The 115343-nt window shown below is 65.2% G+C and carries 103 protein-coding genes and 1 pseudogene (2 of these 104 only partly in view); 74 read left to right on the forward strand and 30 right to left on the reverse strand.

Going from position 1 to position 115343, the window contains the following annotated elements; translation table 11 throughout:
- The 7 genes from BX604_RS13655 to BX604_RS13690 form a co-directional block, all read left to right on the forward strand.
- Window positions 1-1214: the 3' portion of a glycosyltransferase gene (locus BX604_RS13655; RefSeq protein WP_098551253.1), read on the forward strand. The gene continues 70 nt to the left of window position 1, outside the view; the window shows 1214 of its 1284 coding nt (coding positions 71-1284); its start codon lies off the left edge, out of view; the stop codon is at window positions 1212-1214.
- Entirely contained in the window at window positions 1211-2803 is a 1593-nt protein-coding gene (locus tag BX604_RS13660; protein ID WP_098551254.1) for a DHA2 family efflux MFS transporter permease subunit, read from the forward strand. The genes BX604_RS13655 and BX604_RS13660 overlap by 4 nt, the downstream gene beginning before the upstream one ends.
- A 10-nt stretch (window positions 2804-2813) precedes the next feature.
- Window positions 2814-3752, forward strand: coding sequence for a glycosyltransferase family 2 protein (locus BX604_RS13665; protein ID WP_098551255.1), 939 nt, complete (start codon window positions 2814-2816; stop codon window positions 3750-3752).
- 8 nt (window positions 3753-3760) lie between these two features.
- Window positions 3761-5557 carry an efflux transporter outer membrane subunit gene (locus tag BX604_RS13670; RefSeq protein ID WP_098551256.1) on the forward strand — a complete coding sequence of 599 codons (1797 nt, stop codon included), beginning with the start codon at window positions 3761-3763 and terminating at the stop codon, window positions 5555-5557.
- Window positions 5557-6747: an HlyD family secretion protein gene (locus BX604_RS13675; RefSeq protein WP_098551257.1), complete on the forward strand. Its 1191-nt coding sequence runs from the start codon at window positions 5557-5559 to the stop codon at window positions 6745-6747. Before BX604_RS13670 ends, BX604_RS13675 begins: the two co-directional genes overlap by 1 nt.
- Before the next feature lie 240 nt (window positions 6748-6987).
- Complete coding sequence (gene fdhA, locus BX604_RS13685; protein ID WP_098551258.1) at window positions 6988-8184, forward strand: formaldehyde dehydrogenase, glutathione-independent; 1197 nt, start codon at window positions 6988-6990, stop codon at window positions 8182-8184.
- A 179-nt stretch (window positions 8185-8363) separates the two neighbouring features.
- Entirely contained in the window at window positions 8364-9278 is a 915-nt protein-coding gene (locus tag BX604_RS13690) for a LysR substrate-binding domain-containing protein (RefSeq protein WP_098551259.1), read from the forward strand.
- 1 nt (window position 9279) lies between these two features.
- Here the strand turns inward: BX604_RS13690 and BX604_RS13695 are convergent, their stop codons facing one another.
- Together BX604_RS13695 and BX604_RS13700 are read right to left on the reverse strand one after the other, a co-directional pair.
- Window positions 9280-10167 carry a DMT family transporter gene (locus BX604_RS13695; protein WP_098551260.1) on the reverse strand — a complete coding sequence of 296 codons (888 nt, stop codon included), beginning with the start codon at window positions 10165-10167 and terminating at the stop codon, window positions 9280-9282.
- 335 nt (window positions 10168-10502) lie between these two features.
- The gene (locus BX604_RS13700) at window positions 10503-11618 is read right to left on the reverse strand and encodes a GlxA family transcriptional regulator (protein ID WP_098551261.1); all 1116 of its coding nucleotides are present in this window, start codon (window positions 11616-11618) and stop codon (window positions 10503-10505) included.
- Window positions 11619-11974: 356 nt separating this feature from the next.
- Here BX604_RS13700 and BX604_RS13705 point away from each other — a divergent pair, with 356 nt between their 5' ends.
- The 12 genes from BX604_RS13705 to BX604_RS39570 all read left to right on the forward strand — a co-directional run bounded on the left by BX604_RS13705 (window position 11975) and on the right by BX604_RS39570 (window position 26692).
- Window positions 11975-13249: a serine hydroxymethyltransferase gene (locus BX604_RS13705; protein ID WP_059600252.1), complete on the forward strand. Its 1275-nt coding sequence runs from the start codon at window positions 11975-11977 to the stop codon at window positions 13247-13249.
- A 43-nt stretch (window positions 13250-13292) separates the two neighbouring features.
- The gene (locus BX604_RS13710) at window positions 13293-14264 is read left to right on the forward strand and encodes a dipeptidase (protein WP_098551262.1); all 972 of its coding nucleotides are present in this window, start codon (window positions 13293-13295) and stop codon (window positions 14262-14264) included.
- A gap of 137 nt (window positions 14265-14401) precedes the next feature.
- Entirely contained in the window at window positions 14402-14935 is a 534-nt protein-coding gene (locus BX604_RS13715; RefSeq protein WP_098551263.1) for a DUF5943 domain-containing protein, read from the forward strand.
- Between the two features lie 74 nt (window positions 14936-15009).
- Window positions 15010-17073, forward strand: coding sequence for an NADH:flavin oxidoreductase (locus BX604_RS13720; RefSeq protein WP_098551264.1), 2064 nt, complete (start codon window positions 15010-15012; stop codon window positions 17071-17073).
- A gap of 2 nt (window positions 17074-17075) precedes the next feature.
- On the forward strand, window positions 17076-19001 hold the full coding sequence (locus BX604_RS13725; RefSeq protein ID WP_098551265.1) for a (Fe-S)-binding protein: 1926 nt from the start codon (window positions 17076-17078) through the stop codon (window positions 18999-19001).
- A 4-nt stretch (window positions 19002-19005) separates the two neighbouring features.
- Complete coding sequence (locus BX604_RS13730) at window positions 19006-20172, forward strand: electron transfer flavoprotein subunit alpha/FixB family protein (RefSeq protein WP_098551266.1); 1167 nt, start codon at window positions 19006-19008, stop codon at window positions 20170-20172.
- A complete protein-coding gene (locus BX604_RS13735) occupies window positions 20169-20954 on the forward strand; it encodes an electron transfer flavoprotein subunit beta/FixA family protein (RefSeq protein WP_098551267.1) in 786 nt (261 codons plus the stop codon). Before BX604_RS13730 ends, BX604_RS13735 begins: the two co-directional genes overlap by 4 nt.
- Window positions 20955-21007: 53 nt before the next feature.
- Window positions 21008-22249 (forward strand): aromatic ring-hydroxylating oxygenase subunit alpha, encoded by a 1242-nt coding sequence (locus BX604_RS13740; RefSeq protein WP_098551268.1) that lies wholly within the window; start codon window positions 21008-21010, stop codon window positions 22247-22249.
- A gap of 30 nt (window positions 22250-22279) precedes the next feature.
- Window positions 22280-23428 carry a hybrid-cluster NAD(P)-dependent oxidoreductase gene (locus tag BX604_RS13745; RefSeq protein ID WP_098551269.1) on the forward strand — a complete coding sequence of 383 codons (1149 nt, stop codon included), beginning with the start codon at window positions 22280-22282 and terminating at the stop codon, window positions 23426-23428.
- Window positions 23429-23559: 131 nt separating this feature from the next.
- Window positions 23560-24423 carry a glycine betaine ABC transporter substrate-binding protein gene (locus tag BX604_RS13750; protein ID WP_098551270.1) on the forward strand — a complete coding sequence of 288 codons (864 nt, stop codon included), beginning with the start codon at window positions 23560-23562 and terminating at the stop codon, window positions 24421-24423.
- Window positions 24424-24601: 178 nt separating this feature from the next.
- On the forward strand, window positions 24602-26257 hold the full coding sequence (locus BX604_RS13755; protein ID WP_098551271.1) for an APC family permease: 1656 nt from the start codon (window positions 24602-24604) through the stop codon (window positions 26255-26257).
- Window positions 26258-26557: 300 nt separating this feature from the next.
- The gene (locus BX604_RS39570; RefSeq protein ID WP_257146306.1) at window positions 26558-26692 is read left to right on the forward strand and encodes a hypothetical protein; all 135 of its coding nucleotides are present in this window, start codon (window positions 26558-26560) and stop codon (window positions 26690-26692) included.
- Window positions 26693-26816: 124 nt separating this feature from the next.
- Here the strand turns inward: BX604_RS39570 and purU are convergent, their stop codons facing one another.
- Window positions 26817-27704, reverse strand: a complete 888-nt coding sequence (gene purU, locus BX604_RS13760) for a formyltetrahydrofolate deformylase (protein ID WP_098551272.1) — start codon at window positions 27702-27704, stop codon at window positions 26817-26819.
- 205 nt (window positions 27705-27909) lie between these two features.
- Complete coding sequence (locus BX604_RS13765) at window positions 27910-28836, reverse strand: choline sulfate utilization transcriptional regulator (protein WP_098551273.1); 927 nt, start codon at window positions 28834-28836, stop codon at window positions 27910-27912.
- Window positions 28837-29038: 202 nt separating this feature from the next.
- Between BX604_RS13765 and betC the strand changes: the two genes are divergently transcribed.
- From betC to BX604_RS13790, 4 genes are all read left to right on the forward strand, one after another.
- Window positions 29039-30574: a choline-sulfatase gene (gene betC, locus BX604_RS13775; RefSeq protein ID WP_098551274.1), complete on the forward strand. Its 1536-nt coding sequence runs from the start codon at window positions 29039-29041 to the stop codon at window positions 30572-30574.
- A gap of 45 nt (window positions 30575-30619) precedes the next feature.
- On the forward strand, window positions 30620-31588 hold the full coding sequence (gene choX / locus BX604_RS13780; protein WP_098551275.1) for a choline ABC transporter substrate-binding protein: 969 nt from the start codon (window positions 30620-30622) through the stop codon (window positions 31586-31588).
- A gap of 257 nt (window positions 31589-31845) precedes the next feature.
- Window positions 31846-32985, forward strand: a complete 1140-nt coding sequence (locus BX604_RS13785) for a porin (protein WP_098551276.1) — start codon at window positions 31846-31848, stop codon at window positions 32983-32985.
- 233 nt (window positions 32986-33218) lie between these two features.
- Window positions 33219-34469, forward strand: coding sequence for an MFS transporter (locus BX604_RS13790; RefSeq protein WP_098551277.1), 1251 nt, complete (start codon window positions 33219-33221; stop codon window positions 34467-34469).
- Between the two features lie 13 nt (window positions 34470-34482).
- Here BX604_RS13790 and BX604_RS13795 read toward each other — a convergent pair whose 3' ends face one another.
- Both BX604_RS13795 and BX604_RS13800 read right to left on the reverse strand, forming a co-directional pair.
- Window positions 34483-34845 (reverse strand): YbjQ family protein, encoded by a 363-nt coding sequence (locus BX604_RS13795; protein WP_098551278.1) that lies wholly within the window; start codon window positions 34843-34845, stop codon window positions 34483-34485.
- A gap of 201 nt (window positions 34846-35046) precedes the next feature.
- Window positions 35047-35934, reverse strand: coding sequence for a LysR family transcriptional regulator (locus BX604_RS13800; RefSeq protein ID WP_098551279.1), 888 nt, complete (start codon window positions 35932-35934; stop codon window positions 35047-35049).
- Between the two features lie 265 nt (window positions 35935-36199).
- On the opposite strand from BX604_RS13800, the gene BX604_RS13805 reads away from it, so the two are divergent.
- From BX604_RS13805 to BX604_RS13830, 6 genes are all read left to right on the forward strand, one after another.
- Window positions 36200-37306, forward strand: a complete 1107-nt coding sequence (locus tag BX604_RS13805) for an ABC transporter substrate-binding protein (protein ID WP_244108971.1) — start codon at window positions 36200-36202, stop codon at window positions 37304-37306.
- Window positions 37307-37385: 79 nt separating this feature from the next.
- Complete coding sequence (locus tag BX604_RS13810) at window positions 37386-38486, forward strand: ABC transporter ATP-binding protein (protein ID WP_244108970.1); 1101 nt, start codon at window positions 37386-37388, stop codon at window positions 38484-38486.
- On the forward strand, window positions 38483-40297 hold the full coding sequence (locus tag BX604_RS13815) for an ABC transporter permease subunit (RefSeq protein WP_098551280.1): 1815 nt from the start codon (window positions 38483-38485) through the stop codon (window positions 40295-40297). Before BX604_RS13810 ends, BX604_RS13815 begins: the two co-directional genes overlap by 4 nt.
- 263 nt (window positions 40298-40560) lie before the next feature.
- Window positions 40561-41814 (forward strand): NAD(P)/FAD-dependent oxidoreductase, encoded by a 1254-nt coding sequence (locus BX604_RS13820; RefSeq protein WP_179894800.1) that lies wholly within the window; start codon window positions 40561-40563, stop codon window positions 41812-41814.
- A 93-nt stretch (window positions 41815-41907) separates the two neighbouring features.
- Window positions 41908-42252 (forward strand): RidA family protein, encoded by a 345-nt coding sequence (locus BX604_RS13825; RefSeq protein WP_098551282.1) that lies wholly within the window; start codon window positions 41908-41910, stop codon window positions 42250-42252.
- 222 nt (window positions 42253-42474) lie between these two features.
- Entirely contained in the window at window positions 42475-43248 is a 774-nt protein-coding gene (locus BX604_RS13830; RefSeq protein WP_098551283.1) for an ABC transporter substrate-binding protein, read from the forward strand.
- A gap of 82 nt (window positions 43249-43330) precedes the next feature.
- On the opposite strand, the gene BX604_RS13835 is transcribed toward BX604_RS13830, so the two are convergent.
- Both BX604_RS13835 and BX604_RS13840 read right to left on the reverse strand, forming a co-directional pair.
- The gene (locus BX604_RS13835; RefSeq protein WP_098551284.1) at window positions 43331-44275 is read right to left on the reverse strand and encodes a GlxA family transcriptional regulator; all 945 of its coding nucleotides are present in this window, start codon (window positions 44273-44275) and stop codon (window positions 43331-43333) included.
- Window positions 44276-44396: 121 nt separating this feature from the next.
- Window positions 44397-45359 carry a helix-turn-helix domain-containing protein gene (locus BX604_RS13840; RefSeq protein WP_098551285.1) on the reverse strand — a complete coding sequence of 321 codons (963 nt, stop codon included), beginning with the start codon at window positions 45357-45359 and terminating at the stop codon, window positions 44397-44399.
- Window positions 45360-45600: 241 nt separating this feature from the next.
- Between BX604_RS13840 and BX604_RS13845 the strand changes: the two genes are divergently transcribed.
- Genes BX604_RS13845 through BX604_RS13870 form a run of 6 tightly spaced genes read left to right on the forward strand, consistent with a single transcriptional unit; the run spans window position 45601 to window position 49513 of the window.
- The gene (locus BX604_RS13845) at window positions 45601-46758 is read left to right on the forward strand and encodes an amine dehydrogenase large subunit (protein ID WP_098551286.1); all 1158 of its coding nucleotides are present in this window, start codon (window positions 45601-45603) and stop codon (window positions 46756-46758) included.
- A gap of 7 nt (window positions 46759-46765) precedes the next feature.
- Complete coding sequence (locus BX604_RS13850; RefSeq protein WP_098551287.1) at window positions 46766-47320, forward strand: MauE/DoxX family redox-associated membrane protein; 555 nt, start codon at window positions 46766-46768, stop codon at window positions 47318-47320.
- Window positions 47317-47952, forward strand: coding sequence for a methylamine dehydrogenase accessory protein MauD (gene mauD, locus BX604_RS13855; RefSeq protein ID WP_098551288.1), 636 nt, complete (start codon window positions 47317-47319; stop codon window positions 47950-47952). Before BX604_RS13850 ends, mauD begins: the two co-directional genes overlap by 4 nt.
- Before the next feature lie 39 nt (window positions 47953-47991).
- Window positions 47992-48537: a methylamine dehydrogenase light chain gene (locus BX604_RS13860; protein ID WP_098551289.1), complete on the forward strand. Its 546-nt coding sequence runs from the start codon at window positions 47992-47994 to the stop codon at window positions 48535-48537.
- On the forward strand, window positions 48534-49034 hold the full coding sequence (locus tag BX604_RS13865; protein ID WP_098551290.1) for a c-type cytochrome: 501 nt from the start codon (window positions 48534-48536) through the stop codon (window positions 49032-49034). Before BX604_RS13860 ends, BX604_RS13865 begins: the two co-directional genes overlap by 4 nt.
- An 11-nt stretch (window positions 49035-49045) precedes the next feature.
- A complete protein-coding gene (locus tag BX604_RS13870; protein ID WP_098551291.1) occupies window positions 49046-49513 on the forward strand; it encodes a c-type cytochrome in 468 nt (155 codons plus the stop codon).
- Between the two features lie 42 nt (window positions 49514-49555).
- Here the strand turns inward: BX604_RS13870 and BX604_RS13875 are convergent, their stop codons facing one another.
- Window positions 49556-49999: a DMT family transporter gene (locus BX604_RS13875; RefSeq protein WP_098551292.1), complete on the reverse strand. Its 444-nt coding sequence runs from the start codon at window positions 49997-49999 to the stop codon at window positions 49556-49558.
- A gap of 47 nt (window positions 50000-50046) precedes the next feature.
- On the opposite strand from BX604_RS13875, the gene BX604_RS13880 reads away from it, so the two are divergent.
- Complete coding sequence (locus BX604_RS13880; protein ID WP_257146307.1) at window positions 50047-51018, forward strand: LysR family transcriptional regulator; 972 nt, start codon at window positions 50047-50049, stop codon at window positions 51016-51018.
- Window positions 51019-51052: 34 nt separating this feature from the next.
- Here the strand turns inward: BX604_RS13880 and BX604_RS38350 are convergent, their stop codons facing one another.
- Together BX604_RS38350 and BX604_RS13890 are read right to left on the reverse strand one after the other, a co-directional pair.
- Window positions 51053-51460: a hypothetical protein gene (locus tag BX604_RS38350; RefSeq protein ID WP_143748023.1), complete on the reverse strand. Its 408-nt coding sequence runs from the start codon at window positions 51458-51460 to the stop codon at window positions 51053-51055.
- A gap of 164 nt (window positions 51461-51624) precedes the next feature.
- Window positions 51625-52356, reverse strand: a complete 732-nt coding sequence (locus tag BX604_RS13890; RefSeq protein ID WP_098551295.1) for a transporter substrate-binding domain-containing protein — start codon at window positions 52354-52356, stop codon at window positions 51625-51627.
- Window positions 52357-52606: 250 nt separating this feature from the next.
- Between BX604_RS13890 and BX604_RS13895 the strand changes: the two genes are divergently transcribed.
- Window positions 52607-53506, forward strand: coding sequence for a DapH/DapD/GlmU-related protein (locus tag BX604_RS13895; protein WP_098552869.1), 900 nt, complete (start codon window positions 52607-52609; stop codon window positions 53504-53506).
- A gap of 93 nt (window positions 53507-53599) precedes the next feature.
- On the opposite strand, the gene BX604_RS13900 is transcribed toward BX604_RS13895, so the two are convergent.
- The 3 genes from BX604_RS13900 to BX604_RS13910 all read right to left on the reverse strand — a co-directional run bounded on the left by BX604_RS13900 (window position 53600) and on the right by BX604_RS13910 (window position 55401).
- Window positions 53600-54121, reverse strand: a complete 522-nt coding sequence (locus BX604_RS13900) for a chloramphenicol phosphotransferase CPT family protein (RefSeq protein ID WP_098551296.1) — start codon at window positions 54119-54121, stop codon at window positions 53600-53602.
- 222 nt (window positions 54122-54343) lie between these two features.
- The gene (locus BX604_RS13905; protein ID WP_098551297.1) at window positions 54344-54727 is read right to left on the reverse strand and encodes an ATP-dependent protease; all 384 of its coding nucleotides are present in this window, start codon (window positions 54725-54727) and stop codon (window positions 54344-54346) included.
- Window positions 54728-54819: 92 nt separating this feature from the next.
- Window positions 54820-55401, reverse strand: coding sequence for a chloramphenicol phosphotransferase CPT family protein (locus BX604_RS13910; RefSeq protein ID WP_179894801.1), 582 nt, complete (start codon window positions 55399-55401; stop codon window positions 54820-54822).
- Between the two features lie 266 nt (window positions 55402-55667).
- Here BX604_RS13910 and BX604_RS13915 point away from each other — a divergent pair, with 266 nt between their 5' ends.
- Window positions 55668-56795, forward strand: a complete 1128-nt coding sequence (locus BX604_RS13915; RefSeq protein WP_098551299.1) for an aminotransferase class V-fold PLP-dependent enzyme — start codon at window positions 55668-55670, stop codon at window positions 56793-56795.
- 146 nt (window positions 56796-56941) lie between these two features.
- Here the strand turns inward: BX604_RS13915 and BX604_RS13920 are convergent, their stop codons facing one another.
- The 4 genes from BX604_RS13920 to BX604_RS13935 form a co-directional block, all read right to left on the reverse strand.
- A complete protein-coding gene (locus BX604_RS13920) occupies window positions 56942-57874 on the reverse strand; it encodes an ornithine cyclodeaminase family protein (protein ID WP_098551300.1) in 933 nt (310 codons plus the stop codon).
- A 2-nt stretch (window positions 57875-57876) separates the two neighbouring features.
- Window positions 57877-58944, reverse strand: coding sequence for a proline racemase family protein (locus BX604_RS13925; protein WP_098552870.1), 1068 nt, complete (start codon window positions 58942-58944; stop codon window positions 57877-57879).
- A 159-nt stretch (window positions 58945-59103) separates the two neighbouring features.
- The gene (locus BX604_RS13930; RefSeq protein ID WP_257146309.1) at window positions 59104-60090 is read right to left on the reverse strand and encodes a LysR substrate-binding domain-containing protein; all 987 of its coding nucleotides are present in this window, start codon (window positions 60088-60090) and stop codon (window positions 59104-59106) included.
- A 114-nt stretch (window positions 60091-60204) separates the two neighbouring features.
- Entirely contained in the window at window positions 60205-61233 is a 1029-nt protein-coding gene (locus BX604_RS13935) for a GlxA family transcriptional regulator (RefSeq protein WP_098551302.1), read from the reverse strand.
- A 109-nt stretch (window positions 61234-61342) separates the two neighbouring features.
- Here BX604_RS13935 and BX604_RS13940 point away from each other — a divergent pair, with 109 nt between their 5' ends.
- On the forward strand, window positions 61343-62452 hold the full coding sequence (locus BX604_RS13940) for a cis-3-hydroxy-L-proline dehydratase (RefSeq protein ID WP_098551303.1): 1110 nt from the start codon (window positions 61343-61345) through the stop codon (window positions 62450-62452).
- A gap of 158 nt (window positions 62453-62610) precedes the next feature.
- Here the strand turns inward: BX604_RS13940 and BX604_RS13945 are convergent, their stop codons facing one another.
- Entirely contained in the window at window positions 62611-64911 is a 2301-nt protein-coding gene (locus BX604_RS13945) for an NADP-dependent malic enzyme (RefSeq protein WP_098551304.1), read from the reverse strand.
- A gap of 136 nt (window positions 64912-65047) precedes the next feature.
- Between BX604_RS13945 and BX604_RS13950 the strand changes: the two genes are divergently transcribed.
- From BX604_RS13950 to BX604_RS13980, 7 genes are all read left to right on the forward strand, one after another.
- Window positions 65048-66019: a LysR substrate-binding domain-containing protein gene (locus BX604_RS13950; protein WP_098551305.1), complete on the forward strand. Its 972-nt coding sequence runs from the start codon at window positions 65048-65050 to the stop codon at window positions 66017-66019.
- Window positions 66020-66342: 323 nt separating this feature from the next.
- Window positions 66343-67296 (forward strand): choline ABC transporter substrate-binding protein, encoded by a 954-nt coding sequence (locus BX604_RS13955; protein ID WP_098551306.1) that lies wholly within the window; start codon window positions 66343-66345, stop codon window positions 67294-67296.
- A gap of 100 nt (window positions 67297-67396) precedes the next feature.
- Window positions 67397-68326 carry a 3-keto-5-aminohexanoate cleavage protein gene (locus BX604_RS13960; RefSeq protein ID WP_098551307.1) on the forward strand — a complete coding sequence of 310 codons (930 nt, stop codon included), beginning with the start codon at window positions 67397-67399 and terminating at the stop codon, window positions 68324-68326.
- 88 nt (window positions 68327-68414) lie between these two features.
- Entirely contained in the window at window positions 68415-69380 is a 966-nt protein-coding gene (locus BX604_RS13965) for an L-carnitine dehydrogenase (RefSeq protein WP_098551308.1), read from the forward strand.
- Window positions 69381-69384: 4 nt separating this feature from the next.
- Window positions 69385-69873, forward strand: a complete 489-nt coding sequence (locus BX604_RS13970; protein WP_098551309.1) for a thioesterase family protein — start codon at window positions 69385-69387, stop codon at window positions 69871-69873.
- Between the two features lie 24 nt (window positions 69874-69897).
- Complete coding sequence (locus tag BX604_RS13975; protein ID WP_098551310.1) at window positions 69898-70854, forward strand: alpha/beta hydrolase; 957 nt, start codon at window positions 69898-69900, stop codon at window positions 70852-70854.
- Between the two features lie 23 nt (window positions 70855-70877).
- On the forward strand, window positions 70878-72074 hold the full coding sequence (locus BX604_RS13980; protein ID WP_098551311.1) for a TauD/TfdA family dioxygenase: 1197 nt from the start codon (window positions 70878-70880) through the stop codon (window positions 72072-72074).
- A gap of 187 nt (window positions 72075-72261) precedes the next feature.
- Here BX604_RS13980 and BX604_RS13985 read toward each other — a convergent pair whose 3' ends face one another.
- The 3 genes from BX604_RS13985 to BX604_RS13995 form a co-directional block, all read right to left on the reverse strand.
- On the reverse strand, window positions 72262-72564 hold the full coding sequence (locus BX604_RS13985) for a DUF4148 domain-containing protein (RefSeq protein WP_098551312.1): 303 nt from the start codon (window positions 72562-72564) through the stop codon (window positions 72262-72264).
- Window positions 72565-72778: 214 nt separating this feature from the next.
- Window positions 72779-73765, reverse strand: coding sequence for an oxidoreductase (locus BX604_RS13990; protein ID WP_098551313.1), 987 nt, complete (start codon window positions 73763-73765; stop codon window positions 72779-72781).
- A gap of 154 nt (window positions 73766-73919) precedes the next feature.
- Window positions 73920-74207, reverse strand: a complete 288-nt coding sequence (locus BX604_RS13995) for a DUF3331 domain-containing protein (RefSeq protein WP_098551314.1) — start codon at window positions 74205-74207, stop codon at window positions 73920-73922.
- A 678-nt stretch (window positions 74208-74885) separates the two neighbouring features.
- Here BX604_RS13995 and BX604_RS14000 point away from each other — a divergent pair.
- The 9 genes from BX604_RS14000 to BX604_RS14040 all read left to right on the forward strand — a co-directional run bounded on the left by BX604_RS14000 (window position 74886) and on the right by BX604_RS14040 (window position 84122).
- Window positions 74886-75650, forward strand: coding sequence for an SDR family oxidoreductase (locus BX604_RS14000; protein WP_098551315.1), 765 nt, complete (start codon window positions 74886-74888; stop codon window positions 75648-75650).
- Between the two features lie 42 nt (window positions 75651-75692).
- On the forward strand, window positions 75693-76535 hold the full coding sequence (locus BX604_RS14005) for an ureidoglycolate lyase (RefSeq protein ID WP_098551316.1): 843 nt from the start codon (window positions 75693-75695) through the stop codon (window positions 76533-76535).
- A gap of 23 nt (window positions 76536-76558) precedes the next feature.
- A complete protein-coding gene (locus BX604_RS14010; protein WP_098551317.1) occupies window positions 76559-77836 on the forward strand; it encodes an L-fuconate dehydratase in 1278 nt (425 codons plus the stop codon).
- Between the two features lie 91 nt (window positions 77837-77927).
- A complete protein-coding gene (locus BX604_RS14015) occupies window positions 77928-78704 on the forward strand; it encodes an SDR family oxidoreductase (protein WP_098551318.1) in 777 nt (258 codons plus the stop codon).
- A 12-nt stretch (window positions 78705-78716) separates the two neighbouring features.
- Complete coding sequence (locus BX604_RS14020; protein ID WP_098551319.1) at window positions 78717-80270, forward strand: sugar ABC transporter ATP-binding protein; 1554 nt, start codon at window positions 78717-78719, stop codon at window positions 80268-80270.
- Between the two features lie 19 nt (window positions 80271-80289).
- A complete protein-coding gene (locus BX604_RS14025) occupies window positions 80290-81327 on the forward strand; it encodes an ABC transporter permease (RefSeq protein WP_098551320.1) in 1038 nt (345 codons plus the stop codon).
- An 82-nt stretch (window positions 81328-81409) separates the two neighbouring features.
- Entirely contained in the window at window positions 81410-82351 is a 942-nt protein-coding gene (locus BX604_RS14030; RefSeq protein WP_098551321.1) for an ABC transporter substrate-binding protein, read from the forward strand.
- 47 nt (window positions 82352-82398) lie between these two features.
- On the forward strand, window positions 82399-83289 hold the full coding sequence (locus BX604_RS14035; protein ID WP_098551322.1) for an amidohydrolase family protein: 891 nt from the start codon (window positions 82399-82401) through the stop codon (window positions 83287-83289).
- Window positions 83290-83360: 71 nt separating this feature from the next.
- On the forward strand, window positions 83361-84122 hold the full coding sequence (locus BX604_RS14040) for a FadR/GntR family transcriptional regulator (RefSeq protein WP_098551323.1): 762 nt from the start codon (window positions 83361-83363) through the stop codon (window positions 84120-84122).
- Between the two features lie 23 nt (window positions 84123-84145).
- On the opposite strand, the gene BX604_RS14045 is transcribed toward BX604_RS14040, so the two are convergent.
- Window positions 84146-85387, reverse strand: coding sequence for an NAD(P)/FAD-dependent oxidoreductase (locus BX604_RS14045; protein ID WP_098551324.1), 1242 nt, complete (start codon window positions 85385-85387; stop codon window positions 84146-84148).
- Window positions 85388-85613: 226 nt separating this feature from the next.
- Between BX604_RS14045 and BX604_RS38950 the strand changes: the two genes are divergently transcribed.
- Entirely contained in the window at window positions 85614-85784 is a 171-nt protein-coding gene (locus tag BX604_RS38950; RefSeq protein WP_257146310.1) for a hypothetical protein, read from the forward strand.
- 29 nt (window positions 85785-85813) lie between these two features.
- Here BX604_RS38950 and BX604_RS14050 read toward each other — a convergent pair whose 3' ends face one another.
- The 4 genes from BX604_RS14050 to BX604_RS14065 all read right to left on the reverse strand — a co-directional run bounded on the left by BX604_RS14050 (window position 85814) and on the right by BX604_RS14065 (window position 91073).
- Window positions 85814-87154, reverse strand: a complete 1341-nt coding sequence (locus tag BX604_RS14050) for an amidase family protein (protein ID WP_098552871.1) — start codon at window positions 87152-87154, stop codon at window positions 85814-85816.
- 14 nt (window positions 87155-87168) lie between these two features.
- Window positions 87169-88509: an MFS transporter gene (locus BX604_RS14055; RefSeq protein ID WP_098551325.1), complete on the reverse strand. Its 1341-nt coding sequence runs from the start codon at window positions 88507-88509 to the stop codon at window positions 87169-87171.
- A 69-nt stretch (window positions 88510-88578) separates the two neighbouring features.
- Window positions 88579-90015 carry an N-acyl-D-amino-acid deacylase family protein gene (locus BX604_RS14060; RefSeq protein ID WP_098551326.1) on the reverse strand — a complete coding sequence of 479 codons (1437 nt, stop codon included), beginning with the start codon at window positions 90013-90015 and terminating at the stop codon, window positions 88579-88581.
- A 170-nt stretch (window positions 90016-90185) separates the two neighbouring features.
- Window positions 90186-91073 (reverse strand): LysR family transcriptional regulator, encoded by an 888-nt coding sequence (locus BX604_RS14065; protein WP_098551327.1) that lies wholly within the window; start codon window positions 91071-91073, stop codon window positions 90186-90188.
- A 423-nt stretch (window positions 91074-91496) separates the two neighbouring features.
- Here BX604_RS14065 and BX604_RS14070 point away from each other — a divergent pair, with 423 nt between their 5' ends.
- The 15 genes and pseudogenes from BX604_RS14070 (at window position 91497) to BX604_RS39580 (ending at window position 108326) form a co-directional block, all read left to right on the forward strand.
- Window positions 91497-92204 carry a YfiR family protein gene (locus BX604_RS14070; protein ID WP_098551328.1) on the forward strand — a complete coding sequence of 236 codons (708 nt, stop codon included), beginning with the start codon at window positions 91497-91499 and terminating at the stop codon, window positions 92202-92204.
- Window positions 92201-93469: a diguanylate cyclase domain-containing protein gene (locus BX604_RS14075; protein ID WP_098551329.1), complete on the forward strand. Its 1269-nt coding sequence runs from the start codon at window positions 92201-92203 to the stop codon at window positions 93467-93469. Before BX604_RS14070 ends, BX604_RS14075 begins: the two co-directional genes overlap by 4 nt.
- Window positions 93470-93553: 84 nt before the next feature.
- On the forward strand, window positions 93554-94063 hold the full coding sequence (locus BX604_RS14080) for an OmpA family protein (RefSeq protein WP_098551330.1): 510 nt from the start codon (window positions 93554-93556) through the stop codon (window positions 94061-94063).
- Between the two features lie 343 nt (window positions 94064-94406).
- Window positions 94407-96290, forward strand: a complete 1884-nt coding sequence (gene tssF / locus BX604_RS14085) for a type VI secretion system baseplate subunit TssF (protein ID WP_098551331.1) — start codon at window positions 94407-94409, stop codon at window positions 96288-96290.
- Window positions 96291-96422: 132 nt separating this feature from the next.
- Window positions 96423-98561 (forward strand): type VI secretion system Vgr family protein, encoded by a 2139-nt coding sequence (locus BX604_RS14090; RefSeq protein WP_098551332.1) that lies wholly within the window; start codon window positions 96423-96425, stop codon window positions 98559-98561.
- Between the two features lie 17 nt (window positions 98562-98578).
- Complete coding sequence (locus BX604_RS14095; protein ID WP_098551333.1) at window positions 98579-99037, forward strand: DcrB-related protein; 459 nt, start codon at window positions 98579-98581, stop codon at window positions 99035-99037.
- A complete protein-coding gene (locus BX604_RS14100) occupies window positions 99034-103359 on the forward strand; it encodes an RHS repeat-associated core domain-containing protein (protein WP_257146311.1) in 4326 nt (1441 codons plus the stop codon). The genes BX604_RS14095 and BX604_RS14100 overlap by 4 nt, the downstream gene beginning before the upstream one ends.
- The gene (locus BX604_RS38355; protein ID WP_143748024.1) at window positions 103356-103865 is read left to right on the forward strand and encodes an SMI1/KNR4 family protein; all 510 of its coding nucleotides are present in this window, start codon (window positions 103356-103358) and stop codon (window positions 103863-103865) included. Before BX604_RS14100 ends, BX604_RS38355 begins: the two co-directional genes overlap by 4 nt.
- 737 nt (window positions 103866-104602) lie before the next feature.
- Window positions 104603-105106: pseudogene (locus BX604_RS40070) on the forward strand (RHS repeat-associated core domain-containing protein); the annotation flags it as partial.
- A gap of 78 nt (window positions 105107-105184) precedes the next feature.
- A complete protein-coding gene (locus BX604_RS39985; RefSeq protein ID WP_218926867.1) occupies window positions 105185-105496 on the forward strand; it encodes an HNH endonuclease in 312 nt (103 codons plus the stop codon).
- 13 nt (window positions 105497-105509) lie between these two features.
- Entirely contained in the window at window positions 105510-105848 is a 339-nt protein-coding gene (locus BX604_RS39990; protein ID WP_143748025.1) for a DUF7716 domain-containing protein, read from the forward strand.
- 302 nt (window positions 105849-106150) lie between these two features.
- On the forward strand, window positions 106151-106786 hold the full coding sequence (locus BX604_RS38365) for a hypothetical protein (protein ID WP_143748026.1): 636 nt from the start codon (window positions 106151-106153) through the stop codon (window positions 106784-106786).
- A gap of 167 nt (window positions 106787-106953) precedes the next feature.
- Window positions 106954-107271 (forward strand): hypothetical protein, encoded by a 318-nt coding sequence (locus BX604_RS14120; protein WP_098551335.1) that lies wholly within the window; start codon window positions 106954-106956, stop codon window positions 107269-107271.
- A gap of 319 nt (window positions 107272-107590) precedes the next feature.
- Window positions 107591-107971, forward strand: a complete 381-nt coding sequence (locus BX604_RS14125; RefSeq protein ID WP_239007803.1) for an immunity 22 family protein — start codon at window positions 107591-107593, stop codon at window positions 107969-107971.
- Between the two features lie 229 nt (window positions 107972-108200).
- The gene (locus tag BX604_RS39580; RefSeq protein WP_257146314.1) at window positions 108201-108326 is read left to right on the forward strand and encodes a hypothetical protein; all 126 of its coding nucleotides are present in this window, start codon (window positions 108201-108203) and stop codon (window positions 108324-108326) included.
- Here BX604_RS39580 and BX604_RS14130 read toward each other — a convergent pair whose 3' ends face one another.
- Window positions 108327-109301 (reverse strand): helix-turn-helix transcriptional regulator, encoded by a 975-nt coding sequence (locus BX604_RS14130; RefSeq protein ID WP_257146315.1) that lies wholly within the window; start codon window positions 109299-109301, stop codon window positions 108327-108329. It abuts the gene before it with no gap.
- 474 nt (window positions 109302-109775) lie between these two features.
- Window positions 109776-110507 (reverse strand): GntR family transcriptional regulator, encoded by a 732-nt coding sequence (locus BX604_RS14135; RefSeq protein ID WP_098551337.1) that lies wholly within the window; start codon window positions 110505-110507, stop codon window positions 109776-109778.
- Between the two features lie 155 nt (window positions 110508-110662).
- On the opposite strand from BX604_RS14135, the gene BX604_RS14140 reads away from it, so the two are divergent.
- Window positions 110663-112033, forward strand: a complete 1371-nt coding sequence (locus BX604_RS14140) for a class-II fumarase/aspartase family protein (RefSeq protein ID WP_098551338.1) — start codon at window positions 110663-110665, stop codon at window positions 112031-112033.
- Window positions 112034-112059: 26 nt separating this feature from the next.
- Window positions 112060-113466, forward strand: a complete 1407-nt coding sequence (locus BX604_RS14145) for a cation:dicarboxylate symporter family transporter (RefSeq protein WP_098551339.1) — start codon at window positions 112060-112062, stop codon at window positions 113464-113466.
- A gap of 203 nt (window positions 113467-113669) precedes the next feature.
- Here BX604_RS14145 and BX604_RS39585 read toward each other — a convergent pair whose 3' ends face one another.
- Window positions 113670-114290 carry a hypothetical protein gene (locus tag BX604_RS39585; protein WP_098551340.1) on the reverse strand — a complete coding sequence of 207 codons (621 nt, stop codon included), beginning with the start codon at window positions 114288-114290 and terminating at the stop codon, window positions 113670-113672.
- An 809-nt stretch (window positions 114291-115099) separates the two neighbouring features.
- On the opposite strand from BX604_RS39585, the gene BX604_RS14160 reads away from it, so the two are divergent.
- Window positions 115100-115343, forward strand: partial view of a branched-chain amino acid ABC transporter substrate-binding protein gene (locus tag BX604_RS14160; protein WP_098552872.1) — the start only. The gene runs 875 nt beyond the window's last position; the window shows 244 of its 1119 coding nt (coding positions 1-244); it begins with the start codon at window positions 115100-115102; its stop codon lies off the right edge, out of view.

The raw sequence follows: 115343 nt of genomic DNA on the forward strand, positions 1-115343 counted from the left end.
CGCTCGCGATGCGCGGCCACGACGTCGTGTTCTGCACGCACCCGCCGTTCGAGGCGGCCGCGCGCCGCTGCGGCTTCGCGTTCGTGCCGGTCGGCACCGCGGCCGAGTATGAAGCCGCGATGGCGAACCCGGCGCTGTGGGATCCGCGCACGTCGTTCCGCACGCTGTGGCAGGTGATCGCGCCCGTGGTGCGCCCGCATTACGACGCGCTGCGCACACTGACCGATGGCGATACCGTGCTGGTCGGCACGCTGTGGGCGTTTTCCGCGCGCCTGATGCAGGAGCTGCACGGCACGCCGTACGTGTCGGTGCAGGTGTCGCCGTCCACGTTGCTGTCCGCGCAGGTGCCGCCGACGCACCCGCGCCTGACGATCCCCGCACGCTGGCCGCTGCCCGTGAAATCGGCGCTGCTGACGCTGATCGAGCGGCAGGTGCTCGACCGCGTGTGCGGCCCCGCGCTCAATGCGGTGCGCCGCGAACTGGGGCTGGCGCCCGCGCGGCGCGTGCTCGGCCGCTGGCTGCATTCGACCGACGGCGTGCTGTGCCTGTTTCCGGACTGGTTCGCGCCGGCGCAGCGCGACTGGCCGACGCAGCTTCTGCAAGGCGGTTTTCCGTTGTTCAACGACATCGCCGCGCATGACGACGATCCCGCGCTCGATGCGTTTCTCGCGGCGGGCGAGCCGCCCGTCGTGTTCACGGCAGGCTCGACGCTGATCGATCACGCCGCGTATGTGCGCGCGGTGTCGGACGCGCTGCGCGCAACCGGCGCGCGCGGCATTCTGCTGACGCCGCACGCTGCGGCGACGGACGGCGAGCGGCTGCTGGTGCGCCGCTTCGTGCCGATGCGCACGCTGCTGCCGCGTTGCCGCGCGCTCGTGCATCACGGTGGGATCGGCACCGCGGCGCTCGCGTATGAAGCGGGGATCGTGCAGGTCGTGACGCCGTTCGCGCACGACCAGTTCGACAATGCGCAACGCGTGGCCGTGAGCGGCTGTGGTGTGCGCGTCGATGGCCCGGTAGACGGCGCGCGTCTCGCCGCGGCGCTCGCGCGCGTGCTCGCCGAGCCCGCCTTCGCCGAGCGGGCGGCACGCATGCGTGCGCGGGTCGAGGCCGCGCCGGACGGTTGCGAGACGGCCGCCGATTTCATCGAGCGCCTCGCGCCGAACCACGGACGCGTGCCTGCGCCGGCCGACGTCGCGACGGCGGGCGCATGAGTACGGCGTCGCCGCTTCAGGACACGCCCGCCGCCTTCGATGCGTCCGCGCCCGTGTCTGCACCCGCCGCGCCACCGGTGCGCGGCGCGCGGCTCGCGCTGCTGACGTTCGCGTTGTCGCTCGCGACCTTCATCGAAGTGCTCGACTCGACCGTGACGAACGTCGCGGTGCCGGCGATCTCCGGCAGCCTCGGCGTATCGAACAGCCAGGGCACGTGGGTGATCAGCTCGTATTCGGTCGCGGCCGCGATCGCGGTGCCGCTGACCGGCTGGCTCGCGCGCCGCGTCGGCGAGCTGCGGCTGTTCGTCGGCGCGGTGCTGCTGTTCACGCTGACGTCGTTGCTGTGCGGGTTGGCGCGCGACCTGCACGTGCTGGTGGTCTGCCGCGCGCTGCAGGGACTGTGCTCGGGGCCGATGGTGCCGTTGTCGCAGACGATCCTGCTGCGCACGTTCCCGCCGGACAAGCGCACCGTCGCGCTCGCGCTGTGGGCAATGACCGTTCTGCTCGCGCCGATCTTCGGGCCGGTGGTCGGCGGCTGGATCGTCGACAGCTTCTCGTGGCCGTGGATCTTCCTGATCAATTTGCCGATCGGGCTGTTCTCGTTCGCGGTCTGCACGACGATGCTGCGCCCCGACGCGCAGCGCGGCGCGGCCGGCCCGATCGACGTGCCGGGCATCGTGCTGCTCGTGATCGGTGTCGGTTCGCTGCAGGCGATGCTCGACCTCGGCCACGACAAGGGCTGGTTCGGTTCGCCGCTGATCGTCACGCTCGCGGTGGTCGCGGGGCTCGCGATCGTGTCGCTGCTGATCTGGGAGGCGGGCGAAGCGCATCCCGTGGTCGACCTGAGCCTGTTTCGCGACCGAACGTTCTCGTTCTGCGTGTTGATCATCTCGCTCGGGATGATGAGCTTCTCGGTGGTCGGCGTCGTGTTTCCGCTGTGGATGCAGGCGGTGATGGGCTACAACGCGTTCCATGCGGGGCTGGCCACCGCATCGCTCGGCGTGCTCGCGCTCGTGTTCTCGATTCTGGTCGGCCTGCACGCGCACCGCTTCGACGCACGCGTGCTCGCGACCTTCGGCTTCCTCGTGTTCGCGGCCGTGCTCGCGTGGGATGCGCATTTCACGCTGAAGATGACGTTCGCGCAGATCGCCGCGCCGGGGCTGATCCAGGGGATCGGGCTGCCGTGCTTCTTCATTCCGCTGACCGCCGCGACGCTGTCGCGCATTCCGGACGACCGGCTGGCGGCCGCGTCGAGCCTGTCGAACTTCCTGCGCACGCTGTCGGCCGCGTTCGGCACCGCGATGAGCGTGACGCTGTGGGACAACCGCGCGACCTATCACTACGACGTCGTGTCGCAATCGGTCACGCACGCCTCGGCGAACACGCAGCGCTTCGTGCACACGCTGAACGCGATGGGCGTGGACGGCGTGCGCGAACTGACGACGCTGCATCAGGTCGTGATGCAGCAGGCCTACATGATGGCGACGGGCGACATGTTCTGGATGGCGAGCATGACCTGCCTTGTGCTCGCCGCGATGATGTGGCTGACGCGGCCCAGGCGCGGCGCGGCCGCTTCGTTCGGACATTGAGGAAACCCGCATGACGACACTCGGCGCACTCGTGATCCTGTATCACCCGACCGACGCCCAACTCGCGGCGCTCGGCGCATGGCGGCATGCGTGCGACACGCTGCTCGTCGTCGACAACACGCCGCAGCCCGATGCCCGCGCAAGCGCGCTGTGCGCACGCGACGGCATCGCGCTGCTGCATCACGGCAACCGCGGCGGGATCGCCGGCGCGTACAACGCGGGGCTCGCTGCGCTGTTGCGCGAGAACGTCGATGCGGTCGCGCTGTTCGACCAGGATTCGTCGGTGCCGGCCGGCTATTTTGCGACCATGCGCGACGTCTGCGCGGGGCTCGCGGGCCGCGCGTTCCTCGCCGGCCCGCGCATCTTCGACGAGAACGCGCGCAGCTTCCTGCCCGAGCTCGCGACCAACGGGATCGCGTTGCGCCGGCTGCGCGTCGAAGCCGACGGGCCGCTGCAGCGCTGCGCGTTCCTGATCTCGTCCGGCTGCGTCGTGTCGCGTGCCGCGTTCGACGCGCTCGGCCGCTTCGACGAGACGCTGTTCATCGATCACGTCGACACCGAGTACAGCTTCCGCGCGCTCGCGCGCAACGTGCCGCTCTATGTCGTGCCGTCGCTGGTGCTGCCGCACCGGATCGGCGCGAAACAGTGCCACGCGTTCGGCCCTTTCGAAATGACGTCGATGAATCACTCGTGGCAACGGCGCTACTACAGCGCGCGCAATGCGGTGCAGCTCGGGATGCAGTACGGGCTGCGCTTTCCGGTGGCGATCGTGCCGAACCTGCTGACCGTGTGGCAGGTCGTGCAGATCGCGCTCGTCGAGCGCGACAAGCGCGACAAGCTCGCCGGCATCCTGTTGGGCATCGCGGACGGCCTGTTCGGCCGGCTCGGCCCGCTCGAGCGCACGCAGCCGCGTCTGGCCGCGCGTGCGCAGCGCATCCAGCAGGGGTGACGCACGCAATGGAACGCATCACGAAAGCCGCAGCGCCGGCACGCGGCGCGCAGCGCGGCTGGACGGTTCTGGCGGCGGCCGCGTTGCTCGCGCTCGGCGGCTGCGTGCCGTCGGGATTCCTGCCGTCGCTGTCGCTGCGCGCACCGGCCGCCGACGCGCTGGCCCACACGGCCGGCCCCGGCGCGAACGGCGCGTGGCCCGCGCCCGACTGGGTGACGCAACTGCAGGATCCGCAGCTCGACGATCTGGTGGCGGAGGCGTCGCAGAACAATCCCGATCTGCAGGTGGCGCAGGCGCGGCTGCGCGTCGCGCAGGCGCAGCTGCAGCAGTTCGATTCGCTGACCGGGCTGACCGGCACCGCGGGCGCGACGGTCAGCCGCGCGCGGATGCCGAAGCCGGGCGACATCGCCGACGTGACGGCGGGCGGCTATCGCGTGCCGGTGGAGATCTTCGGCGATCCGGTCGTGTCGCCGGCGTCGGTGTTCGTCGGGTTGAACTACCAGCTCGACCTGTGGGGCAAGAACCGCGCGGCGACCCGGAGCCTGATGTCGCTGCGCGACGCGGCGGGCGTCGAGGCCGAGCAGGTGCGGCTCACGCTCGCGGTCGCGATCGTCACCGTGTATTGCCAGCTCGACCAGGCGTACGCGGTGCGCGACCTGCTGCAGCAGAAGCTGAAGATCAGCCAGCGCGTGACGGCCGTGCTGCGCGAGCGCACCGCGCGCGGCCTCGACAACGCGTACGACGCGAGCGACGCATCGATCAAGCGCAGCCGCCTGCTCGAACAGATCGCGATGAACGACGAGCAGATCAAGCTCGCGCAGCTGCAGCTCGGCGTGTTGTCGGGCCGCGGGCCCGAGCGCGGGCTCGCGCTGCAGCGGCCGCGCGTCGGGGCGTTTCCGGGCGGCGCACTGCCCGCGCGGCTGCCGGCCGATCTGCTCGGCCGCCGGCCGGACATCGTCGCCGCGCGGCTGCGTGTGGAAGCCGCGTTCGCGAATGCCGATTCGACCCGCGCGCAGTTCTATCCGGACGTGAACCTCGTCGCGCTCGGCGGCGTGTTCGCGCTGACGCCCGCGTCGATGTTCTCGCGCGACGCGCTCGCGGGCTCCGTCGGCCCCGCGATCTCGCTGCCGGTGTTCGACCGTGGCCGGCTGAAGGCGAAGCTTGGCGCGGACGTCGCGCAGGCCGACATCGCGATCGGGCTGTACAACAAGACCGTCGACGACGCGCTCGGGCAGGTCGCGCAGATCGTCACGTCGCTGCAGACGTCGCGGACGCTCGTCGCGCAGCAGCAGGAGGCGGTCGCGGCCGCGCTGAAGATCGTGCAGATCGCGGCCGACCGGCATCGACGCGGCGTGCTGATGCAGAAGGACGTCGATGTCGCCGATCTGACGCTGATCGACGAGCGGACGCAGCTGATCGCGTTGCAGGGGCGGCAGCGGACGTTGCACGTCGGCCTCGTCGGCGCGCTCGGCGGCGGGTTCGATGCGAGCGCAACGATGGCGGCGGCAGCGGCGCCGGCACCGGCGGCGCGCGGCGCGCACGGTGCGCGGACGAAGCGCGGCGTGGCGACGAATGCCGCTGCGCGCAATGCGCCGGGTACGAGCATGACTGCCATCGGTACAGGCGCCGCACTGCCTGTTGCGCGGCTCGACCCGCCGCCGGTCGTCCGAGCGCCGCGCGGTGCGGTCGCCGATAGCGCGAGCGCCAATGCCGCCGCGCGCAGTACGGTCCCCGCGGTTTCCACCGACGTACCCGCGATCCCCCTGTTCCAGCATGACCGCCTGATCGTTACGCAAAGCGACTGATGCACCACGACAACCTTCATACCGCCGTCCCGCCGGCCGCCCTGAACGACCCGGCACTCGACGCGCGCCGCGCGACACGCCGCAAGCGCTTCACGCTGTTCTTCGCGGTCGTGCTGCTGGCCGCGCTCGTCTGGGTCGCGTTCTGGCTGTTGCGCGACCGCTATGACGAAGACACCGACGACGCGTACGTCGCCGGCAGCATCGTGCAGGTCGCCGCGCAGACGCCGGGCGCCGTGACCGACGTGCTGGTCGCCGATACGCAGGCCGTGCGCGCCGGGCAGACGCTCGTGCGGCTCGACGACACGGAAGCTTCCGTCGCGTTCGCGCAGGCGAAGGCGCAGCTCGTGCAGGCCGTGCGGCAGGTCGCGAACGCGAAGATCTCGAACACGATGTACGTCGAGGCCGTGAATGCGCGCCAGGCCGACCTGTCGCTCGCGCAGCGCGCGCTGGCCGCACGCTCGGGCGCGTCGGTCGAGATCGTCGCGCCCGAGGAGCTGGCGCGCGCCCGCGCGGCGGTCGCCGGCGCGCAGGCGAACCTCGCGGCGGCGCAGGCGCAGCTCGAAGCCGCGCGTGCGCTCGGCAGCAAGCTGCCCGTCGACGAGAGCCCGGCCGTCGTGCAGGCGGCCGCGCAGTTCAAGCTCGCGTACCGGAACCTGAAGCGCACGACGATCGTCGCGCCGGTCGACGGCACGATCGGCCAGCGTTCGGTGCAGGTCGGCCAGCAGGTCGGCCCCGGCGTGCCGCTGATGTCGATCGTGCAGCTGAACCGGTTGTGGGTCGAGGCGAACTTCAAGGAAGGGCAGATCCGGCACATGCGGGTCGGCCAGCCGGTCGACGTGGTGTCGGACCTGTACGGGTCGCGCGTCGTCTATCGCGGCCGCGTACAGGGCTTCTCGGCCGGCACCGGGAGCGCGTTCTCGATGCTGCCGTCGCAGAACGCGGCCGGCAACTGGATCAAGGTCGTGCAGCGCGTGCCGGTCGTGATCGCGCTCGATCCCCGCGATCTGGCCGCGCATCCGCTGCGGGTCGGGCTGTCGATGCGCGCGACGGTCGACACGCGCAACCGCGACGGCCACGCGCTCGACAGCGAGCCGCCGACGCCGGCCGTCAGCACGCGCGTGCACGACGGCGTCGCGAGCGATGCGGACGCGGCGGCAGCCGTCATCATCCGCGAGAATCAGGGCGGGTAACGCGCGCCGGGCCTGCGGGGCGGTCGGCCGGTCGGCGGGCCGCGCGTCTTGCCTGCCGGCTTTTCGTCAGCTTGCCGACCCGACTTTCGTCTTTCCGCCATCCATGTCGGCGCCGATCAAACGCATGTCGCGTTTGAGACATCGGCGCCCCTGCCTCCGGGACTACTCTCGAACAGCACGTTGCGTGTGCGCCGCATCGGCGCGCAGCGGCGCCATCCAACGAGACATGGAGACAATACGATGAGCAGCAATCGAGGTGTCGTCTATCTTGGGCCGGGCCAGGTCGAAGTCCAGAAAATCGATTATCCGAAGATGGTCGATCCGACCGGTCGCGCGATCGGTCACGGCGTGATTCTGAAGGTCGTCAGCACGAACATCTGCGGCTCCGACCAGCATATGGTGCGCGGCCGCACGACCGCGCCGGTCGGTCTCGTGCTCGGTCACGAGATCACGGGCGAAGTGGTCGAAGTGGGCCGCGACGTCGAGACGCTGAAGCTCGGCGATCTCGTGTCGGTGCCGTTCAACGTCGCGTGCGGCCGCTGCGCGATGTGCAAGGACACGCATACGGGCGTGTGCCTGAACGTGAACCCGTCGCGTGCCGGTGGCGCTTACGGCTACGTCGACATGGGCGGCTGGATCGGTGGTCAGGCCGAGTACGTGCTCGTGCCGTACGCCGACTTCAACCTGCTGAAATTCCCGGACCGCGACCAGGCGATGGCGAAGATTCGCGATCTGACCTGCCTGTCCGACATTCTGCCGACCGGCTATCACGGCGCGGTGAGCGCGGGCGTGAAGCCGGGCTCGACGGTCTATATCGCGGGCGCGGGCCCGGTCGGGATGGCGGCGGCCGCATCGGCGCGCCTGCTCGGCGCGGCGGTGACGATCGTCGGCGACATGAACGCGGAACGCCTCGCGCATGCGCGTGCGATGGGCTTCGAGACGGTCGACCTGTCGAAGGACGCGTCGCTCGGCGAGCAGATCGAGCAGATCCTCGGCGTGCCGGAGATCGACTGCGCGGTCGACTGCGTCGGCTTCGAGGCGCACGGCCACGGTTCGTCGGGCCATTCCGAGGAAGCGCCCGCGACGGTGCTGAACTCGCTGATGGAAATCACGCGTCCGGCCGGCGCGATCGGCATTCCGGGCCTGTACGTGACGGACGATCCGGGCGCGAAGGACAAGGCCGCGCAGCACGGCAGCCTCAGCATCCGCTTCGGCCTTGGCTGGGCGAAGTCGCACTCGTTCTTCACGGGTCAGACGCCGGTGCTGAAGTACAACCGCAACCTGATGCAGGCCATCCTGTTCGACCGTCTGCCGATCGCGAAGATCGTCAACGTCGAAGTGATCTCGCTCGATCAGGCGCCGGAAGGCTACAAGAAGTTCGACGGCGGCGCGCCGCGCAAATTCGTGATCGATCCGCACGGTTTGCTGGCAGCCTGACGTACGAACAAGGGAAGTGAAGCGGGCGGCGCCGGAGACGGCGCCGCCCGTTTTTGCTGTGGCGCAACACGCGTCGTCGTCGCTGGCGCTGGCGAACCCCGAGCGCTGCGGGCGGGCGTTTGCTGCGATAATCATCGCCCGATCCCGACCTCCATCGCCGTCCGGCGGCGACCCCACGGATGGCCAAGTCACTCCCTCTCGCCGCGCTGCACACGTTCGTCGAAGTGGCGCGATGCGGCAGCATGAAGCAGGCGGCCGACCTGCTGTGCCTTTCGCCGGGCGCGGTCAGCCAGCACGTCCGCAATCTCGAGGACCGGCTCGCGGTGCGCCTGTTCGAGCGCACCGGTCGCGAGCTCGAGCTGACCGGCACGGGCCGCGCGCTGTTCGACCAGCTCGCCGGCGGGTTCAACGAGATCGAAGCCGCGTGGGCGAACGTCCACGGCGCGAACCGGCGTGTCGTGCGGCTCGCCGTGACGACCACCGCGTCGTTCGCGAACACGTGGCTCGTGCAGCGCCTCGGCTCGTTCAACGCCGCGTACCCTGACATCGAAATCACCGTCGAGACCCGCGCGCAACTGGTCGACCTGCGGCGCGACTACGTCGACGTCGCGATCCGCCACGGGCTGGGCCGTTATCCGGGGCACGCGGCGCTTCGCATCTGGACGCCCGAGATGTGGCCCGTCTGCAGCCCGCACCTGCTCGATGCGGCTCGCCCGATCCACACGCCGGCCGACTGCCTGGCGTATCCGCTGCTGCAGGATGCCGATCGCGCCGACTGGTCGCTGTGGCTGCGCACGCAGGGGATCGAGGATGCGCGGACGCCGCGCGGCGCGAGCTTCAGCGAGGACGCGTTGCTGATCAGGGCGGCCGTTGCCGGGCAGGGCATCGCGCTGGTCCGCGACATCTATGCGCGCGACGAAGTCGCGGCGGGGCGGCTGGTGCGCGTGCTGGCGCAGCCCTGGCCGACCGAGCTTTCCTATTACGTCGTATGCAGCGACGCGCGTCGGCACGAGTGGAAGATCGTCGCGTTCCGCGACTGGCTCGCGCGCGAGATCGGCGAGCCCGACGACGACTCGCGCGACCTGTCGGCGTGATCTATTGACGTGACCCGCGCACGACGCCTGTCGTGAACCCCTTGATCTTGCCGGTCGCAAGCGCCGTGCCGAGCAGGATGATTGCGCACCCGACGATCGTCTGCACGGTCATCGTTTCGTGCAGGAAGATCGCGCCCCATACGACCCCGAAGATCGGAATCAGGAACGTGACCGACGCCGCGTATTGCGCGCCGGCGTTGCGGATCAGCCCGAAATACAGCAGGTAGGCGACGGCCGTGCAGATCGCGCCGAGCAGCGCCACGGCGATCCACGCCGACGTGGGAACCGGTGCCTGCGGCCACATCGGCGCCGCCAGCGGCACGAGCACGATCGCGGCGAACAGCTGGCTGCCGAACGCCGACACGAACGGCCTGACGTTCGCCAGCTTGCGCTTCGAGTAATGCGCGGCGAAGCCGTACGACAGCGTCGCGAGCATCGCGGCCGCGATCGCGCGCGGGGCGCCGGGCGTGCCGGCGCCGATCGCGGAGCCGGCCAGCACGACGACGCCGGCGAAGCCGACCGCGAGACCGATTGCCTGCGGCTTCGTCAGCGGCGCGCGCAGCCACACGTATGCAACGAGCGCGGTCCACAACGGGGTCGTGGCGTTCAGGATCGAATCGGTGCCGGCGGAGACGAACAGCGCCGCATAGGTCAGCAGGCAGAACGGCAGCGCCGAGTTGGCGATGCCGACGATGAACAGCGGCGCCGCATGCGCGCGGAATTCGCGTCGCGCATCCGCGCTGCGCAATACCGGCAGCAACAGCACGGCGGCGATCGACACCCGCAGTGCGATCAGCGGCACGGCGCCGAACGACGGCGCGCCCACGCGCATGAACAGAAACGACGCGCCCCAGATGGCTGCCAGGGTCACGAGCTGTAGTGCATTCATCGACGAACTCCGCTCAATGGGTCGGGCAACCCATTGAACGTCACGCGCGCGTCGCGACGCAAACCCGGTTTTGTGAGGGCTGGTTTAGAAAAATGAATCGGCGCGGTTGGACGCCGCGGCTCGCCGTCAATGACGCGTATGCGCACTCACGCGGCGTGCGGTTACGTGACGTTGCCGAACCTGGACGCGCAGGGGGCGTTACGTGCGGGACGCCCGGCAAGAAGCGCGCGACACGGCGGGGGATTCGCTCAACGAAATGCAGGTGTGGGGATCGTAGGCACAAACGAAAAGCGACCTTCATGAAGGCCGCTTTCTTTTATCGCACCACCCGCACTTCACGCATGAATCACATGCGCCGGAAACGCCGCCCCCGTGCCGGCCGCCCCCGGCGCGAGCGGAGCGACCTGCTTGCGACGTTCACGCGTCGGCGCAACGCCGAACGCATCGCGATAGCTCTTGCTGAAGTGGCACGCCGACTGGAACCCGCACGCCATCGTGATGTGCATGATCGACATGTCGGTCTGCAGCAGCAGTTCGCGCGCGCGGCGTAGCCGCAGCGTCAGGTAATAGTGCGTGGGCGTCATCCCGAGATGCTCGCGGAACAGTCGCTGCAACTGGCGCTGCGACATGTTCGCCAGCCGCGCGAGTTCCTCGCGCGACAGCGGCTCCTCGATGTTGTTCTCCATCAGCGAGATCACTTCGAACAGCGACTTGTTCGCCGAGCCCAGACGCGCGACGAGCGGCATCCGTTGCTGCGCGCTCGTGTCGCGCACGTGTTCGACGATGAACTGCTCGGCGATCTGCGTGACGCGCGCGGTGCCCACGCGCGCGGCGATCAGGTTCAGCATCATGTCGAGCGGCGCGACGCCGCCCGTGCACGTGATGCGGTCGCGATCGACCACGAACAGTTCCTTCAGGAAGCGCGTGTCCGGAAACTCTTCCTTCAGCGCTGACATGTTTTCCCAGTGGATCGCGCACGCGTAGCCCGCGAGCAGCCCCGACTTCGCAAGCGCATAGGTGCCCGTGCACAGGCTGCCGAGCGGCAAACCCTGGCGCGCGAAACGGCGCAGGGTCGACAGGTGGGCGGGCGTCGTCGCGCGCTGCACGTCCACGCCGCCGCACACGAACACGATATCCGGCTGCCCGACGCATTCGGCCGGCCCCGTGTCGACCGTGAGACCGTTGCTCGCCGTCACCGGGCCGCCGTCCGGGCTGATCACGGACCAGCGGTAGAGCGGCTGTCCGCTCAGGTAGTTCGCCATCCGAAGCACCTCGATCGCATTGGTGAACGCGATCATCGTGAAATTCGGTAAGGGCATGAACGCGAAGTGGGACAGCGACGCTGTGCGGTCGGGCGACATGGGGAGCGTTCCTTGAATCTCTAATAGCTTTTGGCCCGAGGCACGGATCGGGCTGCCGTATTGTGTGAGCGAGCGCAACAAGCGTGCCATACGGCTAAACCCTAGCTCCATACGTTGTATGGGCGTCAGGCCGATGCTGCACTGCACCGTAAACGGGCCGCGCCGCACCCCGGACGAGCGGCACAGGCACTGACGAAGTGCGTGTCCATAGGTGAACTGCGAGGGCCGGTTCATTTGGTCATCCGAAAAAGCACGAGCGGTCACTTGTACAAAACGGACGTGCATGGCGGAAAAGGCAAAGAACGCGTCTAAATTCATCAATCCGTCGAAAATCCGAACGACAAGAATAGAGCCGTCGGCAGCCTTGCTCTGGAAGCACTGGAAACCCAGGTACGGCGGGCCTCGAGCTTCGGTTTTCCGCCCTTTATTCTTGTCACGGACGCACTATGTCGAACACCCAGCCTTTCTTCTCGCAGCCTCTTGCCGAGCGTGACGCGCCGGTGCGCAGCGCCATCCTCAAGGAGCTCGAGCGCCAGCAGTCGCAAGTCGAGCTGATCGCGTCGGAAAACATCGTGTCGCGCGCGGTGCTGGAAGCGCAGGGTTCGGTGCTGACCAACAAGTATGCGGAAGGCTATCCGGGCAAGCGTTACTACGGCGGCTGCGAATTCGCGGACGAGGTGGAGGCGCTGGCGATCGAGCGCGTGAAGCAGATCTTCAACGCCGGCTACGCGAACGTGCAGCCGCACTCGGGCGCGCAGGCGAACGGCTCGGTGATGCTCGCGCTGGCCAAGCCGGGCGACACGGTGCTGGGCATGTCGCTGGACGCCGGCGGCCACCTGACGCACGGCGCGAAGCCGGCGCTGTCGGGCAAGTGGTTCAACGCGGTTCAGTACGGCGTGAACCGCGACACGATGCGCATCGACTACGACCAGGTTGAAGCGCTGGCGCACGAACACAAGCCGAACCTGATCATCGCCGGTTTCTCGGCGTACCCGCGCGCACTCGACTTCGCACGTTTCCGTGCGATCGCCGACAGCGTCGGCGCGAAGCTGATGGTCGACATGGCGCACATCGCCGGCGTGATCGCCGCGGGCCGCCATGCGAACCCGGTCGAGCACGCGCACGTCGTCACGTCCACCACGCACAAAACGCTGCGCGGCCCGCGCGGCGGCTTCGTGCTGACCAACGACGAAGAGATCGCGAAGAAGATCAACTCGGCCGTGTTCCCCGGCCTGCAAGGCGGCCCGCTGATGCACGTGATCGCCGGCAAGGCCGTCGCGTTCGGCGAAGTGCTGCATGCGGACTTCAAGACCTACATCGACAACGTGCTCGCGAACGCGCAGGCGCTCGGCGAAGTGCTGAAGGCGGGTGGCGTGGATCTCGTCACCGGCGGCACCGACAACCACCTGCTGCTGGTCGACCTGCGCCCGAAGGGCCTGAAGGGCGCGCCGGTCGAACAGGCGCTGGAGCGTGCGGGCATCACCTGCAACAAGAACGGCATTCCGTTCGACACCGAGAAGCCGACCGTCACGTCGGGCATCCGCCTCGGCACGCCGGCCGGCACGACGCGCGGCTTCGGCGTCGCGGAGTTCCGCGAAGTCGGCCGCCTGATTCTCGAAGTGTTCGACGCGCTGCGCGCGAACCCGGAAGGCGACCACGCGACCGAACAGCGCGTGCGCCGAGAGATTTTCGCGCTTTGCGAGCGCTTCCCGATTTACTGATCGACGATCCCCACCAATACAGAGACTGGAGCGAGAGGCAGATATGAGCACGCTGCATCAGGACAGCATCATCATCGACGGACTGAACATTTCGAAGTTCGAGAAGCCGGTGTTCGAAGACATGCGCAAGGGCGGCATCACGGCCGCGAACTGCACGGTGTCGGTGTGGGAGAACTTCGCCAAGACCGTCGACAACATCGGCGTGATGAAGAAGAAGATCCGCGACAACGGCGAACTGCTGACGCTGGTGCGCACGACGGACGACATCTTCCGCGCGAAGAAGGAAGGCAAGACCGGCGTCATCCTCGGCTTCCAGAACGCGCATGCGTTCGAGGACAACCTCGGCTACATCGAGGCGTTCGCCGACATGGGCGTGCGCGTCGTGCAGCTTTGCTACAACACGCAGAACCTGGTCGGCACGGGCTGCTACGAGCGCGACGGCGGCCTGTCGGATTTCGGCCGCGAAGTGATCACCGAGATGAACCGCGTCGGCATCATGGTCGACCTGTCGCACGTGGGCGGCAACACGTCGTCCGAAGCGATCGCGTTCTCGAAGAAGCCGGTGTGCTACTCGCACTGCCTGCCGTCGGGCCTGAAGGAACATCCGCGCAACAAGAGCGACGTCCAGCTGAAGGAAATCGCCGACGCCGGCGGCTTCGTCGGCGTGACGATGTTCGCGCCGTTCCTGAAGCGCGGGATCGAAGCGAACATCGACGACTACATCGAGGCGATCGACTACGTCGTGAACCTGATCGGCGAAGACGCGGTCGGCATCGGCACGGACTTCACGCAGGATTTCGCGAAGGAATTCTTCGACATGCTGACGCATGACAAGGGCCGCTATCGCCAGCTGACGAACTTCGGCAAGGTGATCAACCCGGACGGCATCCGCACGATCGGCGAATTCCCGAACCTGACCGCGGCGATGGAACGCCACGGCTGGAAGGAGTCGCGCATCCGCAAGATCATGGGCGAGAACTGGGTGCGCGTGTTCAAGGACGTGTGGGGCGCATAAGCGCCCGCCGAGCCGAACCGCCACCCGCATTCAACACGAGAACAATCGGGACGTGCCCGCGCTTGCCGCGCGGGCACGCGGACGATGTCGCGCCTGCGCCTGAGCCGCGCGGCCACTTTCCTCACGGAGCTACAACGATGCAACCGCAACTGCCGATCAACGTCGATCCCGATACCGGCGTCTGGACCACCGACGCGCTGCCGATGCTGTACGTGCCGCGTCACTTCTTCACGAACAACCACGTCGCCGTCGAGGAAGCGCTCGGCGTCGAAGCGTATGCCGAGATCCTCTACAAGGCCGGCTACAAGTCGGCGTATCACTGGTGCGACAAGGAAGCGAAGCAGCACGGCCTGACCGGCATGGCCGTGTTCGAGCACTACCTGAAGCGCCTGTCGCAGCGCGGCTGGGGCCTGTTCTCGATCATCGAGGCCGATCCGGCCAGCGCGCACGCACGGATCGAACTGCGCCACTCGTCGTTCGTGCTCCAGCAGCCGGGCAAGGAAGGCAAGCTCTGCTACATGTTCGCGGGCTGGTTCGCCGGCGCGATGGACTGGGTCAACGACACGACGCCGGAAGGCAAGGGCGCGCCGCGCTCGCGGTCGAAGGAAGTGCAGTGTGCGGCCGAGCACCACGATCACTGCGTCTTCGAAGTGTCGCCGATCGCGCACTGATGCACTGACGTCACGACACAGCAACACAACAACACCCGCAACACGAGACATTCGAACGCCAGAGGTCGCCTGCGATGCGTTATCCCCACCTGTTCAAACCCATGCAGCTGAACCAGTTGACGCTGCGCAACCGGATCGTCAGCACCGCGCACGCGGAGGTGTATGCCGAGCCGGGCGGCCTGCCGGGCGACCGCTATATCCGCTACTACGAAGAGAAGGCGAAGGGTGGCGTCGGCCTGGCGATCTGCGGCGGCTCGAGCCCCGTGTCGATCGACAGCCCGCAGGGCTGGTGGAAGTCGGTGAACCTGTCGAACGACAAGATCATCGACCCGCTCACGCGCCTGGCCGATGCGATGCACAAGCACGGCGCGAAGATCATGATTCAGGCGACGCACATGGGCCGCCGCTCGTCCTTCCACGGCGAGCACTGGCCGCACCTGATGTCGCCGTCGGGCGTGCGCGAGCCGGTGCACCGCGGCAACGCGAAGATCATCGAGATCGAGGAAATCCGCCGCATCATCAGCGACTTCGCGGCCGCCGCGAAGCGTGTGAAGGCGGCCGGCATGGACGGCATCGAAATCTCCGCCGCCCACCAGCACCTGATCGACCAGTTCTGGAGCAAGCGTTCGAATCATCGTACCGACGAATGGGGCGGCAGCCTCGAGAACCGTCTGCGCTTCGGCATCGAGGTGCTGACGGCCGTGCGCGAGGCGGTCGGCAAGGACTTCTGCGTCGGCCTGCGGATGTGCGGCGACGAATTCCACGAAGACGGCCTCGACCACGAAGCGCTGAAGGAAATCGCGCAGGCGATGTCGGAAACGGGCCTGGTCGACTACCTGAGCGTGGTCGGCTCGGGTGGCGACACCCACAACACGATCGCCAACTGCATGCCGCCGATGGCGCTGCCGCCGGAGCCGTTCGTGCACCTCGCGGCCGGCATCAAGTCGGTGGTGAAGATCCCGGTGATGCATGCGCAGAGCATCCGCGATGCGGGCCAGGCCGAGCGCCTGCTCGCGAACGGCATGATCGACCTGGTCGGCATGACGCGCGCGCAGATCGCCGATCCGCACATGGTGATCAAGATCCGCGACGGCCGCGAAGACGAAATCAAGCAGTGCGTCGGCGCGAACTACTGCATCGACCGCCAGTACAACGGCCTCGACGTGCTGTGCATCCAGAACGCGGCCACGTCGCGCGAAGCGACGATGCCGCACATCATCGAGAAGTCGCGCGGTCCGAAGCGCAAGGTGGTGGTGGTCGGCGCGGGCCCCGCAGGGCTCGAGGCGGCCCGCGTCGCGAAGCTGCGCGGCCACGACGTGGTGCTGTTCGAAAAGAATGCGGAAGTGGGCGGTCAGGTGATGATCGCCGCGAAGGCGCCGCAGCGCGAACAGATGTCGGGGATCATCCGCTGGTTCGACATGGAAACCAAGCGCCTGGGCGTCGATCGCCGCCTCGGCGTCGCGGCCGACGAGAAGATGATCATGGCCGAGAAGCCGGACATCGTCGTGCTCGCCACCGGCGGGTCGAGCTTCACGTGGCAGGTGCCCGGCTGGGGCGTGGAAGAAGGTCTCGCCGTCAGCTCGTGGGACATCCTGACCGGCAAGGTCGAGCCGAAGCAGAACGTGCTGCTGTTCGACGGCGTGAGCACCCATGCGGGCGCCGGCGTGGCCGACTTCATGGCGAGCCGCGGCTCGAAGGTCGAGGTCGTGACGCCCGACGTGAAGGTGGCCGACGATTGCGGCGGCACGACGTTCCCGATCTTCTACCGCCGCCTGTACGCACTCGGCGTGATCCCGACGCCGAACACCATGCTCGACCGCGTGTACGAGGAGGACGGCAAGAAGATCGCCGTGCTGCGCAACGAATACACCGAGGAGCTGGAAGAACGTGCGGTCGACCAGGTCGTGATCGAGAACGGTTCGTCGCCGAACGACGCGCTGTACTGGAAGCTCAAGCCTGAATCGGTGAACCGCGGCCAGATCGATCCGCACACGCTGTTTGCGGCCGAGCCGCAGCCGTGCCTGTCGGAAGAACTCGGCAACGGCCGCTTCCTGCTGTTCCGTGTCGGCGACTGCATCTCGATGCACAACGTCCACGGTGCGATCTACGACTCGCTGCGTCTCGTGAAGGATTTCTAAAGATGAATCCGGCTTTCCTCATTACCGCGCTGCTGTGGCTGTCGGTGGCGGGGCTCGCGTTCGCGGTCGCGAAGCGCTCGTCCTACTGGCGTCTCGGGCGCGCCACTGCACCCGGCTCGTTCGGTGTCGCGAACCTGTTCGCGATTCCGAAACGCTACTTCGTCGACCTGCACCACGTGGTGGCCCGCGATCCGTACATCGCGAAGACCCACGTGGCGACCGCGGGCGGCGCGATCGCCGCGCTCGCGCTGGTGTTCGTCAACTACGGCCTCGCGATCTACTCGCCGTGGCTCGACAAGCTGATCTTCCTCGCGGCGCTCGCGATGCTCGTCGGCGTGGTGTTCGTGTGGCGCCGCCGTGCGGCGAAGGACGTGCCCGCACGCCTGTCGCGCGGCCCGTGGAATGCGCTGCCGTGGCTGCTCGGTTCGTTCGCGCTCGGCCTCGTGCTGTTCATGGTGGTGCCGACGCGTGCGATGTCGGGTGCGTTCGCGGTGCTCTGCGCGCTGCTGATCGGCGCGGGCGCATTCACGATGACCGTCGGTGCCGCGAAGGGCGGCCCGATGAAGCATGCGATCGCCGGCCTGCTGCATCTCGCGTTCCACCCGCGCCAGGAGCGTTTCGCGGCGACCCGCGATGCGTTCACGGGTAACGGCACGGCCACGCCGCCGACCGCGCTGAAGCTGCCGGACATCGCGCACGAGGAGTACGGCGTCGCGAAGCCGGTCGAATTCCGCTGGAACCAGCTGCTGAGCTTCGACGCCTGCGTGCAGTGCGGCAAGTGCGAAGCCGCGTGCCCCGCGTTCGCGTCGGGCCAGCCGCTGAACCCGAAGAAACTGATCCAGGATCTCGTCGTCGGGATGGCGGGCGGCACCGATGCCGCGTACGCCGGCAGCCCGACGCCGGGCCTCGCGGTCGGCCAGCATCGCGGCGAGCCGAACGGCCCGATCGTGTCCGGCCTGATCGAAGAGCAGACCTTGTGGTCGTGCACGACCTGCCGTGCGTGCGTGCAGGAATGCCCGATGCTGATCGAGCACGTCGACGCGATCGTCGACATGCGCCGCAACCGCACGCTGGTGCACGGCACGGTGCCGGGCAAGGGCCAGGAAGTGCTGGCGAATCTGCGCGAGACCGGCACGATGGGCGGCTACGACACGACCGCGCGCTATGACTGGTCGGTCGACCTGAACGCACCCGTCGCGCAAGCCGGCAAGCCGGTCGACGTGCTGTTCGTCGCAGGCGAAGGCGCGTTCGACATGCGCTACCAGCGCACGCTGCGTGCGTTCGTCACGGTGCTGAACAAGGCCGGCGTCGACTACGCGGTGCTCGGCGGGGCCGAGACCGATACCGGCGACGTGGCCCGCCGCCTCGGCGACGAAGCGACGTTCCAGCAGATGGCGAAGCGCCTGATCGCGACGCTCGGCCCGCTGTCGTACAAGCAGATCGTGACGGCCGACCCGCACGTGATGCACAGCCTGCGCAACGAATACCGCGCGCTCGGGCTGCGCGTGACGGTCAAGCATCACACGACCTACATGGCGGAGCTGGCCGACAGCGGCAAGATCGCACCGAAAGCCGTCGACGCGCTGCGCGAGAAGCGCACCACGTATCACGACCCGTGCTACCTCGGCCGCTACAACGGCGAAACGGAATCGCCGCGCAAGCTGCTGAAGAAGATCGGCATCCAGGTCGTCGAGATGGAGCGCAACGGCATGCGCGGCCGCTGCTGCGGCGGTGGCGGCGGTGCGCCGCTGACCGACATCCCGGGCAAGCAGCGGATTCCCGACATCCGTATCGCCGACGCGCGCGAGATCGGCGCGGACGTGGTCGCGGTCGGTTGCCCGAACTGCACGGCGATGCTCGAAGGCGTCGTGGGCCCGCGCCCCGACGTGCTCGACGTGGCCGAACTCGTTGCCGCTTCGCTGGAGTGAATCGATGAACACGATCAAACGAATCGATCCGCGCCGGCCGTTCATCATCACGGCCGAGGGCCTGAAGCGCATCACGCTCGGCGAGGAAGGCAGCGCCGATGCGAACGCCGCGCAGTGGTCCGCGCACGGTCACGGCGCGGCGGCGAAGCCGCGCCGCGCGGTGCAGGATCCGAAGCACGTGATGCTGGTGGTCGCGCACACCGAGCGCGGCGCGCTCGACGATCACACGCGGCAGGCGATCGCCGCCGCCGCGGTGCTCGCCGACGCGCAGACGGAAGTCGCATTGCTGGCGTTCGGCGAACTGAAGGACGACGCCGCGGAGCTCGGCGTCGACAAGCTGATCGAGCTGGCCGACTTCGACCGTCGCGCGTTTGCGCCTGAAAGCGAATTGCAAGCGTTGCTGGCATGCGCGACGGCACTCGCGCCGAAGCACGTGTTCGTGCCCGACAACGCGACCGGCGACGGCGATCTCGGCCGGCGTTACGCGGCGGCCGCCGGCGCGAGCGTCGCGACCCACGTGGTCGAGATCGACGCGAAGCATGTGGGCGCGTATGCGCAGGCCGGGCGGGCGTTCGCGACGCGCGGGCTGCCCGACGTGATCCTGCTCGCGCAGAACGCGGTCGAAGCGAAACTGCCGTTCGTCGGCGCGGGCGAGCGCCTGGCCGCCGACTTCATCCGCCCGGCCGGCGACGCGCCGCAGACGTACCGCGATCTCGGCCTCGAGGAAATCGACGCGGCGCAGGTCGCGCTCGAGGAAGCCGACTTCATCGTGTCGGCCGGCAACGGCGTGGCCGACATCGGCGCGTTCGAGCGGCTGGCCGGTGCGTTCGGCGCGGCGATCGGCGCGAGCCGCGTCGCGGTCGACAACGGTCATTTCACGCGGGACAAGCAGGTGGGGGCGACCGGCAAGACGGTCGAGGCGAGCGTGTACATCGCGTTCGGCATCTCCGGCGCGGTGCAGCATCTGCAGGGGATCAAGGACTGCCGCCACGTGATCGCCGTGAACCTCGACGGCAGCGCGCCGATCGCGAAGCGCGCGAACCTGACGGTGGTGGGCGACGCGCAGGCGACCATCGCCGCGCTGATCGAACAGGTGCAGGCCGCGCGCGCGTCGCGCGGGCAATCGCCGGCCGCGGTCGGCAGCCGTGAAACGGAAGGAGTCGCAGCATGAACGCCCCCCGCCAGTTGCAACGCATCGCGGTGCTCGTGTCCGTGGGCCGACACCCCGTCAGCGGCGCCGCGCGCTACAGCCGCAACGACGCGGCCGCGCTCGAAGTCGGCCGCCAGCTCGCGGAGAAGCATCATGCGCAGCTCGATGTGATCCATGCGGGCGACCCCGCGAATGAAGCGCTTGCTGAATATCTCGCGCTCGGTGCAAGGCAGGTCGAAGTGCTGGCCTGTCGCGACAGCGACGATGCCGTGCATGCGCTCGCCGCGCGGGTCGAAGATTACGACCTCGTGCTGACCGGCACCCGCGCCGAGGGCGCGTACGACACCGGGATGCTGCCGTATCGCGTCGCCGCGACGCTCGGCTATCCGCTCGTCGGCTCGGCCGTCGACGTGACGGTCGAAGGCGGCCGCGCGACCGTGCGGCAGTTCCTGCCGAAAGGGCTGCGGCGCCGCGTCGACGCGGCGCTGCCGGCCGTCGTCGCGGTGCATCCGCTCGCCAACGCGCAGCCGCGCTATGCGTATGCGCGGCTGCGGGCCGGCGCGATCCGTCCGGCGCTCACGGCGACCGGCGCGGATGCCGATGCCGGTGCGTGGCGGGTCGGTCCGATCGAGCGTAAACCCGTAAAGCTCGTGGCTGCCGAGAAGCGCTCCGGGCATGCGCGGATGCTGTCCGCGACGACGACCGAAAGCCGCGGCGGCAACGTCGTAAATGAAGGGAGTTCAGTCGAAAAAGCACAAGTGATCCTCGCGTATTTGCGCGAGCATCAACTCATCGACTACTGAATTTTGATGCCTGTCGGCAACCACCCAGGGATGCAAGGAATCCGGAGCAAACGATGAAAGTATCGGCAGACATTCGCGCACTGATCGAGCGACGCAAGGAAGGCTACAGCCTCGAGGCGCCGTTCTACACGAGCGAGGAAATTTTCGCCCTCGACATGGAGGCGATTTTCCGCCAGCACTGGATCCAGGTGGCGGTCGAACCGGACATTCCCGAGCCGGGCGACTACGTGACCGTGGAGCTGGGCAGCGACTCGATCCTGATCGTGCGCGACGACGACATGGAAATCCGCGCGTTCCACAACGTGTGCCGCCACCGCGGCGCGCGTCTGTGCAACGAGGACAAAGGCTCGGTCGGCAACATCGTGTGCCCGTACCACAGCTGGACCTACAACCTGACGGGTCAGCTGATGTTCGCGGAGCACATGGGCGAGAAGTTCGACCGTTGCAAGCACAGCCTGAAGTCGGTGCACGTGCAGAATCTGGCGGGCCTGATCTTCGTGTGCCTCGCCGACGAGCCGCCCGTCGACTTCGCGCAGCTGCGCGCCGAGATGGAGCCGTACCTGCTGCCGCACGATCTGCCGAACACGAAGATCGCTGCACAGATCGACATCATCGAGGAAGGCAACTGGAAGCTCACGATGGAGAACAACCGCGAGTGCTATCACTGCGTCGCGAACCATCCGGAGCTGACGATCTCGCTGTACGAATACGGCTTCGGCTACCAGCGCTCGGACGCGAACGCCGAAGGCATGGACGCATTCGCGGAAACCTGCGTGCGTCGCGGCCAGGAGTGGGCCGAGATGGGCCTGCCGTCCGCCGAAATCGAGAAGCTGGCCGACGTGACGGGTTTCCGCACGCAGCGCCTGCCGCTCGATCGCCATGGCGAATCGCAGACGCTCGATGCGAAGGTCGCGTCGAAGAAGCTGCTCGGCCAGTTCGACCAGGCCGACCTCGGCGGCCTGTCGTTCTGGACCCAGCCGAACTCGTGGCACCACTTCATGAGCGATCACATCGTGACGTTCTCGGTGATTCCGCTGTCGGCCGGCAAGACGCTCGTGCGCACCAAGTGGCTCGTGAGCAAGGACGCGAAGGAAGGTATCGACTACGACGTGAAGAACCTCACGGCCGTGTGGAACGCGACCAACGACCAGGATCGCGCGCTCGTCGAATTCTCGCAGCGCGGCGCGACCAGCAGCGCATACGAGCCGGGTCCGTACTCGCCGTTCACGGAAGGTCTCGTCGAAAAATTCTCGGCCTGGTACATCGGCCGGCTCGCCGAAAAAACCGGCGCGTAGTCGTCAGCGGAACAGCAAGCGGAGTTAGACATGATGCGAGATGCGGCCAATTTCGAGCCGGCAGACAGCCGGGTAACGCACCCGGCTTTCTGGAGTGCCCTTCCCGAGCGCTGGACGAGCGACGTCGAGGAAACGCTGGTGTGCTGCCACGTGCGGCAGGAAACCCACGACGTGAAGAGTTTCTTCTTCCGTTCGCCGCAAGGCCGTGCGTTCTCGTTCGAACCCGGGCAGTTCATTACGCTCGAGCTCGATATCGAAGGCGAGACGATCAACCGGTGCTACACGATCTCGTCGTCGCCGGCGCGGCCGCACACGATCTCGATCACGGTCAAGCGCGTGCCGGGCGGCAAGGTGTCGAACTGGCTGCACGACAACCTGCAACCGGGCGCGTCGGTTCGCGTGCTGGGCCCGGCCGGCGAATTCACGTGCGCACGGCATCCGGCGCGCAAGTACCTGTTCCTGTCGGCCGGCTCGGGTGTCACGCCGCTGATGTCGATGAGCCGCGCGCACCATGATCTCGCCGAGGATCGCGACATCCTGTTCGTGCACAGCGCACGCACGCCGGACGACATCATCTTCGCGCGCGAACTCGATCTGATCGCATCGAACCATACGAACTTCCGCACGTCGTTCGTCGTCGAGCGCGTCGGTGCGCGCACCAACTGGCCGGGCGTCACGGGCTTCCTGACGCTGCCGCTGCTCAAGCTGATCGCCCCCGACTTCATGGAGCGCGAGATCTTCACGTGCGGCCCCGCGCCGTACATGAAGGCCGTGCGCGACCTGCTCGAAGAGGCCGGTTTCGATCAGAAGCAGTATCACGAGGAAAGCTTCTCGTTCGAAACGCTCGCGCAGACCGCGAGCGACGAAGTGCTCGCCGAACTCGTGCCGGCAGCCGACGGCGTCGACGTTGCGACCAAGCAGTACACGGTCAGCTTCGCGAAGAGCAATCGCGAGATCTCGTGCGGCTCCGGGCAGCACGTGCTCGACGCGGCGCGCCAGTCGGGCGTGCGGCTTCCCGCTTCGTGCACGCAGGGCATGTGCGGCACCTGCAAGGTGAAGCTCGTGTCGGGGCAAGTGGAGATGAAGCACAACGGCGGCATTCGCCAGCGCGAGATCGACCAGGGCATGGTGCTGCTGTGCTGCAGCAAGCCGCTGTCGGATCTCGTGGTCGACAAGTAAAAGAAGCTATCGGTCGGTCCGGAGGCGTCGCCTCCGGACAAGCATCCGTCGCAAACCGGCCGGATCGCCGAATTGTGGTTGAAGAACCTAGAGAGACAACGCGCGGTGTGCGCATATCAAGGAGATCGACCATGAAGCTGTTCGGAAAACTGTTGTGGACCGGCGCACTGTCGGCGATGGTGGCACTGAGCGCGTCGGCGCTCGCCGACACGAAACCGACGTTGAAGATCGGCTACGTCGAAGGCTGGGACGACAGCGTCGCGACGTCGAACGTCGCCGCGCGCGTGATCGAGAAGAAGCTCGGCTACCAGGTCCAGCTCGTGCCGGTCGCGGCCGGGATCATGTGGCAGGGCGTGGCACGCGGCGACCTCGATGCGACGCTGTCCGCATGGTTGCCCGTCACGCACGGCTCGTACTGGGGCGAATACAAGGCGAAGGTCGTCGACCTCGGCGCGAACTTTCCCGACGCGAAGATCGGCCTGATCGTTCCCGATTACGTGAAGGCGAAGAGCATCGACGATCTGAACGCGGAGAAGAGTGACTTTGGCGGCCGCATCGTCGGCATCGACGCGGGCGCGGGCGTGATGCGCAAGACCGACGATGCGATCAAGAGCTACGGCCTGAACTACACGCTGATGCCGAGTTCGGGCGGTGCGATGACGGCCGAGCTGGCGCGCTCCGTCGGCTCGAACAAGCCGGTGATCGTGACCGGCTGGGCGCCGCACTGGATGTTCGCGAAGTGGAAGCTGCGTTTCCTCGAGGATCCGAAGAAGGTGTTCGGCGGCGCGGAACACGTCGACAACGTCGTGAATCCGCAGCTCGAAACGAAGGCGAAGCCGGTCGTCGCGTTCCTGAAGAAATTCCAGTGGAAGCCGGGCGAAATCGACAGCGTGATGCTCGCGATCCAGAACGGTTCGAAGCCGGAAGCGGCCGCCGATGCATGGATTGCAGCGCATGCGGACCGCGTGAATTCGTGGACTGACGGCGCGCAATAAGCCCGCGGCGATTCGCCACACACAACACCATAACAACATGCCGGGAGTAGCACGCAGGAATCCGAAACAATCGTGATTCGATGCGTGCATATCCCGGTTTTCTTTTACTGATTCTGCAAAAAAGCGCGTAAGTTGTTACACTACGGCCCTTGTGCGGAGTCATCACAGGAGGAATTGGATGAGTCAGGCAGGACTGCGTGCGAACCGCACCAGTGATGTTGGAACTACCATCTCACATGATTCGACGGGCCACACGCTGCATCGTGGCCTGACTTGGAAGGATGCATTTTGGGTGACGAGCGGCGTGCCGGCTGGCGTGCTGTTCACGATCGGCGGAGTCTGTGCGACGATCGGCCAGCCTGCGTGGGCGATCTGGATCGCCGCGATCACGATGGGGCTGATCCAGAGCGCGACTTATGCGGAAATATCGGGACTATTTCCCCATAAATCGGGCGGCGCGTCGGTGTATGGCGCGATCGGCTGGGTCCGTTACAGCAAGCTGATTGCCCCGGTTTCCGTGTGGTGCAACTGGCTCGCGTGGTCGCCGATGCTCGCGCTCGGTTGCGGCCTCGCCGCGAGCTATGCGCTCACGAGTCTCTTTCCCGCCAATGCGGCGGTGCTGCACTGGCAGTTCAAGATTGCGGATCTCGGTTTCATCAAGCCGGGTCTGTCCTTGCGAATCAACGCGACGTTCATCATCGCGACGATTCTGCTTCTCATCACGTTCAAGCTTCAGCACAGCGGTGCGTCGAAGGCTGCACGTACGCAGCGCATTCTCGGCATTGCATCGCTCACGCCGTTGCTGATCGTCGGCATCGTTCCGTTCATCACCGGTGATGTGCCGATGTCGAACCTGCTCCCGCTGCTGCCGCTCGGTCACGACGCGCACGGCAATCTCACGACCGCGACGTTCGGCTCGTGGAACGGGCAGGGTGTCACGATGGCGCTCGGCGCGATGTTCATGGCGGGCTGGGCGTCGTACGGCTTCGAGACGGCCGTCTGCTACACGCGCGAATTCCGCGATCCGCGCCGCGACACCGCGAAGGCGATCTTCTGGTCGGGCGCGCTGTGTCTGGTCGTGATGACGCTCGTGCCGATGGCGTTCCAGGGTGCGCTCGGCACGCAGGCGATGCTCGATCCGTCGATCGGCGACGGCACCGGTGTCGCGGCCGCGATGGCGAAGATCGTCGGCGGCGGCGCGTGGGTGGCGAATGCGGTCGTCGTGATGCTGATGCTGTCGATCCTGCTGATCGTGATGACGTCGATGATGGGCTCGTCGCGCACGCTGTACCAGGCATCGGTAGACGGCTGGCTGCCGAAGTACCTGTCGCACGTGAACGAGCACGGCTCGCCCACGCGCGCGATGTGGACCGATCTCGGCTTCAACCTCGTGTTGCTGATGATGTCGGACTACATGACGGTGCTGTCGATCTCGAACGTCTGCTACATGTTGTTCGTATTCCTGAATCTTCAGTCGGGCTGGATCCACCGGATGGATCGCGGCAACTGGGATCGGCCGTTCCGCTGCCCGACGTGGCTGCTCGTCGCGGGTTCGATCTGCGGCTATGCGAACCTCGTCTACGTCGGCGCGGGTGCGAACCTGCAGGGCGAAGGCACGCTGCGCAACGGGCTGATCGCGATGCTGCTGATCGTGCCGGTGTTCCTGTTCCGCCACTACTGGCAGGATCGCGGCCGTTTCCCCGCGCAGATGCAGCGCGACATGGAACTCGAAGTGCCGAAGCGCCCGATGTGGCTGAACCTGATGCCGTACCTGGCGCTGATCGCAGCGGGGCTCACGATCTGGTTGTCGCATTACCTGGCATGGGTGAAGTGAGCACATAGCCCTTGCTCGTCGCGTGAGGACCCCGGAAACCGCACACGGGGTCGTTGCGCGGCGCGGCACTTCGGGTAAAGGCGATGCCGCCCTGGCATGCCGCCGCTGTTCCGGCGCCGTTGTCCTCGGCGCCATTGTCGTGACGGAGGGCGGCAAGCCGGCGCCACCCGGATCGGTATGCTTCGAGAGGGACGCGGGCGGGAGCCGGACTCCCGTCAGGAGATATTAATGTCGTGTCCCGAATGCCTGAAGTTTCCCGTACCTACGTCGAACTACGCGGAGGTCGCGGTGAACGAAACGATGCAATCCGAACTTCATCGATGCCGTACCTGTGGCCAGTTGATCAAGACGATTGCGCTCGATCACGGGGTGTACTACCTGTCGCCCGAAGAAGCGCGCGAGCAGTTTCCCGGATTCGATCCGTCGAAATACTGACGCGCGTCCGTGCTTGACGGGCCGGGGCGCGACACGCGCGAACCCGTGCCCGGCAAGCGGCCGGATCCCGTTGCCACGCGTGGCGGAACGTCCCGGCCGAGATCCATCCGCCGGCGTCGCCCGTTTACGGAAACACCACCGTCCGGTCGCCGTTCAGGAACACCCGCCGCTCGATGAACGCCTTCACCGCCCGCGCGAGCGTGATGGATTCGACGTCACGCCCCACCGCGAGCAGTTGCTCCGGACGCAGCGCGTGATCGACCCGCTCGACCACCTGTTCGATGATCGGGCCTTCGTCGAGATCGTCGGTCACGAAATGCGCGGTCGCGCCGATCAGCTTCACGCCGCGCGCATGCGCCTGGTGATACGGCTTCGCGCCCTTGAAGCCGGGCAGGAACGAATGATGGATGTTGATCGCGCGGTTCGCGAGCTTCGCGCTCGTTTCCTGCGACAGCACCTGCATGTAGCGCGCGAGGATCACGAGTTCGGCGCCGCTCGACTCGAAGAAGTCGAGCCACTGCGCTTCCTGCTGCGCCTTGGTGTCGGCCGTGATCGGGAAGTGCCGGAACGGCAGCCCGTGCTGCGCGGCGAGCGGTTCGAAGTCCGGATGGTTCGACACGATGCCGACGATGTCCATCTTCAGTTCGCCCATCCGCCAGCGGAACAGCAGGTCCGCGAGGCAGTGTTCGAGCTTCGACACCATGATCAGCACCTTCGGGCGCGCGTTCACGTCGTGGATCGCCCACTGCGCAGCACCTTCGGCGTCGCCGCCGAGCGTGGCTGCGATCGGCTCGAACTCCTGGCGCAGCGCGTCGATCTGCAGCGTCTCATCCGTCGGATGAAACACGCAGCGCACGAAGAAGTGGTTGCTGAGGTCGTCGTCGAACACGTTCAGCGCGTCGACGTAGCAGCGATGGCGTTCGAGAAAGCCGACGACGGCGGCGACCTGACCGGCCGCGCTCGGGCACGACAGCGTCAGGACGAATTGATCGGGGCGTGGGTCGGCAGTCATGAGATTCCTCGGGTGTCATGGGGCGCGAACCCGCGCGGCGGCGCACCGGGGCGCCGCGCGACGCGGGTAGCGGGAGACTCAAGTAAATCAGGACGATTTTTGCGCGGATAGAACCAACGCGCCGTGTGGCTGGTATCGGTACGCCAGCACGGGCGCACGCCGCGCAGCCGGCGAGGCGGCGGTTTTCAGGCCCCCGGGCGGCCCGTCACGCCGGCGCGCACGCGTCGAGCAGCCAGCGCCGGAACACGTGGGTCGCGTCCGGCTCGGGCCGCTGCGGCGGCCGCACGAGGAAGTAGCCGCGCGACGTGACGACCGGCGCGTCGACGAGTTTCACCAGTTGCCCGGACGCGACGAGCTCGTCGACGAGCGGCGACCAGCCGAGCGCGACGCCTTCGCCGAGCAGCGCCGCGTGGATCACCAGCGCATAGCTGTTGAACGTCACGCCGCGCGCGGCGGCCGGCGCATCGAGACCGTGCGCGTCGAACCAGCCGGTCCACGACAGCCAGCGCTCGGGGCGGGTCGGCTGCACGTGCAGCAGCGGCAGCGCATGCAGGTGGTCGGGCCGCGCGACGTGCGGGTGCGCGGCGCGAAACGCCGGCGAGCAGACGGGCGTGACCGATTCCGGAAAGAGTCGCGCGGCCGTGCACGACGGCCAGTGGCCGTCGCCGAACAGGATCGCGATGTCGGCATGGTCGCGCTGCGCGTCGTAGTCCTGCGACGTGACGACCCGCACGTCGACATCCGGCATCACGTGCTTCAGGCCGGCCAGGCGTGGCATCAGCCAGTAGGTGGCGAACCCGAAATCCGTGACGATCGTGAGCGCGCCATGCTCGCGGCGCGCGCGCAGCGTCGCGGTGGCGCCGCGCAGCGTGTCGAGGCTGTGCCGCACCGCTTCGTACAGGCACTGGCCGTCGGTCGTCAGCGTGACGCCGCGCGGGCTGCGCTCGAACAGCGGCACGCCGAGCTCCGCCTCCAGCTGGAACACCTGCTGGCTCACGGCCGGCTGCGTCGAGCCCAGCTCGCGCGCGGCGGCCGTGAAGCTCGCGAGACGGGCGGCCGATTCGAACGCGCGCAGCGCCTGCATCGACGGTAACGCTTCGGGTTTCGACATAAGTCTCTCTAATGGCCCCATAAGGGGAGGACGCCTTCCCACGAGAATTCGGGCGGGAGATAGTGCTTCGGACGGCACGGCGCCGTGCCAGGCCCTCCGCGATTCTAGCCAGTCGCGGCCGGTGCGCGCGGCACTTTCTTCACGCTGCGTCCGTCATGCCGGCTGCGTCGCCGTTCGAGCGTCGCGCCGTTCCGTTCGAACACCGATTTCACCACGACCGCCGATGACGAACCCGACTCCCAACATCCTGATCCTGATGGCCGACCAGCTCACGCCGTTCGCGTTGCCGGCCTACGGCAACCGCGTCGCGCGCACGCCGACGCTCGACCGCCTGGCCGCGCAAGGCGTGGTGTTCGACGCCGCATACTGCGCGAGCCCGCTGTGCGCGCCGTCGCGCTTCTCGTTGCTGACCGGCAAGCTGCCGTCGGGTATCGGTGCCTACGATAACGCCGCCGAATTACCGGCGCAAACGCTGACGTTCGCGCACTACCTGCGCGCGGGCGGCTACCGGACGATGCTGTCCGGCAAGATGCACTTCTGCGGCCCCGACCAGCTGCACGGCTTCGAGGAGCGGCTCACGACCGACATCTATCCGGCGGACTTCGGCTGGGTGCCGGACTGGGATCAGCCGACCGAGCGGCCGAGCTGGTATCACAACATGAGCTCGGTGCTCGAGGCCGGCCCGTGCGTGCGCACGAACCAGCTCGACTTCGACGACGAAGTCACGTTCGCCGCGAAGCAGAAGCTGTACGACGTCGCGCGCGAGCGCGCGGCCGGGCACGACGAGCGGCCGTTCTGCATGGTCGTGTCGCTGACGCATCCGCACGATCCGTATGCGATCACGCGCGAATACTGGGATCTGTACCGCGACGAAGACATCGACATGCCGGCCGTGCGGCTCGATGCGGCAGAGAGCGACCCGCATTCGCAGCGGCTGCGCTTCGTCAGCGAAACCGACCGCACGCCGCCCACCGACGCGCAGATCCGCGCCGCACGCCATGCGTACTACGGCGCGACGTCCTACGTCGACGCGCAGTTCGGCAGCGTGCTGGCCGCGCTCGAGCAATGCGGGTTCGCCGACGACACGATCGTGATCGTCACGTCCGACCATGGCGACATGCTCGGCGAGCGCGGGCTCTGGTACAAGATGACGTTCTTCGAAGGCGGCTGCCGCGTGCCGCTGATCGTCCACGCGCCGAACCGCTTCGATGCGGCGCGCGTGCGCGGGCCCGTGTCGCACGTCGATCTGCTGCCGACGCTCGTCGACCTGGCCGGCGCCGCGCCGGCCGGCGGCTGGCCCGACCCGGTCGACGGCGCAAGCCTCGTGCCGCATCTGCATGGCACGCCTGCGCACGACGTCGCGCTCGGCGAATACCTCGCGGAAGGGGCGATCGCACCGGTCGTGATGATCCGCCGCGGCGACTGGAAGTACGTGCATTGCCCGGCCGATCCCGACCAGCTCTACAACCTCGCCGACGATCCGCGTGAGCGCACCAACCTGGCCGGAACGCCCGAAGCGGCCGACCTGCTCGCCGCATTCCGCGCCGAGGCCGCGCAGCGCTGGAACCTGCCAGAGCTCGACGCCCAGGTGCGCGCCAGCCAGCGGCGACGCCGGTTCCATTACGCCGCGACGACGCAGGGCCGCATCCAGGCGTGGGACTGGCAGCCGTTCACCGATGCGACCCAGCGCTACATGCGCAATCACATCGAACTCGACACGCTCGAAGCGATGGCGCGCTTTCCGCGCGTCGGGCGCTGAATGGTCCGCATCGCGGACATTGACGAACGACGGAGGAGACTCATCATGAAACGACAGTGCAATGCAGCAATCCGGAGCATCGGCGCGGTATTCGCCGCGGCGGCATGCGTGATGGCGACCCAGCCCGCGCACGCCGCCGACCCGCAGACGTGTCGCGACGTGAAGATGGCCGCGCCCGGCTGGACCGACATCGACGCGACCAACGCGATGGCCGGCGTCGTGCTGAAGGCGCTCGGCTATCGGCAGGACGTCGCGAACCTGTCGGTGCCGATCACGTATCAGGGGCTCAAGAAAGGGCAGGTCGACGTGTTCCTCGGCAACTGGATGCCCGCACAGGCGCCGCTCGTGAAGCCGTTCGTCGACGAGAAGTCGATCGACGTGCTGCACGCGAACCTGAGCGGCGCGAAGTTCACGCTGGCGGTGCCCGACTACGTCGCGGCCGCCGGCGTGCACACGTTCGCCGATCTCGCGCGCTACGCGGACCGCTTCGACGACAAGATCTACGGTATCGAGCCCGGCGCGCCCGCGAACCAGAACATCAAGCGGATGCTGTCCGATCATGCGCTTGGGTCCGCGAACTGGTCGCTGGTCGAATCGAGCGAGACGGGGATGCTCACGCAGGTCGAGCGCGCGGTCCGCGACAAGCGCTGGATCGTGTTTCTCGCGTGGGAGCCGCACCTGATGAACACCAAGTTCCACCTGACCTACCTGTCGGGCGGCGACGCGTACTTCGGGCCGAACTACGGCGGCGCGACGGTCAACACCGTGACCCGCTCCGGCTTTGCCGGCCAGTGCACGAACCTCGCGCGGCTGTTCCGGCAGATGACGTTCTCCGTCGACGTCGAGAACAAGATGATCGCCGACATGCTCGACAACAAATCGTCGCCCGCGGTCGCGGCGCAGCATGTGCTGAAGGCCGACCCCGCACTCGTCGAGGGCTGGCTGAACGGTGTGACCACCGCGTCCGGCACCCCTGCGCTGCCGGCCGTGCGCGCGGCGCTTGACAGCCACTGACCTGCCTCCGGGCGGCCGGTTTTTTACCCGGTCGCCCGTCTCCGTGTTTTCCCGACCAGTCGCATCGAGACTATTTGGTGTCGCCTTCAGACGGGTGACCCGAAATATGGGTTTGTATTTTTCGCCAATGGCTGCGTTATTGCGAAAACAGAAATGCCGAAGCCATCGGACGTACTGAATTCGAATCAGCCGGCGTATTGCAGCACGCGTCAGGCCACGGTTCTTTCCATTGAACGGTTCAGGGAGGGTGGGCGAGAATGAAGCAAAAGAAAGTTGCCGTAGCCGCTGCGCTGGTATGCGCGGCCTGTATTCCCGCCATCGGTCACGCGCAGAGCAGCGTGACGCTGTACGGGATTCTCGACGCGGGCATCACGTACGTGAACAACACGGGCGGTTCGCACGTGGTCAAGTTCGACGACGGCGTCGCATACGGGAACCGCTTCGGCCTGAAGGGCACGGAAGATCTCGGCGGTGGACTGAAGGCGGTCTTCACGCTCGAGAGCGGTTTCCACCTCGGCAACGGGCAACTCGGCTTCGGCGGTTCGGAGTTCGGGCGTCAGGCTTACGTCGGCCTGCAGAACGACTGGGGCACGCTGTCGTTCGGCAACCAGCTCGACATCACCAATGAGCTCGTGTCGATCTACAACATCTCGGCATGGGGCAGCGGCTATGCGATCCACCAGGGCGACTTCGACCGCTTCAACGGCGACCGCCTGCCGAACTCGGTGAAATTCCTGTCGAACGACCTGAGCGGCTTCAAGTTCGGCGCGATGTACTCGTTCGGCAACGTCGCCGGCAACTTCCACCGCAACAGCGCATGGAGCGCGGGCGCGAGCTTCACGCACGGCGACTTCTCGGTCGGCGCCGCGTACACGCGCCTGAACAACCCGAACGGCATCTACGGGTTCGACCCGTACGCGATGATCGGCACGCATACGTTCCTCGGCCAGCAGACCGTCACCGTCGATCCGACGACCGGCGCACGCACCGACCTGTACGCGGACACGGCGATGAACGTCGACAGCCAGGGCACCTTCGGCATCGGCACGAGCTACACGATCGGCAAGCTGTCGCTCGACGCGAACTTCTCGTACACGACGATCAAGGGCTTCGGCCAGTCGTCGCACATGCAGGTGTATGAAGGCGGCGGCCTGTACCAGTTCACGCCGGCGCTGAGCTTCATCGCGGGCTACCAGCACACGCGCTTCGAAGGCCACCACTGGAACCAGGGCACGGCCGGCCTGCACTACCTGCTGTCGAAGCGCACCGACGTGTACATCTCCGGCGATTACCTGCGCGCGTCGCAGGGCGTCGATGCGGTCATCGGCTACAGCTTCACGCCGTCGACGACGCAGACGCAGGCCGACGTGCGGATCGGCATGCGGCATTCGTTCTGAGCGGGGTGTAGTAGCGTTTTCGACGTCTTCAGCGAGGTCTCTCTTTGGCGCGAACTGCGGTTCGCGCCTTTTTTTTGCAATGCGGTGCGATGCCGTGCCGCGCAGTGTGATGCGGACCGGCGTCGCCCGCGTCGGGGAAGCCCCGGCGGGGTTCAGGCGGTTGGCGATATCATCGCGGTTTGGCCGCGTATCGTCTCGTCGATCGGCGGCCGCCCTTCGATGACGCTTCCCCGATGACCGCCCCGTTACCCGATTCCAGCTCGCCGTCGCCGTTACCCGCCAATCTGTTTCGCCACGCGCCGTTCCAGCGTTTCTGGGGGACGCGCGTGATGTCGTCGCTGGCGTTCCAGATCCTGTCGGTCGCGATCGGCTGGTACGTGTATGCCCTCACGCACAGTGCGTTCGCGCTCGGCCTCGTCGGCCTCGCGCAGTTCGTGCCGATGTTCGCGCTGACGCTCGTCGTCGGGCAGGTGGCCGACCGTTACGACCGGCGGCGCATCGCGACGATCTGCCAGAGCATCGAGGCGCTGGCCGCCGGCGTGTTCCTGCTCGGCGCGGCGCAAGGGTGGCTGGCGGCATCGGGTGTCTATGCGCTCGCGGCGGTCGTCGGCACCGCGCGTGCGTTCGAATCGCCGTCGGTGTCGTCGCTGCTGCCGGCCGTCGTGCCGCGCAGCGACCTGCCGCGCGCGACCGCGCTGTCGACGTCCGCGAACCAGGCCGCGCAGATTCTCGGGCCGGCATTCGGCGGGCTGCTGTACGGCCTCGGCGCACCGGTTGCGTTCGGCACGAGCGTCGTCGCGTTCGCGATCGCGGCGATGCTGAGCGGCACGATTCCGCTGCGTAGCGCACCGCCCGCGCGCGAGCCTGTTACGCTGCGCTCGGTGTTCTCGGGCATCGCGTTCATCCGGCGCGAGCCGGCGATCCTCGGCGCGCTGTCGCTCGACCTGTTCGCGGTGCTGTTCGGCGGCGCGACCGCGCTGCTGCCGATCTACGCGCGCGACATCCTGCAGGTGGGGCCGTGGGGGCTCGGCGCGTTACGCGCCGCGCCCGCGGTCGGCGCGCTCGCGGGCACGCTGTGGCTCACGCGTTTTCCGTTGAAGGGGCGGCCCGGCCGCGCGATGTTCGGCGGCGTGATTGCCTTCGGCATCGCGACGATCGTGTTCGGGCTGTCGCGACATTTCGCGCTATCGCTCGTCGCGCTGGCGGCGCTCGGCGCATCGGACGTGGTCAGCGTCGTCGTGCGCCTGTCGCTCGTGCAGTTGAGAACGCCGGACGACATGCTCGGGCGCGTGAGCGCGGTCAACTCGCTGTTCATCGGCACGTCGAACCAGCTCGGCGAATTCGAATCGGGCGTGACCGCCGCATGGTGGGGCGCGCCGGCCGCGATCGTCGTCGGCGGCGCGGCGACGATCGCCGTCGCGCTCACGTGGATGCGGCTGTTTCCCCAGTTGACCGACATGAAGTCGCTCGAACGCGACGCGTGACGGATGTCGCGCGTTACGCGTCCGGCATCACGCGCACGGCCGTGCCGTAGCAGATGACTTCGGTCACGCCCGTCCCGATCTCGGTCGAGTCGTAGCGCATCGCGACGATCGCGTTCGCGCCGAGCTTGCGCGCATCGGCGAGCATCTTGTCGAAGGCCTGCTGGCGTGCCTTCTCGCACAGCGACGTATACAGCGTGATGTTCCCGCCGAACAGCGTTTGCAGCGCCGCGCCGAACGAGCCGACGATCGAGCGCGAGCGCACGATGATGCCCTGCGCGACGCCGAGCGAGCGGACGGTCGTGTGGCCGGGAAGATCGAACGCGGTCGTGACGCGATCGGGCGAAAGGTCGTCGACGGAGCGGGAGAAGTCGGTCATGGCGGAGTCCGGTAATTTCAGGGAGGCGAACCGGGATTCTAGCGGCATGCGAGCGGGAACCTCACCGGGCGGCGATACGCGGCGAGCGCGGTGCGTACCGTTGCCCGCTGCGCGGATCCGGCCTTGCGACGCGAATTCCCGGTTGCGGAACGCGCGGCGATGATGACGTCGACAGCACCGGCCGGATCGATGGCGCCGCGTTCATGAGGCGTCATGGGTCAGTTTTTCCTTGAACAGCGAGACAAATTCATTGACCAGGCGCGATCTCGGGCGATACGCGGGGTACATGAGCGCAATGTTGAACGGAATCGGTGGCTCGAACGGGCGCGCAACGATGCCGCGGCCGGCATGCGCTCTTGCGGTGACGGGGTCGACGAGCGAGACGCCGACGCCCTCGGCCACCAAGACGCAAGCCGGGGAAAACAGGCCGGCTTCGACGCGGATGGTCAATTTCGCGCCGGCCGCCTCGAATGCGTTGCTGATACGGGCGAACGTCATGTGGTCCTGGTTGAGTGAGATGAACGGAACGCCGTCCAGGTCCACAGGGGTGACGACTTTCTTTTTCGCCAGCGGATGTGCCTTAGGAAGCACGCACACGCACTGCATCTCCAGCGGTTCGCATTCGATCATCGGATCGTCGGCGGGCAACTCGGCAATGCCGACGTCCACGTATTGCGAGGCCACCCACTCGCGGACTTTCGTCGACGACTGAATCTGCATCGACGACGATATCTTCGGCCGGTCGGCAAGAAACGACGCAAGCACGCGCGGCAGAAAATCGAGCGCGAGACTCGGGAGGCAGGCGACGCGCAGATTGCCCGCCTTGTTTTCACGAAGATCGCGAGCCATTTCCGAGATTCGATTGAAGCTGGAGATCGTTTTTTCCGCTTCATCGGCAAGGCGAAGGGCTTCCGGGGTGGGGGTCAAGCGCCCCTTGGTCCGCTCGAAAAGCGCGAAACCGAGCTCACGTTCGAAATTGGAAATCACGCTGCTGACGGCGGGCTGCGTGATATTCAGGATTTCGGCCGCCTGCGTGGTGGTCCCCGTCGTGATGACCGTCCGCAGGACTTTCAGTTGGCGTATCTGCACGCTGTTTCCTTCATCGAGCCTGGTGGGTTACGACATGCGCATGTGTTGCCGAGCGGTGGCTCGCGACACCCGCACACCGGGGGAAATACCGGACGCGCCCGGTGCGTTCTCCATACGGATGCGATCGTACCGTATAAGGTCGACTTATACGCTAACAAAAATAATTGATTTGTGCTTCTAGTTTTGACATCGAATACTTCGTTTGCCAGGCCAGCCACCCAGGATGGTTCGGCATTGACGCTACCGGCATTCGGGAGAGCGGGGTATGGGAACGGAGAAAATTTCGATGTGCGAACAAAAGGCGTCACACAAGATCGACAGGCAGCGCCGTCATGTCATGAAGGGTGCGCTCGCGCTGTCCGGCGCGGCGGTACTCGGGGCGCCGGCGATCGTGCTGGGCCAGAACCGGAAAATCGTGACGCGCGACCCCGGTGGACCGTTTACGCAGGCATTCAACGAGGCGTTCTACAAGCCGTTCAAGCAGGCCACCGGCATTACCGTCGTCGGACTGCCTGCCGAGGCCGAGCCGAGCGGCATGATCAAGGCGATGGTAGACGCGAAGAATTATCAGTGGGACATGGCGCACATCAGCAAGTCGACTCACCTCGCGCTTGCCGAGCAGGGCTACCTGGCGCCGATCGCCGGAAAAAACGGACTGGGCGCGAATGCAAGGAAGATTCCGCAGGAGATGCGGACCGACTTCATTCTTGGCGTCGACATCTTCGCGACGGTGATTGCCTATCGCACCGATACCGTCAAACGTCCGCCGAGCGGATGGAAGGATTTCTTCGATATCAAGGGCTATCCCGGACTAAGAGGACTGCGCAAGAATCCATTCGATACGCTCGAGGAAGCATTGATGGCGGACGGTGTGGCGCCGGGCCAGTTGTATCCGCTGGATGTGGACCGCGCGTTCAGGAAGCTGAATCAGATCAAGCGCGATGTCGGTGTCTGGTGGGATAACGGCGCCCAGTCCGCACAGATGCTGAAGACCGGCGAGGTCGACATGCTGCCGATCTGGAACGGCAGGGCGCAGGTGGTCATCGACGGCGGCGCACCGGTCAAGCTGGTCTGGAACCAGGCAATCTGGACCTACGAAGGGTTCTCGATCCTGAAGGGCGGGCCGAACGTGGACATGTGCCGGGAGTTCATCGAGTTTTGCGCGCAGCCTCGCCAACAGGCGATCTTTACCGATTACGTCTGCTATGGCCCGACCTCGCCGGACGCGTTTCAGTACGTGAAGCCGGATCGAGCACCGATGCTGCCGAATCATGGCGGCAGGCTCGCGCATATGTTGCAGGCCAATTCGGAGTATTGGGGGAAACACAAGGATGCGGCGACCGACCGCTTCAACGCGTGGCTGTTGGCCTGATGCCAGTCGAACGCGAGTCGGAAGATCTTTCGATGAATGATGCGGGCGCATCGGAATACGCCGCATATTGGGGAAACACGTGAATCAGGTTTACAAGCTCAAGGCAAGCAAGGTCCGGAAGTCGTACGGCCAGGTAACGGCCCTCGAGGAAACGAGCCTCGAAATGAAGGAGGGCGAGTTCCTGACGCTGCTCGGACCGTCGGGATCGGGGAAGACGACCCTGCTCATGGCCATCGCGGGCCTCAACCCGCCCGATAGCGGAGAGATCTGGATCGACGGCAAGCTGGCCACGTACTTGCCGCCCTTTCAGCGGGATCTGGGCATGGTGTTTCAGAGCTATGCGCTGTTTCCTCACATGACGATCTTCGACAATGTCGCCTTCCCGCTTCGGATGAGAAAGGTTTCGGAAAACGCGATTCGGCAGAGGGTGGAACAGGTATTGCAAACCGTGCAGTTGCCGCACGTGGCCCGACGTTTTCCGCGCGAGCTGTCGGGCGGCCAGCAGCAGCGCATCGCATTGGCGCGATGTTTCGTCTACGGTCCGTCGATCATCCTGATGGACGAGCCGTTGGGTGCACTGGACAAGAAGATGCGGGATGCGCTGCAACTGGAGATCAAGCACCTGCACGAGAACATGGGAACCACCGTGCTCTATGTGACGCATGACCAGGAAGAAGCGATGGTCATGTCCGATCGAATCTGCCTGATGAACAACGCCCGGATCGAACAGATCGGCACGCCCGACGAGATCTATTTCCGGCCGCGAACCGTTTTCGCGGCCAATTTTCTCGGCGAGTCCAATCTGCTCGATGCGGTCGTCGCGGAATCCGGCGCGAACGGTTCGGGCCTGTTCCTGGCCGGGGGAGACGAAATCAGGGTGGCGACGCGTATCGATGCACGACGGGGAACGCGCATGACGGCGATCGTGCGGCCGGAATGCATGAGAGTGATGGCCGACGGCGAGCACGAGGACAACGTCCTGAGCGGCATCGTGGTCGACAGCGTATTTACGGGCAGCGTGACGAAGCTTTATATCGAGCTGGATAACGGCACGGCGGTGAAAGCGACGCAACTGACGACCGAACGGAAGCAGGCATTCGATAGAGGGCAGCCGGTGCGCGTGGGTTGGCGGCGCGATCAGACGGTTGCCATTCCGGCCGATGACGCGGAGGGCTTATGAGTTCGTTGCTCGATTCGGGCAAGTCGGTGCAGAAGGACGGCGGGGTCTCGGTGCCGCTTCGCATCCGCTTTCCATTCCTGAACGCATGGCCGATCGTTCCTGCGCTCGTGTTGCTGGGCGTCTTTTTCGCGATGCCGATAGGCGCGTTGCTGGGCGTGAGTTTCATGGACGCGCAGGGGCGCCTGTCTCTCGAAAATTATGCGCGGCTCTGGCAGGGGGACGTCTATTTCCGCGTGCTCTGGATCACGCTGAAAACGGCCGGCTGGGTCACGCTGTTCACGGTGCTGTTTGCCTATCCGGTCGCGTTTCTGCTGGCAACGGTCAGGAATTCCACGAGGAACTCGCTGATCGTCTGGATATTGATGCCGTTGTGGACGAGCTTTCTGGTTCGTACCTTTGCCTGGATGGTATTGCTCGGGCGCCATGGCGTCATCAATCAATTCCTCCTTGCGATCGGTGTCGTCGACATGCCGGTCAAGATGATCTACAACTTCACCGGTGTGTTGATCGGCATGATGCATGCCGTCCTGCCGTTGTGCATCATGACGATGCTGCCGACCATGGAGAGCATCGACCCCAATCTGACGAGAGCGGCCGGAACGTTGGGTGCAAGACCCGGCCAGTCGTTCTGGCGGATCTATTTCCCGCTCTCGATGCCGGGCGTGGCGTCCGGCGGGCTGATCACGTTCATCACCGCGATCGGATTCTTTGTCATGCCCGCGCTGCTGGGTGGCCCCAACGACACGATGATTGCGCAACTGATCATCTTTCAGATCAACCAGATGCTGAACTGGGGATTTGCCGGCGCGATCAGTCTGCTGTTCATTCTGTCCGCGCTGGTCATTTTCTTCATCTACGAAAAGATGTTCGGGCTGTCCACGCTGTCGGGTGGGGCGCGGCATGCGGACGGCGTATTGGCGCGCGCGGGCAACCGGCTCGGCGGTTGCTTCGTCGCGGGGATGGCGTTTCTTGCCGAAAAGATCGATCTGCTCGGTGAAAGGATAAAGCCGGCGAGGCCGGATGCGCCGATACGGAATGGCAGTCGCCGTGTTCTGTGGGCCGTCGTGCTGATCATGATCGTCTTTTTGTGCGGGCCGGCGTTGTTCGTGATTCCGGTGTCCTTTACCAGCGACAACTTCATCAACTGGCCTCCGTCCGGATTTTCGCTGCAGTGGTACGAGGCGGTCCTGGGTTCCCGTCAATGGCTCGCGGCGGCGGGACGATCGGGTCTGATTGCACTGCTGGCGGCCGGATGCAGCATGACGCTGGGCGTGCCCGTCGCGTTCTTCATCATGCGCCAGCGCTTCAAGGGGAAAGCCGTCGCGCTGGCGTTCGTGCTCTCACCGATGATCGTGCCGCACGTCATTATCGCAATAGCGTTGTTTTATATTTTCTCGAGAATGAACCTGGTCGGAACGATCACGGGGATGGTGATCGGGCATTCGATCATCAATATTCCCTATGTCGTGATCACCGTGATGTCGCTGCTGAAATACTACGACGTCCGGCTGGACCAGGCGGCTTCGTTGTTGGGCGCGACAAAGCTCAGGACGTTTCGACATGTGACGTTGCCGATCCTGCGGTCCGGCCTGATTGCCGCGGCGATGTTCGCTTTCGTGATGTCGTTCGACGAACTGACAGTTGCACTCTTCGTCACCGGCGGGCAATTCGAGACATTGCCGAAGCTGATGTGGGATGACGCGTTGCTGAACGTGAATCCATCGCTGACGGCGGCGGCTTCGCTACTGCTGGGGTTCATGACGATCGTCATCCTGGTGTCCAATCAATTGGAGCGGCGAGGGCGGCGCTGACTGAACGGCATCGCCGGATGGCCGCCTTCGAATGCAGTTAAGGCGGGGCATTAAATAATGCAGGATTCCTATATGGTATGCGTAATCCATCGGCCTCGAATCAAACCAGGCTTTTCGCATGCAGGCGTCGAGAAACGAGACTGACGGGTGGTACGAAGGCCGGTGGCGTTCGTTCTCGAACCGACCGGGAGTTCAGGCGATGCGGACAGGTCGCGCGCGGATGCGGGCCCCGCGAATCGTGCTTGTGGAAGATTAAAGGATCAATGAAGAACTCCAGTTCAAATTCGGTCGCCGTCGTCGGCGCCGGAATCGTCGGGCTTTGTATTGCCTATTACCTTCAAAAGGCCGGCTTGAGGGCGGTTTTGATCGATCGCTCGCTCCCCGGCACCGGATGTTCCTTCGGAAACTCGGGTGCGTTGTCCGAGAATTCGGTCACGCCGATCGGCATGCCGGGCATTGCGTGGAAGGCGCCGAGAATGCTCATGGATCCGCGCAGTCCGCTGAAGATCCGGCCCGGCTATGTACCGCAGGCCGCGCCGTGGCTGCGGTCTTTCGTGCGATCCGCAAACGAGCGGCGCGTGATCGAGATCGCGGATTCGCTTGCGGGCCTGCTGCATGGATCGTCGCATGCGCACCACGCGATACTGGAGGATATCGGTGCGATCGAGCTGCTCAGCGACGGCGGGCAACTGCACGCGTATCCGGACGAAGCGAGCCTGGCCAAGGATGCATTGTCGTGGCGGCTGCGCGAGGCGCGCGGATTGATCGGCAAGCGGGTCGACCGCCAGGAAATGCGGGAACTCGAACCGGCCCTGAGCGATAGATACCGGGCGGGGATGTTCCTGCCGACCCAGAAATGGGTGAAGGATCCGTACCAGTACTGCCGGCGCCTGTTCGCCACGCTGAGCGAACGAGGCGGCCAGTTCGTTCATGGCACCGTCACGGGCCTCGACCGAAGCGGAGAGGGATGGACGGTGCGCGTCGACGGCCACACCGATGTCGGTTGCGCGAACGTGATCGTGGCGACCGGCGTGAACGCGCCGGGCCTGCTCGAGCCATGGGGAACCCGTTTGCCGTTGATCAGCCAGCGCGGTTACCACGTGCATCTGCTCAGTCCGAATGTCAAGGTCAACCGGATTATTGCGCTGGCCGACCGGAAGGCGTTCGTGACGCCGATGGGAGACGGGCTTCGCATCGGCGGAACCGTGGAAATCGACGATCCCGACGCGTCGCCGACCGAGCGGCGCGCGACGTTCCTGGCCGACGATGTGGCGTCGGCCGTGACGGGCGTGAATGTCCGCCATGCAACGAGGTGGATGGGGAATCGGCCTTGCAGCCCCGATTCGATGCCCTTCATCGGCACGTCCGATCGCCATCCCGGGCTTTGGTATGCGGCCGGGCATGGTCATCTCGGGCTGACGGGATCCGCCAACACCGGCGCGTTGATCGCCGGATCGCTGCTATCCGGACAGGTCGATCCGCGGCTCGCTCCGTTTTCGGCCGACCGGCGGATCTGATTCAGCTTCATCGCTCCTTTCCGGACGACGCCTGTTCGCAGGCGGCCGGTCGGGATCGAACCACCTCGACACGATCCATACAGGAGGACACTCATGATCGTTCGTCACGAAGTCACCCAGCGTCTCAGCAAGGTTGTCGTGGCCAATGGCTTCGCCTTTCTCTCCGGCGTCACGGCAAGAGACCGGAGCGGCGGGGTCGGCGCACAGACCCGGGACATTCTCGAGCAGATCGACGGCTATCTGGAACGGGCCGGCACCGACAAGGCGAGCATCGTGGTCGCCAACATCTGGCTGAAGGAAATCGGCGGCTTTGCGGCCATGAACGATGCGTGGGAGGCATGGGTCGACAGGGAAAATCCGCCGGCGCGTGCGACGGTCGAATCCCGATTGGCCGCCGACGACATTCTCGTCGAGATTCAGGTTCAGGCAGTCGTCTGAGCGAGTCGATCCGAGCCGATCGATTCACCGGTTCGACATGGCGGTGAGAGCGGGTCGGCGTGCGGAAGCAGTTTTCCGGAAACGATAAATAAATGCGGGGTACTGATGATGTTTGGGGAACGCAGTGTATCGAAGACGACATCGAACGTCGCCGGGACGCGGACGTGCAGCGCCGGGCGGCGTGGCGCGGCAGTCGGCCGGTTTGCCCTTGGCGGCCGGGTCATGAAGAATCTCGTGCTCGGCGCCGTGCTGGCGGGCGTCGCGTTGGGGGCCCAGGCCAGGGATTGGTCGACGATCCGGTTTGGCGTCGATGCGAGCTACCCGCCGTTCGAATCGAAGGACGTCAGCGGCAAGGTCGTCGGTTTCGACGTCGATCTCGGTAACGAGATTTGCCGGCGCCTGAGCGCGAAGTGCGTGTGGATCGAAAGCGATTTCGACTCGATGATTCCGGCATTGAAGGCGCGCAAATTCGACGGCGTGCTGTCGTCGATGTCGATGACGCAGCAACGCGCCGAACAGATCGCGTTCTCCGCGAAGCTGTTCAGAACGCCGACGCGCCTGGTCGCGAAGAAGGGTTCCGGCCTGTTGCCGGCGGCGGAATCGCTGCGAGGCAAGTCGGTTGGCGTCGAGCAGGGCACGATCCAGGAAGCCTATGCGAAGATCCACTGGGCGTCGAAGGGCGTGCGGATCGTGTCGTACCAGAACCAGGATGCCGTGTACCAGGACCTGATCTCCGGCCGGCTCGACGCCGCGCTGCAGGACGCGGTACACGCCGATCTGGGTTTTCTGAAGTTGCCGCGTGGCGCGAACTTCCAGTTCGTCGGCGGCGAGATCGACGATCCGAAGATCTTCGGCCGGGGCACGGGCATCGGGATGCGCAAGGAAGATGCGGACTTGAAGGCGAAGATCGACCAGGCGATTGCGGACATGCTGAAGGACGGCACGTACAAGACGCTCGAGAAGAAGTATTTTGGGTTCGACGTGTACGGCGGTTGACGCAGGCGCGGCGCACGCGACGCATGTCGTGCGCGCCGCATTGCCGCGAAACGCGCGACGCCGGCGGATTCGTCTGCAACGCTCAATGCGTCGCGCGCCGGTCGCTGCGCGGGCTCACACCAAAACGCGAACGGTACGTGCGCGAGAAATGCGACGGCGATTCGAAGCCGCACGCGACGCACACCGACGTGATGCTCATGTCGGTTTGCTGCAGCAACTCGCGCGCGCGGTCCAGACGCAGGTTCAGGTAGAAACGCGTCGGCGTGTCGTTCAGCGTCGCGCTGAACAGCCGTTCGAGCTGGCGCCGCGTGATCGACACCTCCTGCGCGAGCGTATCGGAGCCGAGCGGGGTCTCCATATGCCGCTGCATCGTGTCGATCACCTGGATCAGCTTGCGGTTGTGCACGCCGTAGCGCGCGGCGATCTCGAGCCGCTGGCTGTCCGAACGCTGCCGGATCCGGCTCACGACGAACTGCTCGGAGATCGCCGCTGCGAGATCGGCACCATGCCGCCGGCCGATCAGGTCGAGCATCATGTCGATCGACGCGGTGCCGCCCGCGCACGTGATGCGCCGGTCGTCGATCTCGAACAGTTCCTGCGTCGCGTTGAGCGCCGGGTAGCGTTCGCGGAACGCGGCGAGCGCTTCCCAGTGCAGCGTGAGCGTTTGCGATGCGTCGAACAGCCCGGCTTCCGCGAGCACGAAGCTGCCGGTGTCGATCCCGCCGAGCGTCGCGCCGTGCCGGTTTTGCCGGCGCAGCCAGTCGGCGAGCGCGCGGTCGTAGCACACCAGCGGATCGAAGCCGGCGACGACGAACACCGTCTCGACCTGCGCGACGTCCGCGCACGCGGCTTCGGCCGCGACCGGGATCCCGTTGCTCGCGGCCACGGGTGCGCCATCCGCGCTGATCACGTGCCAGCGGTACAGCTCGGTGCGAAAGCGGTTCGCGACGCGCAACGGCTCGACCGCGGACATGAAGCCGAGCGCGGAGAAGCCGGGCAGCAACAGGAAGTGGAAATCCTCTGGCATCGGAGCGTGGAGTGAAATCGGGTGGTCGTCGCGTGCGGCGGCCGGAGCGGCACGCGCACACCGCGCCCGGCTCGCACGAGCCGAACGTTCAACACGGGATTATCGCGGGTTTTGCCGACGCTCAGCGCGTTTTCGAGCCGCGCACCGACCGGCGGGCGGTCGTCGAAGGCAGTTCGCCGAACTGCGCCTTGTACGCGTTCGCGAAATGCCCGAGGTGGATGAAGCCCCAGCGCGCGGCGGCTTCGCTGATCGGCAGATCGGCTTGTCGCGTGTCGAGCAGCAGGCGGCGCACCTGCGAGAGGCGCAGCGAGCGCGTGTAGTTCAGCGGGCTCGTTTGCGCGACCGACTGAAAGCTGTTCTGCATCGTGCGCCGGCTCACGCGCAGTTGCGTGCACAGGCTGAGGATGTCGACGGGCGCTTCCGGGTGCTCGATCACGTAGTCGTGCACGCGGCGCACGATGTCGGCGTGGCATGCATGCGTGAGGCGGTTCGACGGCTCCGGCATCCGGTACGTGAGGAGATCGACGAGCACGTTGGCGACTTCGCCACGCAGCTCGCACTGCGCACGCGCCGCATCGAACGTATCGGGCCCCGTCAGCACGCGTTCGAGCAGCGTCGCGAGCTGCACGCTCGCGCGTTCGCGCGCGGTGACCGGCACGTCGACGACGCCGCGCCGCAGCGTGCGTTCGTCCACCCGGACGTCGGCCGCATCCTCGATCTGTTGCATCAGCTCGGGATCGACGACCACGCCGATCAGCGACATGTCGTCGGGAGAATGGAGTTCGAACGGCGAGCCGCCGCGTGCCATCACGAGCGTGCCGCGCTCGATGCGCGCATCGCCGAACGCGAAGGTGCCCGAGCCGGTGAGCGGCATCCCGAACACCGTATGACCGGGCGGCAATTGCCCGCGCTGGATGATGCGCACGTTCGCCGCTTCCTGGAACAGCTGGACGCCGTCGAGTTCCACGTGCTTGACCGCGCTGCGATACGAGCCCGAGCCGATCTGGTCGTAACGCTGATCCCAGCCGCGCAACGCCTCGGCATGCCGGTCTGCGTCGTCGAACATCTGGTGAAACACGAGCACGGCGCCTCCGGCGGTCGTTCGGACGGCGCAAGAATAAACCGACCACGCGGTCGGCGCAATACGGATGAGCGCTATTCGGCATGGGGTTTTTCAGGGGTCGGAAGAGAGGCGTCCTGCGTGGCTTTCAGGTGGTTTTCCAATATCCCGAATCGGCACGCACGCGTTGCCGGTCCTGGTGTCGAGCGGATTTATTGTCGAACTACAGTCGCCCCACATAACGTGATTCCCAACTGGAGGCGACATGAGAGCAAGGCGACGAACCGCGGCATGCGCGGCGACGCTGGCGTTCGCGGCGGCGTGGGCCGGCAGCGCGTACGCGACGGAAAAGCCCGAGGAACTGGTCGTACAGAAGATGCCGCCGTGGCATCCGCACGAGGTCTACGTCGTCGATATCTCGATGCCGAACATGACCGACGGGCGCATCTACGTGTACGACGCCGACGCGAAGAAGCTGCTCGGCCAGATCGACGGCGGCTTCGCGCCCGGCCTCGCGATCTCGCCGGACCACAAGACGAGTTTCATCGCGACGACCTATTTCTCGCGAGGCTCGCACGGCACGCGTACCGACGTCGTCGAGATGACGGACAACGCGACGCTCGATCACACGGGCGAGATCGTGATTCCGGCAAAGCACGGGCAGCACGTGCCGTCGCCGTACAACACCGCGTTCGGCGCCGACGGCAAGCGGCTGTACGTCGCGAACATCACGCCCGCTGCGTCGGTGACGGTGATCGATGCGGTGTCGAAGAAAGTGCTGTCGGAAATCGACACCGCGGCGTGCGTGCTCGCGTATCCGTCGGGCAACGACCGCTTCACCGCGCTGTGCGAAAGCGGCAAGGCGCTGACCATCACGCTCGACGCGAACGGCAAGGAAGCGAAGCGCACGATGTCGGATGCGTTCATCGACGTCGACCAGGATCCGGCCTTCGTGAACGCGTCGCGCTACGACGGCGGCTATCTGTTCACGACGTACCACGGCAACGTGCGCCGTGCCGATTTCAGCGGCGACAAGCCGGTATTCGGCAAGTCGTGGTCGCTCGTGACCGAGGCCGAGCGCGCGGAAGGCTGGCGGCCGGGCGGCATGCAGCAGACCGCCGTGCAGGCGAGGCAGCACCGCTACTACGTGCTGATGCACAAGGGCGGCGACGGCTCGCACAAGGATCCCGGCACGCAGGTGTGGGTGTACGACCTGAAGACGAAACAGCGCGTCGCGCGCTGGGATCTCGCGCAGCAGAAGGTCGATCCATTGGTGTCGATCCAGGTCAGCGACGACGACAAGCCGCTGTTCTACGGCCTGACCGGCACGTCCGATCTCGTCGTGATGGACGCGCGCACCGGCAAGCTGCAGCACGTCGAGAAGCAGATCGGCAGCACGCCGACGCTGCTCGTGAACCCGTGAGGCCGCGATGACGCTCGATCCCGTACTCGCCACCAGCGCGCAGGCCGGCGCGGCCGTCGTCGTGCTGCTCGGCGCCTTCGCGAAGATGCGCCGGCCTGCCGCGTTCCGGCAGGCGCTCGCCGGCTATCGCCTGCTGCCCGATGCGCTCACCGCGCCGGCTGCGTTCTCGATTCCGCTCGCGGAAGCTCTCTGCGCGGCAGCGCTGCTGTTTCCCGATACGCGCATGGCCGGTGCGCTCGGCCTGATCGCGCTGCTGCTCGTGTTCGCGGCCGGCATGGCGATCAACATCCTGCGCGGCCATACCGACATCGACTGCGGCTGTTCCGGCTTCGCCGCGACGCGCGCGGATGCGCCGCGCGGCATCGGCTGGCTGCATGTCGCACGCGTGCTGCTGCTCGTCGCGCTGGCCGCGACCGCGCTCGTCGAACCGGGCGGCCGCGCGGTCGTGTGGTTCGACTACCTGACGTTGTTTTCTTCCGTATTGCTGATCGTCTGCGCGCTGCTCACCGTCGACGTGCTGCTCGCCAACGTACCGCGCCTTTCCCACCTGAGGAATTCATGATGCAAACCGCTCTCACCGTTTCCACCGCCTTGCTGTGGGTTGCCGTCCTCGCGCTCGGCGCGATCTGTCTCGCGCTCGTCCGGCAGATCGGCATCCTGTACGAACGCATCATGCCCGCCGGCGCGCTGATGATCGACAAGGGGCCGGCAGTCGGCGCGATCGCGCCGATGTTCGAGCTGACCGACATTCGCGGTTCGCAGGTGAAGGTCGGCGGCATCGATGCGTCGGGCAAGGCCACGCTGCTGTTCTTCCTGTCGCCGACGTGTCCGGTCTGCAAGAAGCTGCTGCCGCTGTTGCCGTCGCTGCAGGCGAGCGAATCGACGCCGGTGAACATCGTGCTCGCGAGCGATGGCGATCTCGACGAACACACGCGCTTCGCGCAGAAACACAACCTCGCGCGCTTCCCGTACGTGCTGTCGCAGGAGCTCGGCCTGGCGTACCAGATCGGCAAGCTGCCGTACGCGGTGCTGCTCGACGATGCCGGCACCGTGCGTGCGAAGGGCCTCGTCAACACCCGCGAGCATCTCGAGAGCCTGTTCGAAGCGAAGGAGCGTGGCGTCGCGTCGCTGCAGCAGTTCGTGCACGGCGATCACGACCACGGCGGTCACGAAAAGCACGCGCAGCACGCGTGATCGGCCGACTCTCTTTCAACGTCAACGGAGAACAACGACATGGGCCTGTTTGATTCATGGTTCGAACGGTCGGCGCGCGGCGTCGCGCAGCACAGTTCGCGGCGCAGCGCGATGGCGAAGCTCGGCAAGGTGCTGGTGGGGTCGGCGATGCTGCCGCTCCTGCCGGTCGATCGCACCGCGTATGCGGCTGATGCGGCGTCTGCCGCATCGGGGGCTTCCGGCGCCGCCGCATCGGGCGCGAGCGACGATCCGACGAGCTGCGATTACTGGAAATACTGCGCGATCGACGGCTGGCTGTGCAGTTGCTGCGGCGGCACGTCGAGCAGTTGCCCGCCGGGCACCACACCGTCGCCGATTACGTGGATCGGCACCTGCCGCAATCCGCATGACGGTTCGGACTACATCGTGTCGTACAACGACTGCTGCGGCAAGACGTCGTGCGGCAAGTGCTTCTGCAATCGCAACGAGCGCGAGAAGCCGCTGTACAAGCTGTCGCTGAACAACGACATCAACTGGTGCATGGCGAACGGCAATTCGAATTACCACTGTTCGGTTTCGGTCCTGCTTGGAGCAGCAAAACAATGAAAGTGAAGCAAGCTGGAAAGATCGTTGTTGCATGCGTGGCGGCCGCGGCCGGTTTTGCGTTGCCGGGTTTCGCTGGCGCGCAGCAGGCTGTCCATTACCCGGCAGGCAAGAGCATGTTCGACGCGCAGTGCGCGGTGTGTCACCAGGCGGGCGGCAAGGGGCAGGACGGCCTGGCGCCGCCGCTGACCGAGTATCCGGGCAAGTACGCGGCGGCCGACGCAGGGCGTGCGCAACTGACGGCGACGCTGTTGCACGGGATGTTCGGCGAGATCAAGGTGCACGACAAGAGCTACAACTTCAAGATGCCGTCGTTTGCGAGCGCGAGCGACGACGATATCGCGAACGTGCTCAACTACGTCGTGTTCGATCTCAACGAACAGCACGGCGGCGCGAAGCCGTTCACCGCCGCAGACATTCGCGCGGCGCGGGCGAAGGAGATGGACGGAACGGCCGTGCATGCGCAACGTGCGATCGTGACGAAGGGGCTGGGGCTGTGACTGCGTCGCGCATGCGGCGCCTTCTGTCGTCGTGGCTGGTGGCGGTCGCGGGTGTCGCAGGTGCGATGGCGGTACCCGCGCATGCCGACGGCGTGACCGATGCCACGCTCGCGCGACAGCACTGGGTGCTCAACTGCATGGGGTGCCACACGGCGACGGGCGGCGGCATCCCGGGCAAGGTGCCCCCGCTCGCGAATTCGCTCGGCTATTTCACGCATTTGCCAGCGGGGCGCGAGTACGTGATGCGCGTGCCCGGCGCGTCGAACTCGGCGCTGTCCGACCAGGATCTCGCCGACGTGCTCAACTGGGTGCTCACGACGATGAACCGCGATGCGCTGCCGCGCGATTTCAAGCCTTATACGGCGGCCGAAGTTGCCGCGCATCGACGGCCGGCGTTTTCGGATGTCGCGACCGTGCGTGCCGGGCTGGTCCGGGCGCTGCACGAGCGCGGGATAGAAGGGGTATCCGACCGGTACTGAGCCGGGCCTTCAACGACGCGGCGGCGCGGTCTCCCCGCGCCGTCACGCGCGAATGAGCACGACACCGAGGATCAGGCACGCCGCACCGGCAATGCGGATCACGCTGACCGGATGCTGCGGCGTGCCGAACAACCCGAACTGGTCGAGGATCAATGCGCCGACCATCTGCCCGACGACGACCAGCGCGAGCGTCGTCGCCGCGCCCAGCCGCGGCACCATCAGGATCGCGACGCCGATGAACAGCGCGCCGAAGAATCCGCCCGTCCAGCTGAACCACGATCCGGCTTCGGCGAATGCACCCGTTACGCGCGGCTGCGGCGACAGGAGCGCGACCGCCAGCATCGCGACCAGCCCGACGAAGTAGCTGACCGAGCCGGCCCACCACGGGGACGCGAGTTGCGCGCGCAGGTTCGCGTTGAGCACCTGCTGCAGCGCGACGCTCATGCCGGCGGCGACGACGAGCAGCCAGGACAGAAGAGTGGTCATCGAAGTCATGAAGATCGAACGCTCCTGAAAGTCCGGCCGCCACGGTGGTGGCGACCCGGCAGCTTTCATTCTGCGCAGCGCTCCGGTATAACGCAAATATCAAATCCGGCGCTTATCCATCTCGTTTCGGCATGCCATCCCTGAGACAGATCCAGTATTTCCTGACCGTGGCCGATCTCGGCGGATTCACGCCGGCGGCGGGCGCGCTCCATGTCGCGCAGTCGGCGCTCAGCCGGCAGATCGGTCAACTCGAAGACGAACTGGGTTTCCTGCTGTTCGAGCGCGAGCCGCGAGGTGTCCGGCTGACACCGGCCGGGGCGATTTATCGCGATCGGGTCGAGTCGATCCCGGCGACGCTGACAGCCGCGGCGGAAGAGGGCGCGCAACTGGCACGCGGCGAAGCGGGCGTGTTGCGGCTGCTGCATTCGAGCACCATTCCCGTCAGCAGTCTGATGCCGGATCTCGACCGGTTCATGAGCGAGTGCCCGGGGGCGCGCATCGACGTCGATCGCGCGTCGTCCGAGGATCAGGTGCTCGACGTCGCGAACGGGAATGCCGATGTCGGGATCGTCAGGCTGCCGGTGTTGCGGCGCGATGCGCGGGTCCGGTTCGTCGAGATGGCGGCGGAGCGTTTGTGCGTGGCGGCGCCGGCCGGTCATCCGCTGGCGCAGCAGAAACGGACGACGGTCGCGCGATTGCGGCGCGAGCCGTTCGTGTCGGCGGTGTATCGCGAGCGCGGCGGGTTGGCGCGGGTGGTGACCGATCTGTGCCTGAAGCGCGGGTTCGTGCCGGCGACCGCGCGCATCGTTTCGCCCAAGACGTCGATGCTGAATCTCGTGGCTGCCGGGCGAGGAGTGGCGATCGTGCCGGAGCGGATGGCGTCTATCGGGATCGACGGGGTCGTTTTCGTCCCGCTTGCCGATGACGATGCGAAGTCGGTTTGCGCGCTGGTGCTGCCGGTGGAGCCGACGGTGCTGGCGGACGCGTTTGTGCGGATTGTGGGAGCGGGCGGCGGGTAGCGCTCCGGCGCGCCGCCAATCCTGACGGTTCGCGTCATTCGATCGAGGGTTGTAGCTTGATGTCGCTATCCGTCATGTCGATCCGATAAATCGGAAACCGGCTCGGTACATTGACGGTCGTTGCCGCGAATACCTGACCGAGGCCGCCAACCTTGGCGCGCAGCAGATGCTCGCCCGGATCGATATACAGGTCGAGCGACTCGCTCGTGGCGATTGCCGCGACGGGACGGCCGTCGACAGACAGTTCGACCTTCACGCCCGCAGCGAACACCGCGCCTGCATTGCGGATCACTGTGATCTTCTGGGCGCCCGGTGAGGGCTGTGTTGCGTCGACGGCGTAAATTCGGTCTTTCGGAACAGCCCGGGTCTCGGACATCGGAACGAGATGCGTCGCGCAGCCAGCCAGTGAAATCAATGACAGCGCCGCGAGGGTGCGGAACATATCTACCCCGTATCATGTAATTGAGGACGGAAGTATGCCGCAAGCAATCGCGACAAAGCCGAAAACGATCTGGCGGATCGAGTGACTCACGTAGCGGTCCCGGGTCAATCCGTCGAGGCAATGAACGGAACGTCCGAAACCGGCCGAAGCCCGTCTCATACGCCTCAACGACCAAGGGCGGGATCGATCTCGTGATGCGTCAGGCCGAATTTTGCGATGCGGGCGCGGTGATCCGGTGAGCCCAGATATGAGCGAAGTTGCGCGTTCACTGCACGGAGGAGGCTGCCGTTGCTTTTGCTGAACGAGAATGCGCCGAACGGAAGCGTTTGCGGCTTGCCGTCCGGCTCCGGTTTGTGTGCCACGGCCTCGAGCATCGAACGGCCGACTCGGTCCGCCAGGATGCGATTTCCCACGGCGGTGCTCGCATACGCGTCGATTGCCCCCGAGCGAACTGCTTCGACAGCATCGGCCTGGTGCTCGAAGAGGGTGATCTGGCGCTCGCTTACCCCCGACGCTTTCGCCGAATCGTGTTGCACTTGGCCGGCAATGATGCCAAGGCGCGCATCGTCGCGCCCGGCCAGTGACGCATAGCTGTCGAGCGCTTTCGGATTTCCGGCCCGAACCAGAAACCCGTCCCCTATCGCCCAAACGGGAACGCTGAACGCCACCAGATTGGTGCGTTCCGGCGTAACGAACAGCGGCACGTTCATATCCCAGCGGCCGGCTTCGACGCCGGGAATCAGTTCACTGAATGTCGTCAGGCAATGCTCGATCCGAGTGACGCCGATTGCCCGCAGAACCACGTCGGCCAGCTCGATGTCGGCACCGGTCACGGTGTGATGCGCTTCCGTCCAACCGAACGGCGGCTCTTCGATATACGCAATCGTCACCTTCATTGCCGTGTCTCGCGAAAGGGGGAACGGCCATGATGTTTCGATAGCCGATTGCCGACGATTCTACTTGGGCGCGGGTCGCCGTCTTTGCGCGGGCTGCCGCGAGCCGCGACCGCTTGCCCGTTGCGGATCTTCGTTGACAGTCGGTGTCGGGCAAATGTTCGACTATGATGGTCGAGCCATGGGCGCCGGGCATGAGCGCGCAGCGGGTGTTTCCAGTTCAATCTTCGTGTTTCGACAAGAGGAAATTTCGATGGCTATCGTGCGAACCGGCCACCGGTACCGTGATACTGATTCCGGCAAAACGATCGACGTCTGGTTTCCGGCAGACGGAAGCGGAAAGAAGCGTAGCTGCCTCGCTGAAAAGGTCGGGCTTATTTCCGGCGAGTTCGTCGAGGTGACGATTGACGCGCTCGATAGCCCACCCGTTTCGACGGAAGACGCATACCTGCGGCTACACCTGCTCTCTGAAAGGTCGGTCAAGCCGAATGAAATCAATCTCGATGGCATTTTTGGGTGGTTGCCCAATGTCGCGTGGACGTCGGCGGGCCCGGTGTTTCCGGGCAGCGTCGATGATCTGCGGGACCGGGTCGCCTCCGAATACCATCACCTGACCGTCTCGTCGGTCGACAAATTTCCCCGGATGTCGGATTACGTGGTGCCCGAAGGCGTGCGCATCGCCGATGCCGATCGCGTGAGGCTGGGCGCTCACCTGGCAAGCGGCACGACCGTGATGCATGAAGGTTTCGTCAACTTCAACGCGGGCACGCTCGGCCCGTCGATGGTCGAAGGCCGGGTGACGCCCGGCGTGACGGTCGGCAAGAATTCGGATGTTGGCGCAGGGTCATCCATCATGGGAACGCTGTCCGGCGGCGGTAAAACCCGGAATTCGATCGGGGAGCGTAGCTTGCTCGGCGCGAACGCCGGCATCGGCATTTCACTCGGGGACGAGTGCATTGTCGAAGCAGGTCTTTACGTGACGGCCGGGACGAAGGTGAAGATGCCGGACGGGAGCGTCGTGTCGGCACGCCAGTTGTCGGGTCGGTCTGGCCTGCTGTTTCGCCGAAATAGCCAGACCGGTGCTGTCGAAGTGCTATCCACCGATTCTTCCCGGTGGGGCGGCCTGAATACCAGCTTGCACAGCAATGACTAGGTCGCGCCGGTCAAGCGAAGGGAGATTGGCGGTGCACCGCTTTGCGCGGGCGCTATCCGGCTCGTTTGAGCCGGTCGCGGATTGCGAAAGCCGTCATTCTGTCTGCGCGTTGATGAACGAGCGGATTCTTTGCGCGCCTTCTTCGGGGCTGCACGTCGAGGTATCCAGTCGCATCGAGTAGGGCCGCGAGTACGCTGGATGCCCGAATTGGGATCTCGCCATTCCTTCCCCGCGGTCGGGCCTGCTCCGTTCGCGTTCTTCCAGAACGTCCAATGGGCACCCGACACCGATCACGTACGTACGACGAGGCGCGAGCGCGGAAATACATGCTTCGAGCGCAGACGTATCTCGCAGCACAAGGTCGAGAACGATCCCGAAATGACTCGCGGCTACACGCTTCAGGGTGGACTGCAGATTGAGGTGATGCAGCGCAAGTGCCTGATTCAGCTCCTCACCCGATCGCATGTCACGCCTGCGCGACATTTCCACGAAGGCATCGAGCGATATGTGGAACATCGGCACGTCGGAGCCGTCCTGAAGCGCGTTGGCCAGGCTACTCTTGCCCGCGCTGGTAGGGCCGTGCAATACGATCGCGATCTCGGTCAAATCTGCCATTGGCAACTCCAGACGGGGCGTTCGCGGCAATCGCCGGCGAGATTCCTGGTGCAGTCGATCGTTCGCTCATGGTCAATGTGACGCGGCAGCGACTGACGAATCGCACGTGTCGCGGTGCGCGGCGAGAATCCGCGACTCTGGAATCAAGCCGCGCGCACCACGTGACTGACCCGACTCCAGCGCCGCACCGGCACGACTTGCGCGCCCGATGGCTAGCCAGGGTCACAGATCGCCGCGCACCTCACCAGTGCCCAGCGCGTTCCGCTGCCGGTTGACTTCTGCCCAAAGCTCATCGCTGTCGTCATTGCGCAGCAGGACCATTCCGTCCAGTTGATCGTCGGTCACGCCGAAGTATTCCAGGATTTCCTGGCGAATCGCATCGACGAACTGCGCGTATTCCGGGGTTGCCTGGGCCTGCGCGTGCAACGCGTCGTAGGCTGCATCGTCCGCACCACCGCCATGCTCGTCGATGTAGCGCGTGATCCACTGGTCTCGTTCGTGGTCGTAATCGGCCTCGGCGCGCATCGCTTGCACGGCCGTGTAGAAATCCAGTTCGGCAAACGCGGCGATCGCCGCCGTTGTTGCCTCGTCGAAGGGAGTCGTCATGCCATTTCTCATGTTGATCATGGCGCATCATCGCACGGGCCGCACCCGGGCAGGTGCCTGAATCCGGATGGTGCGGCACGCCCGAAACTCGCCTACCGCACGTTCCCCGAAAACCGCTGCTGCATTTCCGCGAATGCAACCGGAACCGGTCGACGGCTCAGCCATTGCGCAATCGATTGCGCACAGGCAAGCGCGCTCGAAGACGACGTGTCGACAACATGGTCGTAATGACGGCCAGCATGAATCGACTCGAACTGCGATGCGGCCAACCCGATTTTCCTGTTGCCGCGCATGTTCTCGCGCTCGATCAGTTTTTCCAGCGAGCAAAAAACACCGACGATGAAGACTGGAAACCCGACCAGATCCTCGAGCATGTAATGCCATGCGTCGTCGGACAGAACGTGATCGACGATGACCGCCTGACCGTGCCGGGAATAGGTGGCAGCCGTGGCGTTGATCGCCCGGCATAGCGCGGCAATGCGAACCTGCGCCAATTGCATATCGACGTCCCAATAGCCTTCGGGCTCCATATTTCGAAATGCATCCAGCTCGATATGCAGGTGATGCTCGGGCAGTTCATCACGCAGGCATCGCGACAAGGTGCTTTTTCCGGAACTGCTCGGGCCATTGACTACGATGATCGACCCGCAGGACGAAGACGGTTTCGCTATCATCGGCATTTTCCTGGGCAGATCGTCGAGCGCATGCGAACGCAGAGGTTGGACGCCGATTGTCGACCATCTGCACGGCAATGTGAATGGCAGGTTGCGAGGCGGGTTTCACGCACCGCACAAAATCCTCAACCCCCCCACCTCGCGTCGCTTTCGTTAGAATCGGTCGTCGTCCAAGCAAAAAATGCAGCGTTGCATGGGCGCAGCGGTATCTCCCCATGCATACCGCTCGCTCTCATCACATGGTTCATCCTTTACCGGAGGCGAACGTGCCAGGATTACTTCCCGATGTCGACCGCGACGGGCTCCTCGAATATTCGGTGGTGTACACCGACCGGTCGATCAATCACATGTCGCAGCGCTTTCAGGGCGTCATGCGCGACATTTCCGCCGCGCTGAAAAAGGTCTACAACGCGAAGGCGGTTGCAATCGTCCCGGGCAGCGGGACGTTCGGCATGGAAGCCGTGGCCCGCCAGTTCGCGACGAACAAGAAGTGTGTGGTCATCCGCAACGGCTGGTTCAGCTTCCGCTGGTCGCAGATTTTCGACATGGGCAGCATCCCGTCCGAATCGCTCGTGCTGAAGGCGCGTCCGGTCGAATCGGGACGGCAGGCCGCGTTTGCGCCGGCCCCGATCGACGAAGTCGTCGCTGCGATCCGCGAGCACAAGCCGGATCTCGTCTTTGCGCCGCACGTCGAAACCGCATCCGGGATGATGCTGCCCGATGCGTATCTGCGCGCGGTGGCCGACGCCGTGCATGCGGTCGGCGGCATGTTCGTGCTGGACTGCATCGCGTCGGGCACGATCTGGGTCGACATGGAGGCATGCGGCGTCGATGTGCTGATCAGCGCGCCGCAAAAGGGCTGGAGCGCATCGCCCGGCTGCGCGCTGGTGATGCTCAGCCCGCTCGCCCGCGAGCGAATCGATGCGACGACCAGCACCAGCTTCGCGTGCGATCTGCGCAAGTGGCTGCAGATCATGGAAGCATACGAGAACGGCGGGTTCGCGTATCACGCGACGATGCCCACGGACAGCCTCGCGACGCTGCGCGACGTCATCAAGGAAACGGAGGCGTACGGCTTCGACAAGGTGAGGGCGGAACAGCTCGAACTCGGCACGCGGATTCGTGCGTTGCTGGCCGGGAAGGGGTTCCGGAGCGTTGCCGCCGAAGGCTTCGAGGCGCCGGGCGTCGTGGTCAGCTACACCGACGATGACGACATCCGGTCCGGCAAGAAATTCGTCGACGTCGGCATGCAGATCGCGGCCGGCGTACCGCTGCAATGCGACGAGCCGGCGGATTTCAAGACGTTCCGGATCGGCTTGTTCGGTCTCGACAAACTGCATGATGTCGATGCCGCGGTCGCGCGGTTTGCGAGCGCGCTGGAACGGGTGCTGTAGCACGTCGATTCGGTGCGGTAATGCACGGCGGCGCATGACGCGCGAGATCGGCTCGTTCGAGACGATCCCATGCGCCGCCCGAAGCTGCGACGCCGGTTCCGGCCGCCTGCAGCGCACGTCGACGATCGGCCTTTTCGGCCATCCCTCTAGCGTGATTGCAGGCGCTCGACGACGTACTGGCTGACGATGAGATCCAGGTGCGCGCCGCCGGCATTTTTATAAACCGTCCGGTCCTCGGCCGAACGATGAAACGCCGGCATCCGGCACAGATCGAACAGGTCTGCCTCGATCTGGTCAGCCTGTATGACCTGCGCCTGCAGCGGAATCCGGATGTCGCCCGATTGCGCGGCATTCTCGCGGTCATCCACGAAGATGCGCGCCCCCCTGAGCACGTCGCAATCGGCCTCCTGCATGTCCGGCCGGTACCCGCCCACCAGATCGACATGGGTACCGGGGCGCACCCGCTCGCCTCGAATCACCGGCGTGGACGTGCTGGTGGCCGACGCGATGATGTCCGCGCGGGCCACGGCGGCATCCAGGTCTTCGACGATGCATGCCTCGATGTTTCTGGCCGCGAGATCCGAGCGCACTGCATCCAGCCTGGATGGCGTGCGATTCCACAACAGCACGTGACGGATGGACGGGCGGATGTGGAGATAGGCATCCGTCAACGACCTTGCGACCGGCCCTGAACCCAGGACGAGCAGTACCTCGCTGTTCTCGCGACTCAGCGTCCTGGCCGCCAGCGCGGAATCGGCCGCGGTCTTCCATCGTGTGATTTCCGGGCCGTCGAGCATGGCGACGATGCCCTTGGTCCGCTCGTCCAGAACCAGAAACGCGGCCTGCTCCGTCGGCAGGGGCGGACTGGCCAGGTTGTTGGCCGGAAAGATCGACGCGATTTTGAACCCCGCGCCCTTGCCCGGCAGAATGACGCCGCGGCTGAACAGGCCAAAGCCGGCATCCCCGATGAAATAACTGTCGCCGATGGGCCGGGAGCCGGAATGCCCGTTGTGCAACGCGTCGAGCACCCCGTCCCAATCCAGGACCGACCGGATCTGCTCCGCCGAAATGATGTGCACGTTCAATGCTCCTGCTGTTGTGGCCAGATGTCGCCCAGGGTGTAGCCCTCGGGGAACGGGTCATCGTGATCGAGCACGATGGTATTGATGCCGTGGATCCAGCTGGTGCCGGCCAGGGTCGGAACCACGGCCGCCTTGTCGCCGATGCGGGCTTCGTCCACGAGGCGGCCGGTGAAGACGGTACCCAGGATGCCCTGGTGCCGGAAATCCCGATGCAGCGGCAATTTGCCCTTGGCGTGCAGCACGGCCATCTTTGCGCAGGTGCCGGTGCCGCAAGGGCAGCGGTCGATCGCGCCGGTCCAGGTGGACGGGTCGTCCCAGGCGAGCGGCCCGGTCGGCATGGTGACCGCGTTCTTCCAGTCCGCCGCGGGATCGTCTGCCGGGCCGGACAGTTGCGAGATGGTGATGCCCACGCCCGGATAGTCCGGGTGCGCAACCGGCAACTGCTCGATGGCGGCCTGCCGGATCAGCGCGGACACCCGCGTGATCTCCTTGCCGTGTTCGGGCTTGAGTTCGAGCCCCGGGAACTGGCGCACGTCGGCGATGGCGTAGAACATGCCGCCCCAGCCCACGTCCACCCGCACCTTGCCCAGATGCGGCACATCGATGACGGCATCCAGATGCGCGGCAAAGGCCGGTACGTTCCTGAACTTCACACGCTTGACCTTGCCGTCCTTGCACTCGGCAGTGATGCGGATCAGTCCGGCCGGCGCTTCCAGCGTCAGTTCCGTCACGGGTTCCTGCATGGGCAGCATGCCCATTTCCAGCAGTACGGTCGCCACGGAAATGGTGTTGCCGCCCGACATCATCGGATATTCGACCTGTTCCAGGATGATGTAGCCCGCATCCGCATCCGGGTGGCACGGCGGCACGATGATGTTGCAGCAGTGCGCCGGGTAGCCGCGCGGTTCGCGCAACAGCAGCTTGCGCAAGCCGTCGTCATTGGCCTCCAGCCATTTCATCTTGGCGTGGACGGTGTCACCGGGAATGTGCGGAATGCCGCCGGTGACCACCCGCATGGGAATGCCCGAATGCGTGTCCACGGCGTGAATGGTTTTCTTGAATCCCACGTGCGGGTTCCTCTTCATCGTCGCCGACCGAGTGCGGCGTGAAGGGAAATTTATGCCCGTTTTGCGAATAACTTAAGCGACATTTCCTCCGGCCTTCCTGCAACTTTTGGTTGAAGATGCCGCTAACCGTGCCGGACAGGGGCGATTCGGTGCGGGCGCTCAGCGTGTCGGTGTGCCGGGGGCGAGGCCCGTTTCATCGGCGGCGGGATGCAGCGCGAGTTGCTGCCTGACCCACTGGCAGAACTGCCTGCACACGACGGCGTCCGCCTTGTCTTTGCGGACCGACAGGTAGTGGCCGCGATTCTTCATCACCGTCTTGTGCGGCAGCGGACGCACGAACTGGCCGCTTTGTACCAGGTCGCCGACGAGGTGATGCCAGCCCAGCACGACGCCCTGGTGAGCCAGGGCCAGCTGCACGATGCCCGGATAGTCGTTGCTGGTGAAGAGCTGACGCGGAATGTCGGCGCGCCAGCTCGTGTCGACGTCGTGCAGTGCCAGCCAGACTTTCCAGTCGATATGCTCGGAAATCTGCGAGCGACCATAGGCGCTGATATCGAGCAACGACATGTCCAGCAGCCTTTCCGGCGTTTCGACGGGGCCATGGCTGCGTAAATACTGCGGTGTGCAGACGGGATAGACCTCGTCGTCGAACAGGTGCTCGCTGTCGTATCCGTCGCGCATGCTGGCCAGCTTGGCGATGTAGACATCCGGCTGCACGCCCGCTTCCATCGAGATGAAATTTTGCGTGGCCAGGACCGTGAGCTCGATATCCGGATTGTCCTGGATGAATTCGGGCAGCCGTTTGTGCAGCCAGAGCGCGGAAAATGCCGGCGAGCAGCAGACGATCAGCGTCTGCCTGGCAGGCACCTTCTTGCGCAGGCGCTCGGCGGCCTGATGGATATTGATCAACGAAAGCTGCGCTGCGTCCTTGAACATCTCGCCATCGGCAGTCAGCGTGACAGCCTTGCCCGAGCGGACGAAAAGCTCCGTACCCAGGTAGTCCTCCAGTTCCCGCACTTGCTTGCTCACGGCTGCGGGGGTCACGTTCAATGCATTGGCCGCCCCGGTAAAGCTGTTGAATTTCGCGGCTGCAAGAAATGATTTGATGGCGCGCAGAGACAGCGCGCCAACCAATGTTTCGCTCATTTCAAACCGAGGCGCCATGGCAATGTCTACGGATGTCAGGGGATTGGACACAGTCCGGCACGCGGATGCGCGCCGGATGACGGGAAGCGAATGACGGCTCGCCGGGGAGCCGGCTCAATGCACGCCAAAGTCGGATCGAAGCTTTCTCAGCTTGAACGGTGTGACGTTGTATTCGCGCTTGAACCAATGTATCAGATGCGAACTGTCCGTGAAGCCGCACTCGTAGGCAATCTGGGTAATGGACCGATCGCTGTTGATGACCATCCACTTCGCGGCTTTCAGGCGCATGCTCCGCCAGTACTGCAGCGGCGCGACGCGCAGGTGCTTCTTGAACAGCCGGGTCAGTTCTCGCTCGGTCGTGCCGATGGACTGTGCGATGCCGGCGATCGAACCCGGTTCGAACGTGCGTTGCGTCATCAGGCCCACCGCGTTGACGACTCGCCGATCGGGGCAGTGCAGGCCGACCTCGGAGTCGTTCTTCATCGCCTGTATTTCGTCGAAGCCTCGATCGGCCATCAAATAGTGGAGTGCCTTGTGCGATCGCGTCTTTCCGCAGTGAGTCGTCACCAGGTGCATGGCGAGATTGATCGCGGCAAGACCGCCAGGGCATGTGATGAACTCGCCGTCCTCCACGACCGGCGCATCCGTTACCGCGATGATGTCCGGAAAATTGCGCTGCATTGCTTGCGCGAGCGAGAAGTGAACGGCGCAGCGCCTGCCTGCCAGATACCCCAGCTCCGCAAGAATGAATTGGCCCGTGCATAGCCCGACAACGGGAACCTGCGCCTCGACGCAGGATTGTATGAATCGGTAAAGCTCGTCGGGGATCGGTTCCGCACTGTGGAGCGGGCCGCCGTGCACCACGACGTAGTCGTATTCGGACGGATCGCCGAAGAGCCGGGTCGGCACCATCGGAAAGCCGCAGCTCGATCGGATCGGCGAAAGGTCGTGGGACAGCAGGTCCCACGAGCAGTAGATCTGCCTGCTGAAGTCCGCCTCGTCGGCCGACAGCCGCAGAAATTCGACGAAGCACGAGAGCGACATCAGGGTGAAATCCGGCGTCGGGGCGATGCCGATCCTGAGGGGCGCATCGACCTCGGGGGCGGACTTGCCCGGCCGGAGAAAAGAATAGTCGCCCCGCATCGGGTGTCTCCGCCAGTCGTGCCATTGATTGTCCGAAACGTACAATTTTTCCGCTCGACGGGCAATTATAGTTTTCCGCATCCACACACGAACGGCACGGAGGCGCGCCTTGAAGATCTCGAAAATTTCGCTGTACCAGGTCGATTTGCCCTTGAAAGAGGGGGCCTACAGCTGGTCGACATTCTCGTTCGCATCATTCGACTCGACTGTCGTCATCGTCGAAACGGACGCCGGGCTTGTCGGTGTCGGCGAAATTTGCCCGCTCGGGCCGTCGTATCTGCCGGCTTACGCCGAAGGCGCCCGCACCGGCCTCGTGAAGATCGCGGAAGGGCTGATCGGGGAAGACCCGTGCCAGATCGGCCGGATCAATGTCCGCATGGACGCGCTTCTCAAAGGTCACCCGTACGTCAAGTCGGCCCTGGATATGGCGTGTTGGGACATTCTCGGCAAGGCGACGAGCCAGCCGGTGTACAACCTGCTCGGCGGGCGCCTGCAGGATCAGGTCAAGCTCTTCAAGGTCGTCACGCGGCAAGATCCGGATGCGATGGCGAAGAAGATCCGCGAGTATCAGGATCAGGGCTTCAGGCAGTTTCAGATGAAGGTGGGCGCGGGTGCGGACGCCGACATCGAGCGGATCCTGAAGGTGTCTGCCGAACTGCGCGCCGGCAATGTCCTGGCGGCCGATGCGAATACCGGCTGGCGGCAACACGAGGCGCTACGCGTCGTCAAGGCGATTCGCGACGTCGATATCTACATCGAACAGCCGTGCCCGAGCTACGAGGAGTGCCTCGTCGTTCGGCAGCATACCGATCATCCGATGATCCTCGACGAGTGCATGGAAGACATTCGCGTGCTGGTGCGTGGCTGTCAGGATCGTGCGATGGATGTCGTCAATCTGAAGGTGAGCCGCGTCGGCGGGCTGACGAAGGCAAGGCAATTCCGCGATCTGGCCGTGACGCTGGGAATCTCGCTCACGATTGAGGACACGTGGGGCGGCGAGATCGCGACGGCCGCGCTTTGCCATCTCGCGCACTCGACGCCGTCGGGTTTTCACTTCCAGTCGTCGGCGTTCCACGAGTATCACGGTCTCGCGATCGCGTCGGGCGGGCCGGAACTGAAGGACGGTTACATGTCGGTATCGGATCAGCCGGGGCTTGGCGTCAAGCCGAAGATGGAGGTGCTCGGCGATCCCGTTGCCGTCGTCGGCCGGACGGTTTGATCCGGGCCTCGCCGGCGCACCCGGCTGCCGCGGGCAATCGGGTGCCCGGCTTTGAGGCGGCCGTGTTCAAGCAAGCAGGCGGTGCGCACCGCCTGCTCGCCGATGGCGGCGGTGAAGGCGGCGCGCGGCGACGTCGTCGCCACGCTGCCGGCGTTCAATCACGCAGCCGCATTGCGATTCGCCTCGATGACCGTCAACGCCGTCATGTTCACGATCCGCCGCACCGTCGCACTGGACGTGAGAATGTTCACCGGCGCATTGACCCCCAGCAGGAACGGCCCCACCGCAACGTTGCTGCCGGCTTCGGTCTTCAGCAGGTTATAGGCAATATTCCCCGCATCGACGTTCGGACACACGAGCAGGTTCGCCGCGCCCTTCAGCGGCGACATCGGCAGCAGCCGCGCCCGCAGTGCTTCGTCGAGCGCGCAGTCGCCGTGCATTTCGCCGTCCGCCTCGATGTCCGGCGCATGCGCGCGAATGATCTCCAGCGCGTTGCGCATCTTCACGCCCGACGCCGCGCTGCCCGACCCGAAGTTCGACCGCGACAGCAGCGCAACCTTCGGCGTCAGATTCAGCCACTCCATCTGGCGCGCCGCCGCGATCGTGAATTCCGCGATCTGCGCCGCATCGGGGTTGTCGTTGACGTGCGTATCGACCAGCGCGACCGTCCGCTGATTGAGCAGCAGGATATTCATCGCCGCGTAGGTCGACGCATCGGGTTTCTTGCCGATCACTTCGTCCACGAACCGCAGGTGGTTGTGATACTCGCCGACCGTCCCGCAGATCATCCCGTCCGCATCGCCGAGCCGCACCATCATCGCGCCGATCAGCGTCAGGCGACGCCGCATCTCGACGCGCGCCATCTCCTTCGAAATGCCGTCGCGGCAGCGCAGTTCCCAGTACGTCGTCCAGTATTGCGGGAAGCGTTCGTCGTATTCCGGGTTGGTGACTTCGACGTCCTCGCCGAGTCGCAGGCGCAGGCCGAAGCGCTCGATACGCGCCAGCAGCACTTCCGGACGGCCGACCAGGATCGGACGCGCGAGCTTCTCGTCGACGATGACCTGCACCGCGCGCAGCACGCGCTCGTCTTCGCCTTCGGTGAACACGATGCGCGCCTTGCCGCCGTCACGCACGAGCTGACGCGCGGCCGCGAACAGCGGCTTCATGAACGCGCCCGAGTGGTAGACGAACTGCTGCAGCTGCTCGACGTACGCGTCGAGATCCGCGAGCGGGCGCGTCGCCACGCCGCCTTCGATCGCCGCCTTGGCCACGGCCGGGGCGATACGCACGATCAGGCGCGGGTCGAACGGCTTCGGGATCAGGTATTGCGGGCCGAAGGACACTTCGTCGCCGCCATAGGCTGCCGCGACGATGTCGTTCTGCTCTTCCTGCGCGAGGCCGGCGATCGCGTGAACCGCGGCGATTTCCATTTCACGGGTGATCGTCGTTGCGCCCACATCCAGTGCGCCGCGGAAAATGTACGGGAAGCACAGGACGTTGTTGACCTGGTTCGGGAAGTCCGAGCGGCCGGTCGCGATCACGACGTCGTCGCGCGTGGCATGCGCGAGTTCCGGGAAGATTTCCGGCGTCGGGTTGGCCAGCGCGAGAATCAGCGGGCGCGGCGCCATCGACTTCAGCATGTCCGCGCTCAGGATGCCGCCGACCGACAGCCCGAGGAACACGTCGGCGTCGCCGATCACTTCGGACAGCTTGCGCGCGTCGGTGTTTTGCGCGAAGCGCTCCTTGGCCGGATCCATCAGCGTGGTGCGGCCGGTGTAGACGACGCCTTCGATGTCGGTCGCCCAGATGTTGCCGACCGGCAGGCCGATGTCGACCAGCAGGTCCAGGCAGGCCAGCGCGGCCGCACCGGCGCCCGACGTCACGACCTTCACTTCCTTGATCGACTTGCCGACGACCTTCAGCCCGTTGATGAACGCGGCGGCGACGGTAATCGCGGTGCCGTGCTGGTCGTCATGGAAGACGGGGATCTTCATGCGCTCGCGCAGCTTGCGTTCGACGGTGAAGCATTCCGGCGCCTTGATGTCCTCGAGGTTGATCCCGCCGAAGGTGGGTTCGAGGCCGGCGATGATGTCGACGAGCTTGTCCGGGTCGGTCTCGTTGATCTCGATGTCGAACACGTCGATGCCCGCGAACTTCTTGAACAGCACGGCCTTGCCTTCCATCACCGGCTTCGACGCGAGCGCGCCGATGTTGCCCAGACCCAGCACCGCGGTGCCGTTGGTGATGACCCCCACCAGATTCCCGCGGCTCGTGAAGCGGTGCGCGTTCAGCGGCTCGGCCGCGATCGATTCGCAGACGCTCGCGACGCCGGGCGTGTACGCGAGCGCGAGATCGCGCTGCGTCACGAGCGGCTTGCTGGCGACGACGGAGATCTTCCCCGGGGTCGGAAACTCGTGATAGTCGAACGCTGCCTGCTGCTGAGTCTCTGTCTGTTTCATGTTCTTGGGTCCGGGCGTGTGCGTCAGGCCAGTCCCGACGCGATCCATGGGAGTGATTCTAGGCACCCGCTATAACAAGATGATTCTGTTTTAATATTGGGGCATCACTTTTTCATGATGAATGGTTGACCAGTCAATGACATTTGACGCGAACGACATGGTCAGGCGGCTCGGTGCCCGCCTGAAGATGCGACACCTGATGCTGCTGCTGCAGATCCAGCAGCACGGGTCGCTGACGCGCGTCGCGGAGCACATGGCCAGCAGCCAGCCGGCGGTGACGAACGCGCTGTCGGAGCTGGAAAGCATGTTCGGCACGCCGCTGTTCGAGCGCTCGTCGCGCGGGATGCGGCCGACCGCGCTGGGCGCGGTGGTGCTCGAGCGGGCCAAGGCGATGCTGAAGGATCTCGACCACCTCGCCCGCGAGATGGAGGCGGTCGCGGCCGGGCATGCGGCCCACCTGCATATCGGCGTGATTCCGTTCATTTCGGGCCAGATGCTGTCGGCGGCGCTCAAGCGGCTGCAGTCGCGGATGGAGCGGCGCCTGACGGTGACGATCCACGAAGGCACCAGCGACCAGCTGCTGCTGCAACTCCGGGACCACAGCGTCGACCTCGTGATCGGGCGGGCGTCGTCGGCGGTCGATCTGGGGCAGGTGTCGTTCGAGGTGCTGTACCAGCAGCAGCCGCGGATGATCGCGAGCCGGCGGCTGGCCGCGAAACTGGCCCGCACGCGGCTCGACTGGGAGAAGCTGCACGCGCTGGACTGGATTCTCGGCGCGCCGCACACGCCGATGCGCGAGCAGGTGGCCGACCTGTTTCTGTCGGCGGGCATTGCGCCGCCGGTGCCGGTCATCGAAAGCTACTCGTCGAAGCTGATCGGCGAGATGATCGCGTCGAGCGACGAGGCCGTGTCGATCGTGCCGGCCGATATCGCGGAGGAACTGGTGCGCATCGCCGGCGTCGCGATCGTGCCTTACTCGCTGATCTGGACGTTGCCGCCGATCGCGTTGTTCACGCGCGCCGCCGACTCGCATTCGCCGGCGCGGGATCTGCTCGTTCAGGCGCTGCGCGAGATCTGCAAAGAGACCTACGTCGACGTGCCGCGATAGCGCGCCGGTTGCCGGTTCACCCGCGCATTCGCGGGCGGTAACCGGACCGGAAGCCGCACCACACCCGCTCGCACTGCCGCTCCGGAGCGGCAACGACCACGCCGCATCCGGACAAACCCATCCCCGCCTGAATTCGCATCAAACGCCCGTCACACAAGCCGCAGACCGTTCATAGTGGTTTCCACTCATAGTCGCAAATAGTCAAGAACACGTCGCCGCCGGTCGTCTTGCGACCAATATGGCCCGTTACTTTTACTCCCACGATGCAGGCCGGGACGCACTCCGCGAACCCGTCGGACATCGGTCCAAACGGGAGAGAACCCATGAAGTCGACAAAGATCGCCGCGTTCGTCGCGGCCGTGCTGGCGACCGGCGCATTCGCGACCGCGGCGCAGGCCGAAACGGATGCCGCGACCTGCCGCAACGTACGCTTCGCGGATATCGGCTGGACCGACATCACGTCCACCACGGCGCTCGCCTCGACGGTGTTCGAAGGGCTCGGCTACAAGCCGACGACGACGATCGCGTCGGTGCCGATCTCGTTTGCCGGCCTGAAGAGCAAGCAGCTCGACGTGTCGCTCGGCTACTGGTGGCCGGTGCAGCAAAAGCAGCTTCAGCCGTTCCTCGACAGCAAGTCGATCAACGTCGTCGAACCGCCGAACCTGTCGGGCGCGAAGGCGACGCTCGCGGTGCCGAGCTACGAATACCAGGCCGGCCTGAAGACCTTCGAGGACATCGCGAAACACCGCGCGGAGCTCGACGGCAAGATCTACGGGATCGAACCGGGCAGCAGCGCGAACGCGACGATCCAGAAGATGATCGACACGAACCAGTACGGCCTCGGCGGCTTCAAGCTGGTCGAATCGAGCGAGGCGGGGATGCTCGTCACGGTCGAGCGCGCGATCCGCGAGAAGAAGTGGGTCGTGTTCCTCGGCTGGGAACCGCACCCGATGAACATCCAGCTCAGCATGAACTACCTGTCCGGCGGCGACGCGTCCTTCGGTCCGAACTACGGCGAAGCGCGCGTGTACACGCTGACGGCGCCCGACTTCATCGCGCGCTGCCCGAATGCCGGCAAGCTGGTCGAGAACCTGCGTTTCTCGACGCAGCTCGAGAACCAGCTGATGCAGTCGGTGATGAACAAGACGAAGCCGGCCGACGCCGCGAAGGCGTATCTGAAGAAGAATCCGCAGGTGCTCGACGCATGGCTGGCCGGCGTCAAGACGTTCGACGGCAAGGACGGGCTGCCCGCCGTGAAGGCTTATCTCGGCCTGTAACGGCCCGCGCGCGCCGCATGCATGCGGCGCGCAGCGACGAATCATCTGCAGTACGACGGAAATCGAGCGGCACCATCCGAATCAAGCGAGGGCTCACAGCATGAACAACGAAGTCATCATCACCTGCGCGGTCACCGGTGCGGGCGACACGGTCGGCAAGCATCCGGCGATTCCGGTCACGCCGAAGGAAATCGCCGCTGCCGCGATCGAAGCGGCGAAGGCCGGCGCGACGGTCGCGCACTGCCACGTGCGCGATCCGCAGACGGGCCGCGGCAGCCGCGATCCGAACCTGTACCGCGAGGTGGTCGACCGGATCCGCTCGGCCGACGTCGACGTGATCATCAACCTGACGGCCGGCATGGGCGGCGATCTGGAAATCGGCCCGGGCGAAGACCCGATGCGCTTCGGCAAGGGCACCGATCTCGTCGGCGGCCTCACGCGTCTCGCGCACGTCGAGGAACTGCTGCCGGAAATCTGCACGCTCGATTGCGGCACGCTGAATTTCGGTGACGGCGACTACATCTACGTGTCGACGCCCGCGCAACTGCGTGCTGGCGCGAAGCGCATCCAGGAACTCGGCGTGAAGCCGGAGCTGGAAATCTTCGACACGGGCCATCTGTGGTTTGCGAAGCAGCTTCTGAAGGAAGGCCTGCTCGACGATCCGCCGCTGTTCCAGCTGTGCCTCGGCATTCCGTGGGGCGCGCCGGCCGATACCGGCACGATGAAGGCGATGGTCGACAACCTGCCGCCGGGCGCGCACTGGGCCGGCTTCGGGATCGGCCGCATGCAGATGCCGATGGTCGCGCAGGCGATGCTGCTCGGCGGCCACGTGCGCGTGGGCCTCGAAGACAACATCTGGCTCGATCGCGGCGTGCATGCGACCAACGGCACGCTCGTCGAGCGCGCGCGGGAAGTCATCGAACGGCTCGGCGGCCGCGTGCTGACGCCGGCCGAAGGGCGTCGCAAGCTCGGCCTGCCGGCGCGCGGCGAGCGTCCGCTCGAGCGCCGTGCGGTGACCGAGTTCGCGTGAGCGCTTGCAACTGATCCAGCTTGATTGCGGCGGCGCGCGCCCGAGCGCGGCCGCCGTCCGATTCCCCACGATTTGAAGGATGCGTGACATGGCTGTGAAGACCGACATCAAGACGTTCGCCGCGATCGGCACCGGCGTGATCGGCAGCGGGTGGATTTGCCGTGCGCTCGCGCACGGCCTCGACGTGGTCGTCTGGGACCCGGCGCCGGGCGCGGAAGAGCGGTTGCGCGCGAGCGTCGCGAATGCGTGGCCCGCGCTCGAACGCGTCGGCCTCGCACCGGGCGCCGATCGCGCACGGCTGCGTTTCGAATCGACGATCGAGGCCTGCGTCGCCGACGCCGACTTCATCCAGGAAAGCGCGCCCGAGCGCGAGGCGCTGAAGCTCGAACTGCACGAACAGATCAGCCGCGCGGCGAAGCCCGACGCGATCATCGCGTCGTCGACGTCGGGGCTGCTGCCGACCGACTTCTATGCGCGGGCGACGCATCCGGAGCGCTGCGTGGTCGGCCACCCGTTCAATCCGGTCTACCTGCTGCCGCTCGTCGAGGTGCTCGGCGGCGAGCGCACGTCGCCGGAAGCCGTGGAAGCGGCGATGGAGATCTATCGCAAGCTCGGCATGCGGCCGCTGCACGTGCGCAAGGAAGTGCCCGGTTTCATCGCGGACCGGCTGCTCGAAGCGCTGTGGCGCGAGGCGCTGCATCTGGTCAACGAAGGCGTCGCGACGACCGGAGAGATCGACGACGCGATCCGCTTCGGCGCGGGCATCCGCTGGTCGTTCATGGGCACGTTCCTGACCTACACGCTGGCCGGCGGCGACGCGGGCATGCGACACTTCATGCAGCAGTTCGGCCCCGCGCTCGAACTGCCGTGGACCAAGCTGGTCGCGCCGACGCTGACCGACGAACTGATCGACAGCGTCGTCGAAGGCACGAGCGAGCAGCAAGGCAAGCGCAGCATCAAGGAGCTCGAGCGCTATCGCGACGAGTGCATTACCGAGGTGCTGAAGGCGATCGCCGCGGTGAAGGCGCGGCACGGGATGCGATTCGAGGACTGACAACATGACCGGCGATACCCCGCTGACGATCTACCGCGACGTCGTACGGCCCGATTGGGTCGACTACAACGGCCATTTGCGCGACGCGTTCTATCTGCTGATCTTCAGCTTCGCGACCGATGCGTTGCTGGACCGCATCGGTCTCGACGACGCCACGCGTCGCGAGCGGGGCCGCTCGGTCTATACGCTCGAAGCGCATGTGAACTATCTGCAGGAGATCAAGGAAGGCACGCGCGTGCGCGTCGATGCGCGGGTGTTCGCGCATGATGCGAAGCGGCTGCACATGTATCTCGAACTGTTCGCCGACGGGCACGACGGCGCGGTGTCGGCGAGCGAGCAGATGATGCTGCACGTCGACACGCGCGACGGTGCGAAATCGGCGCCGTTCGACGACGACGTCGCTGCGCGCGTGGCCGAGCTTCACGCGTTGCAGCGCGATTGCGCGGCACCTGCGTATGCGGGCCGCGTGATCGGCCTGCCGCCGCGCCGCTAGCTCCGGATACGGAAAACCCGCACGATGCTCGAACCCGAAATCGCGGCGTTCGTTGCCGCCGTCGCCGCCGCGTATCCGGCCGATGCGGCGGCGCGTTCGGTCGACGAGCAGCGGCGCGTCTACGATCGCTTCGCGGCCGCATGGACGCCTGCCGCGCTGCCGGCCGGCATCGTGCAGCACGATGCAGTGTGGCGCGCGGCGGACGGACGTGCGATCAAGCTGCGGCGCTACGCGCCCGAGCACGGTACGCCGCGCGGCACCGTGCTGTTCTTTCATGGCGGCGGCTTCGTCGTCGGCTCGCTCGACAGTCACGCGCTGATCACCGCGCAACTGGCGGCCGACACGGGGCTCGCCGTGATCGCGGTCGACTACCGGCTCGCACCCGAGCATCGCGCACCGGCCGCGCTCGAGGATTGCCTCGCCGTCACGCGTGCCGCGCGTGACGCAGCACACTGGCCGTTCGGTTCATGCGCACGCCCGCTGACGCTCGCGGGCGACAGTGCCGGCGGCAATCTCGCGGCGGCCGTCGCGACCGCGCTGCGCGATGCGGGCGAGGGCGGCATCGACGGGATCGCACTCGTTTATCCGATGCTCGGTTTCGAACCGCAATCGCCGGCGCGCGAAACGGAAGCGCACGCGCCGATGCTGACACTCGACGACGTTCATCACTATCGCGCGCTGTACTGGGGCGATGCGGATGAAGCCGCGTTGAACGATGCTCCGCTGCTGCGCGCATCGTTGCCGCTCGCCGCGTCACGTTTCGACGGGCTGCCGCCCGTGCTCGCGATCGGCGCGGAACACGATCCGCTGCGCGACGATGCGCGCGCGTACGTCGAACGGATACGCGCGGCCGGCGGCGCCGCACGTTACTGGATGGGAGAGGGGCTGGTGCACGGTTGCTGGCGCGCGCTCGGAACGAGTCCGCAGGCGGCGCGCATGCACCGGATGGTCGGTGGGTTCTTGCTCGCACCACACGCGTAGCGGGCGTTTTCCGGGAGGCAGCGATGCAGTCAGCGCAACACCGTATCGAGGACTGGCGGACGTTTTCGGGGGATGCGGCGATTGCCGCGGTGGCGATCGGCGACGGTACGGTGGACGTCGCGTGGCACGACGCGCGACGATCGCCGTTTCATTTCGACTGGCTGCGCGACAACTGCGCGTGTTCCGCGTGCGTGCATGCGATCACGCGCGAGCAGGTGTTCGAGATCGCCGATGCGCGCGAGGATCTGGCCGCGCACACCGCGCGGATCGAAGCCGACGGCACGCTGCATGTCGAGTGGAACGACGGCCATCGCAGCGCGTGGTCGCCGGGCTGGTTGCGTGCGCATGCTTATGACGATGACTCGCGCGCGGAGCGCCAGGCCGCGCACGGACGGCATGTGTGGGCCGGCGACGATGCAACGGCCATCGGCGTGTTCGCGTGGCGCGACGTGATGGAGGATGACGGCGCGTTGCTTGCGTGGCTGCGCGCGTTGCAGCGCACCGGGCTGACGCTCGTCGAAGGCGTGCCGGCCGAGCGTGGTCGCGTCGACGAGATCGCGCGTCGCATCGGTCTGATCCGCGAGAGCAATTTCGGCGTGCTGTTCGACGTCGAATCGAAGCCGCGCCCGGACAGCAATGCCTATACGTCGCTCAACCTGCCGCCGCACACGGACTTGCCGACGCGCGAGCTGCAGCCCGGCGTGCAGTTCCTGCATTGCCTCGCGAACGACGCGACGGGCGGCGACAGCATCTTCCTCGACGGCTTCGCGCTCGCGGATGCGCTGCGGCGCGAACATCCGGCCGATTTCGAGCAACTGGCGTCGACGCCGTTCGAGTTCTGGAACAAGAGTGCGACCAGCGACTACCGCTGTTCGGCGCCCGTGATCGGGCTGGATGCGCGCGGGAACGTGACGGAAGTGCGGGTCGCGAATTTCCTGCGCGGGCCGCTCGATGCGCCGGCCGAGTCGGTCGCGGCCGTCTATCGCGCGTACCGTCGGTTTCTCGCGCTCGCGCGTGAGCCGCGTTTTCGCTTGCACCGGCGGCTGCGTTCGGGCGATATGTGGGCGTTCGACAACCGGCGCGTGCTGCATGCGCGCACCGAGTTCGATCCATCGACGGGGCGCCGCCATCTGCAGGGCTGCTACGTCGATCGCGACGAGCTGCTGTCGCGGTGGCGCGTGCTGTCGCGTTCGGCGCCCGTTGCGGCCGCGCCGCGCTGACCGGCCGCCTACACCCGTCTACCCCGCATACGAAAAAGCGCCCGGACGCACCGCGCCCGGGCGAAGCCACCCGCTGCCGGGCGGCGGAGGTATGCGTTTCATAAAAAAAGACGAGCCCGCACAGCGGGCTCGTCCGGTTACAGCTTCATCGCGCGATGCGCGGTGCGCCCGCCGGGGGCGCGTCGGCTTACTGGCCGAAGAAGATCGAGTCGCGAGCGTTCGACGACGCTGTGGCAGCCGGGGCGCCCGAGTGGACGACCGGAGCCGGTTGTGCGCCGTAGCCGCTGGCGTCGGCACCATGAACACGCGCTTCCGCCGACTGGATGTCGTTCGGGTAGTACGGGCTCGACAGGCCCGGCTTGTAGCCGGCTTGTTCGAGCTGAACCAGTTCGTTGCGGACTTGTGCGCGGGTCACGGTGCTTTGTGCGAAAGCGCCGAACGAAGCGGACAGGGCGACAGCGGCAACAACTGCGGAAACGAGCGATTTCATGATGACCTCCGGTGTTTTATTGGGTTCGCTCTCGACACCATGTCTGAAGCGATTGACTAAATCTTAGTCACCGGGACCTTCAGGGTAAACGCTGATTTTGACGATAGATTGTTTCCTGGGTGGTAACAGTGGCGCACCGAATCAGTCTTTCATCGCCCTTTCGTTTCCGTCTGCGTAATAAGTATGAAGAATGGGTGAGCCAGCGGCGTGCTGCTCAGCGTGCCTCGGCCGCCGTGTCGAACGGCTTGGCGAGCGGCCGCCCGGTGGGTGCGCCCGCGCTCAGGAAACGCACGCCCGTCGCGGCTTCCGACGTTTCCCACAACAGCGCGGCCACGGCCACGTCGCGGGCCGGGCGCGGCACGCTCGCGGGCGCCGGCAGCCCGCGCGACTCGAACCAGCCGGATGGGCCGATGTACGCGCCGCCGATGAGGTCGGGCGCCGTCGCCGCATGAATCGCCGGCAGCGCACCCTGGTCGGCAGGCTGCGCGAGATAACGGTTCGCCGCCCGCATCAGCGCGGTGCGGGCGGGCGAGCTGTCCATCGCGGGGCCCGCGAACTGCAGGTTGGTCGCCGCGTAGCCGGGATGCGCGGCGACGCTGATCCCCGCGAACGCCGCGCGCTGGAAGCGGCGCTGCAACTCGATCGCGAACACGAGGTTCGCGAGCTTGCTGTCGCAATAGGCGAGATAACGGTTGTAGCGATGCTCCGCGCGCAGGTCGTCGACGCGGATCCGGCCGCCGCGATTGAGGCCGCTCGACATCGTGACGACGCGCGCCCGCCGGGCGGCGCGCAGCGCGGGCAGCAGATGGCCGGTCAGCGCGAAATGGCCGAGGTGATTGGTGCCGAACTGCATCTCGAAGCCGTCGCGCGTATGCCGCAGCGGCAGGAACATCACGCCGGCGTTGTTGCAGAGGATGTCGACGCGGCCGTGGCGGTCGGATACGTCGTTGGCGAAGCGCTGGATCGACGCGAGATCGGCGAGGTCGAGCGGATCGACTTCGACGCGGGCAGCGGGATGAAGACGGCGGATCGCATCGGCCGCCTGCGCGGCGCGGGCGGCATCGCGGCAACCCATCACGACGGTCGCGCCCTTGGCGGCGAGCGTTTCAGCGATCTGCCAGCCGAGACCGCTGTTGGCGCCGGTCACGACCGCGACCTTGCCGCCTTGCGCCGGGACGTGGCGCGCGCTCCATGCATGCATGTCTGCCTCCCTCGGCGTGGCGATGCGCCACGGCACGTAATCGTTACATTGAGTGGTGTAACGATAGTCCGCGCAGGCGGAGCAGGCAAGCGGGGGAATTAGACCGGCGGTTCTAGGCAGGCACGCGTTTCACGCAGCCGGCCCGCGCGCGGTATTAGCCGGCGACCAGGCCGAGCACTTCGGCGGCGGAGATCATCGCGGCCGCATTCGCGGGGGCCGGGCGCTCGGCCGGGCGGAATACTTCGTCGCCGCGCTGGATGACCTGGCGCGACAGCGCGCAGGTGCCGGTGCGCTGCGCGAAGCGGCGGCGCCAGCGCTGTTCGCCGTAGTGGCAGCGGCCGGGTTCGACCCAGCGGACGACGAGCAGCGTATCGGAACGTTCGAGAATTTCGACGTGGACGTCGGCGGGATCGAGCGCAGGCAGGGATTGAGAGGCCTTCATTTTGCCGTTTCCTAAAGCTCGTGCGGTTTCAGCCTTGGCAGTGGATGTCACTACCCGATGGCGAATCCGTAGCGGTTTCCATGAGTGGTGCGCTAAATGTAAGCGTCTGTGACCGGAAAAAACATCCTGTCTGGCTCAAATTACCTTTTGCCGATTTAGAAACAATCAACCCGCATTTTCTTTGAAAAGGGCAGACAAAAACGCCCCGGACGCGGACGCCCGGGGCGGAAAATCGGCCCGCGCCGCCGTGTCTGCTCGCTCAGTCACGTGGCCCACCGCGGGGGACGGAGGTGCCCGTCAGGGATCGTCGACGGGCGGGGATGCGGTGTGCCGGGAAGCGCGGTCCGGCCATACGATGATCGCGCGTGCATCCCGTTGAGACCCTGACAGCAACATGACTTTTCTGTCAGATTCGCCGGCCGCGGCGTGACGCGGGCCGCAGAAACTGGCGGAAACCCCCGCCGGCATTGGCTTCGCGCGATGCAGGGCCGATCGTCCGGGGCGCGGATTGCACGCCAATCGGTCACTGCGACACCGCTTCCCGGCCGATTCTCCCGCTCGGGAAAATACTGAATCGCGCGACCGTGACAAATCCGGAATCTGTTCCTATGATTGGTTGGACCTTTGGTCCTTTGTGCCAATCGGCCGGCTCGCCGGCTTCTATCAGGAGAGGTGCGCATGAGATTGCAGGGCAAGCACGCGCTGGTTACGGCGGCCGGGCAGGGCATCGGCCGGGCGACCGCGTTGCGGTTCGCGAGCGAGGGCGCCGACGTGCTGGCGACCGACATCAACGAAGCCGCGCTCGCGCAGCTCGCGGCCGACGCCGAACGCGCGGGTGGCCGGCTGGCGACGCGGCGGCTCGACGTGACCGACGCGCACGCCGTCGCGGCACTCGCCGCGCAGGAACGGGCGTTCGACGTGCTGTTCAACTGCGCCGGCTTCGTCCATCACGGCTCGATCCTCGATTGCGACGACGACGCGTGGGCGTTCTCGCTGAACCTGAACGTCACGTCGATGTACCGGCTGATCCGCGCGCTGCTGCCGGCGATGCTCGAAGCGGGCGGCGCGTCGATCGTCAACATGGCGTCGGCGGCGTCGAGCGTGAAGGGCGTGCCGAACCGCTTCGTCTACGGCACGACCAAGGCCGCCGTGATCGGGCTGACCAAGGCGGTCGCGGCCGATTTCGTCGAGCAGCGCATCCGCTGCAACGCGATCTGCCCCGGCACGATCGAGTCGCCGTCGCTCGAACAGCGGATCGCCGAGCAGGCGCGCACGCGCCAGGTGTCGACTGACGCCGTACGGCAGGCATTCGTCGCGCGCCAGCCGATGGGCCGCATCGGCACCGCGGACGAAGTGGCTGCGCTCGCGGTGTATCTCGCCTCCGACGAAGCGTCGTTCACGACCGGCGCGATTCATCTGATCGACGGTGGCTGGTCAAACTGACCGAGCCTCCCATTCACTTTCCGTTTTCGTTCGGACGACCCCATGAAACTGCTGAGATTTGGCGACAAACACCATGAGAAACCGGGCCTGCTCGATGCGCAGGGCAAGATCCGCGACCTGTCGGGCGTGATCGACGGCGTCGCCGGCGACGCGCTCACCCCGGCGTCGCTCGCGCGGCTGCGCGACATCCCGCCGTCGTCGCTGCCGCTCGTCGAAGGCGAGCCGCGGCTCGGCGCGTGCGTCGGCCGCGTCGGCAAGTTCATCTGCATCGGGCTCAATTACTCCGACCACGCGGCCGAATCGGGCATGGACGTGCCGAAGGAGCCCGTCGTGTTCGGTAAATGGACGAGCGCGATCTCGGGGCCGAACGACGACGTCGAGATTCCGCGCGGCTCGGAGAAGACCGACTGGGAAGTCGAACTCGGCGTGGTGATCGGCCAGGGCGGCCGCTATATCGACGAAGCCGATGCGCTGTCGCACGTCGCCGGCTACTGCGTGGTGAATGACGTGTCGGAGCGCGAATACCAGCTCGAACGCGGCGGCACGTGGGACAAGGGCAAGGGCAACGACACGTTCGGCCCGCTCGGCCCGTGGCTCGTGACGGCCGACGAAGTGCCCGATCCGCACGCGCTGCGGCTGTGGCTCGACGTCGACGGCCACCGCTACCAGAACGGCACCACCGCGACGATGGTGTTCCGCGTGCCGCACCTGATCAGCTATCTGAGCCGCTTCATGAGCCTGCAGCCGGGCGACGTGATCTCGACCGGCACGCCGCCGGGCGTCGGGCTCGGGCAGAAGCCGCCCGTCTATCTGCGCGCCGGGCAACTGATCACGCTCGGCATCGACGGGCTCGGCGAGCAGCGCCAGCGCACCGTGCAGGCCTGATTCCCTTCAACGGACCGTTCGCCATGCCTATCATTCGTTCGATGCGCGTCCTCGACGTGCGCTTCCCGACTTCGCGCCAGCTCGACGGCTCCGATGCGATGAATCCGGATCCGGACTATTCGGCCGCGTATGTCGTGCTCGAAACCGACCACGACGGGCTCGAAGGCCACGGGCTCACGTTCACCATCGGGCGCGGCAACGAAATCTGCTGCGCGGCGATCGACGCGATGCGTCATCTCGTCGTCGGCCTCGACCTCGACTGGATCCGCGCGGACATGGGCCGTTTCTGGCGGCACGTGACGTCGGACAGCCAGTTGCGCTGGATCGGCCCCGACAAGGGCGCGATCCATCTGGCGACGGGCGCCGTCGTCAATGCGGTGTGGGACCTGTGGGCGAAGGCGGTGGGCAAGCCGCTGTGGCGGCTCGTCGCCGACATGAGCCCGGAAGACATCGTGCGCGCGGTCGATTTCCGCTACCTGACCGACTGCCTGACGCAGGACGAAGCGCTCGACCTGCTGCGCCGGCAGGCGCCGGGCAAGGCCGCGCGGATCGCGGCGCTCGAGCGCGACGGCTACCCGTGCTACACGACGTCGGCCGGCTGGCTCGGCTACAGCGACGACAAGCTGCGCCGGCTGTGCCGCGAAGCCGTGGACGCGGGTTTCGACTACGTGAAGCTGAAGGTCGGCGCGAACCTGGAAGACGACATCCGCCGCGTGACGATCGCGCGCGAGGTGATCGGCCCGGACCGCAAGCTGATGATCGACGCGAACCAGGTGTGGGAAGTCGACGAGGCGATCGACTGGGTGCGCGAGCTCGCGTTCGCGAAACCGTGGTTCATCGAGGAGCCGACGAGCCCCGACGACGTCGAAGGGCATCGCAAGATCCGCGAGGCGATCGCGCCCGTGCAGGTGGCGACCGGCGAGATGTGCCAGAACCGCGTGCTGTTCAAGCAGTTCATCGCGCGCGGCGCGATCGACGTCGTGCAGATCGACGCATGCCGGCTCGGCGGCGTGAACGAGATTCTCGCGGTGATGCTGCTGGCCGCGAAGTACGGGCTGCCGGTGTGTCCGCATGCGGGCGGCGTCGGGTTGTGCGAATACGTGCAGCATCTGTCGATGATCGACTACGTGTGCATTTCCGGCACGAAGGAAGGGCGCGTGACCGAATACGTCGATCACCTGCACGAGCATTTCGTCGAACCGTGCGTCGTGCGCGGTGCGGCGTACATGCCGCCGACGGCGCCCGGTTTTTCGATCGAGATGAAGCCCGAATCGCTCGAGCAGTATCGGTTCCGCGGCTGACAGAAACAGCACGAAGCAGCATGACGAAGCACGACGTACGATGCGCCGCGCGCGGCCTGCGCGGCGACGACACGAACGACGGAGACGCGAAGTGGATTTGAATCTGCAAGACAAGGTCGCGATCGTGACCGGCGGTGCATCGGGCATCGGCGCCGCGATCTCGATGCGGCTGGCCGACGAACGCGCGATTCCCGTGGTGTTCGCGCGGCACGCGCCGGACGATACGTTCTGGCACACGCTCGCGCAGAAGCAGCCGCGCGCCGCGTGGGTGTCCGTCGAGCTGCAGGACGATGCGCAATGCCGCGAGGCCGTCGCACAGACGATCGCGCGTTTCGGCCGCATCGACGGTCTCGTCAACAACGCCGGCATCAACGACAGCGTCGGCCTCGATGCCGGGCGTGACGCGTTCGTCGCATCGCTCGAGCGCAACCTGATCCACTACTACGCGATGGCGCATTACTGCGTGCCGCACCTGAAGGCGACGCGTGGCGCGATCGTCAACATCTCGTCGAAGACGGCCGTGACCGGGCAGGGCAATACGAGCGGCTATTGCGCGTCGAAGGGCGCGCAACTCGCGTTGACCCGCGAATGGGCCGTCGCATTGCGCGGCGACGGCGTGCGCGTGAACGCGGTGATCCCCGCCGAAGTCATGACGCCGCTTTATCAGAACTGGATCGCCGGCTTCGACGATCCCGACGCGAAGCTGGCCGAAATCGCCGGCAAGGTGCCGCTCGGCAAGCGCTTCACGACGGCCGACGAGATCGCTGACACGGCCGTGTTCCTGCTGTCGGAACGCGCATCGCATACGACGGGCCAGTGGCTGTTCGTCGACGGCGGCTATACGCATCTCGATCGTGCGATCGGCTGAGGACGGCGAACCATGCAACCCGACCCGACCCCGATGACCGCCGCACCCGCGGCCCCCGCCGCGCTGATCGCATTGACCGGCGTCAGCAAGCGTTTTCCGGGCGTCCAGGCGCTCGACGATTGCCGGTTCGACCTGCGCGCCGGCGAAGTGCATGCGCTGATGGGCGAGAACGGCGCCGGCAAATCGACGCTGATGAAGATCCTCGCCGGCGTGTACCAGCGGGACGGCGGCGAGATCCGGATGGACGGCCGCGCGGTGGAGATCGCCGATCCGCGCGCCGCGCAGGCGCTCGGCATCGGCATCATCCATCAGGAACTGAATCTGATGAACCACCTGAGCGTCGCGCAGAACATCTTCATCGGCCGCGAGCCGCGCGGCCGCTTCGGCGTGTTCGTCGACGAAGAGACACTCAACCGCGACGCCGCCGCGATCTTCGCGCGGATGCGGCTCGATCTCGATCCGCGCACGCCGGTCGGCCGGCTGACGGTCGCCAAACAGCAGATGGTCGAGATCGCGAAGGCGCTGTCGTTCGATTCGCGCGTGCTGATCATGGACGAGCCGACCGCCGCGCTGAACAACGCCGAGATCGCCGAGCTGTTTCGCATCATCGGCGACCTGCGTGCGCATGGCGTCGGCGTCATCTACATCTCGCACAAGATGGACGAGCTGCGCCAGATCGCCGATCGCGTGACGGTGATGCGCGACGGCAAGTACGTCGCGACCGTGTCGATGGCCGACACGTCGATGGACGCGATCATCGCGATGATGGTCGGCCGCCAGCTCGACACGACGTTCCGGACGCCGCCCGATACGTCGTCCAACGACGTCGCGCTCGAAGTGCGCGGCCTGTCGCGCGGCCGCGCGATCCGCGACGTCGGCTTCACGCTGCGGCGTGGCGAGATCCTGGGCTTCGCGGGGTTGATGGGCGCGGGCCGTACCGAGGTCGCGCGCGCGGTGTTCGGCGCGGACCCGATCGACGCGGGCGAGATCCGCGTGCACGGCAAGCCCGTGACGATCCGCACGCCGGCCGACGCGGTCAGGCACGGCATCGGTTATCTGTCGGAGGACCGCAAGCATTTCGGGCTCGCGGTCGGGATGGACGTGCAGAACAACATCGCGCTGTCGAGCATGCGCCGTTTCGTGCGCCGCGGCGCGTTTCTCGATGCCCGCGAAATGCGCGACACCGCGCAGTCGTATGTGCGGCAGCTTTCGATTCGCACGCCATCGGTCGCGCAGCCGGCGCGGCTCCTGTCGGGCGGCAATCAGCAGAAGATCGTGATTGCTAAGTGGCTGCTGCGCGACTGCGACATCCTGTTCTTCGACGAGCCGACGCGCGGCATCGACGTCGGCGCGAAAAGCGAGATCTACAAGCTGCTCGACGCGCTCGCCGCCGACGGCAAGGCGATCGTGATGATCTCGTCGGAATTGCCCGAGGTGCTGCGCATGAGCCACCGGATTCTCGTGATGTGCGAAGGGCGCGTGACCGGCGAATTGCGCGCGGCCGACGCCACCCAGGAAAAGATCATGCAGCTCGCGACCCAGCGCGAGTCGACCGTATTGTCCTGATTCAGACGCCTACCCGATCATGTCCAACGATACGCATCCCGTTCCGCCTCTTGCCACCGGCGACACGCCGGCGGCCGCACCGGGCCTGCGCGCCCGCTTCTTCAACCCGGCCGCGCGGCAGAAGCTGCTCGCGTTCGCGAGCCTCGTGCTGCTGATCGTGTTCTTCAGCATCGCATCGTCGAACTTCCTCGACGTCGACAACCTCGTGTCGATCCTGCAGGCCACCGCCGTGAATGGCGTGCTGGCCGTCGCCTGCACCTACGTGATCATCACGTCGGGCATCGACCTGTCGGTCGGCACGCTGATGACGTTCTGCGCGGTGATGGCGGGCGTCGTGCTGACGAACTGGGGGATGCCGCTGCCGCTCGGGATCCTCGCCGCGCTGTTCTTCGGTGCGCTGTCGGGCAGCGTGTCGGGCTTCGTGATCGCGAAGATGAAGGTGCCGCAGTTCATCGCGACGCTCGGGATGATGATGCTGCTCAAGGGGCTGTCGCTCGTGATCTCGGGCACGCGGCCGATCTACTTCAACGACACGCCCGGCTTCACGTCGATCGCGCAGGATTCGCTGATCGGCAACCTGATTCCGTCGCTGCCGATCCCGAACGCGGTGCTGATCCTGTTCCTCGTCGCGATCGGCGCGTCGATCGTGCTGAACCGCACCATCTTCGGCCGCTACACGTTCGCGCTCGGCAGCAACGAGGAGGCGCTGCGGTTGTCCGGCGTGAACGTCGATGCGTGGAAGATCGCCGTCTACACGTTCAGCGGCGCGGTGTGCGGGATCGCGGGGTTGCTGATCGCGTCGCGGCTGAATTCCGCGCAGCCCGCGCTCGGGCAGGGCTACGAGCTCGATGCGATCGCGGCCGTCGTGATCGGCGGCACGTCGCTGTCCGGCGGCGCGGGCAGCATCGTCGGCACGATCATCGGCGCATTCATCATGAGCGTGCTGACCAACGGCCTGCGCATCATGTCGGTCGCGCAGGAATGGCAGACGGTCGTCACCGGCGTGATCATCATCCTCGCCGTGTACGTGGACATCCTGCGCCGGCGTCGCCGCTGACGTCGATGCACGGACGTGCATGCATCCGCTTCACCGCCGGCCTGGCCGGCATTTCAGTCGATACCCACCAAGGAGACGCGAAGTGATCAGGAGCAAGGTGTTGAATGCGATCGTCGGGCTGACGTTCGCCGTCGGCGTCGTCGCCGGCGCGCACGCGCAGGAAACCTACATCCCGCTGATCTCGAAGGGCTTCCAGCATCAGTTCTGGCAGGCCGTGAAAGCGGGCGCGATGCAGGCCGCGAAGGACTACAAGGTGAAGGTGACGTTCGAAGGCCCCGAAACCGAGGCGATGGTCGACAAGCAGATCGACATGCTGTCCGCCGCGATCGCGAAGAAACCGGCCGCGCTCGGCTTCGCGGCGCTCGACAGCAAGGCCGCGCTGCCGCTGCTGAAGAAGGCGCAGGCCGAGAAGATCCCCGTGATCGCGTTCGACTCGGGCGTCGACAGCGACATCCCGGTGACGACCGCCGCGACCAACAACAAGGCCGCCGCGGCGCTCGCCGCCGACAAGCTCGCCGCGCTGATCGGCGACGAAGGCGAGGTGGCGGTGGTCGCGCACGACCAGACGAGCCGCACCGGCATCGACCGTCGCGACGGCTTTCTCGAACGGATGAAGTCGGCGCACCCGAAGGTGCAGGTCGTGACCGTGCAGTACGGCGAGGGCGACCAGCTGAAGTCGACCGAGGTGACCAAGTCGATCCTGCAGGCGTATCCGAAGCTCAAGGGCCTGTTCGGCACCAACGAAGGCTCGGCGATCGGCGTGGTCAACGGCGTGCGCGAAATGAAGCGCAAGGTCGTGATCGTCGGCTACGATTCAGGCAAGCAGCAGAAGGATGCGATCCGCAGCGGGCTGATGGCCGGCGCGATCACGCAGAACCCGATCGGGATCGGCTACAAGACCGTCGAGGCGGCCGTGAAGGCGATCAAGGGCGAGAAGCTGCCGAAGGTCATTGATACCGGGTTCTATTGGTACGACAAGTCCAACATCGACGACCCGAAGATCGCGGCGGTGTTGTACGACTGAGCGTGACGTGATGTCATGCGCGGGTCAGGGCGGAACACGAGGACACCATGGGCGCAGTGCGTATCGATTCCCATCAGCACTTCTGGCGTTATCGCGCGGCCGACTATCCGTGGATCGGCCCCGGGATGGGCGTGCTCGCGCGCGACTACCTGCCCGACATGCTGTGGCCGCAGATGCATGCGCAGGCGCTCGGCGCGTCGATCGCGGTGCAGGCGCGCGCCGGATGCGACGAGACGGCATTCCTGCTCGCGCTCGCGCGCGACGACGCGCACATCGCGGCCGTGGTCGGCTGGGAGGACCTCGGGGCGCCTGAACTCGCCGATCGCATCGCCGCATGGGCGAGCCCGAAGCTGCGCGGCTTTCGTCATCAGATGCAGGACGAAGCCGACTTCGGCGCGTTCGTCGAGGATCCCGCGTTCAACCGCGGCGTCGCCTGGTTGCAGGCGAACGGCTATGTATACGACGTGCTCGTGTTCGAGCGTCAGTTGCGCGAGGTGCGCGCGTTCTGCGCGCGGCACGATGCGCACTGGCTCGTGCTCGATCATGCCGGCAAGCCCGCGCTCGCCGAGTTCGAACGCGACGACACCGCGCTCGCACGCTGGCGTGCCGGGTTGCGCGAGCTCGGTGCGCTGCCGCATGTCGTGTGCAAGCTGTCGGGGCTCGTGACCGAGACAGACTGGCGGCGCGGCCTGCGCGCGAAGGACATCCGGCACATCGAGCAGTGCCTCGATGCGGCGCTCGACGCATTCGGGCCGCAGCGATTGATGTTCGGATCGGACTGGCCCGTGTGTCTGCTCGCGGCGTCGTATGACGAAGTGACGTCGCTGGTCGAGCGCTGGGCCGAAGCGCGGCTGTCGGCCGCCGAGCGCGGCGCCTTGTGGGGGGGCACGGCCGCGCGTTGCTATGCGGTGCCGGGCGAGTCGAAGCCCGGCATATAAAATAGGCGCGAACGGCCTGCCGCTTCATTGCGCAGACCGTTCGCAACGAAACCGCTCACCTGTATCAACGTATGTCCATCCAGCCGATTCAGAACCGCCGCCTGTACCAGCAGATCGCCGACAAGCTCAGTGGCATGATCGAGTCCGGCGATTTTCCGCCGGGCAGTTATCTGCCGCCCGAGCGCGAACTGGCCGAACGGTTCGGCGTGTCGCGCACGTCGGTGCGCGAGGCGCTGATCGCGCTCGAAGTCAACGGGCTCGTCAGCGTGCGCGTCGGCGACGGCGTAAAGGTGCGCCAGCCCGAGGCGGCCGCCGCGCCGGCGCTGCAACCCGGCACGAAGGTCGCGCCGTTTTCGATCGTCGAGATCGATCCGGAACTCGGCATCGCGCTCGACCTCGACACCGAAATCCCGCCGTTCGCGCTGCTGCAGGCGCGTCGGCTGATCGAGCCGGAAGCCGCGTCGCTCGCCGCGAAACACGGCTCGGACGCGCAGATCGAAGGGATCCACGAGGCGTTCCTGCGCAACCAGGAAGACAACCGCAGCGGCTCGCTCACGCATCCGGGCGACCGGCTGTTCCATATCCGTATCGCGGAAGCGAGCGACAACCCCGCGTATGCGCTGATGATCAAGCAGTTGCTCGCGCACAAATACGATCTGATGTTTCAGCGGCTGCAGTCGCTGTACATGCCGAACGACATGCCGCACCGCTCGGAGCTCGAGCACCGCGCGATCCTCGACGCGATCCGCGCGCGCGACCCGGAAGCCGCGCGCCGCGCGATGGCCGAGCATCTTGACGAAGTGATCGAGATCTTCGGCCGCGCGCTCGACTGAGCGCGCTTTGACACGCTACGGGTTCAGAAACGATCCGCGCGATAAGGCGTCGGATCGGTGAACGGGGTTTCGCCCGTCATCATTTCGGCCAGCAGGCGACCGGACACGGGGCCGAGCGTCAGCCCGTGATGGTTGTGCCCGAACGCGAACCACAGCCCGCGATGCGCGGGCGCGGGGCCGATCACCGGCCGCATGTCGGGCGTGCATGGGCGGAAGCCGAGCCACGGCTGCGGGTCGAGCCGTTCGCCGAAGCCGAACACCGGGCGCGCGACGCGTTCCGCGCGTTCGAGCTGCACGCCCGTCGGCGGCAGGCCGCGGCGCGCGATTTCCACGCCGGTCGTCAGCCGCAGGCCGCGTCGCATCGGCGCGATCACGTAGCCGTATTCGCGATCGACGATCGGCGCCGACGGCGTGCCGCGTTCGGACGGCGCGTAGTGCATGTGATAGCCGCGTTTCTCGCGCAGCGGAATCTTGTAGCCGAACTTGCCGAACACCGTGTCGGACCACGGGCCGAGCGCAACGACCACAGCCGGCGCGGCGACGCTGCCGTCGTCCGTCGTGACCTGCCAGCCCGGTGAGAGCGCCTCGAGGCTCGCGGCGTCGCCGTTGAGCAGCGTGCCGCCGCCCTGCACGAAGAGGTGCGCGTAGGTTTTGACGAGCGCGGACGGATCGACGACGCTCTTCGGATCGAGCCAGTGCAACGCACCGCAGAAGCCCGGCGCGAGGCTCGGTTCCCGCGCACGCAGTGCGTCGGCGTCGAGCGGCGTGATGCCGAGCCCGTGGCGGCGCGCGGTGAGCCCCGCATCGGCGACCGCGCGCTCGAACGCAGCCGGCGTGCGGAACGCTTCCATCCAGCCGCTCGCACGGATCAGTTCCGCGGCGCCGGCGCGCGCGATCAGCGCGTCGTGCTCGATGATGCAGCGCTCGATCAGCGGCAGCATGTCGCGCGAGGCCGCCGCATGACGCATCGGCGCGGATTCCCACCAGAAGCGCGCGAGCCACGGCGCGAATGCCGGCAGCGACGTGCTGTGCCAGTAGAGATCGGTCGAGCGGTTCAGCGCGTAGCGCATCAGCGTGAACGGGCTGCGCGGGAACGGATACGGCTCGACCGACGAGCGCTCGATCAGCCCCGCGTTGCCGAAGCTCGTGCCTTCGCCGGGCGCACCGCGGTCGACGAGCGCCACCTTGCGTCCGCGATCCTGCAGATGCAGCGCGGCGGAGACGCCGACGATGCCCGCGCCCAGAACGATTACGTCGAAGTCCATCGTGTGAGTGGCCGTTAGCGGGGCGCTTGGCCGCGGTGCGGTGCGTGCGCCCGGGTTGGAGATCGTATGAAGTGAAAGCATACTCGCGGCGGCGTGGCGCACCAAGAGGGGGCGCGCGGCCGTCCTGGCGCGGCTGGCCCGTGCGCGATGGTTCGCGGTGGTGTCGGTCGTTTCGGTCGGGCGGGGCAGTAGAATGCGCGGGTTCCGGCATTCGGGGTGACGCGCGATGGTCGATTTGTCCGCACATGCATACGCTGCGGAGTTGAAGCGCTTTCGGGCGACCGGCAGCGTGTGGTTCGACGCGCACGCGCATCCGGCCGAACTCGAGCCGGTGGATTGCTGGGCCGTGATGAACGCGTGGTTCGGGATTTTCGTCGAGGAAGCCGACAAGCGCTGATCGGATACGCGGGGCGGACGACGAAGGCGTTAGCCGAGCCTGTTGCCCCAGGCGGCCGAGAATTGCCGTGCGGCGTGAAAGCACACCGCCTCGCCTCCCGGCGCACCGATCAGTTGCACCCCGACCGGCAATTCGCCCGATGCGAAGCAGGGTGCGCTGACGACCGGCAGCCCCGCGAATGAAATCGGCTGCGTGAGCAGGCCGAGCGTTTTCGCGGGCTCGAGTGCGATGCCGTTGACATCGACGGTCGCATCGGTGAAGCGCGGCGCGGCATAGGGCGTCGCGGCCGCGAGCAGCAGGTCGTAGTGCGCGAACAGCGCTTCGATGCGCGCGCGCCACGCGGCACGACAGGCCAGTGCCTGCCGATACATAGCGTCGGACGTTGCAAGGCCGATCGCAATGCGCGACCGCAGGCGGTCGGAGACGAGCGCCGCCGGAGCGTCGAGCAACCCGCGATGGGCGCGCGCAAGTTCCACATTCGAGATCTCGACCGCCGCTTCGCGCACGCGGGCAACTTCGTCGCTGGCGACGGGGACCGATTCGTTCGTGCGCAAGCAGGCGGCGGCACGCCGGACAGCACGTTGCGCATCCGCATCGGCCTGGGTTTCGAAATCGCCGGTCAGTACGGCGACGCGAAGCGGGGCGGCCGGATCGCGAGTGGGTCGCGCGCGCAGGGCGGGCGCATCGCAGAGCGTGTCATACAGCGCCGCGAGATCGTCGATATCGTTCGCGAACCCGCCGACGGTATCGAGCGATTCCGCATAGGGCAGGCAGCCGGCGCGTGACAGCCGGCCTTCGCCAGGACGAAACCCCCACACGCCGCACAGCGCTGCCGGTGCGCGGATCGAGCCGTTGGTGTCGCTGCCGAGCGCGAGCGGCAGGTATCCGGCGGCGACCGCAGCGGCCGAGCCGCTCGACGAACCGCCCGTCATGCGCGTGGGGTCGGGCGGCAGACGCACCGCGCCATAGTGCGGATTCACGCCGGTGGCGCCGCATGCGAGTTCGTCCATGTGCGTCGCGCCCACCGGGATCGCGCCGGCCGCGCACAGTCGCGCGACCGCCGCCGCATCGGTGGCGGCGGGAGCGAGTGCGGCTCGCGCGGGCGAACCCGCGACCGTCGTGTAACCCGCCACGTCGATATTCCACTTCACGAGAAACGGCACGCCGGCCAGCGGCCCCGGATCGCGTCCGTCCCGCACGAGACGGTCGACGCGCAGCGCATCGCGCCGTGCCCGTTCGTCGAAGGTGTGCGCGCAGGCATTGATCGCGCCGTCGCGTGCGGCGATGTCGGCAAGCACGGCTTGTACGAGCGATACCGCGCTTACGTGTCCCGCACGAACCCCGGCCGCCAGCGTCAGCGCGCTGCGCATCGAAGGTGTCGTGTTCATGTGCGGACCATGAGCCGGCGCGGAATCGACAGGATCAGCGCGGCGGCGGCGAACAGCGTGAACGCGAGCAGTGCGACGCCGAGCTCGGTGCTGCCCGTCAAGCCTGTTGCATAGCCCATCAGCGTCGGGCCGACGAACCCCGCGACCGCTGCGCCGATGTTGACGAGCCCGGCGCCGCCTGCGGCCGCTTCGCCCGCGAGAATCCGCGACGGCAAGCTCCAGAACATCGCAAGCGTGCTCATGATGCCGGCCACGCCGGCGGTTAGGCAGGCGACCGCGAGCACCGGATGCGCGTGCATCCCGAGGCTCGCGAGCAGCGCGACGCCGCCGATCGCGACGGGCAGCGCCGTATGCCAGCGTCGCTCGCCGGTTCGCACCGAATGCTGCGCGTTCGCGACCATCGCGACCGACGCGACCAGGTACGGGATCGCGCTGACGAGGCCGATCTGGAGGTTGCTCAGCGATCCGAGCGCCTTGATCATCGTCGGCATCCAGAACACGAGCCCGTAGTTGCCGACGTTGTAGAGGAACGATGTCGCGAACAGCAGCCACAGGGTCGGCTCGCGCAACGCGGCGCCGAGGTGGGTGCGCTTGCCGGCTGCTTCCTGCGCCATTTCAGCGTGGATCATGCGTTTTTCCGCGTCGGTCAGCCAGGTTGCATCGTCGATCCGTTCCGTCACGCGCACGAGCAGATACATGCCCAGCACGATGGCGGGCAGGCCTTCGATCAGGAACATCCACTGCCAGCCGCGCAGCCCGAAGCCGCCGTGCGTGGCGTCCATGATCCAGCCCGACAGCGGGCCGCCGACGATCACGCCGAGTGGCATCGCGAGAAACAGGAAGGCCATGACCTTCGCGAGCCGGTGCGACGGAAACCACACGCTGAAGTACGCGATCACGGCCGGGAAGAAGCTCGCTTCGGTCACGCCGAGCAGGAAGCGCAGCGCATAGAAGCTCGCGGTGTCGCGGGTCGCCAGCGTCGCGACCGACACGACGCCCCACGTCAGCATCGAGCCGGCGAGACAGCGCTTCACGCCGATCCGTCGCACGAGCCAGCCGGCCGGCACCTGAAGCAGCAGGTAGCCGACGAAGAACAGGCCCGCGCCGACACCGTACGCGGCGTCCGTGAGGTGCAGGTCCGTCACCATCTGCAGTTTCGCGAAGCCGACGTTGACGCGGTCGAGATAACCGAAGAAATAGCAGACCAGGATCAGCGGAATGATGCGTCGGCTCAGGCGCGCATACAGCGCGTCGAGGCCGGGCGCGGCCGATTCCGCGTGCGGACTCGAACCGGCTTGCATGCCGCGCGGCGTGGCGGCACCGTTGGGATTCGTCATGGTGACTCCGTGCAGGTTGACTCGGGGCGGCTGCCGCGACCACGCAAACGCGCCATCGAGCGGGCGATCCTAGATTTGCCGGCGCAGTGCCCGGCCGGGGCGCGCGCCGGTGTGCCGGCCGTCTTCGAGCACGGCGCGCCCGTTGACGAACACGTGCGCGATGCCTTCGGGGCGAAGTGTCGGGTTCGCGAACGTCGCGCGGTCGATCACGCGTGCAGGATCGAACACGACGAGATCGGCGTAGTGGCCGACCGCGAGCCGTCCGCGCTCCGTGATGCCGAATTGCTCGGCGGTGAGACCCGTCATCTTGCGCACGGCGGTTTCGAGCGGGAACAGGCCGCGTTCGCGCGAGAATTCGCCGAGCACGCGCGGGAACGTGCCCCACAGCCGCGGGTGCGGGCGCATGTCGTTGGGCAGCCCGTCGGAGCCGACCATCGTCAGGTCGTGACGGATGATGCGCTCGACGTCCGCTTCGTCCATCACGAAGTAGATCGCGCCGGCCGGGCGCAGCGCGTCGATCGCGGCCTCGACGGAATCGCCGAACAGCGGCAGCAGTTCGTGGAAGTCGCGGCCCGCGAGCTCGGGATGCGGCTTCGACCAGGCAAGGATCACCCGCGACGACTGGCGGATGCGATCCGCGCGCAGCATCGTCGACGTGGCGGGATACGGATGACAGTCGACGCACAGCGGCTGACGCGTGCGTTGTGCGTCGATATGCGCGAGCGTTTCGACCGAGCGGCCGTGGTTGGCCTTGCCGGCCACCTTGTGATGCGACAGCACGACGCGCACGTCCAGTGCGCGCCCGATCAGGAACGCTTCGTCGAGCGATGCGATGATCGCGTCGGTTTCGTCGCGCAGATGCGTCGCGAATACGCCGCCCGTCTCGCGCAGCGGCGCGCAGACGTCGATCAGTTCGTCCGTCGTCGCGGCTGCCGCGGGCGGGTAGAAGGTGCCCGACGAGACGCCGAACGCACCGGCCGCCATCGCTTCGCGCACGTCGGCCGCCATCGCCGCGATTTCCGCCGCGCTGGCGGCGCGTTCGAGATCGGGCATGTGCCGCACGCGCAGCGTCGAGTGGCCGACCAGGGCTGCCGTATTGACGGCGGCGGGCGTTGCGTCGAGCGCGTCGAGATACGCGCGAAAGGACGGGAAGCGGAACGATTGCCACGCGCCCAGCAGGTCGAGCGGCTGCGGCACATCGCGTTCGGCGAGCAGCGGCGCGAGGCTGATCCCGCAGTTGCCGGCGATTACCGTGGTGACGCCTTGTGCGACCTTCGGCTCGACATCGGGATCGGTCAGGACGAACGCGTCGTCGTGTGTGTGGCTGTCGATGAAGCCCGGCGCGACGACGAGGCCGCTCGCATCGACCGTATGCGTGGCCGTCGCATCGCCCAGGTCGCCGATCGCGGCGATGCGCGTGCCCGTCACGCCGAGATCGGCTTCGAAGCGCGCAGCCCCGGTGCCGTCGATCAATTCGCCGCGACGCAGGATCACGTCGAAGTGCATGGTGGTTCCTCCAGAAGCTGTCCGGGCCCGGGGCGCGGCCCGTTTCCGTCGTTCATGTTCGCCACCATCGTCTCCGGCCATTTTTCGGGCGTCCAATGCCGTTCGGCTCGGAATTCATGCGAAACCCGCATCAATGCGGGCGCTGCCGCGCCGACGCACGGCCCGCGGCGTTACGGGAACGACGCCTTCACCAACGCGTGGAGGTCGCTTGCGAAGCTGGACAGCGAGATGGTGCGATGCCGCACGATGCCGACCGTGCGGTCGATCGTCGGGCTCGCGATCGGCACCGCGCGCACCGCGGGCGAGCCGTACGCGCGCAGCGCGCTCTCGGGCAGGATGGCGCAGCCGACCCCGGCCGCCACCAGCGCGGCGACGCACGAGATGTGCTCGACCTCGTAGAACCAGCGGGTTCGCACCGCTTCCTGGCCCATCAGCATTTCGAGCAGCAGGCGGTTGCCGCTGTCGCGACCGCCGATGATCAGCTTCGCGTGGCGTAACTCGCCGAGCGTGATGGTGTCCGCACGCGCCAGCGGATCCTCCTCATGGGCGGCGAGCACGTAGCGATCGGTGAAGAGCGGTTCGAACACGAGGTCGTCGTCGACGCCGGGATGCAGGCTCACGCCGAATTCGGCGATGCCCGCGCGTACCTGCGACAGCACGAAGTCGTGATTGCCGTCGAGGATCTGCACGGCGACGTGCGGATATTTGTCGGCGTAGCGACGCAGCACGTCGGGCAGCGCCTGCGCGACGACCGTCGGGATCGACGCGAGTCGCACCTTGCCGTAACGCTTCTGCGCGATGTCCTGGATCGACGACAACATCATCCCGAGCTGCGCGATCTGCTCGCGCGCCATCGGGAGAAACTGGCGACCGACGCCCGTCAGCGTCACGCTACGCGTGGTGCGCTGGAACAACTCGACGCCGAGCGTCTGCTCGAGTTTCTGGATGCGGCGCGACAGCCCCGGCTGCGTCAGGTTCAGCTTCTCTGCCGCGCGATGGAACGTGCCGAGTTCCGCCACGGCGACGAAGGCTTCCAGTTCCGAGTTTTCGACTTTCATGACGCTCCAGTGTGCAGGCCGGCTCCGGCATTCGGACGTATGGCGGCAGCCGGCCAGCGGATATTCTCGTCGATATCGCTTCGTGACCTGCAGCGTCGCCCATACGGACGTGGAGGGTACACGCATCGCGGATCGCGCTGGTTGACGCGGACGAGACGCTTGCATGCGCGCGCTGGATGGTTGAATTTTTCCCTGAGCGGGCATCCAATCCGCAGATCAATTTATCGACGTCGACGTTGGATGGCCGTCGATTTCCACGGCACCGATTCAACATACTTTCCGACGTGATTCGCGGGTGTATCCCACTGGTTTGGGATACGAATTTTTACCTAAGATGGAAGGAATCGTGCGCGGGATACGGTGCCTGCACGCGCATGGAGGGAGCACGTAGCGCCGGGCACGACTGCCGCAGATGTTTCCATCATGGATGCGAGTGTGTGCGCGGCGGCTGCGAGTCATGCAGCCGCATCGACGCCGGCGGGTGCGGCGGCATTCGTCGCGCGAATGGCGTCCGGCCGATCGGGCCGAGTCGCCTCGTTGCGCCACGCGTTCGTCGCAATCGTTTGCGTTCTGACCGTTGCACCTGCTGTCCTCGCGGGGGCGCCTGCCAATACCGACGATCCGGTCGATACGGTACAAATTGCCGCCGCCGTGCCTCCCGTGAGTCCTGCCAACCCCGCGATTTCTTCACACGACTCCGCCGTGCGCCAGGTCGTGCTTGGCATCGTCAGTTTCACGCGCTGGCCCGCGACACCCGTTCGTCTGCATCTGTGCGTGACGGGCAAGCCCGACTACGCGGGCGGACTGACCGACCCGTTGCAGGCTGGCTCGACCGTGCTCGACGTGCAGCGCGTCCGCTTCGACGATCCCGCGCTCGGCATCGCGTGCGATGTCGTCTATCTCGGCGCCCTGGACAACGACGAGCGCGCGCGCGTGAGGACCGCGCTGGCCGGCCACCCGGTGCTGACGATCGCCGAACACGATGAGTCCTGCACCGCGGGTGCGATGTTCTGTCTCACGGTCGAGGGCGAACGCGTCACGTTCGACATCAATCTCGACGCCGTCGCGCGCAGCGGCGTGCGTGTGCACCCGAACGTCCTCAACCTCGCGCGGCGGCCGCTGACGCCATGACACGTTCCGCGCCCTCCATTCCGTCTTCACGTGTGCCGCGCCCGACGCTGCAAAGCGTGTTGCGTCGTGCGCATTTGCGCCTCGCGTTCGTCGCGGTGACGATGGCTGCCGTGTCGTTGATCGTCGTCGCCGTGATCGCGTTGCGCGCGTATGCCGGCAACAACCTGAACCTGCTGGCCCGCTCGCTCGGTTACACCGTCGAGGCGGCGCTCGTGTTCGGCGACCGCGTCGCGGCGAATGAGGCGATCGCGTTGATCGCCAACGACGAGGACGTCGCGCAGGTGGTGGTCATCGACGGCAAAGGCCAGTTGTTCGCGATCTGGAAGCTACCCGTCGAAAGCCGGATCGCGCGGATCGAGCGCGGCGTCGCCGATCTCGCGTTGCCCGGGCCCGTGACCATTCCGGTGATGCACGACGGCCTCGTCGTCGGCAAGGTCATCGTGCGTGGCCGCGGACATCAGTTCTTCGGATTCCTGCTCGGCGGCATCGGCGGCATTCTCGGCTGCCTGGCCGTCAGCGTGCTCGGCGCGTATGTCAGCTCGAAGCGTCTGCTGCGCAACATCGTCGCGCCGTTGCGCGCGCTTGCCGGCGTCGCGCACGCCGTGCGGCGCGAGCGTGCGTTCGCGCGGCGCGTCGAGCCTGCCGCGATCGCCGAACTCAATCAACTCGGCGACGACTTCAATGCGTTGCTCGACGAATTCGAGGACTGGCAGAACACGTTGCGCGACGAGAACGCGTCGCTCGAACACAAGGCGACGCACGACGCGCTCACGGGGTTGCCCAACCGCTCGCAGTTCGAGTCTCGTCTGTCGCTTGCGCTGTGTGACGCCGTCGTGACGGGGCAGCGGGTCGCGATCCTGTATCTCGACTGCGACCGCTTCAAGGAGATCAACGATTGCCTGGGCCACGATGCCGGCGACGCGGTGCTGGTCGGTGTCGCGGCGCGATTGCGCACGCAGGTGCGCGAGACCGATCTGGTCGCGCGCCTGGGCGGCGACGAGTTTGCGGTGATGCTGGCGGCGGTGCGCGAAGCGGACAGCGTAGGCCGGATTGCCGACGCGATCTTGTCCGGCATGGTGCCGTCGATCGAGCTGTCCGACGGACGCATGGTGGCCACCATGATGAGTGCCGGCGTGGCGATGTATCCCGACCACGCGTCCGACGCGAGCGGCCTGCTGCGCGCGGCCGATGCCGCGATGTACCGCGCCAAGCGCGCGCGACCGGGATCGTGGCAGTTGGCGGAGGGCGTTGCCGGGCCGGTTTGAGGTCCATTGTTTCGCGCTGCGGGCGAGGCCGCGGCGGCGGGATAAAAAGCGCACGCGATGCGGGCGCGTACCTAGGGGTCGATGATGAAAAACTCGTTGCCTGTGAGTATTGGGCGAATGTGTGTCGGGAGCGCGGTGTTGCTGTGCCTGCTGCTTGGCGGGTGCCAGACGCCGCCGCTGCATCGGGGGCTCACGCAGACGCAGGTCACGGCGCTGAAGTCAGCCGGGTTTCAGGAGACCGAGCAAGGGTTCGAGTTCGGGTCGACCGGGCCGATCCTGTTCGACTTCGACCGGTATAACCTCCTGCCGGATGTCAGGCGGATTGTCGAGCGGATTGGAAAGACGCTGCGGTCGGCGGGGATCAATGGGGTCCGGGTTTATGGGTACTCGGATGAGGAGGGCGAGGCTTCCTATGATCTCGAGTTGTCGAGAAGGCGGGCGGAGGTGGTTGCCATCGAGCTGGTCGACGTCGGGCTGGACGGAAAGCGGATCGTGATCGTCGGGAAGGGGAAGAGCGATCCGGTGGGGGATAACCGCACACCCGCCGGGCGGGCGCAGAACCGGCGGGCGGCGATCGTGATTTCGCCGAGGTGAGGGGGCGCGTCGCGCCCTGGCGTGCCCCGATCACAGTGGGTGCCCGTCGTTGAGCCTTCCGCCCGGTCTGCTCGTGAATACACGGCTGCGGGCATGTCTCAGGGCAGTCCGTTGTAACTGTTTGCCACCATTGCCGGGCGCATGCGCGAGCATCCGTCCGCGTGCAGCGGACCTTGATGTGCGTGGCATCCGGGACGCATCGGCGTCATGAAACCGTCATGCCTGGCCGCAAGCCGTTCGGCACATTCGAAACGACGATTTCGATTGCCTGAATAAAATCGTTCCGCCCAATTTTTGAGCGCTGCATGGCCATGCGGCCAGCGCAGCGACGACCGGAACGTGTATGGCTCTCGAACCCGATGATCTGCTGCCGCACTTCGAACGCGAGATCGCGCTGCTGCGCCGTTCGATGCAGACGTTTGCGCAGCGCTTCCCCAAAATCGCCGCCCGCCTCGCGATCAACGGCGAGCGATCGGACGACCCGCATGTCGAGCGTCTGTTGCAGTCGTTCGCGTTGATGGCGGCATCTCACGACATTCGTCTCGAAGACGATGTCCCGGCGTTGACGCGCGATCTTCTCGAATCGCTGCACGGCGCGTTCGTGCGCCCGTTTCCGTCGTGTGCGATCGCGCAATTTCATTGCAATGTCACCGACAAGCCCCCGCCACCCCGCGCGATCCGCCGCGGCGATCGACTGGTCGCACCCGTCGGCCGGGCGGTGTTTCGTATGGCGGACGACGTCACGACCGCGCCTCTGACCGTCGCGGCCGTGCGTTACACGACGTCGGCGATCGCCCCGCGAGACGCGTCGTTGCCACCGGAAACGACTGGTTTGCTGACCATCACGTTCGAGCTGACCGCATCGGAAGCCACGTTTGCGATCGTGCCGGACAGGTTGCGCCTGCATTTCACCGGCGCGCGCGAGGTGGTCGCGGCAATCGCGGACGCAGCCCTCCTGCTTGCCGTACGAAGTTTCGCCGAAGCGGGCGATTCCGGTCGCTGGAAGCGTTTGCCGGACGTGGTGATGACGGCCGTCGGCATCGAGCCGACCGATGCCTTGCTCGACCTGCCGCCTGACGACACCCTCGGGCCGTTTCACCTGCTGATGACGTACTGCGCCGTTCCGGAGCGCTTCGACTTCGTCGATATCGACATGCGGCCGCTCAGGCGGGCCGCCGGCGACAGTCGCCGCGTCGCGCTGCACCTCGCGATCGCCGGCGTGCATCCCGACTCGCATCGTGCTCAGCGTCTGGCCGCCGCGACGGCTGACCATGTGCGCTTGTTCTGTACGCCCGTGATCAACCTGTTCGCGGACGATGCCGAGCCGATCGAGACTTACGCCGGTTGCGCGTATTACCCGGTGAAGGCGCTTGCCCAGGCAGGTACGTCCGGGACGGACATCTGGTCGATCGACACCGTTCGTCAGATTTCAGACGCGGGAACGTCGACCCTGGCGCCATTCCATTCGCTCAGGCACGGCATGGACAGTCGTCCGGGGTTGTTCTGGACGGTATTGCGGGACGAGGCCAGGCGGGCACCGAAGCGCCAGCCCGGCGATTCCGACGCCGCGCAGGTCGACAAGACGCCGGCGCCGGTCCTGGACGACACGCCTGAATCGCTCAACGGCGTCGAACTCCAGCTGACCGACCGCGACGGCCGACCGGCCGATCCTGGCAAGCGCAAACTCGCGGTCCGGCTTTCCTGTACCCAGGGCGACCTGTCCGGGATGGAGGCGCGCGAGCTGGTCCCGGCGAAAGGCGACCCGGTGGGAACGATCATGCTGCTGAACCGGCCGACCCGAAGCCGGGCGCCGGCTTTCCGCTATGGGGAGCTGTGGGATCTGCTGTCGCTTCTCGTGCCGCAGGCGATCCGGCTGGACAAGGGTGGCCTGCCCCAGCTCAGGCGGCTTTGCGCGCGCTGGGCGGAAGGCTCCGTCGACGCCGGGCGGCGTTTCGATGCGCTCGTCTCGTTGTCGACCGCGCGCGTGCGGTGCTGGCTGCCGGGCAAGCCGGCGTCGGCGTTCGTGCAGGGGCTGGAAGTGCGACTGGTCGTGGACGAGCAGCGTTTCGCCGGGTTCAGCCTGGGCGGGTTCGCGCACGTGATGGACCGGTTTTTCGCGCCCTACGTGCCGGTCACCAGTTTCGTGCAGGTCGTGTTGTTTTCGGCGCAGACCGGTGCGCTGCTTCGGCGCGGGCAACCGTGTCCCGGCAGCCAGCCTTTGATCTAGTTTCCGATTATCGGGGTGCGAGTCAAACGTTTGCGGATTGCCTTTCGCACGGTCGGGTTTTGACCTACATTATCGAGGCCTCGGGCCGGGGAACCGGCCAATAGAACCTGAGAACACAAGCAAGGAAAAAGAATGAGTTTCGCTCCGAACGGGGGTATTCCCAGCGGTTTTGGCGGTAGTGCGCTCGGCTCCTTGAGTGCGCTCGGCGGCTTGGCTGGCCCAGTGGCGTCGAGCGTAGCCGGCAGCCTCGGGCCGCTCGCCGGCCTGGCCGGGCACGTCGATACCGTCCAGCGCGCGATGCAGCTCGCGCAAACTGGCTTCTCGCTGATGGACAAGACGCCCGGCGCGATTGCCGACGCGATCAACGGCGCCGCCAACCCCGCGCGCCTGACCCAGCTCAATCGCTACGTGACGCTCGATACGCCGCTCGGGCCGGACGTGCTGCTGGTGAGCGCGGCCGTCGTCGACGAGCACGTGAACCGGTTGCCGGAAATCCATCTCGACCTGCTGTCGCATCGCCATGACTTGCGCCCGGAGGACCTGATCGGCCAGCAGGTCAAGATCCGGCTCGACCAGCAGGCGCGCTTGTCGACCCTCGAACGCATCGTCGCGACGGGCAGTGGCGACAACGACCGTTATTTCGACGGCTACGTCGCGTCGTTCGACCGTGCCGGCAACCCCGGCAACGTCACGCAGTATCACCTGACCGCGGTGCCGTGGTTCTGGTTCCTGACGCGCTCCACCGACTGCCGGATCTTCCAGAACAAGACCGCGCAGGAGATTCTCACCGAGATTTTCCAGGAGCACGAGTTTTCCGATTTCGTGTTCGATATCCGCACGAGCCAGAAGCCGCTCGAATACGTCGTGATGTACCAGGAGTCCTATTACAACTTCTGCACGCGGCTGATGGAGCAGGAGGGGCTCGTCTGGACGCACCGCTACGAGAAGGACAAGCACTTTCTCGTGATCGGCGACACGAACCTGCTGTTCCGTCCGATCGATGGGCTGGCCACCGTGCCGTTCGCCGCGACCGAGGCCAGTGAAGACAGCGGTATCGATCAGTTGCACGAAGGCCGGCGCTTCGGGGTCGGCAAGGTCACGTTTCGCGACTTCAACTACCAGAACCCGTCGTCGCCGCTGATGCTGGTGGAGGCTGCGCCGCAGAACCTCAAGCATGCGCGGCTCGACGCGACCGAACGGTTCGAGCATCAGTCGCTGTACGACCACGGCGACGACGGCAACCGCTATGCGCGTTTCGCGATGGAAGCCGAGGAGGCGCAGGCTCATCGCTATACCGGTGGCGGCTATGCGTGGCGCATGACGACGGCAGGCGCTGTGACCGTCGCGAATCACCCCGTCCTCGCGAACAACCAGGAATACGTGATCCTGCACGTGCGTCACGAGGCGGTGAACGATTACACGCAGCACAACGCCAAGCTGCCGTATCGCAACAGCTTCGCGCTGTTGCCGAAGAAGATTCCGTACCGTGCGCCGCGCGCGACGCCGAAGCCGGTGATTCACGGCACGCAGTCGGCGATCGTCGTCGGCCCGAAGGGCGAGGAAATCTACACGAACGGAAGCGCGGTGAAGCTGCACTTCCCGTGGGATCGGCGCGGCAAGAAGGACGGATCCGACTCGATGTGGGTGCGCGTGTCGCAACCGTGGGCGGGCGACGGCTGGGGGGCGGCCGCGATTCCGCGGATCAAGCAGGAAGTGCTCGTGGCGTTCAACCAGGGCGATCCGGACAACCCCGTGATCGTCGGGCGCGTGTTCAACGGGGAGCAAGGCAATCCGTACCACGGCGCGGCCGGCCAGACGATGGGGATCAAGAGCCAGACGCACAAGGGGCAGGGTTCGAACGAGATTCGCATGACCGACACGAACGGCATGCAGGAATTCTTCATGCATGCGCAGAAGGACATGAACACCGTCGTCGAGAACAACGAGACGCACAAGGTGATGGGGCCGATGCGTACCGTCCTCGTGGCGACCGGCAGCGAAGAAAAGCAGATTCCGCAGGGCAACCTGACCGAGACGATCGCCGAGAAGCGCAGCACCACGGCAACCACCGTCGAGGTGACGACGCCGGCCAAGGACGGAGGCGGCGGTACGCAGGTTCACGTGGCCGAGCGCGGCATCCTGCTGAAGGTGCAGGACAGCTCGATCTCGCTCGCGCCGGAAGGCATTCGCCTCGAGCACAAGGGCTCCGTGATCCTGATGACCGACGACGGCGTGATGGTCAACGGCAAGCGCATCGATCTCAACAAATAACTCGAACAAAACCAGCCATGCACTACGCAATCCACGAAGGCACTTTCGAGCTGCCGGACGCGGCGCTCGACCGCACCGTCAACATCCTGATGATGAACGTCGGCCCCGGCGGCCTCAACCTCGTGATCGCCCGCGGGCGGTTTCGCGACGGAGAAGATATCGACGCGTTTGTCGCGCGCGAATGGGAAGTGGCGTCGCGCGACGCCAGGATGCTTACCGAGAAGGCGCGCCGGCCGGTCACCGTCAGCGGGCGTGCGGGTATCCAGATCGATTCCACGCACGAGCGCGACGGCAGGCTGTGGCATCAGATGCAGACCATGTTCCCGTCGGACGACGCCGGTCGCGTGCTCGTGATGACATTGACCAGCGCGGCGCCGCTGACCGACGAACAGCAGGCGACCGCCGACCGGATGCTCGCCAGTTTCCAGCCGCGCGCGGCGCGACCGACCCTGCTCGGGCCGGGTGACGCGTCGTGAGCGCGGAACACTTCGCGGCCGCGCGCTTCGAAGACCCGATCCAGCACACGTCGTTCTGGGGGGAGCTTGTCGGCACGGTCGGGTCGGTGATCGGCGGTGCCGTCGTCGGCGCGCTGGTGGCCGAGGCGATGGAGGGGCTCGTGTTCGCCGGCCTCGCCGCGCTCGAAATCGGTACGGCGGGTTTGGCGACGCCGCTCGTGATCGCGATCGGTGTTGGCGTGGCGGTCGGCTCGGGCGCGCTGATGGAAGCGAGCGGCATGAACGAAGCCATCGACGACGGCGCGAAGGCCGTGGGCGATGCGATTGCGCCGCCCGTGATCAAAGGCAAGATCGCGAGCGGTTCGGGGAACGTTTACGTCAACGACAAGCCGGCGGCGCGGGCGGCGCAGCCGGGGGATCTCGATACCGTCGCGTGTACCGATCATCCCGGGCCGCAGATGATCGCCGACGGATCGGGGAACGTTTATATCAACAATCAACCGGCTTCGCGGGTTGGTGACAAGACGACGTGTGACGGGACGATTGCCGAAGGCTCCGATAACGTTTTCATCGGCGGCGGCACGCAGCGGGTAAGGGATGTGAAGTCGGCCACGCGGCTCGGGTGGTTGGGCGCCGCGCTTGGGATTGCGCTGGCGGTGTGCGGCCGCGGCAAGATGAGCTGGGGACAGTTCCTGAAGAGCAAGGTGCCGTGTCTTGCGATTAATTTTGCGGCCGGTGCTTTCGGTACGTGGCTCGGTAGTCTGGCTCGGCCTTCAGCCGGCCACCCGGTCAACGTCATTACCGGCGGCAAGATTCTCGACGGCACGGACGACACCGATTTCGCATTGCCCGGACCGCTGCCGATCGTGTGGCGGCGTTTTTACAGCAGCCATGATGATCGTGCGGACAGCCTGTTCGGGCCGGGGTGGAGCGTGCCGATCAGCGTCGAGCTGCGGGTTGCGCGTGAGCATGGCGAGGTCACGTCGATCACATATTGGGACGAGCAGGGGCGCGATATCGCGTTTCCGGCCGTGGCGCCGGGCGAAAGTCATTTCAGCGTGCCGGAAGGCATTTATCTGATTTGTACCGCAGGCGGCCACTACGTGGTCGAAACGGTCGATGGGGTGTATCGCGATTTCGGCCGCGCTCGCAGCGATGCGGACAGCGAGACGCTCAAACTGTGGCGGCTCGAGGATCGCAACGGTAACTGGATTGAAGTCGAGCAGGAAACGGCCGATGAAGTCGTGCGGCCAGTGCGGCCAGTGCGGCTGCGCGATAGCGCGGGTCGCGTGCTGACGCTGGGCTACGAGGCGCTGCATCCTCGACGTATTGCCACCATTGAGCTGACGCGTGGTGTGGACGGTGAGCAACCCGACACGCTGGTGCGTTATGCGTACAACGCTGCGGGCGAGCTGGTGGCTGTGACCGATCGGAGCGGTCACACCGGGCGACGGTTTGCATATGAGCGTGGACTGATGGTCCAGCACACGCTGCGCGGCGGCTTGACGTGCTTTTATGCGTGGCAGGGCGTCGGCCGCGATGCGCGTGTCGTGCGCCACTGGACCGACGACGGCGAAGCGTACACGTTCGACGCGGATCTGGTTCAGCGTTCGGTGACCATCACCGACCAGATCGGGCGTGTGACGCATTGGACGTGGAACGAGGATCAGCAGCCGACGAGTCACACGGATGCCGGAGGTCACGTGTGGCAACTCGAGTGGAATGCGATGCGGCAGTTGGTCAGCACGACCGATCCAGCCGGGAACACGACGCGCTTCGAATATGACGAGCGCGGACGGCAGACGCAGCGCATCGACGCGCTTGGCCAGGTCGAGCGCACCGAGTGGAATGGGCACTACGATCTGCCCGTTGCCGAAACCGATGCGGCCAATGCGCGCTGGATCTATCGCTACGACGATCGCGGCAACCTGACGATGACGCGCGATCCGGCGGGGTTCGCGACCGAGTATTACCGCGACGATCGCGGGCTCGTGCACACGATTCGCGATGCGCGCGGCGGGTACAAGTTCCTTGAGTGGAATGGCCGGGCGCAGTTGATTTCGTATACCGATTGTTCCGGCAAGGTCACGCGGTTTGCGTATGACGCACGTGGGGCGCTTGCGCGGGTGACGGATGCTGCCGGTCATGCCACCGTGTACGAAACGGATGCGATGGGGCGGGTCACGGGGATCGGGACGGCGGATGGTGCGCGGCAGACGTTTCGGTACGACGCGGCGGGGCGTCTCGTCGAAGTCGTCGATGCGAATCAGCGCAGCACGCGTTATGAGCTCAATGCGCGTGGATTGTTGCTGGCACGCACGGATGCGGCGGATCGTGTCGTGCGGTTCGGTTATGACGATGCGTTCCGGTTGGCGAGCTTGACCAACGAGAACCGTGAGACGTATCGCTTTCAGTATGACCGTCGCGATCTGGTTTCCGTACAGATCGGTCTCGATGGCCACAAGCGTACGTACGAGTACGACGTGTGCGGTCAAGGCACGATCGTACGCGACGGACACATCGAGACGCGATACGAACGCGACGCGATCGGGCAACTGACGGCGAAGCAGGCTTCGCACGAGCGCTGTGAATACTTGTACGACAAGGCGGGCCGAATCACATCGGCCGAGTTGTACGCGCTTGCCGCGCGTGGGCCGTCGCTGAAGAATCGGGTCAGCTTGAAATACGACGCGCGTGGTGAGGTCGTCGAGGAGTACACGCCGACGGGCTGGCTCGCACATACCTACGACGAGTTGGGCAATCGGGTCAGCACGACGATTTCCGGTGAGCGGACGATCGATTGGCTGCATTACGGTTCGGGACACGTGCACCAGATTCGTTTCGATGGTGCCGCAGTTGCGGACATCGAACGGGATGATCTGCATCGCGAGGTGCTGCGGACGCAGGGCAAACTGACGAGTCATTTCGGATATGACGCGGTGGGGCGGCGTGCACGGCACGCTGCGCAGCGAGGCCGGGCGGGCGACGAGTTGCTTGCGAAGCAGTGGCAATACGATGCAGCGGGCGACGTGGTCCAGAAGCGTGATCAGCGCTATGGCACGACGAGTTATCGGTATGACCCGACGGGGCGTATCGAACAGGCGGTGGGGCCCGGGTTGCCGTCGGAAGTGTTTCGCTGGGATGCGGCGGCGAATCTGGTGTCGAGCGATCACCCCGGTGGCTATGTCGAGCACAACCGGCTCAAGATGTTCGAGGATAAGCGCTTCGAGTACGACGCGTATGGGCGGCTAGTTCGCAAGTTGAGCGGGCACGGGCCTGCTAAAGAGCTGGTGCTTGAGTATGACGACTGGAATCAGCTCAAGACCGTCGTAACGAAGGACCGGCTTGGTATATCGACCACACATTTCGAATACGACGCGTTTGGCCGGCGGGTTCGGAAGCTCAATGGCAGTTATGCGAGCACGGATTTCCTGTGGGACGGCATGCGGTTGGTGCAGGAGACGTATCACGATCGTCAGGGTGAGGAAGCGCTGACGTACTTGTACGAGTCCAATAGTTATGTGCCGCTTGCTCGGATTGATCAAGGGAAGGCGGCGGCGAACGATGCGGATGTACGGGATGCGGTTTACTACTTCCACAACGATGTTTCGGGGTTGCCGGAGGAACTGACTGACGCCGGTGGCGAGTTGGTTTGGCAGGCACGCTACAAGGTGTGGGGCAATGCGGTGCAGGAGGAGTGGATCGCGCGGGCGCCGCAGTGGTCGACCGCTTCCTGGGGGAAAGTGTCGGTGGCCGAGCCAACGGCGACACGCGTACCACGACCACAGAACCTGCGCTTTCAGGGACAGTACCTGGACCGTGAGACCGGGCTGCACTACAACACTTTCCGGTTCTACGATCCGGATATTGGACGTTTCATCAATCCGGACCCGATCGGATTGATGGGAGGGGTGAACTTCTATGCGTATGCACCCAACTCGCTTGGATGGATTGATCCGCTGGGACTCTCCTGTGGAGAAGCGCCTCGCGCCAAACCATCAAACTCGAGTTCGGCTAGCCGTATTCGCGGTATGCTCAATTTGTATCCGGAGGTAGTGGACCCGAGAACTGGACGCAGTATTCCTTTCCCCAGCGGAATAGGTGGGAAAGTTCCTGTTGCAGATAGAGTATCGTGGGGCGCGACCGAGCGTGGAAATTTCATTAAGGAATGGTACGACCGAGGATATGCAACACCTCGAGGGGGATGGGCTGAGTACGATATACATCATATTCAACCAAGGGAATTTGGCGGTGGCAATGATTTCTGGAATTTGGTGCCGGTTCAGCGGAAAAGCCATCAAGAATTGTTCAATGCATTCTGGAGAGATTTTGGTGGATTATGAATAAATTGAGTGTTCTTGTTGAGAAAATAAAGTCGGATTGGTCTGTTTCGAGAAAGGCCGTTCATTTTGGTCAGGAATGCCCATTTTTATTGCGATCCGAATTTTCTGATGGCATTGCTGGTGATGTGGCGATCGATGGTGTTCCGGATTCTGCGTGCGAGCTTACGCATTTTTGGAAGATATCTGAGCGAGCGGATTTATTCAAGGATGATGAGTACGGGCAATGGGGGGTTGAGGTATTGTCACCTCAAGAGGCGATTGAAGAAACGGCAAGGCAAAGGCAGATCAGGAATCGAGATTTTCTCGATGGTGATGTTGTGTTCGCTCGATTTTATGGGGATTCAGATTTGCTTTTGATGGATTCCGTTGGAGCTGTTTACGTTGCGTTGCCTTTGGATTGTAGGAGTGACTGGCCGCGAGTGGCGGATTCGTTTGAGGATTTTTTGGAGAATTTGACGAATTCTCAGGGGGCAAAATATTGGGAACCGCCAAAGGGAAGTCGCTAATTGGCACGAGGCGATATCGTATGTAATGCATGAGCGTTGCGAATATCTGTATGACAAGGCAGGCCGAATCACATCGGCCGAGCTCTATGCGTTTGCCGCGCGTGGGCCGTCGCTGAAGAATCGAGTCAGCTTGAAATACGACGTGCGTGGTGAGGTCGTCGAGGAGTACACGCACACACCTACGACGAGTTGGGCAATCGTGTCAGCACGACAATCTCCGATGAGCGGACGATCGATTGGCTGCATTATGGTTCGGGACACGTGGACCAGATTCGTTTCGACGGTGCGGCAGTTGCGGACATCGAACGGGATGATCTGCATCGTGAGGTTCTGCGGACGCAGGGCAAGCTGACGAGTCATTTCGGGTATGACGCAGTGAGGCGGCGTGCACGGCACGCTGCGCAGCGAGGCCGGGCGGGCGGCGAGTTGCTTGCGAAGCAGTGGCATACGATGCGGCAGGCGACGTGATCCAGAAGCGTGATCAGCGTTATGGCACGACGAGTTATTGGTATGACCCGACGGGGCGTATCGAACAGGCGGTGGGGCCTGGGTTACCGTCGGAAGTGGTTCGCTGGGATGCGGCGGCGAATCTGGTGTCGAGCGATTATCCGGGCGGCTATGTCGAGCACAACCGGCTCAAGATGTTCGAGGACAAGCGTTTCGAGTACGACGCGTTTGGCCGGCGGGTTTGGAAGCTCAACGGCAGTTACGCGAGTACGGATTTCCTGTGGGACGGCATGCGGTTGGTGCAGGAGACGTATCACGATCGTCAGGGTGAGGAAGCGCTGACGTATTTGTACGAGTCCAATAGTTACGTGCCGCTTGCGCGGATTGATCAAGGGAAGGCGGCGGCGAACGATGCGGATGTACGGGATGCGGTTTACTACTTCCACAACGATGTTTCGGGGTCGCCGGAGGAACTGACTGACACTGGTGGCGAGCCGATTTGGCAGGCTCGCTACAAGGTGTGGGGCAACGCCGTGCAGGAGGAGTGGATTGCGCATGTCGCACAGCAGCCGACGCCGACGTGGGGCGAGGTACAGGGGACGGTGCGGCCGTTCTCCCATGTGCCACGGCCGCAAAACTTGCGTTTCCAAGGGCAGTATTTGGATCGGGAGACGGGCCTACACTACAACACGTTTCGATTCTATGATCCAGACATCGGGCGCTTCATTAATCCAGATCCGATCGGGCTGTTGGGTGGATTGAACTTCTATCAGTATGCGCCGAACCCCATCGGATGAATTGATCCGTTTGGGCTGGCGAGTTATGACCCAGGGGTATATGACGTTCACTTCGAAGCGCGGCTACCGAAAGATATGTATCGCTTGACTGATGCAGAGCATTTCAGCGAAGGGAATAGACAGCTTCACTACACGATCAAGAATGACCCGGCGTTCGCCTCAGCGCTTGAGACAAGGTATCCCGGGATTTCTGAATACGTTGCCCCGACGAGACTCGGTACGTTTAGAGGAAGAGCATTTGCCGGTACAACCTGGCATCACCACGGTCAAGTGGGAGGGCTTTTGCAATTGGTTGACCGGGCGGATCACGCTTCGCGTCATATCGACTACCACGCGAATGGTGTTGGCGGGCGAAATACATGGGGTGGCGGAACAGGTTGCCGTTAATTTGAGGATACGTATGAAAATTTATAATTCGATTCAGGAGTTGCTTGGGGAGCTGAGTGATCTCAATTGGGACTCGGCTATTTTTATTAACCAATCTGCTTGGGTCGCTGATCCGTTGCACACGGAAATTCTCTTTCTCGAAGGGGATGACGAACTCGAAGATGTTGTTCCGGGGACTCATTTGCCAAAAATTGCAAATGACAAAGGGATGCAACAACTTTTCGATACGGAGACGTTTCGAGGTATAGTTGGCTTCGAGCGGAGAAGAAATTCGGAGGCATCTGTTTCTGATATTGTTCATGCTATCAATTACTATCGTGAAAAAGATGATTTCTACGATCCACGGGGCTAACTAAAGAATCGCCAGGCGACTATTTTTCTCCAGGCGGAGCCGTGCGCCTATCTCACGGAGTCAATGACTGGTCTTGGAGCGTGGTTCTCAATTTTTGTGAAACCCGTTGGCTATATCAGTTCACCATCTGCGTCGGTCAGTTCCTCCGGCAGCCCCCAGGCGTTGCTACAAAAGTAGTAGAGCGCGTTTCGCGCACTCACCTCGTTGGGTGCCGGCGCACTATGATCGATTCGTGCCCTGGCATACAGTTGTCTGGTTCGTACAGATAGGGTAGTACCTCCTCACCGCTCCAGTCATAAAAAATGGAAAAAGACGATTTTGTTAAGTTGTTGGCCGAGAGTGATGGAGCTTATCCGAAATTTTTACGGCGGGCGAAAGAGAGCGCCAAATCAGAGGTGTGGGGGACAGGTGTTGGCGCGCCGTTTTCTCTCGAACCCTATCGCACTGAAATGCTCGGGGTAAAACCGGGCCGCATGCTGAAAAGCAAGTCGGAACCTGGTCCTCGGCGATACCGTTATTTATATGATGAAAATGGGCAAGTGATACATATGGTCGCCTATGGAAAGCTAGGCGGTCCAGCAGGGAACCAGGATTGGATGCGCTCGGACGATTTTTACGAGTACTCGGAGAATTTTGCGACTCGATATGTTTTTGGAAATACTTTTAGAGAGAATCCGGATTCCCAGGTAACTCGCGTTGTTCGGTTGAGCTATGAGGGTGGTAGGGTTTCGAAGGTGTTTCAGATTGAAAGAAGAAATTTCGAGTATACGGAAACGAATTATTCGTATGACGATTGCGGCAGGATTTTCGAAATAAGAGTCAAGTGGCCAGAGGGGCGAGTTCGAGAGCGATTGCTGTTGTTGGAGGGAGAGGGGGGCGACGTCAAAATATTTGAAGTTTGCGATCAAAGAAAGATTCCGGTTTATCCTGAGGTTTGACCTGTTAATAAGTAGAGTAGGGATTGAATTTTACTAATGCAATCGGTGGGCTGGTTTCTCCAGCTTGCTGTCTATCATAAAATATTTGTCGAGCGGGCCGCGGTCGGTCCATCGTAGGGCAAGGCTGTCTCACTCTCAAATGCAGAGATCGTGTAGCGAAGATAATTATGTTGAAGAGCAGCAAAAAAATTGAATTTTCAGGGGCTGAAGCCCTTTCGATGCTTTGTGAGCTTGAGTATTTGTTGATTTCTTTGAGAAATATCGGGACATATTATCATGAGCCGAGCAGGGTCTTCGGCGACGGAAGTTTGGAATACTGTGTGGAAACAACCCGGTTTATTGATGAGAGTAAAGTAACCCAAAAACTCGCCAAATTGAGAGAAATAATATCGGCGAAATTTGACTCATCATTGGGTGATGATGGTATGGATGATATCGAGAGGGAGGTGGAAAATATTAAGGTTTGGGGAAAGCCTGGAGATTAGTGTTAATGTGATTTTAATGATAGGGCTTGTATTTGTCCGGATTGGGTGATTTGTGATGCTGGATAAACCTGAAATTTATGTGGTCGATTCAATCGAAGTGAAACGCATTGCGGAAGAACGCAGTCGTGGCGGTTGGTTATTTTCGTGCCCGAAGGAATCTCATCTAAGAATCAGTTTTGCGATGCGATTTGCAGCAATTGTCCGCTAGATCCGCCATTGCATAGTAATCGAAGCTGGGGCGTGTTGGCTGACTCGCTTTGGTCAGGTTTGGGCGAGCACGGATTACCTGCGGCTTGCGTCCGTAGGGGAGATAGGACACATGCACAAGGACCTAAAGGTTTCAGCGTGGATTGGAAAGTTCTCTGGCGCGCATGACCTTATACATTACGTTGAAACCGGCTACGACCCTAGCGGAAATTCGACGAACCAGTTCTGGAGTGAAATCGGCATCTCTTGGTTCGACGACGACTTTAGAGAGGCGTCAATACTTTCATCGGGAAACGACACACTGGCGGATGAACTGCAAGAGTTCTCCTATGGTGAGACTTTTGCTGACGAGCTGTTTCGCCGACTCACTCAGATGCGCCAGCCCGGGATGGACGGGCTGATCCTCTTGTACGATTTTGACTATCCGAACGTTGGCGGGCAACGGCTGCGTAGTCGTGTGGCGTTTGTGGGGACCTTCGACTATCGTAAATAGTCCCGACATACACTGTCCGGCCGTTGCCGCGTTTCGATCTGATCGGGACGGCATGCGCACCCGCGTGGCGGGTTTCTAGTTCGGCGAGTTTCGCTACGCCTACGGATAGCATGACTGGATCACGTCGTGAGCGCGGAGCACCTCGCAGCCGCGCGCTTCGCAGACCCGATCCAGCACACGTCCCTCTGGGGTGAGCTTGTCGGCCACAGTCGGGTTGGCGACGCCGCTCGTGACCGCGATCGGTGTCGGCTCGGGTGCACTGATGGAAGCGAGCGGCATGGACGAAGCCATCGACGACGGCGTGCAATTGTACGGTTCAGACATCGGGCACGTCATCAATCTAAACCCAACCTGATCACGCCTGCATAACCAACGACGTCAACTGCGCCGCCCGCGCCACTTCCGTCTTCGCATAGATCGACTTGATCTGCGACCGAATCGTGCCGATCGACACGCCGCGCAGTTCGGCGCATTCCTGGGGCGAGTTCCCATCGCAGCACAGCAGTACCGCGAGATCGGCTTCGGCCGACGACAACCCATAGAACACGCGTAACCGCTGCGCGCGCGCCGACGGCGAATGCAGGTCGGCCGCGGTAATCAGTGCCGTGACGCCAGGCCGTTCGCGCACGAGGCGCGACTGTTCGGGCACCGGCATCAGCGCAAGCGGCAACGGTTCACCTGTCGTACGGCGCAGCAACAGCCCACCGCGCGCGAATGCATACCGCCATTGCGCATCGTCGATGCAGCCTTCCGGCGCGAAGCGCCCGTTCACGATCCGCAGCGCCGGTTCTATCGCAATCAGTTGATCGGCTGCGCGATTCGTATAGCGGAGTTCGCGCTGCGCGCCGAGCAAGAACACCGGCACCGGAATCGCATCGAGCGCCGATTCCGCGGCGGCCACGCGTGCTTCGAGTTCGCCGATGCGTGCCTGAATTCGCAACGCGCGGCTGATGTGTGCGCCCATGCTTTCGATCGCGTCACGCTGCGCCTCCGACAGGCCCTGCGATTCGGGGCCGCTCTGTACGCTGAGAAATGCGCCGGTGCCCTCGCTGCGGTGGATATACAGCCCGGAGATGCTGCCGATCCCGTATGGTTTCAGGAATTCCTGGTAGAACACGCTATGCGCGCGCTGCGGGCGAGACAGTTGATTGACGTCCTCGAACCAGCGCCCTGCTGGCCAGTTGCCGGCGACCGGCACGACCGGGTCATACAAATAGAATTCGGTGTTGTATGCGTGGTGGCATTCGGCGACCCACGGCTCGTCGTCGCCCGCAGCCAGCTCGATGGCCGGTATTCTCGCCGCCTCGTCGAACGACAGCAGCGTGGCCATGCGCACGCCAACCGACGATCTCAATCCGTCGAGCACGGTTTCCCATCTCTGATCGCCCAATGCTGCGGCGTAGATGTCGTCGACTAATGCTGATGGAATCAACTCGTTCCGTTGCATCTGGTCACCCCCGCGCTACATATTCTTGTCGATCGCCTTTCACGCATCTTACTCATTCTAGCGCCGGGTTCAATATGCGTGCGCACTTTGGGTTGGAAGCACGTCGGTTTGAGGCGCTTCTCGTCAGCCGTAATGGCGATTTCGACCTTTTTTGACTGGCGCGGCAGCATCGCGCCGGCTGATCGCGGCCGGCACGCTGTTTCTGCAGAAGAATGCAGTTGGTAATTGAGTAGGACTGCTACATCGTGACCGATGCATTGAAGGCGGCAGGGATGTCACGCTCAGAGCGGATGCCGAGTGGATCCACCTTCCGCTTCGGCGTGCCACTGTGAACGGCACTTTCACCCGTCCGTCAGTTCAGCTCTCGGACCGTTTCAGCCTCATCGAAACAGAAAATCGTTCGGCCGGGTGAATGCTGATCGAGATTTCGAACGCAACGCCTGTCGAATCGAGATAACGCCGCACGATTTCGAGCGCGGCCGTGCCCGCCGGGATCTGCAATCGCGCAGCCATTTCCGGCGAGACGTTGATCGCCTGCACATTCTGCTGGATCTCTGCAACGCATCGCCCGTAACGCGTCTCGATCAATGAACTGATCAGCGTATCGGGCTCGTCGCGAGCCGTCTCCGCGATTTCCTCATAGCCTGGATCGATATAGACGTCCGTCCAGCCGATTGGCGGACGCGTCGTGTCGCGTTCCACGCGCAGGCTCGAAATGCGCAGCCAGCGTGCGCCTTCTTCGCACTTCAGAACTTTCGCGAGCTTGCCCTGCGCCGCAAGCGCCTCGATCGACTGCACCACGCGCAGGTTCTCCGAACCGAACTGGACGAGATCCTCGATCGAAGCGAGCGACGGCCGGAAGTCGTTTTTCGGTTGCGCCGATTCGACCCGCGTTCCCGCGTTCTTGCGCCGGGACACGAAGCCGAGTTGCTGCAGCTCGTGCAGCGCCGCGCGGATCGTGTGCCGGCTCGTCTTGTACAGATCGCGCAATTCAAGCTCGGTCGGTAAGTACGAGCCGACCGGAAAGCGGCCAGACGCGATGCCTTCGGTCAGGTCGCGTGCGATCTCGGCGAAATGGGGTCTGTTCATTTTCTCTGCGTATCGATCATCGCCGACAGTTTAAGGGTAAACATCGCTTGAGCGATATGTCCGGACATAATAGGCTTCTATATGTCCGGACATATCGTCGCGTTAGGTTTCGAAGGTCCGGTGCCTTTTCCTCGTTTCCGTTTTCAGAGGCCGCCATGTCAAGCCGCACCATCCTTGTCTCCAGCACCGTCGTCGATTCGATTCTGTTTCGAGATGCCTTCGGCACCGCGAAGATGCGCGCGCTGTTTTCCGATTACGCGCTCGTGCAGCGCTACATCGACGTCGAAGTCGCGCTCGCGAAGGCCGAGGCGCGCATCGGCGTGATTCCGGCCGACGCGGCCGACGTGATTGCACGGGAAGCGAGCATCGAGCGCATCGACTTCGATCACATGCGCGAGGAGACGGACATCGTCGGCTATCCGATCCTGCCGCTCGTGCACCAGCTCGTCGCGATGTGTGGCGACGCGGGCCGCTACGTGCATTGGGGGGCAACGACGCAGGACATCATGGACACCGCCGTGTCGCTGCAAGTACGCGATGCGCTCGATTCGATCGACGGCGACATCCGCGAGCTGCGCGGCATCCTGGCGGATCTCGCGAGCAAGCATCGCGATACCGCGATGGCGGGTCGCACGCATCTGCAGCAGGCGCTGCCGGTCACGTTCGGCTACAAGGCCGCAATCTGGCTCGCGATGTTCGACCGGCATCAGCAGCGGCTCGCGGAGCTGCGCTCGCGCGTCGCGGTCGTCGAGTTCGCGGGTGCGGCCGGTACGCTGGCGTCGCTCGGCGACAAGGGTTTCGACGTCCAGAGGGCGCTTGCGGAAGAACTGAAGCTCGGCGTGCCCGCGACGACGTGGCACGTCGCGCGCGACGGCTTCGCCGAAGCGGTGAACCTGCTCGCGCTGGTCACGGGCTCGCTCGGCAAGATCGCGGTCGACATCATGATCATGGCGTCGAACGAGTTCGCGGAAGTGTACGAACCGTTCGTCAAGGGGCGCGGCGCAAGCAGCACGATGCCGCAGAAGCGCAATCCGATCTCGAGCGAGCTGATGCTGGCGGCGGCGAAAGCGGTGCGGCAGCACGCGGGCCTGATGGTCGACGCGATGATCCAGGATTTCGAGCGCGCGACCGGTCCGTGGCATGCGGAATGGATCGCGATTCCCGAGAGCTTCATCCTGACATCGGGGGCGCTGCATCAGGCCAAGTTCGCGCTCGGCGGGCTGATCGTCGATGCGCAACGGATGAAGCAGAACCTCGGCATCAGCAAGGGGCTGATCGTCGCCGAAGCCGTGATGATGCAGATGGCGCCGTTTACCGGGCGCCAGCAGGCGCACGACATCGTGTATGACGCGTGCCGCACGGTCAACGAGAAGGGCGGCACGCTCGCCGAAGCGCTGGCCGCACTGCCCGAGGTGACGCGGCACTTCGATCGCGACGCGATCGAACGCATGACGGATCCGGTCAACTACCTGGGCCTCGCGCCGCAGATGGTCGATCGGGCGATCGCACTGTCCCGCGAAATCTGAGCGGACGTCGTGGAGGAGACACCATCATGAATCACGCACAGACCTCGCGCGACGAACCGGTCGCCCCGGCGCCGAAGCGTCCGTGGTATCGCAAGCTCGGCATGCAGGTGCTCGCGTCGCTGGTGCTCGGCATCGTCGCCGGGCTGCTGTTTCCGAAATTCGGCACGCAGATGAAGATTCTCGGCGACGTTTTTCTCGCGCTGATCAAGGCAGGGGTCGCACCGCTCGTATTCCTGACGATCGTGCATGGCATCGCTTCCGCCGGCGACGTGAAGAGCGCGGGGCGGGTCGGCTGGCGGGCGATCGTCTACTTTGAAGTCGTGTCGACGATCGCGCTGGCGTTCGGCCTGTTCGCCGGCAACCTGCTGCAGACCGGCCAGGGCATGACGTCGGTTGCGGTCGGCAAGGTGCCGGTCGCCGCGGCAAAGGCGGCGCCGCAAGGGTTCACCGAATTCGTGATGCATCTCGTGCCGGACAACTTCATCGGCGCGTTCGCAAAGGGCGAGCTGCTGCAGGTGGTCGTGCTCGCGGTGATGGTCGGCATCGGCATTCTTGCGATTCCCGAAGGGCGGCGCGCGAGAATCAACGACGGGCTCGACCAGATTTCGGAGGTCCTGTTCTCGTTCATCAATCTGGTGATGAAGCTTGCGCCGCTCGGCACCTTCGGCGCGATCGCGTTCGCGGTCGGCAGCAACGGGATAGCCGTGCTGATCGCGCTCGCGCAACTCGTGCTCAGCTTCTATGCGGTCGTGGTGCTGTTCATCGTCGTCGTGATGGGCATCGTCGCGAAGCTGGCCGGCTTCAGCATGTGGCGCTTCATGCGCTACATCAAGGACGAGATCCTGATCGTGCTCGGCACCGCGTCATCGGAAAGCGCGTTGCCGCGGCTCCTGATCAAGCTCGAACGACTCGGCTGCGCGAAGCAGACGGTCGGTCTCGTGCTGCCGACCGGCTATGCGTTCAATCTCGACGGGACGTCGATCTTCATGGCGATGGGCGTGATGTTCATCGCGCACGCGTACAACGTGCCGCTCACGTTCGAGCACCAGCTCGGGATTCTGCTGCTGATGCTGTTGACGTCGAAAGGGGCCGCGACGGTATCGGGCGGATCGTTCGTGGTGTTCGCGGCGACGGTGACATCGACGGGGCTGCTGCCGGTGGAAGGGCTCGCGCTGATCTTTGGCGTCTACCGCTTCATGTCGATGGCGATCGCAACGTGCAATACGATCGGCAACAGCCTGGCCACGGTCGTCGTTGCGAAATGGTCTGGTACGTTCGACGAGACGGTCGCCCAGCGCCACCTTTACCCCGAACGTTATCCGGCAACAGCGCGTGCCGATGCGAAGCTCGACGATGGCAACTTGCTGTCCGAAGATTTCGACGACGCGAATCCGCATCCGCGCGGGATCCCGCTCAAGCGCGGCGGTCTGTAGCATTGATGCGGCGTGAACCACCCCATCCAGCCCGTGATCGCTGATGAGCCGGCGATACAAAAGGCCGCGCAGACAGCACCGCGCGGCCTGATCGAACTTCAACTCGTGCAAATGCGCGTCTCAGTACAGCAAGCATGCGCCCGCGGATCGCAAGGCAACACATCAAGCCGGGCAGGGCAGCCGCCACCGGCCACGACGAAGCATCACCAGGCGATATTGCAAGACGACCGCGCCGTCCCCGCACCACCCGTCGCCGTACAACGCGAACCCGCGCCGCCGTCATAAAACGTCCGCGTTTCGGGTTGCGGCACTGACGGATCGTACGGATTCGGCACAGCGTGCGGACCTCGCGCAGCATCGAAGGGCCACGTAGGCGCATACGCATTCTCGCCGCCACGCGCATATGACCCATTGGCTCGCAAATATTCATTCCAGTTCAGCTCGCGCTGTTCGTGTCTTGGCAACGTGCGACCGAAGCTATTGTTCCCGCCCGCGCCAAGCTCAACGCGATTCGAAGGCCAAACGGAATCGCGAGATCCGTGTTCCGCCGAAGGCTGCGGTTTAAGCGAATCGCCCGAAACCCTCAACGGCCGCGTATCCGGCGTATCGAACGGACTACGTTCAACCGGCGCCGCGTACTTCACGCGCTGCGTCGTCCGCACTGAACGCTCAACGCCCCGAGCCACAGCCCGACGTTCCGAACGAAACACATTGGCCCCGTCCGAACGATCGATCAGCGAATCGCGGCCCGAAGCGTCGACGGTGGAAACAGAAAGCGCGCAAGCAAGCGCGGCGGCAAAAGAAAAGCGAAGAGGAGGATTCATCGGGGTTCCGAACCACGTGATAAGCAATGAGAAAAAACGGCAGATCACTGGCTGGCGGCTCGGCGACGGCTGGGCGTCGAAGCGGCCCTGAAGCGGCTGCGAGGTGCGGAGGGTGCGACCCGCAGGAAGGCTGGCTGGATTGCAGAAGCGAGCCTGGATTATTTCACATAAATAACAAATATCTTTCTGTGCATCCTTATGCGTCAGCAATCGGAAGGATTGGTGGCTGCGAACTACCGCCCCGAGCCGGTGCACGCCCCACAATCATCAGTCGATTGATTTTCAACGATCGGACCCCAAACCGTCAAAAAACGGCCTCCCACGAAACACCGAACCGCCGAAACCCAATCCCGACAAGGCCAAACTTCACCAACCCACCCAAAATCGCAACCCAATTGCACTCCCCCGCAAACGTTAGCACCCCGTCCAGTTGCTCCCGAATCGCCACCAGGAAGTCGGCAAGTTTCTCCGTGTTTTCCCTCAGAGATGCGGCATTTTTGACAGACGATTTAAAAACCCCCATATAATTTCGACTGCCTTGCCAACGGCTGTCGGACCATCCCTCCGAACGAGCAGTTGGCAAGCGGGGCAGGCGAAACGCTTGCGCAATGCAAGACGCATCACGATGTCTTTCCGAACCAGACGTCCCCTTCGGGGACTGCAAGAGCCGGGCCCCGCTACGCATCATTCATCTGCAGGTCCGTCTTCATGTGTCTCGGGCGTGTCCCATGTCCTCGCCCCGGGTGCTGTTCGATTGCGCAAGTCATGCCGCCATTGCCCGTATGACTAACAACATCGAGGAGCTCCTGATGACGCTTTCCCGTCTTACGTCCATTTCCGTTGCCGCCGTGCTGTTCGCCGCCGGCGCCGCCGCCGCGCAAGCGGACACCGTGAAGATCGCCATCGCTGGCCCGATGAGCGGCTCGGTCGCCCAATACGGCGACATGGTGAAGGCCGGCGCGCTGACCGCGATCGAACAGATCAACGCGGCAGGCGGTGCGGGCGGCAACAAGTTTGAAGTCGTGATGATGGACGACGCATGCGAGCCGAAGC

Source organism: Burkholderia sp. JKS000303 (assembly GCF_002563755.1).
GTDB lineage: Bacteria > Pseudomonadota > Gammaproteobacteria > Burkholderiales > Burkholderiaceae > Burkholderia > Burkholderia anthina_B.

Bases quoted from the DNA above. Each gene is read 5' to 3' on its own strand.
- BX604_RS13660 (WP_098551254.1), top strand. From the start codon at position 1,211: ATGAGTACGGCGTCGCCGCTTCAGGACACGCCCGCCGCCTTCGATGCG.
- BX604_RS13665 (WP_098551255.1), top strand. From the start codon at position 2,814: ATGACGACACTCGGCGCACTCGTGATCCTGTATCACCCGACCGACGCC.
- BX604_RS13670 (WP_098551256.1), top strand. From the start codon at position 3,761: ATGGAACGCATCACGAAAGCCGCAGCGCCGGCACGCGGCGCGCAGCGC.
- BX604_RS13675 (WP_098551257.1), top strand. From the start codon at position 5,557: ATGCACCACGACAACCTTCATACCGCCGTCCCGCCGGCCGCCCTGAAC.
- fdhA (WP_098551258.1), top strand. From the start codon at position 6,988: ATGAGCAGCAATCGAGGTGTCGTCTATCTTGGGCCGGGCCAGGTCGAA.
- BX604_RS13690 (WP_098551259.1), top strand. From the start codon at position 8,364: ATGGCCAAGTCACTCCCTCTCGCCGCGCTGCACACGTTCGTCGAAGTG.
- BX604_RS13695 (WP_098551260.1), bottom strand. From the start codon at position 10,167: ATGAATGCACTACAGCTCGTGACCCTGGCAGCCATCTGGGGCGCGTCG.
- BX604_RS13700 (WP_098551261.1), bottom strand. From the start codon at position 11,618: ATGGCACGCTTGTTGCGCTCGCTCACACAATACGGCAGCCCGATCCGT.
- BX604_RS13705 (WP_059600252.1), top strand. From the start codon at position 11,975: ATGTCGAACACCCAGCCTTTCTTCTCGCAGCCTCTTGCCGAGCGTGAC.
- BX604_RS13710 (WP_098551262.1), top strand. From the start codon at position 13,293: ATGAGCACGCTGCATCAGGACAGCATCATCATCGACGGACTGAACATT.
- BX604_RS13715 (WP_098551263.1), top strand. From the start codon at position 14,402: ATGCAACCGCAACTGCCGATCAACGTCGATCCCGATACCGGCGTCTGG.
- BX604_RS13720 (WP_098551264.1), top strand. From the start codon at position 15,010: ATGCGTTATCCCCACCTGTTCAAACCCATGCAGCTGAACCAGTTGACG.
- BX604_RS13725 (WP_098551265.1), top strand. From the start codon at position 17,076: ATGAATCCGGCTTTCCTCATTACCGCGCTGCTGTGGCTGTCGGTGGCG.
- BX604_RS13730 (WP_098551266.1), top strand. From the start codon at position 19,006: ATGAACACGATCAAACGAATCGATCCGCGCCGGCCGTTCATCATCACG.
- BX604_RS13735 (WP_098551267.1), top strand. From the start codon at position 20,169: ATGAACGCCCCCCGCCAGTTGCAACGCATCGCGGTGCTCGTGTCCGTG.
- BX604_RS13740 (WP_098551268.1), top strand. From the start codon at position 21,008: ATGAAAGTATCGGCAGACATTCGCGCACTGATCGAGCGACGCAAGGAA.
- BX604_RS13745 (WP_098551269.1), top strand. From the start codon at position 22,280: ATGATGCGAGATGCGGCCAATTTCGAGCCGGCAGACAGCCGGGTAACG.
- BX604_RS13750 (WP_098551270.1), top strand. From the start codon at position 23,560: ATGAAGCTGTTCGGAAAACTGTTGTGGACCGGCGCACTGTCGGCGATG.
- BX604_RS13755 (WP_098551271.1), top strand. From the start codon at position 24,602: ATGAGTCAGGCAGGACTGCGTGCGAACCGCACCAGTGATGTTGGAACT.
- BX604_RS39570 (WP_257146306.1), top strand. From the start codon at position 26,558: ATGCAATCCGAACTTCATCGATGCCGTACCTGTGGCCAGTTGATCAAG.
- purU (WP_098551272.1), bottom strand. From the start codon at position 27,704: ATGACTGCCGACCCACGCCCCGATCAATTCGTCCTGACGCTGTCGTGC.
- BX604_RS13765 (WP_098551273.1), bottom strand. From the start codon at position 28,836: ATGGGGCCATTAGAGAGACTTATGTCGAAACCCGAAGCGTTACCGTCG.
- betC (WP_098551274.1), top strand. From the start codon at position 29,039: ATGACGAACCCGACTCCCAACATCCTGATCCTGATGGCCGACCAGCTC.
- choX (WP_098551275.1), top strand. From the start codon at position 30,620: ATGAAACGACAGTGCAATGCAGCAATCCGGAGCATCGGCGCGGTATTC.
- BX604_RS13785 (WP_098551276.1), top strand. From the start codon at position 31,846: ATGAAGCAAAAGAAAGTTGCCGTAGCCGCTGCGCTGGTATGCGCGGCC.
- BX604_RS13790 (WP_098551277.1), top strand. From the start codon at position 33,219: ATGACCGCCCCGTTACCCGATTCCAGCTCGCCGTCGCCGTTACCCGCC.
- BX604_RS13795 (WP_098551278.1), bottom strand. From the start codon at position 34,845: ATGACCGACTTCTCCCGCTCCGTCGACGACCTTTCGCCCGATCGCGTC.
- BX604_RS13805 (WP_244108971.1), top strand. From the start codon at position 36,200: ATGGGAACGGAGAAAATTTCGATGTGCGAACAAAAGGCGTCACACAAG.
- BX604_RS13815 (WP_098551280.1), top strand. From the start codon at position 38,483: ATGAGTTCGTTGCTCGATTCGGGCAAGTCGGTGCAGAAGGACGGCGGG.
- BX604_RS13820 (WP_179894800.1), top strand. From the start codon at position 40,561: ATGAAGAACTCCAGTTCAAATTCGGTCGCCGTCGTCGGCGCCGGAATC.
- BX604_RS13825 (WP_098551282.1), top strand. From the start codon at position 41,908: ATGATCGTTCGTCACGAAGTCACCCAGCGTCTCAGCAAGGTTGTCGTG.
- BX604_RS13830 (WP_098551283.1), top strand. From the start codon at position 42,475: ATGAAGAATCTCGTGCTCGGCGCCGTGCTGGCGGGCGTCGCGTTGGGG.
- BX604_RS13835 (WP_098551284.1), bottom strand. From the start codon at position 44,275: ATGCCAGAGGATTTCCACTTCCTGTTGCTGCCCGGCTTCTCCGCGCTC.
- BX604_RS13845 (WP_098551286.1), top strand. From the start codon at position 45,601: ATGAGAGCAAGGCGACGAACCGCGGCATGCGCGGCGACGCTGGCGTTC.
- BX604_RS13850 (WP_098551287.1), top strand. From the start codon at position 46,766: ATGACGCTCGATCCCGTACTCGCCACCAGCGCGCAGGCCGGCGCGGCC.
- mauD (WP_098551288.1), top strand. From the start codon at position 47,317: ATGATGCAAACCGCTCTCACCGTTTCCACCGCCTTGCTGTGGGTTGCC.
- BX604_RS13860 (WP_098551289.1), top strand. From the start codon at position 47,992: ATGGGCCTGTTTGATTCATGGTTCGAACGGTCGGCGCGCGGCGTCGCG.
- BX604_RS13865 (WP_098551290.1), top strand. From the start codon at position 48,534: ATGAAAGTGAAGCAAGCTGGAAAGATCGTTGTTGCATGCGTGGCGGCC.
- BX604_RS13870 (WP_098551291.1), top strand. From the start codon at position 49,046: ATGCGGCGCCTTCTGTCGTCGTGGCTGGTGGCGGTCGCGGGTGTCGCA.
- BX604_RS13875 (WP_098551292.1), bottom strand. From the start codon at position 49,999: ATGACCACTCTTCTGTCCTGGCTGCTCGTCGTCGCCGCCGGCATGAGC.
- BX604_RS38350 (WP_143748023.1), bottom strand. From the start codon at position 51,460: ATGTTCCGCACCCTCGCGGCGCTGTCATTGATTTCACTGGCTGGCTGC.
- BX604_RS13890 (WP_098551295.1), bottom strand. From the start codon at position 52,356: ATGAAGGTGACGATTGCGTATATCGAAGAGCCGCCGTTCGGTTGGACG.
- BX604_RS13895 (WP_098552869.1), top strand. From the start codon at position 52,607: ATGGCTATCGTGCGAACCGGCCACCGGTACCGTGATACTGATTCCGGC.
- BX604_RS13900 (WP_098551296.1), bottom strand. From the start codon at position 54,121: ATGGCAGATTTGACCGAGATCGCGATCGTATTGCACGGCCCTACCAGC.
- BX604_RS13905 (WP_098551297.1), bottom strand. From the start codon at position 54,727: ATGACGACTCCCTTCGACGAGGCAACAACGGCGGCGATCGCCGCGTTT.
- BX604_RS13910 (WP_179894801.1), bottom strand. From the start codon at position 55,401: ATGATAGCGAAACCGTCTTCGTCCTGCGGGTCGATCATCGTAGTCAAT.
- BX604_RS13930 (WP_257146309.1), bottom strand. From the start codon at position 60,090: ATGAGCGAAACATTGGTTGGCGCGCTGTCTCTGCGCGCCATCAAATCA.
- BX604_RS13935 (WP_098551302.1), bottom strand. From the start codon at position 61,233: ATGCGGGGCGACTATTCTTTTCTCCGGCCGGGCAAGTCCGCCCCCGAG.
- BX604_RS13945 (WP_098551304.1), bottom strand. From the start codon at position 64,911: ATGAAACAGACAGAGACTCAGCAGCAGGCAGCGTTCGACTATCACGAG.
- BX604_RS13950 (WP_098551305.1), top strand. From the start codon at position 65,048: ATGACATTTGACGCGAACGACATGGTCAGGCGGCTCGGTGCCCGCCTG.
- BX604_RS13955 (WP_098551306.1), top strand. From the start codon at position 66,343: ATGAAGTCGACAAAGATCGCCGCGTTCGTCGCGGCCGTGCTGGCGACC.
- BX604_RS13960 (WP_098551307.1), top strand. From the start codon at position 67,397: ATGAACAACGAAGTCATCATCACCTGCGCGGTCACCGGTGCGGGCGAC.
- BX604_RS13965 (WP_098551308.1), top strand. From the start codon at position 68,415: ATGGCTGTGAAGACCGACATCAAGACGTTCGCCGCGATCGGCACCGGC.
- BX604_RS13970 (WP_098551309.1), top strand. From the start codon at position 69,385: ATGACCGGCGATACCCCGCTGACGATCTACCGCGACGTCGTACGGCCC.
- BX604_RS13975 (WP_098551310.1), top strand. From the start codon at position 69,898: ATGCTCGAACCCGAAATCGCGGCGTTCGTTGCCGCCGTCGCCGCCGCG.
- BX604_RS13980 (WP_098551311.1), top strand. From the start codon at position 70,878: ATGCAGTCAGCGCAACACCGTATCGAGGACTGGCGGACGTTTTCGGGG.
- BX604_RS13985 (WP_098551312.1), bottom strand. From the start codon at position 72,564: ATGAAATCGCTCGTTTCCGCAGTTGTTGCCGCTGTCGCCCTGTCCGCT.
- BX604_RS13990 (WP_098551313.1), bottom strand. From the start codon at position 73,765: ATGCATGCATGGAGCGCGCGCCACGTCCCGGCGCAAGGCGGCAAGGTC.
- BX604_RS13995 (WP_098551314.1), bottom strand. From the start codon at position 74,207: ATGAAGGCCTCTCAATCCCTGCCTGCGCTCGATCCCGCCGACGTCCAC.
- BX604_RS14000 (WP_098551315.1), top strand. From the start codon at position 74,886: ATGAGATTGCAGGGCAAGCACGCGCTGGTTACGGCGGCCGGGCAGGGC.
- BX604_RS14005 (WP_098551316.1), top strand. From the start codon at position 75,693: ATGAAACTGCTGAGATTTGGCGACAAACACCATGAGAAACCGGGCCTG.
- BX604_RS14010 (WP_098551317.1), top strand. From the start codon at position 76,559: ATGCCTATCATTCGTTCGATGCGCGTCCTCGACGTGCGCTTCCCGACT.
- BX604_RS14020 (WP_098551319.1), top strand. From the start codon at position 78,717: ATGCAACCCGACCCGACCCCGATGACCGCCGCACCCGCGGCCCCCGCC.
- BX604_RS14025 (WP_098551320.1), top strand. From the start codon at position 80,290: ATGTCCAACGATACGCATCCCGTTCCGCCTCTTGCCACCGGCGACACG.
- BX604_RS14035 (WP_098551322.1), top strand. From the start codon at position 82,399: ATGGGCGCAGTGCGTATCGATTCCCATCAGCACTTCTGGCGTTATCGC.
- BX604_RS14040 (WP_098551323.1), top strand. From the start codon at position 83,361: ATGTCCATCCAGCCGATTCAGAACCGCCGCCTGTACCAGCAGATCGCC.
- BX604_RS14045 (WP_098551324.1), bottom strand. From the start codon at position 85,387: ATGGACTTCGACGTAATCGTTCTGGGCGCGGGCATCGTCGGCGTCTCC.
- BX604_RS38950 (WP_257146310.1), top strand. From the start codon at position 85,614: ATGGTCGATTTGTCCGCACATGCATACGCTGCGGAGTTGAAGCGCTTT.
- BX604_RS14050 (WP_098552871.1), bottom strand. From the start codon at position 87,154: ATGCGCAGCGCGCTGACGCTGGCGGCCGGGGTTCGTGCGGGACACGTA.
- BX604_RS14055 (WP_098551325.1), bottom strand. From the start codon at position 88,509: ATGACGAATCCCAACGGTGCCGCCACGCCGCGCGGCATGCAAGCCGGT.
- BX604_RS14060 (WP_098551326.1), bottom strand. From the start codon at position 90,015: ATGCACTTCGACGTGATCCTGCGTCGCGGCGAATTGATCGACGGCACC.
- BX604_RS14065 (WP_098551327.1), bottom strand. From the start codon at position 91,073: ATGAAAGTCGAAAACTCGGAACTGGAAGCCTTCGTCGCCGTGGCGGAA.
- BX604_RS14070 (WP_098551328.1), top strand. From the start codon at position 91,497: ATGGATGCGAGTGTGTGCGCGGCGGCTGCGAGTCATGCAGCCGCATCG.
- BX604_RS14075 (WP_098551329.1), top strand. From the start codon at position 92,201: ATGACACGTTCCGCGCCCTCCATTCCGTCTTCACGTGTGCCGCGCCCG.
- BX604_RS14080 (WP_098551330.1), top strand. From the start codon at position 93,554: ATGAAAAACTCGTTGCCTGTGAGTATTGGGCGAATGTGTGTCGGGAGC.
- tssF (WP_098551331.1), top strand. From the start codon at position 94,407: ATGGCTCTCGAACCCGATGATCTGCTGCCGCACTTCGAACGCGAGATC.
- BX604_RS14090 (WP_098551332.1), top strand. From the start codon at position 96,423: ATGAGTTTCGCTCCGAACGGGGGTATTCCCAGCGGTTTTGGCGGTAGT.
- BX604_RS14095 (WP_098551333.1), top strand. From the start codon at position 98,579: ATGCACTACGCAATCCACGAAGGCACTTTCGAGCTGCCGGACGCGGCG.
- BX604_RS38355 (WP_143748024.1), top strand. From the start codon at position 103,356: ATGAATAAATTGAGTGTTCTTGTTGAGAAAATAAAGTCGGATTGGTCT.
- BX604_RS39985 (WP_218926867.1), top strand. From the start codon at position 105,185: ATGTATCGCTTGACTGATGCAGAGCATTTCAGCGAAGGGAATAGACAG.
- BX604_RS39990 (WP_143748025.1), top strand. From the start codon at position 105,510: ATGAAAATTTATAATTCGATTCAGGAGTTGCTTGGGGAGCTGAGTGAT.
- BX604_RS38365 (WP_143748026.1), top strand. From the start codon at position 106,151: ATGGAAAAAGACGATTTTGTTAAGTTGTTGGCCGAGAGTGATGGAGCT.
- BX604_RS14120 (WP_098551335.1), top strand. From the start codon at position 106,954: ATGTTGAAGAGCAGCAAAAAAATTGAATTTTCAGGGGCTGAAGCCCTT.
- BX604_RS14125 (WP_239007803.1), top strand. From the start codon at position 107,591: ATGCACAAGGACCTAAAGGTTTCAGCGTGGATTGGAAAGTTCTCTGGC.
- BX604_RS14130 (WP_257146315.1), bottom strand. From the start codon at position 109,301: ATGGCCACGCTGCTGTCGTTCGACGAGGCGGCGAGAATACCGGCCATC.
- BX604_RS14135 (WP_098551337.1), bottom strand. From the start codon at position 110,507: ATGAACAGACCCCATTTCGCCGAGATCGCACGCGACCTGACCGAAGGC.
- BX604_RS14140 (WP_098551338.1), top strand. From the start codon at position 110,663: ATGTCAAGCCGCACCATCCTTGTCTCCAGCACCGTCGTCGATTCGATT.
- BX604_RS14145 (WP_098551339.1), top strand. From the start codon at position 112,060: ATGAATCACGCACAGACCTCGCGCGACGAACCGGTCGCCCCGGCGCCG.
- BX604_RS39585 (WP_098551340.1), bottom strand. From the start codon at position 114,290: ATGAATCCTCCTCTTCGCTTTTCTTTTGCCGCCGCGCTTGCTTGCGCG.